At 54.0% G+C, this 115,343-nt stretch carries 92 protein-coding genes (1 of these 92 running past the window's edge); 60 read left to right on the plus strand and 32 right to left on the minus strand.

Going from position 1 to position 115,343, the window contains the following annotated elements:
- The 4 genes from ACN08V_RS01140 to ACN08V_RS01155 all read right to left on the minus strand — a co-directional run.
- Nucleotides 1-1,000, minus strand: a 1,000-nt coding sequence (locus tag ACN08V_RS01140; protein ID WP_419104219.1) for an HNH endonuclease, incomplete at its 3' end; no start/stop codon positions are given.
- A gap of 10 nt (nucleotides 1,001-1,010) precedes the next feature.
- Complete coding sequence (locus ACN08V_RS01145; RefSeq protein ID WP_419104220.1) at nucleotides 1,011-2,792, minus strand: AAA family ATPase; 1,782 nt, start codon at nucleotides 2,790-2,792, stop codon at nucleotides 1,011-1,013.
- Complete coding sequence (locus ACN08V_RS01150) at nucleotides 2,764-3,999, minus strand: restriction endonuclease subunit S (protein WP_419104221.1); 1,236 nt, start codon at nucleotides 3,997-3,999, stop codon at nucleotides 2,764-2,766. The genes ACN08V_RS01145 and ACN08V_RS01150 overlap by 29 nt, the downstream gene beginning before the upstream one ends.
- Nucleotides 4,000-5,991, minus strand: a complete 1,992-nt coding sequence (locus ACN08V_RS01155) for a type I restriction-modification system subunit M (RefSeq protein ID WP_419104222.1) — start codon at nucleotides 5,989-5,991, stop codon at nucleotides 4,000-4,002.
- Between the two features lie 235 nt (nucleotides 5,992-6,226).
- Here ACN08V_RS01155 and ACN08V_RS01160 point away from each other — a divergent pair, with 235 nt between their 5' ends.
- The 3 genes from ACN08V_RS01160 (at nucleotide 6,227) to ACN08V_RS01170 (ending at nucleotide 8,532) form a co-directional block, all read left to right on the plus strand.
- Nucleotides 6,227-6,700, plus strand: coding sequence for an AAA family ATPase (locus ACN08V_RS01160; RefSeq protein ID WP_419104223.1), 474 nt, complete (start codon nucleotides 6,227-6,229; stop codon nucleotides 6,698-6,700).
- A gap of 97 nt (nucleotides 6,701-6,797) precedes the next feature.
- On the plus strand, nucleotides 6,798-7,475 hold the full coding sequence (locus ACN08V_RS01165; protein ID WP_419104224.1) for an ATP-binding protein: 678 nt from the start codon (nucleotides 6,798-6,800) through the stop codon (nucleotides 7,473-7,475).
- 193 nt (nucleotides 7,476-7,668) lie between these two features.
- Nucleotides 7,669-8,532, plus strand: a complete 864-nt coding sequence (locus ACN08V_RS01170; RefSeq protein WP_419104225.1) for a DUF6318 family protein — start codon at nucleotides 7,669-7,671, stop codon at nucleotides 8,530-8,532.
- 55 nt (nucleotides 8,533-8,587) lie between these two features.
- Here the strand turns inward: ACN08V_RS01170 and ACN08V_RS01175 are convergent, their stop codons facing one another.
- Nucleotides 8,588-9,490 carry a LysR family transcriptional regulator gene (locus ACN08V_RS01175; RefSeq protein ID WP_419104226.1) on the minus strand — a complete coding sequence of 301 codons (903 nt, stop codon included), beginning with the start codon at nucleotides 9,488-9,490 and terminating at the stop codon, nucleotides 8,588-8,590.
- Nucleotides 9,491-9,667: 177 nt separating this feature from the next.
- Here ACN08V_RS01175 and ACN08V_RS01180 point away from each other — a divergent pair, with 177 nt between their 5' ends.
- The 5 genes from ACN08V_RS01180 to ACN08V_RS01200 all read left to right on the plus strand — a co-directional run bounded on the left by ACN08V_RS01180 (nucleotide 9,668) and on the right by ACN08V_RS01200 (nucleotide 16,043).
- Entirely contained in the window at nucleotides 9,668-13,153 is a 3,486-nt protein-coding gene (locus ACN08V_RS01180; RefSeq protein WP_419104227.1) for a bifunctional proline dehydrogenase/L-glutamate gamma-semialdehyde dehydrogenase, read from the plus strand.
- 216 nt (nucleotides 13,154-13,369) lie between these two features.
- Nucleotides 13,370-13,762 (plus strand): glycine cleavage system protein GcvH, encoded by a 393-nt coding sequence (gcvH, locus tag ACN08V_RS01185; protein WP_419104228.1) that lies wholly within the window; start codon nucleotides 13,370-13,372, stop codon nucleotides 13,760-13,762.
- Between the two features lie 284 nt (nucleotides 13,763-14,046).
- Nucleotides 14,047-14,487 (plus strand): FHA domain-containing protein, encoded by a 441-nt coding sequence (locus tag ACN08V_RS01190; RefSeq protein ID WP_419100035.1) that lies wholly within the window; start codon nucleotides 14,047-14,049, stop codon nucleotides 14,485-14,487.
- The gene (locus ACN08V_RS01195; protein ID WP_419100036.1) at nucleotides 14,487-15,221 is read left to right on the plus strand and encodes a MerR family transcriptional regulator; all 735 of its coding nucleotides are present in this window, start codon (nucleotides 14,487-14,489) and stop codon (nucleotides 15,219-15,221) included. The genes ACN08V_RS01190 and ACN08V_RS01195 overlap by 1 nt, the downstream gene beginning before the upstream one ends.
- A gap of 261 nt (nucleotides 15,222-15,482) precedes the next feature.
- Nucleotides 15,483-16,043 carry a MerR family transcriptional regulator gene (locus ACN08V_RS01200; protein ID WP_419100119.1) on the plus strand — a complete coding sequence of 187 codons (561 nt, stop codon included), beginning with the start codon at nucleotides 15,483-15,485 and terminating at the stop codon, nucleotides 16,041-16,043.
- A 90-nt stretch (nucleotides 16,044-16,133) separates the two neighbouring features.
- Here the strand turns inward: ACN08V_RS01200 and ACN08V_RS01205 are convergent, their stop codons facing one another.
- Nucleotides 16,134-16,952 carry a ParA family protein gene (locus tag ACN08V_RS01205; protein ID WP_419104229.1) on the minus strand — a complete coding sequence of 273 codons (819 nt, stop codon included), beginning with the start codon at nucleotides 16,950-16,952 and terminating at the stop codon, nucleotides 16,134-16,136.
- Between the two features lie 287 nt (nucleotides 16,953-17,239).
- Here ACN08V_RS01205 and ACN08V_RS01210 point away from each other — a divergent pair, with 287 nt between their 5' ends.
- The 4 genes from ACN08V_RS01210 (at nucleotide 17,240) to ACN08V_RS01225 (ending at nucleotide 23,178) form a co-directional block, all read left to right on the plus strand.
- On the plus strand, nucleotides 17,240-20,689 hold the full coding sequence (locus ACN08V_RS01210; RefSeq protein ID WP_419104230.1) for a pyruvate carboxylase: 3,450 nt from the start codon (nucleotides 17,240-17,242) through the stop codon (nucleotides 20,687-20,689).
- A 250-nt stretch (nucleotides 20,690-20,939) separates the two neighbouring features.
- Entirely contained in the window at nucleotides 20,940-21,407 is a 468-nt protein-coding gene (locus ACN08V_RS01215) for a hypothetical protein (protein WP_419104231.1), read from the plus strand.
- A 24-nt stretch (nucleotides 21,408-21,431) separates the two neighbouring features.
- A complete protein-coding gene (locus ACN08V_RS01220; protein WP_419100040.1) occupies nucleotides 21,432-21,638 on the plus strand; it encodes a hypothetical protein in 207 nt (68 codons plus the stop codon).
- 130 nt (nucleotides 21,639-21,768) lie between these two features.
- Nucleotides 21,769-23,178 (plus strand): mycothione reductase, encoded by a 1,410-nt coding sequence (locus ACN08V_RS01225; RefSeq protein ID WP_419104232.1) that lies wholly within the window; start codon nucleotides 21,769-21,771, stop codon nucleotides 23,176-23,178.
- A 151-nt stretch (nucleotides 23,179-23,329) separates the two neighbouring features.
- Here ACN08V_RS01225 and ACN08V_RS01230 read toward each other — a convergent pair whose 3' ends face one another.
- Nucleotides 23,330-25,414 (minus strand): AMP-dependent synthetase/ligase, encoded by a 2,085-nt coding sequence (locus tag ACN08V_RS01230; protein ID WP_419104233.1) that lies wholly within the window; start codon nucleotides 25,412-25,414, stop codon nucleotides 23,330-23,332.
- Nucleotides 25,415-25,726: 312 nt separating this feature from the next.
- Between ACN08V_RS01230 and ACN08V_RS01235 the strand changes: the two genes are divergently transcribed.
- Together ACN08V_RS01235 and ACN08V_RS01240 are read left to right on the plus strand one after the other, a co-directional pair.
- Nucleotides 25,727-26,473: a lysophospholipid acyltransferase family protein gene (locus ACN08V_RS01235; protein ID WP_419104234.1), complete on the plus strand. Its 747-nt coding sequence runs from the start codon at nucleotides 25,727-25,729 to the stop codon at nucleotides 26,471-26,473.
- Nucleotides 26,474-26,637: 164 nt separating this feature from the next.
- Nucleotides 26,638-27,996, plus strand: coding sequence for a class II 3-deoxy-7-phosphoheptulonate synthase (locus ACN08V_RS01240; protein ID WP_419104235.1), 1,359 nt, complete (start codon nucleotides 26,638-26,640; stop codon nucleotides 27,994-27,996).
- Nucleotides 27,997-28,104: 108 nt separating this feature from the next.
- Here the strand turns inward: ACN08V_RS01240 and ACN08V_RS01245 are convergent, their stop codons facing one another.
- Complete coding sequence (locus ACN08V_RS01245; protein WP_419104236.1) at nucleotides 28,105-29,670, minus strand: serine/threonine protein kinase; 1,566 nt, start codon at nucleotides 29,668-29,670, stop codon at nucleotides 28,105-28,107.
- A gap of 135 nt (nucleotides 29,671-29,805) precedes the next feature.
- Between ACN08V_RS01245 and ACN08V_RS01250 the strand changes: the two genes are divergently transcribed.
- Nucleotides 29,806-30,147: an Rv2175c family DNA-binding protein gene (locus ACN08V_RS01250; RefSeq protein ID WP_419100121.1), complete on the plus strand. Its 342-nt coding sequence runs from the start codon at nucleotides 29,806-29,808 to the stop codon at nucleotides 30,145-30,147.
- A 65-nt stretch (nucleotides 30,148-30,212) separates the two neighbouring features.
- Here the strand turns inward: ACN08V_RS01250 and ACN08V_RS01255 are convergent, their stop codons facing one another.
- Nucleotides 30,213-31,325: a polyprenyl synthetase family protein gene (locus ACN08V_RS01255; RefSeq protein WP_419104237.1), complete on the minus strand. Its 1,113-nt coding sequence runs from the start codon at nucleotides 31,323-31,325 to the stop codon at nucleotides 30,213-30,215.
- A 186-nt stretch (nucleotides 31,326-31,511) separates the two neighbouring features.
- On the opposite strand from ACN08V_RS01255, the gene dinB reads away from it, so the two are divergent.
- From dinB to dnaE, 23 genes are all read left to right on the plus strand, one after another.
- Nucleotides 31,512-32,723, plus strand: coding sequence for a DNA polymerase IV (gene dinB, locus ACN08V_RS01260; RefSeq protein ID WP_419104238.1), 1,212 nt, complete (start codon nucleotides 31,512-31,514; stop codon nucleotides 32,721-32,723).
- Nucleotides 32,724-32,867: 144 nt separating this feature from the next.
- Nucleotides 32,868-33,260 (plus strand): DUF3040 domain-containing protein, encoded by a 393-nt coding sequence (locus tag ACN08V_RS01265; RefSeq protein WP_419104239.1) that lies wholly within the window; start codon nucleotides 32,868-32,870, stop codon nucleotides 33,258-33,260.
- A 294-nt stretch (nucleotides 33,261-33,554) separates the two neighbouring features.
- On the plus strand, nucleotides 33,555-33,989 hold the full coding sequence (gene mraZ / locus ACN08V_RS01270) for a division/cell wall cluster transcriptional repressor MraZ (RefSeq protein WP_419100048.1): 435 nt from the start codon (nucleotides 33,555-33,557) through the stop codon (nucleotides 33,987-33,989).
- Nucleotides 33,990-34,037: 48 nt separating this feature from the next.
- Nucleotides 34,038-35,033, plus strand: a complete 996-nt coding sequence (rsmH, locus tag ACN08V_RS01275; RefSeq protein WP_419104240.1) for a 16S rRNA (cytosine(1402)-N(4))-methyltransferase RsmH — start codon at nucleotides 34,038-34,040, stop codon at nucleotides 35,031-35,033.
- Complete coding sequence (locus ACN08V_RS01280) at nucleotides 35,030-35,686, plus strand: hypothetical protein (protein ID WP_419104241.1); 657 nt, start codon at nucleotides 35,030-35,032, stop codon at nucleotides 35,684-35,686. Before rsmH ends, ACN08V_RS01280 begins: the two co-directional genes overlap by 4 nt.
- A gap of 87 nt (nucleotides 35,687-35,773) precedes the next feature.
- Nucleotides 35,774-37,645, plus strand: a complete 1,872-nt coding sequence (locus ACN08V_RS01285; protein ID WP_419104242.1) for a peptidoglycan D,D-transpeptidase FtsI family protein — start codon at nucleotides 35,774-35,776, stop codon at nucleotides 37,643-37,645.
- 82 nt (nucleotides 37,646-37,727) lie between these two features.
- Nucleotides 37,728-39,422, plus strand: a complete 1,695-nt coding sequence (locus ACN08V_RS01290; RefSeq protein ID WP_419104243.1) for a UDP-N-acetylmuramoyl-L-alanyl-D-glutamate--2,6-diaminopimelate ligase — start codon at nucleotides 37,728-37,730, stop codon at nucleotides 39,420-39,422.
- A 14-nt stretch (nucleotides 39,423-39,436) separates the two neighbouring features.
- Nucleotides 39,437-41,032 (plus strand): UDP-N-acetylmuramoyl-tripeptide--D-alanyl-D-alanine ligase, encoded by a 1,596-nt coding sequence (locus ACN08V_RS01295; RefSeq protein WP_419104244.1) that lies wholly within the window; start codon nucleotides 39,437-39,439, stop codon nucleotides 41,030-41,032.
- 21 nt (nucleotides 41,033-41,053) lie between these two features.
- Nucleotides 41,054-42,172: a phospho-N-acetylmuramoyl-pentapeptide-transferase gene (mraY, locus tag ACN08V_RS01300; protein ID WP_419100054.1), complete on the plus strand. Its 1,119-nt coding sequence runs from the start codon at nucleotides 41,054-41,056 to the stop codon at nucleotides 42,170-42,172.
- Nucleotides 42,172-43,707, plus strand: coding sequence for a UDP-N-acetylmuramoyl-L-alanine--D-glutamate ligase (gene murD / locus ACN08V_RS01305; protein WP_419104245.1), 1,536 nt, complete (start codon nucleotides 42,172-42,174; stop codon nucleotides 43,705-43,707). The genes mraY and murD overlap by 1 nt, the downstream gene beginning before the upstream one ends.
- 97 nt (nucleotides 43,708-43,804) lie before the next feature.
- Nucleotides 43,805-45,637: an FtsW/RodA/SpoVE family cell cycle protein gene (locus tag ACN08V_RS01310; protein ID WP_419104246.1), complete on the plus strand. Its 1,833-nt coding sequence runs from the start codon at nucleotides 43,805-43,807 to the stop codon at nucleotides 45,635-45,637.
- Between the two features lie 100 nt (nucleotides 45,638-45,737).
- Nucleotides 45,738-46,835: an undecaprenyldiphospho-muramoylpentapeptide beta-N-acetylglucosaminyltransferase gene (gene murG / locus ACN08V_RS01315; RefSeq protein ID WP_419100057.1), complete on the plus strand. Its 1,098-nt coding sequence runs from the start codon at nucleotides 45,738-45,740 to the stop codon at nucleotides 46,833-46,835.
- Nucleotides 46,832-48,322: a UDP-N-acetylmuramate--L-alanine ligase gene (gene murC / locus ACN08V_RS01320; protein ID WP_419104247.1), complete on the plus strand. Its 1,491-nt coding sequence runs from the start codon at nucleotides 46,832-46,834 to the stop codon at nucleotides 48,320-48,322. Before murG ends, murC begins: the two co-directional genes overlap by 4 nt.
- Nucleotides 48,322-49,269 (plus strand): cell division protein FtsQ/DivIB, encoded by a 948-nt coding sequence (locus ACN08V_RS01325; RefSeq protein ID WP_419104248.1) that lies wholly within the window; start codon nucleotides 48,322-48,324, stop codon nucleotides 49,267-49,269. The genes murC and ACN08V_RS01325 overlap by 1 nt, the downstream gene beginning before the upstream one ends.
- A gap of 192 nt (nucleotides 49,270-49,461) precedes the next feature.
- On the plus strand, nucleotides 49,462-50,670 hold the full coding sequence (ftsZ, locus tag ACN08V_RS01330) for a cell division protein FtsZ (RefSeq protein ID WP_419100060.1): 1,209 nt from the start codon (nucleotides 49,462-49,464) through the stop codon (nucleotides 50,668-50,670).
- Nucleotides 50,671-50,781: 111 nt separating this feature from the next.
- Complete coding sequence (locus ACN08V_RS01335; RefSeq protein ID WP_419104249.1) at nucleotides 50,782-51,582, plus strand: polyphenol oxidase family protein; 801 nt, start codon at nucleotides 50,782-50,784, stop codon at nucleotides 51,580-51,582.
- A gap of 25 nt (nucleotides 51,583-51,607) precedes the next feature.
- Nucleotides 51,608-52,420: a YggS family pyridoxal phosphate-dependent enzyme gene (locus ACN08V_RS01340; RefSeq protein ID WP_419104250.1), complete on the plus strand. Its 813-nt coding sequence runs from the start codon at nucleotides 51,608-51,610 to the stop codon at nucleotides 52,418-52,420.
- 141 nt (nucleotides 52,421-52,561) lie between these two features.
- Nucleotides 52,562-53,245, plus strand: coding sequence for a cell division protein SepF (locus ACN08V_RS01345; protein WP_419100063.1), 684 nt, complete (start codon nucleotides 52,562-52,564; stop codon nucleotides 53,243-53,245).
- 14 nt (nucleotides 53,246-53,259) lie between these two features.
- Entirely contained in the window at nucleotides 53,260-53,559 is a 300-nt protein-coding gene (locus ACN08V_RS01350; protein WP_419100064.1) for a YggT family protein, read from the plus strand.
- 361 nt (nucleotides 53,560-53,920) lie between these two features.
- Nucleotides 53,921-54,631: a DivIVA domain-containing protein gene (locus ACN08V_RS01355; protein ID WP_419104251.1), complete on the plus strand. Its 711-nt coding sequence runs from the start codon at nucleotides 53,921-53,923 to the stop codon at nucleotides 54,629-54,631.
- Nucleotides 54,632-54,779: 148 nt separating this feature from the next.
- Entirely contained in the window at nucleotides 54,780-55,352 is a 573-nt protein-coding gene (gene lspA / locus ACN08V_RS01360; RefSeq protein WP_419104252.1) for a signal peptidase II, read from the plus strand.
- A 1-nt stretch (nucleotide 55,353) separates the two neighbouring features.
- Entirely contained in the window at nucleotides 55,354-56,322 is a 969-nt protein-coding gene (locus ACN08V_RS01365; RefSeq protein WP_419104253.1) for an RluA family pseudouridine synthase, read from the plus strand.
- Between the two features lie 52 nt (nucleotides 56,323-56,374).
- A complete protein-coding gene (dnaE, locus tag ACN08V_RS01370; protein ID WP_419104254.1) occupies nucleotides 56,375-59,917 on the plus strand; it encodes a DNA polymerase III subunit alpha in 3,543 nt (1,180 codons plus the stop codon).
- A gap of 131 nt (nucleotides 59,918-60,048) precedes the next feature.
- Here dnaE and ACN08V_RS01375 read toward each other — a convergent pair whose 3' ends face one another.
- Nucleotides 60,049-60,462, minus strand: coding sequence for a winged helix-turn-helix transcriptional regulator (locus ACN08V_RS01375; protein ID WP_419104255.1), 414 nt, complete (start codon nucleotides 60,460-60,462; stop codon nucleotides 60,049-60,051).
- 106 nt (nucleotides 60,463-60,568) lie between these two features.
- On the opposite strand from ACN08V_RS01375, the gene ACN08V_RS01380 reads away from it, so the two are divergent.
- The 4 genes from ACN08V_RS01380 to nrdR all read left to right on the plus strand — a co-directional run bounded on the left by ACN08V_RS01380 (nucleotide 60,569) and on the right by nrdR (nucleotide 63,651).
- Nucleotides 60,569-61,174 (plus strand): NAD(P)-dependent oxidoreductase, encoded by a 606-nt coding sequence (locus ACN08V_RS01380; RefSeq protein ID WP_419104256.1) that lies wholly within the window; start codon nucleotides 60,569-60,571, stop codon nucleotides 61,172-61,174.
- A 121-nt stretch (nucleotides 61,175-61,295) separates the two neighbouring features.
- Nucleotides 61,296-61,697, plus strand: a complete 402-nt coding sequence (locus ACN08V_RS01385) for an MmcQ/YjbR family DNA-binding protein (protein ID WP_419104257.1) — start codon at nucleotides 61,296-61,298, stop codon at nucleotides 61,695-61,697.
- Between the two features lie 89 nt (nucleotides 61,698-61,786).
- Nucleotides 61,787-63,163 carry a histidinol dehydrogenase gene (gene hisD / locus ACN08V_RS01390; RefSeq protein ID WP_419104258.1) on the plus strand — a complete coding sequence of 459 codons (1,377 nt, stop codon included), beginning with the start codon at nucleotides 61,787-61,789 and terminating at the stop codon, nucleotides 63,161-63,163.
- A gap of 11 nt (nucleotides 63,164-63,174) precedes the next feature.
- Entirely contained in the window at nucleotides 63,175-63,651 is a 477-nt protein-coding gene (gene nrdR, locus ACN08V_RS01395) for a transcriptional regulator NrdR (RefSeq protein ID WP_419100071.1), read from the plus strand.
- Nucleotides 63,652-63,729: 78 nt separating this feature from the next.
- Here the strand turns inward: nrdR and glgX are convergent, their stop codons facing one another.
- From glgX to map, 7 genes are all read right to left on the minus strand, one after another.
- Nucleotides 63,730-65,601, minus strand: a complete 1,872-nt coding sequence (glgX, locus tag ACN08V_RS01400) for a glycogen debranching protein GlgX (RefSeq protein ID WP_419104259.1) — start codon at nucleotides 65,599-65,601, stop codon at nucleotides 63,730-63,732.
- A complete protein-coding gene (glgA, locus tag ACN08V_RS01405; RefSeq protein WP_419104260.1) occupies nucleotides 65,598-67,052 on the minus strand; it encodes a glycogen synthase GlgA in 1,455 nt (484 codons plus the stop codon). The genes glgX and glgA overlap by 4 nt, the downstream gene beginning before the upstream one ends.
- Nucleotides 67,053-67,072: 20 nt before the next feature.
- Nucleotides 67,073-68,371 carry a glucose-1-phosphate adenylyltransferase gene (glgC, locus tag ACN08V_RS01410; protein ID WP_419104261.1) on the minus strand — a complete coding sequence of 433 codons (1,299 nt, stop codon included), beginning with the start codon at nucleotides 68,369-68,371 and terminating at the stop codon, nucleotides 67,073-67,075.
- Complete coding sequence (gene glgB, locus ACN08V_RS01415) at nucleotides 68,368-70,503, minus strand: 1,4-alpha-glucan branching protein GlgB (protein WP_419104262.1); 2,136 nt, start codon at nucleotides 70,501-70,503, stop codon at nucleotides 68,368-68,370. Before glgB ends, glgC begins: the two co-directional genes overlap by 4 nt.
- A 36-nt stretch (nucleotides 70,504-70,539) precedes the next feature.
- The gene (locus ACN08V_RS01420; RefSeq protein WP_419104263.1) at nucleotides 70,540-72,945 is read right to left on the minus strand and encodes a glycogen/starch/alpha-glucan phosphorylase; all 2,406 of its coding nucleotides are present in this window, start codon (nucleotides 72,943-72,945) and stop codon (nucleotides 70,540-70,542) included.
- Between the two features lie 244 nt (nucleotides 72,946-73,189).
- Entirely contained in the window at nucleotides 73,190-74,032 is an 843-nt protein-coding gene (gene ppgK, locus ACN08V_RS01425) for a polyphosphate--glucose phosphotransferase (RefSeq protein WP_419100077.1), read from the minus strand.
- Between the two features lie 25 nt (nucleotides 74,033-74,057).
- Nucleotides 74,058-74,963, minus strand: coding sequence for a type I methionyl aminopeptidase (map, locus tag ACN08V_RS01430; RefSeq protein WP_419104264.1), 906 nt, complete (start codon nucleotides 74,961-74,963; stop codon nucleotides 74,058-74,060).
- Nucleotides 74,964-75,229: 266 nt separating this feature from the next.
- Here map and ACN08V_RS01435 point away from each other — a divergent pair, with 266 nt between their 5' ends.
- Nucleotides 75,230-75,436, plus strand: coding sequence for an SPOR domain-containing protein (locus ACN08V_RS01435; RefSeq protein WP_419100079.1), 207 nt, complete (start codon nucleotides 75,230-75,232; stop codon nucleotides 75,434-75,436).
- A gap of 57 nt (nucleotides 75,437-75,493) precedes the next feature.
- On the opposite strand, the gene panB is transcribed toward ACN08V_RS01435, so the two are convergent.
- Nucleotides 75,494-76,384, minus strand: a complete 891-nt coding sequence (panB, locus tag ACN08V_RS01440) for a 3-methyl-2-oxobutanoate hydroxymethyltransferase (protein WP_419100080.1) — start codon at nucleotides 76,382-76,384, stop codon at nucleotides 75,494-75,496.
- Between the two features lie 216 nt (nucleotides 76,385-76,600).
- On the opposite strand from panB, the gene glnA (ACN08V_RS01445) reads away from it, so the two are divergent.
- The gene (gene glnA, locus ACN08V_RS01445) at nucleotides 76,601-77,944 is read left to right on the plus strand and encodes a type I glutamate--ammonia ligase (protein ID WP_419100081.1); all 1,344 of its coding nucleotides are present in this window, start codon (nucleotides 76,601-76,603) and stop codon (nucleotides 77,942-77,944) included.
- 89 nt (nucleotides 77,945-78,033) lie between these two features.
- The gene (locus ACN08V_RS01450; RefSeq protein WP_419104265.1) at nucleotides 78,034-81,207 is read left to right on the plus strand and encodes a bifunctional [glutamine synthetase] adenylyltransferase/[glutamine synthetase]-adenylyl-L-tyrosine phosphorylase; all 3,174 of its coding nucleotides are present in this window, start codon (nucleotides 78,034-78,036) and stop codon (nucleotides 81,205-81,207) included.
- A gap of 365 nt (nucleotides 81,208-81,572) precedes the next feature.
- On the opposite strand, the gene budA is transcribed toward ACN08V_RS01450, so the two are convergent.
- Nucleotides 81,573-82,325 (minus strand): acetolactate decarboxylase, encoded by a 753-nt coding sequence (gene budA / locus ACN08V_RS01455; RefSeq protein WP_419100084.1) that lies wholly within the window; start codon nucleotides 82,323-82,325, stop codon nucleotides 81,573-81,575.
- 115 nt (nucleotides 82,326-82,440) lie between these two features.
- Nucleotides 82,441-83,865, minus strand: coding sequence for a type I glutamate--ammonia ligase (gene glnA, locus ACN08V_RS01460; RefSeq protein ID WP_419104266.1), 1,425 nt, complete (start codon nucleotides 83,863-83,865; stop codon nucleotides 82,441-82,443).
- Between the two features lie 281 nt (nucleotides 83,866-84,146).
- On the opposite strand from glnA (ACN08V_RS01460), the gene ACN08V_RS01465 reads away from it, so the two are divergent.
- Nucleotides 84,147-84,608: an RDD family protein gene (locus ACN08V_RS01465; protein WP_419100086.1), complete on the plus strand. Its 462-nt coding sequence runs from the start codon at nucleotides 84,147-84,149 to the stop codon at nucleotides 84,606-84,608.
- Nucleotides 84,609-84,619: 11 nt separating this feature from the next.
- Nucleotides 84,620-85,339 (plus strand): DedA family protein, encoded by a 720-nt coding sequence (locus ACN08V_RS01470; RefSeq protein WP_419104267.1) that lies wholly within the window; start codon nucleotides 84,620-84,622, stop codon nucleotides 85,337-85,339.
- Between the two features lie 58 nt (nucleotides 85,340-85,397).
- Here ACN08V_RS01470 and ACN08V_RS01475 read toward each other — a convergent pair whose 3' ends face one another.
- From ACN08V_RS01475 to lipB, 3 genes are all read right to left on the minus strand, one after another.
- A complete protein-coding gene (locus ACN08V_RS01475; RefSeq protein ID WP_419104268.1) occupies nucleotides 85,398-86,135 on the minus strand; it encodes a DUF4191 domain-containing protein in 738 nt (245 codons plus the stop codon).
- A 159-nt stretch (nucleotides 86,136-86,294) separates the two neighbouring features.
- Nucleotides 86,295-87,302 carry a lipoyl synthase gene (gene lipA, locus ACN08V_RS01480; RefSeq protein WP_419100089.1) on the minus strand — a complete coding sequence of 336 codons (1,008 nt, stop codon included), beginning with the start codon at nucleotides 87,300-87,302 and terminating at the stop codon, nucleotides 86,295-86,297.
- Between the two features lie 82 nt (nucleotides 87,303-87,384).
- The gene (gene lipB / locus ACN08V_RS01485; RefSeq protein ID WP_419104269.1) at nucleotides 87,385-88,056 is read right to left on the minus strand and encodes a lipoyl(octanoyl) transferase LipB; all 672 of its coding nucleotides are present in this window, start codon (nucleotides 88,054-88,056) and stop codon (nucleotides 87,385-87,387) included.
- 182 nt (nucleotides 88,057-88,238) lie between these two features.
- Here lipB and ACN08V_RS01490 point away from each other — a divergent pair, with 182 nt between their 5' ends.
- Nucleotides 88,239-89,864: a protein kinase domain-containing protein gene (locus ACN08V_RS01490; protein ID WP_419104270.1), complete on the plus strand. Its 1,626-nt coding sequence runs from the start codon at nucleotides 88,239-88,241 to the stop codon at nucleotides 89,862-89,864.
- Nucleotides 89,865-89,964: 100 nt separating this feature from the next.
- Here ACN08V_RS01490 and ACN08V_RS01495 read toward each other — a convergent pair whose 3' ends face one another.
- The 4 genes from ACN08V_RS01495 to ACN08V_RS01510 form a co-directional block, all read right to left on the minus strand.
- On the minus strand, nucleotides 89,965-90,348 hold the full coding sequence (locus ACN08V_RS01495; protein WP_419100092.1) for a hypothetical protein: 384 nt from the start codon (nucleotides 90,346-90,348) through the stop codon (nucleotides 89,965-89,967).
- Nucleotides 90,349-90,551: 203 nt separating this feature from the next.
- The gene (gene sucB, locus ACN08V_RS01500) at nucleotides 90,552-92,258 is read right to left on the minus strand and encodes a 2-oxoglutarate dehydrogenase, E2 component, dihydrolipoamide succinyltransferase (protein WP_419104271.1); all 1,707 of its coding nucleotides are present in this window, start codon (nucleotides 92,256-92,258) and stop codon (nucleotides 90,552-90,554) included.
- A gap of 90 nt (nucleotides 92,259-92,348) precedes the next feature.
- Nucleotides 92,349-93,725 (minus strand): dihydrolipoyl dehydrogenase, encoded by a 1,377-nt coding sequence (gene lpdA / locus ACN08V_RS01505; protein WP_419104272.1) that lies wholly within the window; start codon nucleotides 93,723-93,725, stop codon nucleotides 92,349-92,351.
- A gap of 343 nt (nucleotides 93,726-94,068) precedes the next feature.
- Nucleotides 94,069-95,583, minus strand: a complete 1,515-nt coding sequence (locus ACN08V_RS01510) for a leucyl aminopeptidase (RefSeq protein ID WP_419104273.1) — start codon at nucleotides 95,581-95,583, stop codon at nucleotides 94,069-94,071.
- Between the two features lie 320 nt (nucleotides 95,584-95,903).
- Between ACN08V_RS01510 and ACN08V_RS01515 the strand changes: the two genes are divergently transcribed.
- From ACN08V_RS01515 to ACN08V_RS01525, 3 genes are all read left to right on the plus strand, one after another.
- Nucleotides 95,904-96,857 carry a proteasome assembly chaperone family protein gene (locus ACN08V_RS01515; protein WP_419100096.1) on the plus strand — a complete coding sequence of 318 codons (954 nt, stop codon included), beginning with the start codon at nucleotides 95,904-95,906 and terminating at the stop codon, nucleotides 96,855-96,857.
- 194 nt (nucleotides 96,858-97,051) lie between these two features.
- Complete coding sequence (locus ACN08V_RS01520; RefSeq protein ID WP_419104274.1) at nucleotides 97,052-98,470, plus strand: DUF4192 family protein; 1,419 nt, start codon at nucleotides 97,052-97,054, stop codon at nucleotides 98,468-98,470.
- Nucleotides 98,471-98,666: 196 nt separating this feature from the next.
- Complete coding sequence (locus ACN08V_RS01525; RefSeq protein WP_419104275.1) at nucleotides 98,667-100,058, plus strand: RNA polymerase sigma factor; 1,392 nt, start codon at nucleotides 98,667-98,669, stop codon at nucleotides 100,056-100,058.
- 68 nt (nucleotides 100,059-100,126) lie between these two features.
- On the opposite strand, the gene ACN08V_RS01530 is transcribed toward ACN08V_RS01525, so the two are convergent.
- A complete protein-coding gene (locus ACN08V_RS01530) occupies nucleotides 100,127-100,627 on the minus strand; it encodes an Rv3235 family protein (RefSeq protein ID WP_419100099.1) in 501 nt (166 codons plus the stop codon).
- Nucleotides 100,628-100,649: 22 nt separating this feature from the next.
- Nucleotides 100,650-101,522, minus strand: coding sequence for a LysM peptidoglycan-binding domain-containing protein (locus tag ACN08V_RS01535; RefSeq protein ID WP_419100100.1), 873 nt, complete (start codon nucleotides 101,520-101,522; stop codon nucleotides 100,650-100,652).
- 141 nt (nucleotides 101,523-101,663) lie between these two features.
- Here ACN08V_RS01535 and ACN08V_RS01540 point away from each other — a divergent pair, with 141 nt between their 5' ends.
- Nucleotides 101,664-102,221, plus strand: coding sequence for a hypothetical protein (locus ACN08V_RS01540; RefSeq protein WP_419100101.1), 558 nt, complete (start codon nucleotides 101,664-101,666; stop codon nucleotides 102,219-102,221).
- Nucleotides 102,222-102,237: 16 nt separating this feature from the next.
- Here ACN08V_RS01540 and ACN08V_RS01545 read toward each other — a convergent pair whose 3' ends face one another.
- A complete protein-coding gene (locus ACN08V_RS01545) occupies nucleotides 102,238-102,471 on the minus strand; it encodes a helix-turn-helix domain-containing protein (protein WP_419100102.1) in 234 nt (77 codons plus the stop codon).
- A gap of 218 nt (nucleotides 102,472-102,689) precedes the next feature.
- Between ACN08V_RS01545 and ACN08V_RS01550 the strand changes: the two genes are divergently transcribed.
- The 3 genes from ACN08V_RS01550 to ACN08V_RS01560 are packed head-to-tail and all read left to right on the plus strand — an operon-like array spanning nucleotide 102,690 to nucleotide 106,282.
- Entirely contained in the window at nucleotides 102,690-103,334 is a 645-nt protein-coding gene (locus tag ACN08V_RS01550; RefSeq protein ID WP_419104276.1) for an SAF domain-containing protein, read from the plus strand.
- Nucleotides 103,331-104,710 carry an AAA family ATPase gene (locus tag ACN08V_RS01555; RefSeq protein WP_419104277.1) on the plus strand — a complete coding sequence of 460 codons (1,380 nt, stop codon included), beginning with the start codon at nucleotides 103,331-103,333 and terminating at the stop codon, nucleotides 104,708-104,710. The genes ACN08V_RS01550 and ACN08V_RS01555 overlap by 4 nt, the downstream gene beginning before the upstream one ends.
- A gap of 30 nt (nucleotides 104,711-104,740) precedes the next feature.
- A complete protein-coding gene (locus ACN08V_RS01560; protein ID WP_419104278.1) occupies nucleotides 104,741-106,282 on the plus strand; it encodes a sensor histidine kinase in 1,542 nt (513 codons plus the stop codon).
- A gap of 68 nt (nucleotides 106,283-106,350) precedes the next feature.
- Here the strand turns inward: ACN08V_RS01560 and ACN08V_RS01565 are convergent, their stop codons facing one another.
- Nucleotides 106,351-106,599 carry a WhiB family transcriptional regulator gene (locus ACN08V_RS01565; protein ID WP_135013289.1) on the minus strand — a complete coding sequence of 83 codons (249 nt, stop codon included), beginning with the start codon at nucleotides 106,597-106,599 and terminating at the stop codon, nucleotides 106,351-106,353.
- A gap of 385 nt (nucleotides 106,600-106,984) precedes the next feature.
- Here ACN08V_RS01565 and ACN08V_RS01570 point away from each other — a divergent pair, with 385 nt between their 5' ends.
- On the plus strand, nucleotides 106,985-107,263 hold the full coding sequence (locus ACN08V_RS01570; protein WP_419104279.1) for a hypothetical protein: 279 nt from the start codon (nucleotides 106,985-106,987) through the stop codon (nucleotides 107,261-107,263).
- Here ACN08V_RS01570 and ACN08V_RS01575 read toward each other — a convergent pair.
- Nucleotides 107,250-110,507 carry an FtsK/SpoIIIE domain-containing protein gene (locus tag ACN08V_RS01575; RefSeq protein WP_419104280.1) on the minus strand — a complete coding sequence of 1,086 codons (3,258 nt, stop codon included), beginning with the start codon at nucleotides 110,505-110,507 and terminating at the stop codon, nucleotides 107,250-107,252. The genes ACN08V_RS01570 and ACN08V_RS01575 overlap by 14 nt on opposite strands.
- A 730-nt stretch (nucleotides 110,508-111,237) precedes the next feature.
- On the opposite strand from ACN08V_RS01575, the gene glf reads away from it, so the two are divergent.
- The 4 genes in view from glf to ACN08V_RS01595 are tightly spaced (at most 26 nt apart) and all read left to right on the plus strand, a layout consistent with a single transcriptional unit that may run on beyond the window.
- Complete coding sequence (gene glf, locus ACN08V_RS01580; protein ID WP_419104281.1) at nucleotides 111,238-112,425, plus strand: UDP-galactopyranose mutase; 1,188 nt, start codon at nucleotides 111,238-111,240, stop codon at nucleotides 112,423-112,425.
- Nucleotides 112,426-112,431: 6 nt separating this feature from the next.
- On the plus strand, nucleotides 112,432-114,423 hold the full coding sequence (locus ACN08V_RS01585) for a glycosyltransferase (RefSeq protein WP_419104282.1): 1,992 nt from the start codon (nucleotides 112,432-112,434) through the stop codon (nucleotides 114,421-114,423).
- Nucleotides 114,420-115,301, plus strand: a complete 882-nt coding sequence (locus ACN08V_RS01590) for an ABC transporter permease (RefSeq protein ID WP_419104283.1) — start codon at nucleotides 114,420-114,422, stop codon at nucleotides 115,299-115,301. Before ACN08V_RS01585 ends, ACN08V_RS01590 begins: the two co-directional genes overlap by 4 nt.
- A 26-nt stretch (nucleotides 115,302-115,327) precedes the next feature.
- Nucleotides 115,328-115,343 carry the 5' portion of an ABC transporter ATP-binding protein gene (locus ACN08V_RS01595; protein WP_419104284.1) on the plus strand. The gene runs 740 nt beyond the window's last position, so the window shows 16 of its 756 coding nt (coding positions 1-16); it begins with the start codon at nucleotides 115,328-115,330; its stop codon lies beyond the right edge, outside the window.

Raw genomic sequence — 115,343 nt, forward strand, 5'->3', positions numbered from 1 at the left:
TTTTTAAATACTCAATCTCAGATGTATTAGTTAAACTTGGGGGAGTAATCCTTTGATCTTTATTGTGTGAAATAAGATATTCCATAAACCCTGATAGATTTTTCTCATCTAGCATCGCTGAATATAAAATTTTTTCAGCAACTTTGTCTGTCTTATTTTTTTGTGCCAGATTTATTTTCAACTGGGTATCTATCTCTTCTAGAGAAATTTTTGATACGAACGTATCCGCCATTTCAATCATATCTGAGATTTCCGATAAAGCCATTCCATTCCACTTCCTTGTAATTCCTGTAGTTGCTATATGCCTCTCAACTTCTGAATCATTTTTGAAACCATCTAGAATAAAAGGAAAGTGACCTCCATTATTAAATGTGAAGGTAAGACAGCCTGTTCTATCTGTTTTTAATCCATAAGGGTAGATCAGTGCTTGAGTATCAGTATATTTATTCTTTGTAGATATTGAGCTATTGCATTCTGAACAAGAAGGGATAAGATTTAAAGGAGATATTGCAAGAAGGGGGAAATGTGATTTGGGAAGAAAATGATCAAGAGTATTTGGCCTGGAAACTTGACAATAGCTACACCTGGAATTCTTTGAGATAAATTCTAATCGTCTAAGTAAATTTGATTTATATTTATCATATAAATTCCCCATAAACTTAATAAACAGAGAATCGTCTGTACCTACCGATTCGGTGGAATTGGTGCTTGGACACTCTAATTCTATGGCGTCATGACTTACAGAAAAAACCTGGGAGGATATTTTTTCGCCAGAGATAAATTTCCTATAGAAGTAGCTTTCCTGTTTTTTTATTAGTGTATATAGAAGCTTGATATTAGAGGACTTAATATATCGAGTCCTTGGGCGACCTGAATTAATCCGAAGGTCTTTATCAGAGAATTCATAGCTGAATTTTGGCTCGCCACAATATGTATATCCTAATAATTCTATAAATTTCTCCAGTCCCCAATCGGGTATCTTTTTTTCGATTTTAATCATTGTGTGATACTCACATTTCTGAATCAAAGAACATGGCGGAGTTTTCAATTATAGTAATTGCCTCAAAACCCGCATTGGAAGATATCTCAGTTCTAACTTCGTAATTATCTTTATAGCGAGTATAAAAATCTCTTAGTTTTTTGTAGAATCCCGATGTTTCAATCTCATAGTTAAATATTTTTCTATTAATTGTCCCAATGTTTTCGCCGAAAGTGTTGAAATCAGGATTAAACGCAATCAGTTGTCTATTTTTCGGATCTTCTTCGCTTTCAATAATCTGAGGCTTAAGAATAAACACATTATCTTTTACTAACTCTTGAACTGTTACTGGGGAGTGCGTAGCGAGTATTGAAATTGAATTTGTATTTCTGCAAATCCAAGATAAATTATCCAACAGTCTAGCCAGCATCGGAGGTTGTAAATGATTTTCAGGCTCATCGATTAGTATCAAAGAGTTTTCTTCTATGGCTGCGAATGCATAGGTGAGTAATAAAAGAATATAGGAAACTCCGCTACTTTGGTGATACATTAGTTTAAATAATGAGTCATAGAAATCTGCAGCAGCTAATATATCCTGTTCCTGCATAAAGGGGATAATCTTTTGAAATTCTGAAAGCTCATCAGATGGATCGTTTGATTTGATTCTATTTATATTTTTCTGAAAATTATCAAAATTATCAAAATAGGTTTGCTTATCTTGAAGTATTCTTTCTACTAAATCAATCCATATTGGGAAATTGTTTTTTAGTAGAATCGTGTTAACAGAATGGATGAAAATATTAAAAAATTTATCTTTATGCTGTGTCTCGGTACCTGTTTTGATAAATATGCCGTCTTGTGCATTCTCTCGGTATTTTTCCTTCATCTCAAGAGAGAGTAAATCATATATCTCTTCCTTAAGAGATACCTGATTCATCTGGACTCCAAAGTATTTTCCAATTTGTGACTCAACTACTGGTGAATCAAAAGGCGACATTGAGAAGAAGAAAACTGAGCCAGATCTAAAATCTTGGTTTGTGTTTGTGTAAACCATTTCACCATTTATGAAACTATTATAAATAGATTTCAGCAACCTGGTCTTTCCTACACCGTTACTACCTATAAAACAAAATATATTTTTATTCAATACCTCATCTTGGATATTGCTGGAAGGCCGAAGGACCAAGGGAGTGGCAAGATAGCTGTTATTAATCTCTAGCAAATATTTTTGGAAAAAGTTCTGTCTGTTCGCCAACTTGTGCATTCTAAGGTAATCGAGATCCTCGAAGTGCCTAAGGAATGCATCGTTAATCAGGTCGTATATCCTCGTGGGTCTATGTACAGGGCGGGCAGGCTTGACTAAGGAAGGCGAATCAAAATCTGATTTGAGAGATTTGAGAATTGAAAAATTATATGCAATATCATTTAATTGCTTAAGATAAGCTTGCAAATCAATTAAGCTCATATTCTCAAGTGTGATGAGATTCTTGTAGTATAGTAGGTCCGCGCCAATTGATAAATGGTTTTGAGATGACGAAATTTTTTCAAGAATATCACTCTCGGAAGGTGTATCTTCCCCGAGCAGATTTTTGCCGTCTGAAAGCTTTAATGACCCGATTTTAAATATTTTCGGAAAACCTATATGGTTAAAATCATCCGGGAAACAGTAAGCTAAATGGTAAGTTACACAATACCCATAATCATCCCAATTATCTTTTTCATAGTAAAATAAACCTCCGGTTAGCTCCCGTTGATAACTTTCGTCTTTTAAAATCTTGTCTAATCTATCCAATTTTTTGAAGATATAACCCAAGGTTTTTACCCCCTGTTAGATTTTCGATAAGTGCATTCTTTCTGCTTTGTGCAATCTGGATGGCCGTGGTGATATCTTTTTTTATTTTAGATACCTCATCTATCTCCTCCTTGATGGTGTGTATTATTTCTTTTTGTGTATCAATGTCTGGTACTATAATTTTATAGTTTGCCAACTGCTGAGGACTAATATGGGGGACACTTACTCCAGTGAATTGTGGCTCGAGATAATCTATAAATGCTCTTGAGGAGAGTGTAAGGAATAGCCATTCTGCTGCTACATGATTTAATTTTGCGCGAAGTCGTGCTACTCGTTGAACTAAAAGCGTGCCTTCTGCTTTTTTGTCTACCAGTGAAACGCGGACTCCATCAGAAATTACTGGCCGGTCCATACCTAAAATAATGTCATCATATTTCAGCTTAAAGGTGTCAAATCCTGCAGATAAATTTTTAGGTAAGTAGGTTACATCACACCACTTAAGATTCCCTACTCCGATATTAATACCTCTCAGAAGGGGAACACCTTGCTTATCTTCTGTAAAATCAGAGCTTTTAAAAGCATACCCGGGAAGTATCTCAGCTAAATAACGGAGAGGCGTTATTTTACCAGGTATCTTAAGAATTTTATTCTCGATAGATACTTTGAGCCGTTCTTCTAGTAAATCAGCCATATGTTGCTGGTCAGCAATTAGCCCATCAATCTCAGACAGCTCATGGTCCAGCCTTTTGGCTATTGCGCGCTGGGTTTTAACGGGGGGTAACGGAATTTTGATCGCTTTCATCGCTGAGTAACGGGTTGTCCAAAGATCGGCAACGATGCCTGACCCAAAACGATAGAATTCTTCTTGAAAGCCAACACTTGTTAAAAGGTATCGTGCATATTCAGGTTCAATTCCTACTGGTTCTAGAACAATATTTATCAGTGAAACTGATCCATCACGTGGAGCGATTCCCGCAGAACCTTTGCGATCAGAACGACTATTGATGACAAAATCACCCTTACGGGCAATCTTCTTGGGAGCACCAATAACCGAAACAGCAACACTTTCTTGTTGCTCTATAACACCATTCTTTGTAACCGATAGAGGTGGTAATTCCTCAGCAGTAGTTTGTTCCCTCCGTTCTCGAAAGACTGAGCCTAAACGTACTATCTTCCAATCGTCAGGCAAATTTTCCCCGAACCATTCGTAGTCTTTGCTGTCGGACATTTACCCCATCACCTCGTCCAGGTGCTTCCGAATTCTGCCCAGTACCTCTTTGAGGTCGCGGTCTATTTCTTCCAACGGGCGGGGTGGCACATACTCGTAGAAGTGGCGGGTAAAAGGAATCTCCGCGCCCTCTTTCGTCTTGGCTTCATCAATCCACGCATCTGGCACAAAGGGCTTAACCTCCCGCTCCACATACTCGTGGATATCCTCGCCCCAGGGCACATTCTCCGTATCGCGCAACTCGCTATCCGCTACCGGCTTACCAGCCTTCAAAACCGGGGTTGCGGCCTCGTCCTTTACCGCCAGCTCATCCACCAACTTAGCCAGAGCCGCAGGCTTAACCGTCACACCTGCCTCCGCCAACACCTTCAAAAGCACAGCCTGAACATCCGCCTTGACCGTGGACACCGCACCGGCGGCCTGCTCCACCTGCTTACCCAAGGCAGTCGCCAGAGCTTCTCTAGCCTCAGCCGACAGCTTCAACTTAGCCAGCTCCTTAGAACCCAGCAGACGCTCTACTCGATCAGCTGTAAAACCCCAGTTCAAGCGCAGCGGGCGCTCCACCGTAATCGTGCGGTACAAGAACTCCTCACGGTCAAACACCTTAGAACGCTTATCATCCGCAGCATCAAAAGCGGAAAAGAGCCGGGTAATCCCCGCAATATGCTCAGCCGACAGACGCTTACGCTTAGAACCCACCGACTTACGCATCTTCTCAAACATATCCGTGGCATCAATCAGCTGAACCTTGCCCTTACGCTCAGCCTTCTTCTGCTTATTCAAAACCCAAATGTAGGTGCTGATACCGGTGTTATAGAACATGTCAGTCGGCAGTCCAATAATGGCCTCCAAATAGTCATGGCCCAAAACCCACTTACGGATATTGCTCTCACCTGAGCCAGCCCCACCCGTAAACAGAGGCGAACCATTCAGAACAATCGCAGCACGGCCACCCACCTGGGGCACACCGTCACTGCCCCTGCCCGGCTCACGTAACTTAGCAATCAGGTGCTGAAGAAAGAGCAGAGAACCGTCAGAAACACGGGGCAGACCAGCACCAAAACGGCCGTGGAAGCCCATGCTCTTATGCTCGTCCTCCACAAAAGCCTTAGCGGTCTTCCAATCCACCCCAAAAGGTGGGTTGGACAGCCCAAAGTGGAAGGTGCGCCCCTCAAAAGCCGGGGCCGTGAGAGTATTACCCAGGACGATACTATCCACCTCCTGGCCCTTAACCACCATGTCCGCCTTACAAATTGCGTAGGACTCAGGGTTGAGCTCCTGGCCCAGCAGGATCACATCGGCGGTGGGGTTAATGGCCTTAATCTTTTCCTCCGCCACCGAGAGCATACCGCCGGTACCTGCTGTGGGGTCATAGACCTCACGCACAATATAGTCGGTGCGCAGGTCCTCATCATCGGCCAAGAGCAGGGTCACCATAAGCTCAATGACCTCGCGTGGGGTGAAGTGCTCACCGGCAGTCTCGTTAGAAGCCTCCGCGAACTTGCGGATCAGCTCCTCAAAGATATTGCCCATCTGCTCATTGCTGACTCTATCCGGGTGCAAATCAACCTTGGCAAAGTGCTGCATGACCTGAAAAAGCAGGTCATGCGATTCAAGCTCGGCAACCGTATCCTCAAACTTGTACTTCTCAAAGATATCGCGCACATTCGCGGAGAACCTGTTGATATAGTCGCGCAGGTTAATGGCCAGGGTATCGGGGTCGTTCGTGATGGTTTTGAGGTTGTGGCGCGACAGGTTATAGAAACTGTAGTGGTGCTCCGTCTGGGAAGCGAGCATGGCCAACGGGACATCGTCCAGCTGGTAACCCTCGGCTGCTTTCACAACGGCCTCTTTAGTCGGGGCTAGGGTGGCATCCAGTCGGAAGAGCACGGTAAAGGGCAGAATAATCTGGCCATACTGGTGTTGCTTATATGTCCCGCGCAAGACATCGGCTACGTTCCAAATAAACTGAGAATGATTCAAAGACGACACAAGCTACCCTTCACAAACGGTCAGCCCCGGTCAAGGGCCTTACAGATAATTCTAAGGGAGCGGTGCCTTCTAGGGGGAGTCTCACCGCGGTTCAAAGGGGGTCCGCTTTCCCGTCAATCTTGAAGAAGCCGTAATACATTGAGTGAAAATCAGGTCATACCGTTCATGAAATTCAGGTAATAGAGTATATGAAAATACGGTAATAGAGTTGTCTGACAAGTGATAATATCTAGTTATGAAATACCTTCCAAGATCGTTGGACCGGGAACTTGATGACCTTTTACCCCACCTTTCTGCTGTAGCTATTGATGGCCCAAAAGGTGTCGGTAAAACCGCCACCGCCCAACGTCGCGCAGATACTGTTCTATCTCTCGACCGAACAAGTAATGTGGCCCTCTTAGAAAGCGACTTTGATTTTGATAGTTTTCGGGGTAAGAAGCTCCTGCTTGATGAGTGGCAGTACTACCCGAAGGTCTGGGACATGGTGCGCAGGGCAGTTGACCAGGGGGCCCCTGCTGGGTCATTCCTGCTCACTGGCTCAGCTAGCCCCTACGATATGGCTGGAAGCCACAGCGGGGCCGGTCGGGTAGTTTCCCTGCGTATGCGCCCCATGGGGTTGCATGAGCGCGGCCAAACAACCCCAACCGTATTCCTTTCTGACCTGCTGGCAGGTGAAGCCGATATATCAAACCTATCGGTCAGAGTATAAGCTGGCAGACTATATGGAAGCGATTGTCGCGAGCGGATTTCCCGGGTTGGCCGGGCTCAACCCCCGTGCCTTGCGTGCACAGCTGGAAGGGTACCTCATGCGTGTAATCGACCGTGATATCCCAGAACTTGGTGCTGAGGTTCGCCACCCCTTGGCGCTTAGAAAATGGCTGGCGGCATACGCGGCTGCTGAATCAAGCACAACTGCATACTCAAAACTGCTTGACGCAACGACCGGTGGTGATGGAACACAGCCATCTGAAAAAACCACCCGCACCTATCGTGAGCATTTGGCTAAATTGTGGTTACTCGACCCGGTGCCCGGTTGGGTACCGGCCTTAAACGCTTTCACGCGCTTACAACAATCCCCCAAACACCATCTAGCAGACCCAGCGTTAGCGGCTCATCTTCTAGGGTTGGATGCCTCTTCCTTGCTCTCTGACCGGGGGAGCCACATGGCAGGCCCCCTTTTTGAATCTTTAGTAACTCTCACGGTACGTGTTATAGCGCAGTCGCTGGAGGCCACAGTTTCTCACCTCAGAATGAATTCAGGCGCTAGAGAAATCGACCTCCTTGTAGAAGGGCATGACGGGCAACTAGTTGCCATAGAAGTGAAATTGAAAGCGGCTCCTACTGACCGGGACGTACGTCATCTTCTTTGGTTGAAGGAACAGCTGCCTCACCGCGTTGCGAGCCTGGTTGTTATTACCGCTGGCGACGTGGCCTACCGTCGCCCCGATGGCGTGTATGTTATTCCGTTGGCTCTTCTAGGGTAAATACATCTGCCTCAGTCAGTAGGTTCCAGCCGCATAATACATTTCTGCTATATACAGTTGGTTTGCCGTGACCGCCTGTTCACTGGGGCTCTACGCTATGTACTCCACCTGCCCTGTGGATAAAAACATGCTGACCGATTGCTGAGCAGGTAGGGTGTAACTACCCAAACACCACATGTTCAGGAGTACCTTCATGCGTTTTTCTGCCCCATCTCTAGCCTCTTCTGCCCGGCCTGCCTCCCGTCTAGGGGCCACGCTGGCTCTCTCTGTCCTTGCCCTAACCGGTTGCGGTGTGGGGGCCTCCGGTTCCCCGTCTGCTGACCGGTCAACGGCAAGGCCCGAGCCTAGCTCTAGTAGCTCGGCACCTTCCGGTGAAGCCGGTTTCTCCACGACAGCAGGCTCCCCCTCAGCATCGGCTGGGGCAACTGCGTCATCATCCGCCTCCGCTACAGCAGCAAGTTCAGAAGCTCTGTCCACCCAGAACAGGGTTCCAGCTATCGGGCTTAAATATGATGGGAGCTTTGATGACTACGTGCCTGCCACAGAAGAAGCACCGGCCCAGAAGGTCCCCAGGCCCATTGAACCTGAGGGTATGAATGAGCACACCCAAGAGGGTTTCGTCAAATTCTTTGAATACTACCTGGCTGAGCGTAACTACGCGATTACCAGCGGCGACACCGCCCGCTGGCGGGAGCTGGTAACGCCAGCGGGCAAGCCTAACCCCTCTCAGCAGGCTGAGCTCGACTTCCTGGACAAGGTCGATGCCGCCTACAAAAACGGCGGGTGGGTTGTGCGGGGCCACCGCAAGGCAGTGACCGACTTCTACCTTGTGGGCAAGGGCAATGAGTTTGGTGAGTATGTACTCAATACCTACCTGGTAGAAAACGGGACCGTGCTCCTGGATTCTGAGGCTAACCCTCCGCGGACCGAATGGGTTCCGGTCACGGAAGATCCCTACTTCTTTGGGCTGGCGGCTGACTATGAGGACGGGGCCTGGGTGCTGACTCTGCAGGCTATGGACTACTCAGATACCATGGCGGTGCCAGCAGATAAGTAAGACTGCCGGTTTCGTGAGGTCTTGAGCCCGTCTACCCCTTAGGCCCGTCTGCCCCTTAGGGTAGGCGGGCAACTGCGTCTTGGAGGGCCTCTTTGACCGCCTGGATTGCTGGCTGGTTGGAGCTTTCGGCGCGGGTTGCCATGAAGATTTTCCGGGAGGGCGCATGGGGCAGGGGTAGGGCTTTAACACCGTAAGCTTCCTCTAGTTCTTTGCCCTGGGCAGGCAGCGCAAAGCTGGGCATGATGGCTGCCGCCCCGGTTGCGGCCAGTTGCAGGTGGGCGTTGAGGTCATCAATCACGTAACGGATGTGCGGCTCAAAACCTGCCGCCCGGCACTGGTTAATACCCCAGATGCGGGAGGTGTTGTGCTCGCCTTCAAAAACCCAGGGGAGGGCGCTAGCATCGGCCAGCTTTTCCACGGGGCTGTCCTGAGCAACAACCAACTGCAAAGTGTCAAGGGCCAACAGGTCATAGGTGAGGTCCGGGTATTCGGGAATGTAGTGGTGGGGGTAGGACTCAGCAATGACCACATCGAATTCCCGGCTGCGGGTTAGCGACAGGCCGGTTTCCGGGTCAATCTGTACCACGTGTAGTTGTACCTGAGGCGCCAGGCGTGCCAGGTGCTCAAGCACACCGGTGAGCAGGGCGTGCGCGGCTGACTGAAAGATGGCCAGCTTGACCTGGCCGGTGGGCACTCCATCCAGCAGCGTGATGCGGGTGCGGGCAGCATCCATTTCTCTGAGTATGTTCCGGGTACTATCGGCCAAAATCAGTGCTTCTGTGGTGAGTTCAACCCCCCTGCCGACCTTGCGGAGCAGGGGAGCGCCCACCTCTTTTTCCAGTGTGGTGATTTGCTGGGAGATGGCGGAGGAGGTCAGGTGCAGTGCTTTGGCGGCGGCGGCAAGGGTACCGCGTTCGTGGATTTCTAGCAGCATGGCAAGGCGGCGCAGGTCGTACATGGGGGAACCTCACTAGGGGTAGAGCACTCAGACCAATAAACATTAGTGCTACTAAATATACAGGGTAAAAAATATTCACTTTTACTAATAGTGTAACCAGAACCTAAAGATGGTGAAATGGATAACAAGAAGCAGGTTTTCGCCCCGCCAAGAGCGGGCCAACAAGGAGGTCACCCCATGGCACAACCCTTCACCGACACCCACCACCAGAAACTAGCAGAACAGGCCGTCCAGCTGGTTGCCGACTGGGTTCAGGCGGCCCAGCAGATTCCCTCTGACCCTTCCGCAGAAAAACTGGCCGGAGTTCTCAAAGACCCTAACGGCCTAGACTTCACCGTGGGCTTTGTGGACGGCGTCATCCGCCCCGAAGACCAGCAAGTCGCCGGTAAAAACCTGAGCCGAATCGCCCCGATCGTGCCCTCCTTCTTGCCCTGGTACATGAAGAGCGCTGTAGGGGTGGGCGGCAAGCTGGCCGCCAAGGCTTCCTGGCCCACCGTACCCCTTGCCCGCACCGTCCTGCGCCAGATGGTGGGCCACCTGATTGTCGATGCCCGCGACCAGAAGCTTGGCCCCGCCATCAAACACCTGACCTCAACAGGCAACAAGCTCAACATCAACCTGCTGGGTGAAGCCGTCCTAGGCGACCGCGAGGCAGAACGCCGCCTGAGTGAAACCAAGCGACTGCTGGCCCGCGACGACGTTGACTACGTTTCCATTAAGGTGTCCTCCGTATCTGGCCCCCACTCGCACTGGGCCTTCGAAGAGGTCGTGGCCGATGCCGTTGAACGCCTAACCCCCCTCTACGAGCAGGCGGCGGCATCACCGACCCCCAAGTTCATCAACCTGGACATGGAAGAGTACAAGGACCTGGACATGACCATCGCGGTCTTCACCAAGATCCTTGACCAGCCCCAGCTTAAGAACCTGGAGGCCGGCATCGTGCTCCAGGCCTACCTGCCCGACACCCTGGCCGCCATGCAGCACCTTCAGGAGTGGGCCGCTCAGCGCGTTGCCGCCGGTGGCGCTCGCATCAAGGTTCGACTGGTCAAGGGCGCAAACCTGTCCATGGAAAGGGTAGAAGCCGCCGTTCATGGCTGGCCCCTGACTACCTGCGACTCCAAGCAGGACTCTGACACTAACTACAAGCGCATCCTCAACTATGCACTGACCCCCGAACGCACCCGCAACATCCGCCTGGGCGTTGCCGGCCACAACCTCTTTGACGTCGCTTTTGCACTGCTTCTCGCCGAAGACCGAGGGGTCGAAAAAGATATCGAATTTGAGATGCTCATCGGCATGGCCTCCCAGCAGGCGGAGGTTATCCGCCAGCGTGTGGGCCACCTGCTGCTTTACACCCCCGTGGTCCGCCCCGAAGAGTTCGACGTCGCTATCTCCTACCTGGTGCGCCGCCTTGAAGAGAACGCATCGAGCGAGAACTTCATGAGCGCGGTCTTTGACCTGGATTCTTCCCCCCAGCTCTTTGAACGCGAAAAGAATCGATTCTTGCGCTCCCTGGAGGCTGTGACCGATGAAGTTCAGCCGCCCCAGCGCACCCAGAACAGGCTGGAGGAGACTGCTGATACTGTTTTCAAGCCTGCCCCCGGGACCTTTGAGAACACTCCCGATACCGACCCAGCCCTGGCGGGTAACCGTGAATGGGGCCGCGCTATCTTGGAGCGCTCCAAGACCACCCAGATTGGTCTGGAATCTCTGGAGGCTAACGAGCTGGGTTCATCAGAAGAGGCTGAGGCCCTGGTCGCCCAGACCGTGGAAGCTGGCCGCGCCTGGGGTGCCCGCCCCGCCTCCGAACGTGCCGAAATCCTGCGTAAGGTAGCCGTCAACCTGGCGGTCCGCCGTGGCGAGTTCATGGAGATTATGGCTGCTGAGGCCGGCAAGACCCTGGACCAGGGAGATGTTGAAGTCTCTGAGGCTATCGACTTTGCCTACTACTACGCTCTGCTGGCTGAGCGCCTTGATTCTGTGGACGGTGCCAAGCACCACCCGGTTAAGCTGACCCTGGTCGTTCCGCCCTGGAACTTCCCCACAGCGATCCCCGTCGGTGGTGTGCTTTCTGCCCTGGCCGCTGGCTCCGCCGTGATTTTCAAGCCCGCAAGCAACACCGCCCGGGTGGGCGCACTGATTGCTGAGGTGCTGTGGCAGGCTGGAGTGCCCGAGGAGGTCCTGCGCCTGGTCAAGGTTACCGACCGCCAGGCCGGTTCCACTATGATTGCCCACCTCAGCGTTGACCGCCTGATTCTGACCGGCGGTTACGAGACCGCCGAGATGTTCCGGTCCTGGCGTAAGGACCTGCCGCTATTCGGTGAGACCTCCGGTAAGAACTCCATTATTGTGACCCCCAATGCTGACCTTGATCTGGCGGTTAAAGACGTGGTCTACTCGGCCTTCGGTCATGCCGGGCAGAAGTGTTCAGCGGCTTCAACGGTTATTCTTGTTGGCTCGGTAGGGGAGTCTAAGCGCTTCTACAACCAGCTGGTCGATGCGGTAAAGTCCCTGCACGTTGCCCACCCCCAGGACATTGAAGCCGAGATGGGCCCGGTCATTGAGGTTCCCGAGGGCAAGCTCAAGCGCGGCCTGACCGAGCTGGGCGAGGGCGAGACCTGGATTCTCAAACCCCAGCAGCTCGATGAGACCGGCAGGCTCTGGTCACCCGGCGTCCGCGCAGGTGTCAAGCCCGGCTCCGAGTACCACCTGACCGAGTACTTTGGTCCCATTCTGGGTGTCATGAAGGCCGCAACTTTAGAAGAAGCCATTGAGCTTCAGAACGCAACCGACTACGGCCTGACCGCTGGCCTGCATTCACTGGATTCCGGTGAACTTGAACTCTGGCTCAGCAGGGTTCAGGCGGGTAACCTCTACGTCAACCGAGGCATCACCGGCGCGATTGTTCAGCGTCAGCCCTTCGGCGGCTGGAAGAAGTCCACCGTAGGTTCGGGCACCAAGGCTGGCGGCCCCAACTACCTGGTGGCCCTCAGCGACTGGGAAAGCGCACCCGCAACTGCGACCACCGCCCCCTCCGACCAGAAGGTGCTCTCTGTGCTGACCGCTGTTCGCGGACTGGATGGCTTCCCACCAGAAGAGCTGGATATGCTGGCTCGCGCCGCAAGCTCTGATGCTGATGCCTGGGCAACTGAATTCGGGCAGGGGCACGACCCCAGTAAGCTGGGTGTAGAACGCAATATCCTGCGTTACCTGCCAACTACGGTTCAGGTTCGTCTAGACCAAGATGGGGAGCTTGTCGCTGCCTTGCGTGTTCTGCTGGCGGGGCTGGTTGCCGGGGCACGGGTTGAGTTCTCCACCGCCCAGGAGCTACCCACTGCTCTGACCGCAGCTCTGGGCGCCGCAGGTATCAGCCTTGTCTCTCAGGACGATGCTCAGTACCGCTCGGCTCTTGCCAAAATTGCTCACACCCCCTCCAAGAAGCTTGAGGGAACCGCTTTTGAGGGTGCCCGTATCCGCTACATTGGCCATGACGTCACGAGTGTCTACCAGGCCTTGAATGGCCGACCCGACATTGCGGTTTACTTCCAGCCTGTGACAGAAGCCGGTCGAATCGAGATTCTGCCCTTTATCCGGGAGCAGGCCGTTTCGATTACTGCCCACCGTTTCGGTAACCCCTACAAATTCTCTGAGGGCCTTATCTAATCCACGGTAAAGACCAGCCCGCCCTTCACCATGAGGGGCGGGCCTTTTATGGTAAGAAGACAGTAAAAGAGGTGGCGCCAAACACGCATCACTGTTTTCTGTGTCATATAATCGTGCCTAGGCTGATTCCTTTTCCCTCACTGGAATCATGCGCAGTTAGTTCGAGCTTCACGCACCTCGATCGGCATCTTTGATCACTAGAAAAGGACACCTCCGATGAGCAATGTTCCCGCAGAACTCAAATACACCAAAGAACACGAGTGGGTTGGTCAACTCACCGCAGACGGAACAGTTCGTATTGGGGTGACAGACCACGCCCAGGGTGAACTGGGCGACGTTGTGTACGTTGACTTGCCCGAAGTGGGGGATACCCTCGAAGCTGAGGCAACATTCGGTGAGATTGAATCCACCAAGAGCGTCTCTGACCTCTTCGTTCCGCTTTCTGGCCAAGTTGTAGCTGTCAACAATGCCTTGGAAAGCTCGCCCGAAATTGTGAACTCTGATCCTTACGGTGAGGGCTGGCTGATTGAACTCCGCCCGGCGAACAAAGCTGATATTGATTCCCTGCTTTCTGCTGAGGGCTACCTAGCTGAGATTGAAGCCCAGTAGCTTTCCCACTTTTCGTAGAGCTTGTGCACCGCCTTTTCCCTACCGGGGAGGGCGGTGCCCTTCTGCTGAGCGAAAATCACGAAAAATACCGGATGGAACACGGCCTGAAATAGCCATAAATCGTTCCTAATGGCTAAGATTAAACAAGCGGTTCACTGTTTACCATTTCGTGACCTTGTGCCGGTTCATACCACAACACAACATATCCCTTGACGTAGTCATCTTCCCCGGGTTCCAGACCCCAAGATTCTTCTGTCGCACCATCCCACAAAGGACTAGATTGTATGGCCCCCGCCGAAGCCCACCCACAGACAAGCACCATTAGCCTCACCGCCCTGGGGATTTCTCAGGCTCACACTCCTACTGCTGAGGAAACCGCCCTGCTGGCAACTCTTCCTGTTGGCTCAGCTGTTCTTATTGGTATTGATGGTCAGTTCAAGGGTGCTCGTTTCCTGCTGACTCCCGATGCGACAGATGACGGTGGGGTTCTACCCACTATTGCCGGCCGTAGCCCTGAGTCTGACATCTACTTAGACGACGTCACCGTTTCGCGTCGCCACGCACTCTTTATTCCAAACGCTGGTAGCTTCATCCTGACCGACGCTGATTCCTTGAACGGTACCTATGTTAATGGTGATCGCGTCGATGAGGCTTACCTCAAGAACGGCGATGAAATCCACATCGGCAAGTTTCACTTCGCTTTCTACCAGGGTCAAGGCAAGTAATGAAACCCCAGGCACAATCTGCTGACGCTAGCGGTGCCGGGGCCAAGAATAAGACGATCGGCCAGGTACTCGGCGCCCTCGAAGGTGAGTTTGAGGGTATTAGCGCCTCTAAAATTCGCTTCCTTGAAGACAAGGGGCTGGTGAGCCCGCAGCGCACTAATACCGGTTACCGTAAGTACTCTGAGCAGGATATTGAGCGCCTACGCTATGTCCTCCAGCTTCAGCGAGACCAGTACCTACCGCTCAAAGTTATCAGGCAGCGTCTAGCTGAGTTAGATGCTGGGCTTGCGCCCGAGGCCGTCCAATCTCAGGAAGAGAAAACCGTTCCTGCTGTTGCTCCGGGCCAGCGCCCAGCTCTTCCTGCTGAACCTGGGCAGGTCTATACTCTGCGAGAGCTGGGCCAGGCGGCTGGCGTTGATATGCCCCTGCTCCGTGAACTCCTCAACTACGGGCTGCTAGAAGAGGGGAAAGAAGCCTACGACCAGTATGATCTGGCTGTCACCGAGGTCTGTAACCAGCTCACTGTCCACGGCCTACACCCGCGCCACCTGAGGGCTTTCCGGGCGGCGGCTGACCGGGAAGTAGACCTGGTGGAGACCGCTGTCGGCCCGCTGGCCTTGCGTAAGGACGAAAAATCTCAGGCCAGGGCGGCTGAGCTTGCTGGTGAAATTGCCCAGTTGATGCTCCGCCTACACATGGCCCTTGTCGCAGGCGCAATGCCAAGCTTTGATTAGGCTCTTTGAGGGCTGGGTCTCTGGCTAGCTTTCTGGTGGCGGTATTTTAATGACTTAGACCACCTTAAAACGCCGGGTGTCTGGCTTCCCTAAATAACAGTCAATCGGGTTGGGGCAGGTAGGATAAGAGAGTCCATGATCCACATGAGGGAAGGAATCGCTATCACCGTGAATAACGATAACGGTTACAAGAGCGCAACTGATGCGCTACAAGGCGTATCTGCCCCTCTGGATCAGCCCTTGCTGGGTATTGACGACGTCATGCCTCGCAGTGCCCCGGTAGGCGAGCAGGGCGTTCTGTTTGACGATCCGCTTTCCCTGGTCGATGAAAATCTGGGCTACCGTGGGCCTACGGCCTGTAAAGCTGCTGGCATTACCTATCGCCAGCTTGATTACTGGGCCCGAACTCACCTGGTCGAACCCACCGTGCGTTCTGCTCAGGGGTCAGGTTCCCAGCGTCTATATTCTTTTCGCGATGTCCTGGTTCTTAAAATCGTTAAGAGCCTTTTGGACACCGGGGTTTCCCTGCAACAGATCCGCACTTCGGTGGAGCACCTGCGTGCTCGGGGTGTCGAAGATTTGGCCGGTATCACTCTCATGTCTGATGGTGCATCGGTCTATGAATGTACCTCAGCTGCCGAGGTAATCGATTTGGTACAGGCTGGCCAGGGGGTCTTCGGCATTGCCATTGGCCGGGTCTGGCGTGAACTCGAAGTTTCGCTCAGTGAGCTACCCGGCGAGAACACCGCACAAGAAGTCGCTCAGGGCCCCGAAATTCACGATGAGCTCTCTGCCCGCCGGGCGCGTAAAGCTGGCGCCTAATCAGCTATTAGTTTTGTTCTGTGTAAACACAGCACATAAGGGAAGGAAACCCTTCAAGGGTTTCCTTCCCCTTTTGTATTCCTAGGCGCCTTACTTGGCTTTCTCAAGCTCTACCAGCCCGGCTAAGAGGGCTGTAAAAGCATCTGCCAGAGGCTGGGCTTCTGCTTCAGGCCAGTAGTGGACGGGGTAGGCGGAGCCTTGAATTCGCTGAAGCAGGGGAGTCTCAGGAATCGGGATTTCTGCTACCAGATCACCAAAGAGGACCCGCATTTCTTCGGTGCGGTATTCGTGCTCAGGGTCATTGTCCCTGACCTTATTCATAATGATGGATGCTGATCCGACAGCGTACTCAGTGTTTGACTCAAAGCGGGCGATAGCTCGCATAGTGCGTTCAGAGCCGGCAACAGAGAAGAGGGAAGGCTCGGCAACAGAGAGAACCCGCTCGGAAGCCGCCCAGGCCATCTCGGTCAGGCGACCAAGGGTTGGCGGGCAGTCGATGAGGATGAGGTCGAAATTGTCGCTCACGGGTTCTAGCAATCGTGCTAGATGAGGCAACAGAATGTCTGTAGGCTCAGACCGTTCCAGGGCTGTCAGCCGGGCTGACGCGCGCCCAACCCACACCCCGGCTTCTAAGCCAGTTCGGGAAGCCTGCCCCAAACTGCCCAGAGTGGTCCATGAGGAGGGACGAATCTCGTCCTTGAGCCAATAATTGTCGGGCGCTGAGAGCATGGCACCCATATCGGCACCATCGGTAGGTGAGCCCAGACCCGTTGAAGCATCCCCGTGCGGATCCAAGTCAATGACCAGAACGCGTAATCCGCAGGCCTGGGCGGCAGAAGCAAGCCCTAGAGTAACAGAGGTTTTACCCACGCCGCCTTTAAGGCTACTGATGCTTACAATGCTGGTCATACTGGGAAGCCTCTCGATTACTGGGAACACACTGCCTTTACTATGCTACCTAAAAAGCTGGGGACGATGAGTTTGCCTATACCCACGCCTGGGAAGGGGCTAGCAGGAGAAAATACCAAGTGTAGTGCTAGTGACCATAAAATCCATAGATTACGGTCCTCATCACACAACATGGCCTCAAAAGGGAGTCTGGGCCGTCAAAAAAAGCTATATTTGAGGTGTTCACACACTCTTGTGGCTTAGCTCCGCCTGCCTGTCTAGGTTTCGACGGAGCGGAACGGAAAGAAATGTTTTCAAAAATCTTGGTCGCCAACCGTGGCGAAATCGCGATTCGCGCCTACCGAGCGGCCTATGAGCTTGGTGCAAAGACAGTCGGTGTCTTCCCCTACGAAGACCGCCACTCCATTCACCGCCAGCAGGCTGATGAAGCTTACCCCATCGGTGAAGAGGGACACCCCGTTCGGGCTTACCTGGACATTGATGAGATCATCCGCGTCGCCAAAGAAGCCGGCGCCGATGCCATCTACCCTGGTTACGGTTTCCTCTCCGAAAATCCTGATTTGGCGCGGGCTGCAGCTGACGCTGGTATCACCTTCATTGGCCCGCCCCCGGAGGTACTGGAGTTAGCGGGAAATAAGGTAGAGGCACTGCGTGCCGCCCGCCGCGCAGGTATCCCGGTGCTCAAATCAACCGAACCCAGCTCAGACATCGACTACCTCCTGAGCCAGGCGGAAGAAATCGGCTTCCCCATTTTCGTGAAAGCTGTTGCCGGCGGCGGTGGCCGTGGCATGCGCCGGGTCGAAAACCGCCAAGCTCTTAAAGGCTCCATCGAAGCGGCGATGCGTGAAGCTGAAACCGCGTTTGGTGACCCCACTGTCTTCCTGGAACAGGCTGTCTTGCGCCCCCGCCACATCGAGGTGCAGATTCTTGCCGATGCAGAGGGCAACATCGTTCACCTCTTTGAGCGTGACTGCTCGCTCCAGCGCCGTCACCAGAAGGTCGTTGAAATCGCTCCTGCCCCCAATCTGGACGATAAGATCCGTCAGGCTCTCTTCCGTGATGCTGTGAAGTTCGCCCGGGAGCTAGGCTACGTCAACGCCGGTACCGTGGAGTTCCTGGTCGATACCGCAGGTGAGCGCGCTGGCCAGCATGTCTTTATCGAGATGAACCCCCGTATTCAGGTGGAGCACACCGTCACCGAAGAGGTGACCGATGTTGACCTGGTTCAGTCACAGATGCGTATTGCTGCCGGTGAAACCCTGGATGATTTGGGAATCCACCAGGAGGACCTGAAAGTACGTGGCTACGCCCTTCAGTCCCGCATCACTACCGAAGACCCCGCCAACGGTTTCCGCCCGGACGTTGGTAAGGTAACCTACTACCGTTCGGCCGGTGGCTCCGGCATCCGACTGGACGGTGGCACCGTCTACACCGGGGCGCAGATTTCACCGCACTTTGACTCCATGCTGGTCAAACTGACCTGCCGGGGTCGTACCTTTGAATCAGCTGTTCAGCGCGCCTCCCGTGCGCTGGCGGAGTTCCGTATTCGTGGTGTTGCCACCAATATCCCCTTTATCCAGGCGGTGCTGGAGGACCCCACCTTCCGCGCGGGCGATGTCTCCACCCCCTTCATCGATGAGCACCCCGAGCTCTTGATCAAGAAACCCTCCGCTGACCGTGGAACCAAGGCTCTTCAGTACCTGGCGAACGTAACCGTCAATAAGCCTCACGGCCCCCGCATTGACGGTATTGACCCGCGCACTAAGCTCCCACGTTTCCCCGGGGATAAGGTTTCAGAGCCTTTCCGCTCACCCTTTGACGCTTCGTCCCATCAGCCTCCAACTGGTTGGCGGCAACGCCTGCTAGAACTGGGGCCGGAGGGCTTTGCCAAGGCAGTGCGTGAGACCAAGGAAGTGCTGATCACAGATACAACCTTCCGAGATGCTCACCAGTCACTGCTGGCAACCCGTGTGCGTACCCGTGACCTCTTGGCAGCAGCACCAGCTGTAGCTCACGTCACCCCGGAGCTTTTCTCTGTTGAAGCTTGGGGCGGTGCTACCTACGACGTTGCTCTGCGGTTCCTGACTGAGGACCCCTGGGAACGCCTTGCCCACCTGCGTGCGGCCATGCCTAACCTGCCTATCCAGATGCTACTGCGGGGTAGGAACACTGTGGGCTACACACCCTACCCCACCGAAGTAACCGATGCTTTCGTGCAGGAGGCAGCAGCCACCGGTGTTGATATCTTCCGCATTTTTGATTCGCTGAACGATGTCTCCCAAATGACACCGGCTATCAAGGCCGTTCGTGCAACGGGCACAGCGGTAGCTGAGGTGGCAATCTGCTACACCGGCGATATGCTCGACCCCAACGAGAAGACCTACTCACTGGACTACTACCTCAACCTTGCCGATCAGGTGGTTGAGGCCGGTGCTCACATCCTAGCCATTAAGGACATGGCAGGGCTGCTGCGCCCCGAGGCGGCCCGCCGACTGGTGACCGCTCTGCGGGAGCGCTTTGACCTGCCAGTGCACCTGCACACCCACGACACTGCCGGCGGCCAGGTGGGTACTCTGCTTGCGGCGGTTGAAGCCGGTGTTGACGTTGTGGACGTGGCCTCAGCCTCCATGGCTGGCACCACCTCACAGCCCTCTTTCTCAGCTCTTGTGGGTGCTCTCCAGCATACCGAGCGTCAGCCCTCTATCACCCTTGAGGCCGCCTGCGCTCTGGAACCCTACTGGGAAGCTGTTCGTACCATCTACAAGCCCTTTGAGATGGGCCTGTCTGCCCCGACCGGGCGTGTCTACACCCACGAGATTCCCGGCGGTCAGCTCTCCAACCTCCGCGCCCAGGCTAAGGCTCTGGGGCTGGGGGAGCGGTTCGAGGACATCGAAGATATGTACGCGGCAGCTGATCGCATGCTGGGCCATATCGTCAAGGTCACCCCGTCCTCCAAGGTTGTGGGCGACCTGGCTCTCCAGTTAGTCGGTATGGGTGTCTCACCCGAGGACTTTGAGAAAGATCCTCAGAACTTTGATATCCCCGACTCCGTTATCGGCTTCCTCAACGGTGAACTGGGTACCCCGCCTGCTGGTTGGCCTGAGCCCTTCCGCACCCGGGCACTTGAGGGCCGCAAGCTGGCGAAGCCTAGCCTTAAGGAACTTTCTGCGGAGGACCTTGCGGCTTTGGCTGGGGACTCGGCAACCCGCCGCGCTACCCTCAACCGCCTGCTCTTTGCCGGCCCCACCCAGGATTATGAGAAGGCCCGGGAGGAGTTCGGCGATGTTTCAATCCTGCACACCCGTGACTTCCTCTACGGCATGGTCTTCAAGCGCGAACACGTCATCTCCCTGGGTAAGGGTGTGCGTATGATTGCTACCCTGCAGGCTATCTCAGAGCCAGATGATAAGGGCATCCGTGAGGTCATCTGCACCTTGAATGGTCAGCAGCGTAGTGTCTATGTTCGCGATAACTCGGTTGAGTCCAACGTCAAGGAAGCTGAGAAGGCTGATGCCTCCAATCCCGGTCATATAGCGGCTCCTTTCGCCGGTGGTGTGACTATTACGGTCAAGCCCGGCGATGTCATTGCGGCGGGTGACCAGGTAGCCACCATTGAGGCTATGAAGATGGAGGCTTCAATTACTTCCACCGTCTCAGGTACCGTCGAACGTATCGTCTATAAGGACATCTCGCAGGTAGCTGGTGGTGACCTGCTGATTGTGGTCAATGTTCAGTAGAGAACCTGAGTAAGAAGGCGGCGGTTCCCGGGCAACGGGGGCCGCTGCTTTCTTTTGCCCCCACCGATGGCCTAAGGCAGGGGTAAGTTCGCGGGTATTTCTTTCTTTAATCTAGTCAGGTCAGCTTTCCAGTGCTAGTTTTTTAGGCATGATAAAGACTCGTGGACTGTTGATTTCCTGGCTCCTGAGCACTGCTCTCTTTTACATGTGTTCGATTGGATACACCGTCTTTCAAGCTAGGTTCAGTGATGTGAATCCGCTGGGGGCAGGAGGCCTTACTTTCACGCCTATCGTGGACCGTTGGGTAGTAGTGGTTGCTATGGTTACACTCTGGGTAAGCGCAATTTTGGGTGCTATCTACTTGAGTTTGAGCATCAATAATTGGAAACATAGAACTGCCATTCCCGGGCAAAGGGAAAGTACTGCAGGAGTTCTGACCGCAGTTCTTTGGGTTCTCGGGACGCCCATCTTCCTCATTTTCTTTCTGCTCGGTCTATTAATGGCGTTTATTACATATAGTATGCAGGATTACAAATATATACAGAGCGAAAGCGCCCAGACATATATTTTGGTTAGTAAAGACAACATCGATTACAGCACCTACTATCAGTACAAAAGAGTTGCTCCTGGCCTGATGATTCGAGACCGGGAGATCAACTACTCACATTGGCAGGCTGGAGAATATGTTCCCCCGGAAGCGCCTTTATTTGATTGGTGAATGGGCCCAGATAAGCTAGGTAGCATGAATATTACTCACATTATGGTTATTGGTTTTGGTGCTCTTCTCTTGCTGGTGGGGGCGCTTGCTCCTCAAGCTGGGTGGAACCTGCCGGTAATGATTCTGGGCGGTCTGCACGTGGTAGTAGGTAACGTCCTTGTTTTCCGTCAGATGAAACAGAACCTTCAGCAGACCAAGCAAACTCCCCAAGACAAGGCAACCAACGAATAAGCACACTAGGCTGATCGGGAGGATTTTAGTCTGGGGCAGTGGGCGGGAATAGCCTGTCAGCGTTCGATGTTGAACCTTACACGGGCACACCGAATCAGTGCCCACAAAAGCTACAGCGAAAGGTACCGTGTTGAGCGCAGTACGCGAATACGACATTATTATCATCGGATCAGGTTCCGGTAACTCTCTACCGAACGCAGCAATGGAAGGCAAGAAAATTGCCATTATTGACGGCGGACGGTTCGGCGGAACCTGCCTGAACGTGGGGTGTATCCCTACCAAGATGTACGTTTACCCTGCCTCGGTTGTTACCCGGAGCAAGGAGGCCGCTCGGCTGGGGGTTGAGCTAGAACACCGCAGTACTGCCTGGCACGATATCCGTGACCGCATTTTTGGGCGTATCGATGCTATCAGCCAGGGCGGTTTGCAGTGGCGTAAGTCCCTGGACAATGTGGATGTCTACCAAGAGTTCGTCCAGTTCATTGACACCCACACTCTACGTACCGATTCAGGTATTGAGCTGACCGCCCCTCAGATTGTTGTAGCGACCGGATCCCGCGTTTCACTGCCTCAGGTTCCCGGTATCGACCTGCCCCAGGTGCACACATCCGACACCATCATGCGCTTGGAGGACCTACCCCAACACATCGTGGTGGTGGGCGGTGGCTTTATCGCCGCTGAGTTCGCGCATGTCTTTAACGGGCTTGGGGCTCGTGTAACCCAGGCTGTTCGTTCCGACCGTCTGCTCAGGAGCCATGACCGCAGTATCGCAGAGACTTTCACCACTGCCGCTCAGCATCAGTGGGACCTTCGCCTTAACCACGCCCTGCGCTCTATAGAACCAAGTCAGGGTGGAAAAGTGACGGTTCACTTTGAGGCCCATGGGCAGGATGTCACGGTTGAAGCCGATACCGTACTGGTAGCCACAGGGCGCACCCCGAACTCGGATACAATCTCGGCCGCCACTTTCTTTGACGTTGATGAGCGAGGCCTGGTGCAGGTCGATGAGTACCAGCGTGTTCTCTCAGGTGGCCTTCCGGTCAAGGGCCTATGGGCGCTGGGTGATGTGTCGTCACCTTTCCAGCTCAAGCACGTTGCCAACGCTGAGATGCGCACTGTGCAGTGGAATCTGCTCAACCCTGAGCACCTCAAAGCCACAGACCACCGCTTTGTCCCTTCCGCTGTTTTCACCTACCCTCCGATTGCTTCGGTGGGCCTGACCGAGGAAGAAGCCCAGCAAGAGGCTGACCGCGAGGGCTTTGAGATAACCGTCAAAGAGCAAAAGTTCGGCGACGTTGCCTACGGTTGGGCCATGGAGGACTCTGAGGGGCTCTGCAAACTGATTGCCCGCAAGGATACCGGTCAATTACTGGGAGCACACCTGATTGGTGAAGAATCACCAACCCTGATTCAACCCCTCATCCAGGCTATGAGCTTTGGCCTTTCTGCTCGGGATATGGCTCGTGGCCAGTACTGGATCCACCCGGCCCTGACTGAAGTTGTAGAGAACGCGCTTCTGGGCCTGGAGCTGGACTCCTAGCAAGTCACTCTGAGATAGAGGTACCGTGCACCGGAGGCTAGAGTTTTCTAGTTGCTCTCTCTGCTTTCGGCTCAGAACTAACGAGAGTCAAGCCCCGAACCCTCATAAGGGTTCGGGGCTTGACTCTATTGGATTGACCTACCCTCAGAAGCTAGGGCTTGGTCGAATCCGAACTAGCACCGCCCTCAGCAGATCCTTCACGGCCTTGATCTGCTGTATTCTTTGAAGCTGAGAGGGGAGATGCCTGCTGAATTTTTTCGGCCAGCTCCTGGAACCGCCCAGCCTGGTGACCGGTAAAGTCCTGGAACTTCTGGCCCTGCACTGACTTGAACTCTTCCCACTTCTCAGTCTGCTCTGCCCTAATCTCCTGAACACGTTCGGCAGTCTGCGCCGCCGTTTCGGTCACTGAAGTCTTGGTACGGTTGTAGATATCTTCAATATAGGAGTTGAAATCGGCAAGAACCTGCTTGCGCCTTACCTTCATGGAGGGGGTCAGATGTCCCTCAGCTTCGGTGAAGTCCTTGTCAACGATACGGAACTCGCGGATCGACTCAGCCTTGGACACCAGGGCATTCGCGTCGTCCACAAATTTCTGGATGGCTGCTCGGACGCTCGGGTGGTTGGCGGCCTCCTTGGGAGTAAGAGTGGGCGGAAGGCCGATACGTTCCAGCTCATCGGGAAGGACGTCGGGATCAAGGGTGATAAGTGCTGCGATAAAGGGCTTCTCATCGCCTACCAGCATGGCCTGAGAAACCATAGGGGCCTGACGTAGGCGGTCCTCGGCGGGTACCGGCATGACGTTTTTACCGCCAGCGGTCACAATGATTTCCTTTTTACGGCCGGTGATATAGATTTTACCGTCCTCATCAATATGGGCCAGGTCACCGGTTCGGAACCAACCGTCCTCGGTAAAGGCTGCCGCGTTCTCTTCGGGGTTATCCAAGTAACCAGAAATCAGACCGACACCGCGGTATTCAAGTTCACCATCTTCTGCGATTCGGGCTGAACCGCCCGGAATTAGAGTACCGACGTTGCCGATATCGAATCCGCGAATACGACCCACCGCCAGCGGTGCAGTAGTCTCCGTCAGACCGTAGCCTTCAACAACCTGGATACCTACAGCATGGTAGAAGTGGCCGTAGTGCGGGGCAAGGCGGCCTCCACCTGAAACAGCGAAACGAACCTTTCCCCCCATTGCCTCACGGAGCTTTGAGTACACCAGCTTGTCGTAAAACTTGTGCTGGAGTGCTAGCTTGTGGGTCATCTTTCCCGCAATTTGAGCCTCTGACCACCTAATGGCAACCTCAACGGAACGGTGGAAGAGCTTAGCGTTGATCTTGCCGCCCTTCTCTGATTTCTTGATTGCGCCCTCATAGACTTTTTCAAAGACTCGGGGGACAACCAGGAGCATAGTTGGCCGGAAGGAACTTAGATCTGTGGAGAGATTTTTGATATCGGGGGCATGCCCCACGGTCAGCCCGGCCTCAAAAGCAAGGATTTCGATGATACGACCCAGCACATGAGCTAGTGGCAAAAAGAGGAGTGTTGAGTTTGTTTCGTTGGCGATCTCAGGAATGGTGAGCTTGGAATTAACGCAGAGCCGTACAAAGTTACCGTGGGTAATGGGGCAGGCCTTGGGGCGGCCAGTAGTTCCCGAGGTGTAGACGATGGTAGCAAGCGAATCGAGGTTTGCTAGGGCACGCCGCTCTAAGACAGCTTCATCGGTTACCCCGGAACCTGCCTGAACCAGTGTGGAAATAGCTGCGTCCTCAATGACCCACACATCCTTGAGGCGCTCAAGAGAGAGCTCCTCGTCGGTGAGGTCACGGGCCTTCTCAATAACACCGGCCAGCTTAGTGTTTTCAACGAATACGGCCTTAGCCTTCGAGTGGGAAAGCGCCCATGCTGCCTGGGCGGGGGAAGATGTCTCGTAGACAGGTACAGAGATACCGCCTGAATACCAAATCGCAAAGTCAATCAGGGTCCACTCGTAGCGGGTACGACTCATAATGCCAATGACGTCTCCGGCTTCGATGCCCGATGCAATGAGCCCCTTGGCGAGGTCAATGACCTGACGACGGAACTCTTTGGCGGTTACGTTCACCCAGTTGCCTGGCGACTTTTGTACTCGGTAGACAACAGGGTCCCTGCTGTCCTGCGCGCGACGTTCCACCATTTCAGTCACGTTGATACATGGGTCAACGCTGACAAGTTGCGGGGAGTGTATTTCTTTCACCTTGCTACCTTTGCAATCTCACCCCACCGTTGGGGATGGAACGGGCTGTGGCTTCGGCACCACGCATGGGCATCTTATCCTGAGCAATTTTACAGGGCAAAATTAATCGGACTGCACGATTAGCGCTCTTAGAGAGCTGTTTTCTTAATCTACTGATCTACACGATGAGCTTACTTAAACTAGCGGTTATATTTAGCCTGAAAAACAGACAAAAGCAGTCCGGAAGAGTGCGCTTCTCTTTTTAGCAGAGTAGGGCCCGTGCTTACAATGTTTGGTAGGAAAACAGCGTACTGCCCCAAGGAGTGACTTCGCATGTATATGCAGCTTCGTTTCGTGCTCAAACCCCTCCTGCAACGGGTATACCATCACGATGTGGTGGGTGCTGAACACATCCCTGGTGACCAAGGTGCCATATTGGCAAGTAACCACGTGTCCTTTGTGGATTCTCTTTTCTTGCCACTTGCCGCACCCCGTCAGGTCTTTTTCCTGGCCAAATCAGACTATTTCACTACCCCAGGCCTCAAAGGTAGGTTGATGAAATGGTTTTTTACCTCGGTGGGGCAGCTTCCCATCGATCGTTCTGGTGGAGCTAAATCAGCCCAGTCTCTTGCCGCGGCAGTATCAGCCTTGCGAGAGGGGAAACTGGTGGGCATTTACCCAGAGGGCACCCGCAGCCCCGATGCCCGCCTCTACCGGGCAAAAATTGGTGTTGCCCGCCTAGCACTTGAAGCTGGAGTTCCTATTATCCCGGTTGCGCAACTGGGCAATGAGTATGTTCAGAGGCCGGGATCTAATAGGTTGCATGTGCGCCACCAGGGGAAAGCCATCCGCGTGCGAACCATTATTGGTGAGCCGATTGATACGACCCCCTACGCTCACCGGGAAGACCAGTGGGCCGCTCAACGGGAACTTGCTGATTTAGTTATGCAGAAAATTAGTGAACTCACCGGCAGAAAGATTATCCCAGCCTATGCTGGCGATATTAAGAAGCTTATGGCCTCTGAGAACATCAGCGCAGATGAAGCACTGCGCAGGTTGCACCCTGATTACACCCCCTAAGCGAGGAGGGTATGTGCCCCGGCTCATCATGGAAGCCTAGACCGGTTAGGGGTGTCATATGATGGACTCGCATTGTAGGGCACCCCAACCAAGACCATACTTTATCAAGAAAGCCTTTCCCCACGAGGCAGAGAACGACCACTATACTAAGGATTTATCGCGTCATGACCTCCGATATCAGCCCCAGCACCAAGAATTTATCTGAACTCGACGAGTGGCGTTCCCTCAAGATTGACCAGCACCCTCAGTGGGTTAATCACCCAGATTTTGCCCAAGTCATGCGTGAACTGAGCACCGTACCTCCGCTTGTATTCGCCGGTGAAGTCGATCAGATGCGTGCTGATTTAGCGCGGGTGGCAAACGGTGAAGCTTTCCTCCTGCAAGGTGGTGACTGCGCCGAAACCTTTGCCGGTGCAACCGCAGATAAGATATCGGGCCGTATTCGTACCCTGCTTCAGATGGCGGTAGTCCTGACCTACGGTGCGTCTATGCCCGTTGTAAAGATGGGGCGTATGGCCGGGCAGTTCTCAAAACCCCGGTCCTCCAACGACGAAACCCGCAACGGGGTGACACTGCCTTCCTTCCGCGGCGAGATGGTCAATGGCTTTGACTTCACCGAAGAATCCCGAGTCCACGACCCTCGCCGTATGCTTCGCGGCTACCACACCAGCGCATCCACCTTGAATCTGATTCGTGCTTTCACCCAGGGCGGCTTTGCCGATTTACGACTGGTGAACTCCTGGAATAAGGGATTCACCTCTAACCCCGCTCACTCTCGCTACGAGTCTATCGCGGCCGAAATTGACCGAGCCGTCAAATTCATGGAGGCCTGCGGCACTGACTTTGGACCGCTCAAAACCACCGATGTTTACACTGGACATGAAGCTCTGCTCCTTGACTTTGAGCGTGCACTCACCCGCATTGATTCACGGACCAACCTCCCCTACGATACCTCAGCCCACTTCCTCTGGATCGGTGAGCGAACCCGCGGCCTGGACGATGCCCACGTCAACTTCCTATCCAAGGTCCGCAACCCCATCGGTGTGAAGCTCGGCCCCACTACCACCGCTGACGATGCGCTTGCCCTGATTGACAAGCTTGACCCGGAACGCGATCCTGGCCGTCTAACCTTCATTATCCGCATGGGCGCCGCTACTATTCGTAAGAAGCTACCGGCGATTGTCGAAGGCGTGCAGAAAACAGGTGCCAAGGTCGTTTGGGTTACCGACCCCATGCACGGCAACACCATCTCTGTTCCCTCGGGCTACAAGACTCGCCGCTTCGATGATGTGGCCGATGAAGTTCAGGGTTTCTTTGAGGTCCACGAAGCCCTGGGCACCTTCCCCGGTGGAATCCATGTTGAAATGACCGGCGACGATGTCGCTGAGTGCCTGGGCGGCTCTGATCCGATTGAGGAAGCGGCCTTTGCTGACCGCTACGAGACTCTATGTGATCCCCGCTTGAACCACCAGCAGTCGCTGGAAATCGCTTTCCAGGTTGCTGAGTACCTGGCCCGCCGCTAAAAGGGACAGTCTCAATCCGTTAGCTTTCTAGTTACTTACTGAAAAGCCATCTGCCCTATCTGGTACCAGATAGGGCAGATGGCTTTTAGTTTTGGTCGAAGCATAGAGCTAAAACAGTAGGGTAGCTAGCCACCAACCGATGAATCCGGCACCAACCAGACCAAGGAGTAAGAAGGCCGAGAAAGCTAGCAGGGCTACCGGCTGAGGTGCTGCTCGCCAGGGTTCAGCAGGGGAGCGGCGTTCTGCCTGGCTCTTAGCTGTGACGATGCCTGGACTCTGGTGAGCAGAATGTGCGGGAATGAAAGCATCACCTGCTTGCTGGGTTTGCCCTGCCCGACGTGGGGTATAACTAGCGGAGATGCTGGTTGCCGATGGCGCAGAGGCCGGTGCATTTGCTGCTTCCGTGGCAGGGCTTAGTCCAGAGAAGGCCACGGTGGTGTTGGGGTCCTGAGCCACGTCCCAGTAGAGAGTTTCATGGCCTGATCTGTCAGACTCTGGGGTAGCTGACGCGCTCGCCTTTTGTGTCGCCTGAGGCTTGGTCATGGGGCCCACACCGGCTATCTGGGTGGGGGCATAGACCTGAACCGGCGCTGAAGCGGCTGAACGCACCGCTTTCTCGTGCGCAGTCAGTGGCGCTGACGTATCAGCTTCTACATCAATGAGGTCATCGGCCTGTCCAAAAGCAGAGATAGGGGTGTTCCGATACACACGGGTCATGCCGGATCGGTCAGCGATTTCGGTAACGTCCTCCCACATCCTTGTGAGAGGCAGATCGGTTACTAGAGGTGCACGGAAAGCCCTCTCATCAGCGGTGGAACGGTTCAGACAGTCTTGAAGAGCGCGGTAGAGCTCGGTGGCATCTTGGGGTCGATCTGCAGGGTTGCGACGCGTAGACCAGCTGACTACACCCGCAATATCCGAGGAAATTCCGGGGGCCAGTTGAGTGACGGAGGGGATATCGGTGTTGGTGTTATGGTAGAGCACCTGCTGGTCATTTTCTGTTACCGCGAACGGCATACGGCCGGTGAGCATACGGTACATCATGACACCGGCTGAGAAAATGTCGCTGGCGGGTCCGACAGAAGCACGAACATCGAGAATCTCCGGGGCCACAAAGGAGGGCGTGCCCATGAGCTGGCCGGTCGCATTCTGGTCAGCGCGGCGGGTCAGGCCAAAATCGGAAAGCTTGATGGTCTGGTGCTCATCTTCAAGCAAAATATTGGCGGGTTTGATGTCGCGGTGAATGAGCCGGTGAGCGTGGACTTCTGACAGTCCCTCGACGGCAGGAATCATAATGGAGAGAAGCTCCCCGACCGAGAGCACAGGCCTTACCTTCAGTAGCTGAGAAAGGGTGCACCCGTGGACGTATTCCAGAACCAGGAACATCACCTGCTGTCCATGGACCTTCTCAGTGCCTGAGGCTATAACCCCTACCACATTAGGGTGCTTGATTTTGCTGAGCGCCGCACCCTCCCGGAAAAACTTCTGTTGCTGAGTGGGATCCGCAGAAAGGTGCGGTAAAAGCACCTTGACCGCAACGGGGTTATTGGACCACAAATCAACCGCGTGGTAGACCTCTGCCATGCCTCCGCGGGCTATCAGGTGGCCGACCTCGAAATGACCGTCAAAAATTACCCCGGTCAGCCAGGGGGCAGCAGCGTTCTGTTCAGACATCTTTACCATCTTACGTGCGCCAGCTAGCGGGCGGTAGTGCAGAAGTGATGAGGGTAAGAACACGTCATGCTACCGCTTACCCCGGTTCTAGGGCACAATGGTTAGGTGACTGATGATAAAACTACACCCCAAGTAATGAGCCTGGTAGGTAACTGGCTAACGATTCCGGATATTGCCGAAGCCCTTGACCTCAAAGTAACCCGCGTTCATAACCTACTTTCCGATGGCACTCTGCTTGCCGTTCGTGACCCCGAGAGCGGGGTTAGGAAAGTTCCCGCGCTCTTTATCCGTCAGGACCGTGTCCTGGAATCTTTGAAGGGTACCCTCATTGTTCTTAAGGACGCAGGGTTTACCGCCGAAGAAGCTATCGTGTGGCTCTACACCGAGGATGACTCCTTGCCCGGTCGACCTATCGATGCTCTCCTTGAAGGCCGAAAGACTGAGATCCGCCGAAGGGCATCCGCTCTGGCCTGGTAAATCAGATGGATGCTCTGGACCGGGGTGCTGGTGTGCTGAATACAGCTACTGGCACCCCGGTCTTTTTATGAGCTACGGTTCAGAGCCTTAGCTGCAATTTCTCGGAGGGCCTGCATCACATCTGCATCGATGCTCAGCTCTGCCAGCTGGGTCAGTGCCTGCTCGCTCTTTTCGCTAATCATTGCCTCGGTGGCCTCTAGCGCGCCGCTATTTCGCATGAGGTCCTGGAGGGCCGTGATAGTTGCGGGATCCAGCTGGGGGGAACCCAAGGATTCCTCCAGGAAAGCTCGTTCTTGGGCTGAAACTTTCATGGCGGTAAACGCCGTAAGCACGGTCCGCTTGCCCTCTCGGAGATCATCTCCGGCAGGTTTCCCGGTTGTCTCAGGCTCCCCAAAGACACCTAGCACATCGTCCCTGAGCTGGAAACCTTCTCCCAGGGGGAGGGCAAAAGTCCGGTACCCATGGAGCAGGGAGGACGGCTCCCCATGCTTCAGGTCCTGCCCAAGAGCACCGCCTAAGGCCAGAGGGTGTTCACAGGAGTACTTTGCTGACTTAAAACGAATTACGTTGAGAGCGCGTTCAAGGGCCAGCTCGGGTTCTTCTTCTGGGACAACTTCACCCACAATATCGAGGTACTGCCCGGCCATAACCTCGGTTCTCATCAGGTCAAAAATAAAACGGGCTTCGCTCTGTGCTGTCAGCTCAGGAATAGAAGAGAACACCATCTCTGACCACGAAAGGCAGAGATCACCCGCCAGGATTGCACTAGAAACGCCGAAAGTTTCGGCGCTGGTTTTGTAGCTAAGGTCAGTGTGCATGGCTTCAAAGCGGCGGTGTAGGCTGGGGGCACCACGGCGGGTATCGGAAGCGTCAATAATGTCATCGTGAATCAGCGCAGCAGTCTGGAAGAGCTCAATAGCAAGCCCGGCTTTAACGATAGATGGAGTCAGACCGGCACCGCCTGAACCGCGATATCCCCAGTAGGCAAGAAGCGCCCGTAGTCGTTTGCCTCCGGAGGAAAGAGATTCTATGGAGTCAAGCAAAGGGAGAGTCTCCTTGGAAACAGCCAGCATAATTTCTCTTTGCCGCGCAAAGAAACGCTGTCTTTCAAGCTCCAAGGCCTCAAGATAGCGGGAGGTTTCCAGAGAGGCGGGATCGGATGCTTGCTGGGGGGTCATGGCGTCCTTGGGTGGTATGAGCAGGTGTAACCAGTCTAGTGGATTGAATGATTGGTCTGGCAAAGTTTGGGTATCTCGACTAACCTAGATTGTTAGAACATATATTCTAATTGCTGTAAAGGTCGGTGCCAGGTGGGGTGGGAGAGTCGGGAGCGCTATCAGCTGAGGAAGCCAGCGCCCGTAATCATGCACCTTGACATGGATGCCTTCTTCGTGAACGTGGAATTGCTTTTCCGGCCAGAACTCAAGGGGCGCAGCATCATTGTCGCCAGGAACACTCCGCGTTCTGTGGTCACTTCTGCTTCCTATGAGGCTCGAAAGTATGGTGTGGGCTCAGCCATGCCTTTAGCTAGGGCCTTGCAACTGTGCCCTAATGCTGTTGTGGTTGAGCCATCCTCTAACTATCGTGACTACTCCCGTAAGGTCATGGCTATTCTGCACCGGATTACAGACCGGGTGGAGCAGGTCAGCGTAGACGAGGCTTTTGTCGATCTCACCTCGGCTATCCGCGCCCAGGGCAACCCTGTACAGATTGCTCAGAAGGCGCGGCGACAGATAGCTGATGAACTGGGGCTCCCATCATCAGCGGGCATTTCTTCTACGAAATTTATTGCCAAAATGGCGTCCTCTGCTTCTAAGCCCAAGGGCCTCTGGGTCATTCCGCCCCACAAAATACAGGATTTTTTGGACCCTATGCCGGTGGGGCGGCTCTGGGGTGTTGGGGCCAAGACCTCTGCCCATCTTGAGGGACTGGGGATACATACAGTCAAGCAACTTCGGGGGTACGAGCTAGGGCGGCTCCAAAGTCGCTTTGGGCTGTCTGCCGGAACTCATCTGTTTGAGATGTCGAGGGGCATTGATCGTCGTGCGGTAGAAAACCACCGGGTTGAAAAATCCATAGGAGCCGAGCATACATTTCTTGAGGACCAACAAGAAGCCACAGTCCTGGCTACTGAGCTCTATGGCCTGTGCCTGACTGTCGCGCGGCGTCTGCGTGCTTCGGGTAAGCAAACCCGTAGCCTGAGCATCAAAATTCGTTATTCCAACTTTGAGACGCTGACCCGATCCTGCCCTCTTCTGGGGGCAACAAGCTCAGGGCGGCAGATCTTCGAAGCGGTTCAGGCCTATCTCAGTCGGAATGGAATTCTCGACTCTCGCGGGAATTCTCACCGGCCGATCCGTCTGCTGGGGGTACGCGCTGACAAGCTGGAGGCTCAGAGTGCAGGGGTGCAACTCGCCCTGCTTCAGGATGACCTCGATGTGGGTGACTTTGACCGCCACCAGCATTGGCAGGGCGCTGAATCTACCATGGACCTCATCCAGGCAAAGTTCGGGGCTAGAGGTTTGATACCTGCACGGTTGCTGATGGCCGACCAAAGAAAAGGGCCCCTAGAATAAAATTCAAACCCTTGCGGCTTTTTCTTGGGTCTTTAGCCTGACAAAATGTAAGATGGTTAGACTGAAATGGTTCGGTACCTGGCCTGCGTTTGAGCGCGGTTCTCGGTAACTTTCCAGTCCTTTCCACAAGCTCTAGGAGATGCCATGGCGCTATCGGAACGCGAGAAAGAACTTCTTGCTCAGCTTGAGAAGCAGCTCAATGACGATCCTGCTTTCGCATCTACTATGACCGGGCCGCAGGATGTCGTGGCTCCCGCTTTGACTGCATCACCTCGTCACCTGGTTCTAGGTGCCCTGGGGGCTGTCCTGGGTTTGGGTGTGATCATCGCCGGTGTAGCCAGCAAGCTCATTATTGTGGGTGTCCTCGGGTTCCTCCTTGCTAGTGCTGGCCTATATTTTGCAACTACCGCTCCCCGGAACTCCTCCCCGAAGGCAGGAAAGGGAGTATCTGCCCCCAGGTCCTCTAAAGGGCCCTCATCCTTTATGAGGGGACTAGAGGAGAAATGGGATAAGCGCCAAGGCGGTACACGCTTTTAGGCAGGCAGTTCTTTGGACCGCCCGGTAGCTACCGGGCGGTTTTTTGTGCCTTAAAGAGATTTGCTGTTTTTAAACGAATTAAGAGGCAAAAAGGAATTCCTGTTTAATGCACGAACCTGCATAAACCTCAGCGGTGGCTTGAGTGTGAAAACGCTCAAAAACTTATTGAAAATTCTAGTTTTGGTATATGCAGTGGGGCATTGTGGAGTAAAGTGGAGGGGTAGAGCAATACTGGTGTAGTTTCCCGTTGGGTTCGGAAGCACACGAAAAACGAGAGCAAGAGGTGGTGGTGTGATGTTTCTAGGGACGCACACTCCCCGTCTTGACGCTAAAGGCAGGCTCATTTTGCCGGCTAAGTTCCGCGAACAGCTTGAGCCTGGGCTTGTCCTAACGCGCGGTCAGGAGCGTTGTCTCTACGTTTTTACTGTCTCTGAGTTTGAACGTATTCATGAGCAGTTGCGTGCGGCCCCGCTGTCTTCAAAGCAGGCAAGAGACTACATTAGAGTTTTTCTATCGGGAGCCTCAGATGAGGTCCCCGATAAACAGGGACGAATTACTATTCCTCAGAATCTGCGGGACTACGCCGGGCTTGAAAAGGAGCTCACGGTCATCGGCGCAGGTTCAAGGGCTGAAATCTGGAGTACGGAGGCTTGGGAAACCTACCTCCGGGAACAAGAGGAAAGCTTTGCAGAAACAGACGAGGACATTCTTCCGGGGCTCATGCTCTAAAGACTTTCACTAGCTGACAACCAACCACCACTGCAAGGAGCTAAAACCTTGACTCAGGTAGAGAACATCTCACCCGGCAAGGCTGCCAAAGACAGGCACGTTCCGGTCATGCTCGACCGTTGCCTGGACCTTCTTGCGCCCGCAATCTCCCGCCCAGGTGCTGTGGTTATTGATGGAACACTCGGTATGGGTGGGCATTCAGAGGCTATGCTGGAACGATTTGAGGGGCTGACCCTGATTGGTATCGATCGTGATCTCATGGCTCACCGGTTGGCAGGTGAGCGCCTTGCTCGTTTTGGTAAGCGCTTTATCCCGGTACACGCCGTCTACGATGAGATTCCCCGGGCTATGGAGGAAGCCGGTGTCAGCGAGGTCGATGGTGTTCTCTTTGATCTGGGCGTTTCATCCATGCAACTCGATGAACGTGAACGCGGTTTTGCCTACTCCTACGACGCACCTTTGGACATGCGCATGGACGGCACGGAAGAACTCACCGCAGCAATCGTAGTGAACACTTACGAAGAGACTGAACTGCGGCGTATTATTCGCCAGTGGGGCGAGGAAAAGTTTGCTGCCCGCATCGCTCAGAGAATCGTGGCGGCCCGCGCTGAACGGCCTTTTGAAACGACGGGTGAGTTGGTTAAGGTTATCCAGCAGGCTGTTCCTCTTGCCGCACAACGTAAAGGCGGTCACCCCGCTAAGCGCTCCTTCCAGGCGCTCCGTATTGAAGTTAACCATGAACTTGATGCGCTCGAACGAGCTATCCCCGCCGCAATTGATGCCTTGAATATGGGTGGTCGGTGTGTTGCCATGAGCTATCACAGCCTGGAAGACAAAATTGTTAAGCGGAGCTTCACCGCACGTTCAACATCGAGTGCACCCAAGGGTTTCCCCGTGGAGCTTGAGGAACACAAACCCGAACTTAAGATTATAACTCGGGGTGCTGAGCCTCCCACAGAGCAAGAAATTCAAGAAAACCCGCGGGCGGCCTCAGCAAAACTAAGAGCAGCAGAAAAAATCAAGACCACTAAGGTAAAACCATGAGCGCGGAACCCCGATTCCCTATTGCAGCTGACTCTGGTACAGCGGATGCTAAACCGCGCCTGACTGTGGTCCCTGCTGAGGCTGGGACTTCCAGCCCGGCACGTCGTCCCCTGTCTCGTTCTCGGTCTTTGAAAGCGCAGTCAAACCGCTGGCGTGTTTTCATTGCCCTGGGTGCAATGCTGGTTGCTTTGCTCACTGTACTTGTACTTAGCATCGTCATGGCGTCTCGTCAGTACAAGCTGGTGGAGCTTCGTTCGCAAGAGCAGGCTCTCAGCCAGGAAAATGAAGCGCTTGTTCAGGAGATTGAGTACTACCAGGCACCCCAGGATCTGGCCATCCGCGCCAGCCAGCTTGGCTTGGTAGCAGGTTCAAGCCAAGCTACGCTGAATCTAAATACGGGAGAGATTACCGGTATTCCTATGGCAGCTGAGAAGGGTCAGGCAGAAAGCAAAAACCGTATTGCCCCTCCGGCTCTGTCCGATACCCAAGCCTATGAGAAAGCTCAGGCCCAGGCCGAGGAAGAGCGCAAGAAGGAGGAACGCAAGAAGCAAGAAGAAGCTAAGGCAAAGGCTAAAGCTAAAGCATCGGCTAGAGCATCATCCAAGGCTTCGCCTCAGCCTTCCACTCCCTCCAGCGCACCCGCCAACCGGTAACCATGGCTTATACGCTCAGGTGCTTGCCTAAGAAGGCAGGCACCTCAGCGCATCAGCATCAGCGCAACAACCAGGAAGACAGATACCGTGACAGAACCAGGTGGAACCATGAAGGGCTCGCAGTATGAAGATCCCGTTCAGGGGATAAAAGAGACTGTAGGGCGCCGTGGATTCTTAACCGGCACTATCGCGGCCGCTGGTTTTGGTCTTGTGGGTGCTCGTCTTGCCTACCTACAGGGGCTTGACCCCGACGGCTTAGCGGATGCTGCAAAGAAGAAAAGAACCCGCGAGCAGGTCATCCCCGCCCTGAGAGGGGAAATTCTCGATATCAACGGTAACGTCCTGGCTCGAAGCGTCCAAAGGTATAACATCACCGTTGATCAGTCCGCAGTTGGCCCCTTCAAAAGGTACGAGGAGGGGAGCAACAAGCCAGTTGAGGTAACTGCCACCGAGCTTGTCTACGAGCTAGCCGATATCCTTGAGATGAAAGATGAGGATATCAAAAACGCCTTGGACGGCAACCTGCGATACAAGGTAGTTAAAGATAATGTCACTCCTGCTATCTATAACAAGGTTCAAGCACTGGGGGCTCCCTATATATACGGTGAGATTCTGAGCGAACGTAAGTACCCCAACGGGCAGGTTGCTGGGTCAGTAGTAGGTCGCTACAGCATCGTTGAGGAAGCCGTTGACGGGACCAGTAACCAAACCCGAACCGCCAATAACTCTGTGGGTATTGAACGAACCATGGGAGAGCATCTGGCGGGTAAGGACGGACTGCGAGTCTATGAAATCTCCGCTGACGGTATCCGTATCCCTATCGGAGATGAACAGAACACACCCGCTGAAGACGGTAAAAACATTCGCCTTACTATCAACCAAGACGTTCAGTATTTTGCTCAGCAGGTTGTCAAGGCGCGTGCTGATGAGCTCAAAGCTGAGTGGGGCACTGCCATTGTCATGGATGTCCGTGATGGTTCTATCCTTGCGCTCGCGGATTCTTCTACCATGGATCCTGGCTCTGATAAGTTCGAGATTGCAGATATGAATCCCCGTGCTATCTCTCAGGTTTTTGAGCCGGGTTCGACGGAGAAGATCCTGACCACCGCTGCGGTTCTTGATGAGGGGCTAGTGACTCCCGAGACGGTTTTTGACGTGCCCGCCGAGCTAGTGATTGATCAGCAGACCATTACCGATGCTTTCGTTCACCCTGCCCAGAAGCGAACCGTAACTGGAATTATCGCAGACTCCATGAACACGGGTACCGTGATGATGGGGAGCAAACTGACCAAAGAACAGCGCTATAACTGGCTCAAGAAATTTGGCCTGGGAGACTTCACAGGGGTTGAGCTGACCGGTGAGTCTCAGGGACTGGTTAGTGATTGGCGGGATTGGGATATCCGCCAGCAGTACACCGTGCTCTTTGGCCAGGGTATCGCTCAGACGGCCCTCCAGACCGCCATGATTTATCAGGCCATTGCTAACAAGGGCGTCATGCTCAAGCCCCGCATCATCGATGCTGTTCTCGATAATCAGGGGACCGAGGAAAAACGCCCTGTTGAGGAGGGCACCCGAATTGTTAGCGAGGAAACTGCCCGCAAGACCCTGAGCATTATGGAAGCCGTTGTCTACGAGGGCGGTGCCAAGGGTGCCCAGGTTGAGGGGTACAGGGTTGCCGGTAAAACCGGCACCGCTGAAAACGTAGGAAAGAACTCATCGACCTATGACGGTTGGACTACCTCCTTTGTGGGGGTTGCGCCTTCGGAAGATCCGCGCTTTTTGGTCTCTGTCACGATCCATCGCCCTCAAACAACAGCCGCCGCTGTAGGCCTAGCTAACACAACCGAGCAGTTCGCTGAGATTATGGAGAAGACCTTGCACACCTATAACGTGCCGCGTTCTTCAACGGAGCCTCAGCTGACCCCCAAATTTGCCGAGGGTCACGATGAAACCGGCTAAAGTAGAGGCTACGAATAAGGGGCGCTGCCCAGAGCGCCAGATAAAGTTTTAATTTCACTCGCTATACCTGGAGGGAAACCCCGTGAACAATCAAAGACTGCTCAACGGTAGCGCACAGACTCTGCGCCCCCGTCAGGTTAACCGCACCAGCTGTGTGCAGGTTGCTGAGTGGCTTATCGATCTGGGGCAGGAGGCACGACATGTGCAGGAAGCCGCTGCGCCTATTAGCGGTATCACCCTGGACTCGCGTGAGATTCAGAAAGGTGATCTGTATGTTGCTCTGTCGGGGGCAAAGACTCACGGTGCTACCTTTATTGCTGCGGCCTTAGAGCGTGGGGCTTCCGCAGTTTTGACTGATGCTGATGGCCTTGAACTTATAAAGCAGGACGGGGCTTTGCCGCAGGGACTGGGCGTGATTGTGACCGCCGACGTACGGGCAGCGGTTGGGCCACTTTCTGCTCGTATCTACGGTTCTCAGCCTGCAAACGGGGGAGCACCCCGACTCTTTGCCGTGACTGGAACCAACGGCAAGACAACTACCACCTACATGATTAACTCAGCTATGCAGGCTCTGGGCCACACCACGGGCTTGATCGGCACCATTGAGATTTTGGCTGGTGGCCAGGCAATTCCTTCCAAGCTAACAACCCCGGAGTCGCCCCACGTCCATTCTTTGATTGCGCTCATGAGTGAGCAGGGTATCAGCAGCGCAGCTATGGAGGTTTCCTCACACGCTCTGGACTACCGGCGTGTTGATGGCATTCGATACGATGTTGCTGGTTTTACCAACCTGACCCAAGACCACCTAGATTTGCACGGCACCATGGAGAAATATTTTGAGTCCAAGGCCGAGCTTTTCACCCCCCAACGCACCCGCCGTGCGGTGATTACCGTTGACGATGAGTGGGGTCAGAAGATGGCTGACCGTGCTATCAAGAATCTGGGGAGCCGCGCCGTCGTTCGCTTGGCGACCAAGAGGGGGGCTGGCTTTGAAGCCGGGTCGGAGCTGTCTACGCTAGGGCCTTCCGACTGGAAGCTGATTCGGGTTCAGCGGAGCGGAATCGGACACAGCTTTGTGCTGGAACGCGGGGACGGCTTGCAACTGGCAAGCTCGACTCAGCTCCCTGCGGACTTCAACGTCTCAAATGCTGCTCTAGCTGCCCTGATGGTCTTTGAGTCTGTCCAGCATGAAGGGGAGCGGAGCCAGGTGGCAGAGAAGCTCTCTCGCTCTGAAACTCTGGCACCCGTGGTCCCTGGGCGGATGCAGCTCATTTCTACCGCTCCGACTGCACTGGTCGATTTTGCCCATAATCCCGATGCCCTTAAACGGGCTCTTGAAGCAATCGAACCAGCTAATCCCAAGGGCAAGATTATTATCGTCTTCGGCGCCACCGGTGAACGGGATCAGACCAAACGGCCTCTCATGGGGCAGATTGCCGCATCCTACGCCGACATCGTAATCGTGACCGACGATGATCCGCACCATGAAGCTCCTGGCCCGATCCGTGAGGCCGTTGAATCAGGTGCCTTGGCCGCCGTTGAAGGCGGGGCCCGAGCTCAGCAGGTGTTCAATATCGAGCCTCGTTCAGCCGCTATCAACCGGGCTATTGAACTGGCCGGTCCCGAAGACTCTATCCTTATTGCTGGTAGAGGGCACGAGGTGGCTCAGGACGTAGCTGGAACAGACCTTGAACTCGATGACCGAGTCGAAACAGCATGTGCGCTCCTGGCCGCTGGTTACAGCGTCCTACCCGCTTATCAGAACGAACAGAAGTAGCTTAAGGTAAACCCATGATTGAACTGTCTGCCCTTGAGATTACCGCCGCTGTGGGAGGAACCCTATTGGGCCTATCCGAAGCGGAGGCGGCTGCTATTTCGTGTACCTCAGCTACAACCGACTCCCGCCAAGTCACTGCCGGTTGCCTTTTCCTAGCTAAGCCGGGTCAAGTGACTGACGGCCACAATTTCCTACCCCAGGCTTTTGCTGCGGGCTCACGGCTGGCTCTGGTGGAGCGCGAGGTCAAGGACGAAGCTGGGGTTCCCTACCCTTCAGTACTCGTAGATGACGTTGTCCTGGCGATGGGGCAGCTGGCCGCCTTCATCCTTGCTCGTCTGCGTGAACGTGGTGAGGTAACCGTGGTGGGTATTACCGGTTCAGCGGGTAAAACTACGACCAAGGACCTCCTGGCCGCTATCTTTGGAGCAGTGGGCAAGACCGTGGCACCAGTCGGCTCATTCAACGGTGAGGTGGGGGTTCCACTGACCGTGTTCCGTGCGGAGGAAGATACCCGTTATCTGGTCATTGAAATGGGGGCAGACCGGGTCGGCAACATTCGCTACCTGACTGACATGATTCAGCCTGACTACGGAATTATCCTCAAGGTTGGTACCGCTCACGCCGGTGAATTTGGGGGCGTCGATAAGATCGAAGCAACCAAGGGTGAAATGGCTGAAGGTGTTCGTCATGGGTTGGGACTCAACATTGACGATTACAGGGTACGACGCATGATTAACCGTGCAAGTACACCCGTGACTTACTTTGGTGTGGCGGGTCGGGAAGCTGAGCTGACCACCACGTCCAACCCCGGGGTAACCGAGGAACGTGTGATTGCGGAAAACCTGAGCACGAACTCCCAAGGCAAACCTGAATTTACGCTTATTTTCCCTGATGGGCAGAGGTATGAGGTGTCATCCCAGCTCATCGGTGAGCACCACGTCTACAACCTGTTAGCGGCAGCTACCCTTGCCTACCAAGCTGGTATCCCAACCGACGTCATTGCGCAGAACCTTATCTCCTCTGCCGCAGCTTCTAAATGGAGAATGCAACGCACTGACCGGGCCGATGGCGTAACCGTCATTAACGATGCCTACAACGCTAACCCCGAATCCATGACAGCAGCCTTGCAAACTCTTGCTTCTTTGGGCCGGCAACCCGGCACCAACAGAACATGGGCGGTTTTGGGAGCCATGCTGGAGCTGGGGGAGCAGAGCCTCACCGAGCACGACCGAATCGGCCAGCTCGCTGTACGACTCAACATCTCCAAACTAATTGCAGTGGGCGAGATCGCTAAACCGATATATAACACCGCCCATTTGGAAGGTTCCTGGGGGAATGAGGCAACCTGGGTTGCTACCGGCGAAGAGGCCTTCGAACTCTTGCAAGGCCAGCTTGAACCAGGCGACATTGTACTTTTCAAGTCCTCAAATGGAGCTGGCCTGGGCATTCTAGGCCAACAGGTTGCAGACTTTGAGGGCAACCTCACCGTACCGGTGAGCTCAAAAGGCTCAAATCAGCCCTGGAAGAGCGCCGGTGACTTTGCACAACCGCTAAACTCTTTCAGTGGTGCAGAAACTGCTTCTGCCACCAACACTTCAGACAACTTATAACTGGGAAGGCAAAGACACCACATGATTTCTATCTTGTTGGCTGCGGCTTTGGGCCTGATCATTTCGATTGCAGCGACTCCGGTCTATACCCAATGGCTGGTCAAGCAGCAATTCGGACAGTTCATCCGCGAAGACGGGCCCACATCACACCAGGTTAAACGCGGCACCCCCACTATGGGTGGTGTGGTGATGATGGTAGCCACCGTACTCGGTTTCTTCCTTTCCATGGCCTTGACCCCCTTGCTGACAGGCGTGGGGCAGGCCCCTTCCGCTTCGGTCTTACTGACCATGTTCCTTATGCTGGGCATGGCCGGCGTGGGTTTCATTGACGATTTCTCAAAGATTTGGAAGAAGCAAAGCGAAGGCCTGACACCTAAGGGCAAGATTATTCTGCAGGGGCTCATCGGCACGCTTTTTGCGGTAGGTGTTCTCCTGATCAAGGATGACCGGGGCTGGTCACCTGCCAGCTACCACCTATCCTTCACCCGTGATATCTCTTGGCTGAACCTGGCTTTTGCTGGCCCTCTTATTGGCATGATTCTCTTCATTATCTGGGCTAATCTGATTGCCACGGCAACCACTAACGCGGTTAACCTGACCGATGGTCTAGACGGCCTGGCAACCGGCGCAGCCATTATGGTCTTCAGCGGCTACCTTTTGATTTCTATGTGGCAGGCTCAGCACCTGTGCGTTCCCGGCTCCTTGGACAGGGTCTGCTATGAGGTTCCTGATTCCGGCCAAATGGCGGTTCTTGCCGCTTCACTGATTGGTGCCCTCATCGGCTTTCTCTGGTGGAACACCTCACCGGCAACCATCTTCATGGGAGATACCGGCTCATTGGGCCTGGGTGGCGCACTGGCTGCTTTCGCCATTATTACCCGCACCCAGATGCTCCTGCCCATCATCGCGGGGCTCTTCGTGACGATTGCTATCTCCGTTATTCTGCAGGTGGGTTACTTCAAGCTCAGTGGTGGTAAGCGCATCTTCCGTATGGCTCCCCTCCAGCACCACTTTGAATTGAAGGGCTGGGCCGAGGTCAACGTCGTTATCCGCTTCTGGATTCTGGCGGGCCTCTTTGTAGCGGTAGCCCTCGGTATTTTCTACGGCGACTGGCTTATCATCAACGGAGGTGCCTTCTAATGCAGGCAACAAACGCTAATCCCGTGTACGGCTACGAGCGACTTGAATCGCTAACTCGTTGGGAATCTGACTGGGCTGGGTTGCGTGTTGTAGTGGCGGGTCTTGGTATCAGCGGTTTCTCAGCAGCAGACACTCTGATTGAACTGGGAGCTCGTGTTGTTGTCGTCGATGGGAATGATAACGAGGTCACCCGTGGCAAAGCAGACACCCTGGCGATTGTTGGTTCTGCCGGGTCTGTACTTGGGCCCGACGCTATGGAAGCGCTTCCCCTGGTAGACGGTCAGCCAGCAGAGCTCGTCGTGACCTCACCCGGGCTTGCCCCTACCATCGGCATCCTGGCCGATGCTGTAGGCCAGAAAATCCAAATCTGGGGAGATGTTGAACTTGCCTGGCGACTGCGTGAGAGGGAGGGACGAACCCTAGCACCCTGGCTCTGTATCACCGGTACCAATGGCAAAACCACCACCGTTGGCATGACTGAATCAATTCTGCAAACGGCAGGTCACAAAGCTATCGCGGTGGGCAACGTGGGTACACCTATCCTCGATGCCCTGCGTGACCCGGTTGATTACGACTTCTTCACCGTTGAACTCTCTAGTTTCCAGCTCCACTGGACCTACTCCATGTCACCGCTCGCTTCAGTTGTGCTGAATGTGGCGGAGGACCACGTGGACTGGCACCAAGGCTACGCCAACTATCTGGCCGATAAGGCACGCATTTACGAGAACACTCAGGTTGCCTGCATCTTTAACGCCAACCAGCAAGAAATTGTTCAGATGGTTGAAGAAGCTGACGTAGTTGAGGGCGCACGAGCTATCGGTTTTTGGGCTGATACCCCCGGGCTTTCTATGGTCGGTGTTATTGACGGTTTACTCGTTGATCGTGCTTTCCTCGAAGACCGCCGCAACCAGGCTTTAGAGCTGGCAGAGGTTGCCGATACCGGACAGCTCCCCACCAGACACACGGTGGAGAACGCGCTGGCCGCCGCTGCCCTGGCACGAGCTGCCGGGATCTCTCCCGAGGAGGTCAAAGCGGGCCTACTGAACTATCAGCCGGGTGCTCACCGTATCCAGCTTGTGGCTAATACTCACGGGGTGCTCTGGGTCAATGACTCCAAAGCCACCAACCCGCACGCAGCCAACGCGTCTTTGAGTTCTTTCACGCCCGTGATTTGGGTTGCCGGGGGGCTTTCCAAGGGAGTTACCTACGATGAGTTGGTAGCCGAACATAAGGACAGGCTCAAAGCCGTTGTCGTCATCGGAACCGATACCGCTGCCCTGATCTCAGCTTTGGCTAAGCAGGCACCGGCAGTGCCCGTCTATAACATGACTGAGAGCCCGCTCCTAGCTGATGCTCGTGACGGAAGAGCCGTCATGGGACTTGCTGTGGCTAAAGCCCACGAACTCTCAGCCCAGAATGACACGGTTCTTATGGCCCCCGCAGCGGCTTCTATGGACCAGTTCGTTTCTTACGCCGATAGAGGCAATGCCTTCATCGACGCGGTAGCAGATCTTGTGAACCAGATTAATTCTTAGTACTAACAGGGGGAGCACCGATACGTCTAGGTGCTCTTCTTCCAGCATCTAACCCGCCGGGTGAGTGCCACCTGACTGAAGAGAAGAGAACCGGAGCATGAACCTTACAGCCTCCCCATCATCGAAGAATCAGCAGAGCCGGCTGGGCGGTTTGATCACCAAGGTCCGGGATATCTGGGAGCAGGCCCAAACACGTTTGGGCTCGATGGTGCTGACCGATGTGCCCATCGTCCTGTCTGTTGCCGCGTTTGTTCTATCTATCTTTGGTGTGATGATGGTTCTTTCGGCATCAAGTGTGGAGCAGATTTCCGTGGGGCACACTCCCTATGGCCAGGCCAGCACCCAGGGGGTATTCGCTGCGGTTGGCATCCTGCTCATGCTGATTGTGGGGTTCCTGGTACCTGTTAGGTTTTATAGGCCCCCCCTCGCGCTTAACCTCGCGATGCTGGTTGTTGTTGCCCTTCTCGTTGCCGTGATGTTTTTTGGAAGTGTGGTTAACGGTAATCGCAACTGGCTGAATGTTTTTGGCTTCAGTATGCAGCCTTCTGAGTTTGCCAAGCCCGTGATGATTTTGTGGTTAGCCTCCGTATACTCCCGCCAGGGCAGAATTGACCGGGGGACAACTGGCCAGGCGCTCTATAAAGCGCTCTTTCCCGCGATCCTGGGGTTTGGCTTGGTCGTGGCTCTCATTTTGGCCGGTCACGACGCTGGGACGGTTCTGATTTACGTTATGTTCTTCGGAGCTATCTTCATGGCTGCGCGCCCGTCGCCTTCAACGGTTCGCATCGGCATTGTGGCGCTCTTGATTGGGGCTCTTGCTCTGGTAGTAACCAGCCCTAACCGTATCGAGCGTATCCTTAACACCTTTTCTTTCTGGAGCGAATGCCAGGAAACGACCTGTGATCAGGCAAACTCAGGCTTGGCAGCGCTGGCAACCGGTGGGTTCTGGGGGGTTGGCTTAGGCCAGTCTCGTCAGAAATATAATTACCTTCCTGAGGCCCACAACGACTACATCTTTGCTGTGATCGGTGAAGAGCTGGGGCTGGTGGGTGCGGTAGCTCTGATTCTCTTGTACGCTGCCCTCATCTACTGCTCGATGCGTATTCTTTTGCGTTCTTCAGATTTGTTTATCCGTTACGCGACCATTGGCATCATCACCTGGATAGCCGGTCAGGCTTTGCTAAACATCAGCATGGTCGTTGGCATCATGCCCGTTATTGGTGTGCCCTTGCCTTTCATTTCTGCCGGTGGTTCTTCTCTGGTCTCCGTGCTATTTGGTGTGGGCGTGCTGATTGCCTTCGCCCGGCAGACCCCACTTAACCCGATTGTGGGGGAACGTACCGGCCTGGTAAACGCCAAGAAGCAAAAGGACGATGCCCGTCGCGTGGCTCTTGGGCGTGTGGTTGCTCGAGAACAGATTGCACTAGCCAAGGACCCCGATGGTGCCGGGTGGACCCTTGAAAAGTTCCTGGACCGGTGGAAGGCCCTCGTTGATGGAGGCAAGGCTCGCCCCAATGGTAAAAGTCATAACCGCTCGCAAGGAAAGGCGTCAGCTCTGGGTGAGAGCCAGGCTTCGGTACCGCGACAGCAGACAAGAAGGCCGGGGCAGGCTCCTGTGCCTGGAGGCCAAAAGCTAGCGACTACTGCACCGCGCTTAAACACCGGTGAACCCCTTCGTCCTCAGCGGACTCAGCAGAAGCCGCCGGCTTCATACCAGAGTGGCTCAGTTCAGGCTTCTGGCTCAGCCACACGGCCTCCAGCAAACGCTGAAGGCACCACTGCACCAGCTCCTAAACCCCAGCATCAGGTAAAACAGGCTCCTGCTGAGGGGAGCGCCCATGTTCAGCGCCTAGCCCCACAAGAGCGGAAAGTTCCTCAAGGCCTGCGTACCATCCGCAAGGCACGAGATTTACCTAATCACAAAAAATAAGGGCAGGTTACACTGAACCCTTTGCGCTCAAAGTGTGCCAAGAGCCCATGACGCGTAAACTTAAGGGGCGAAACTGAACCCTAAGGGAGTGAAATATCCTATGACCCATGCACCTACTGTCGTGCTTGCCGGTGGCGGAACTGCCGGGCATATTAACCCTATGCTTGCTATCGCTCGGGCTATCCAAGACCGTGAGCCGGAGGCAAGGATTCTTACGGTAGGTACCGAAAACAGCATGGAGGCTACCCTGGTTCCCGAAGCTGGATTTGAGATTAGCTTTATCCCTAAGGTTCCTTTCCCCCGCCGTCCCAGCCTCGAAGCTCTGAAATTCCCCCTGCGCTTTCGCGGTTCCCTAAAGCAGGCGGAGAGCATCCTGCGCGATACCAAAGCGGACGTCCTGGTCGGTGTCGGTGGATATGTCTGCACACCCATGTACCTTGCTGCACACAAGCTAAATATTCCTGTGGTTATTCATGAGGCAAATGCTAAGCCCGGGTTGGCCAACAAAGCCGGTGCTAGGAAAGCTGCCCTGGTGGCCACTGCATTCCCCGATACCCCCATTGCCGGGGCGCGAACTGTGGGTATGCCGATGCGCCAGAACATTGCCTCTCTTAACCGGCCAGAGGCTCAAAAAGGTTCACGTGAACGTCTGGGGCTTGACCCCGATAGACCAACTCTGGTTGTCACGGGTGGATCGCTCGGCGCTTTGAACCTCAACCGTGCTATCTCTGAGATTATCGATGAGGTTCAGCCTGCCGGTTACCAGCTGCTTCATATCACCGGGCGCGATAAGGCGCTTAAAGATGCTGCCGGTGAGCTTAGGCAGGCACCCGGGTACCGTCAGGTGGAGTTCGTGACATCTATGGAAGACGTTTATGCTGCAGCGGATTTGATGATTGTGCGATCCGGCGCGGCAACCGTCAGCGAGATTGCAGCTGTTGGTTTGCCCGCAATTTTTGTGCCTCTGCCTATCGGTAATGGCGAGCAGGCCCTAAATGCGCAGTCTTTGGTATCTGCGGGTGCCAGCATACTGGTCAAGGACTCAGATTTCACTGCTAGCTGGTTCCGGGCTAATGTCCCGGCGCTTCTTGCAGATAAGGCTAAACTTAGCGACATGGCAGAAAAGTCCTACCGGCACGGCATCCGTGATGCCTCGCAGGTGATGGCAGAAGAAGTATTGAAGGCGGCTCGCGCATGACTGACTCATTGCTGGATCTTTCGATTGATCTTCCGGCACCTCTTAACCCTCCTTTCCCGGAACGGCCTGTGCTCTCTGAGCTAGGGGCAGTACATTTTGTGGGTATCGGCGGTGCTGGCATGTCTGCTGTTGCCCGTTTGATGCTGAGTGCCGGTATGTCCGTGAGCGGTTCAGACCAGGCAGAAAGCCCGGCTCTTGCCTCCTTGAGGGAACTGGGGGCCAAAGTTTCGGTCCCGCAGTCTGCTGAGAACATCGCTGGCGCTGATACCGTGGTCATCTCAACCGCTATCCAGGAAACTAACCCGGAACTGGCGGAGGCCCGCGCTCGGGGCCTGCGTATCCTTCATCGTTCAGAGGCACTTGCGGCCACCATGCGTGATTCACAGGTTATCGCTGTGGCGGGCACCCACGGCAAGACTACGACCAGCTCTATGATTTCTGTGATGTTCGACGGTCTGGGGCTGGCACCCTCGTTTGCTGTTGGGTCAACTATTGCCGGGTTTAACACCAACGCCCACCTGGGGGCGGCAGGGCCGGACTCCTGGTTTGTGGCAGAGGCCGATGAATCTGACGGTTCTTTCGTGCGCTACCGCCCTGAGATTGCGGTGATTACTAACGCAGAACCCGACCACCTCGACTTTTACGGCACAGATGAACGGGTATTTGAGGCTTTCCACCGCTTTATTTCCTCTATGGCTCCCGGTGGAGTCTTTGTGACCTGCGCCGATGACCGTGGTTCTGCCTTGCTTGCCTCGCGCGCACTTGCAGCTGGAGTGCATGTTGTGACTTACGGTGAGAGTGAAGACGCCATGGTGCGGATTACAGGCATCACCTCTGAAGGCACCGAATGCTCATCAAACCTTGTGTGGGATTTTACAGTAGCCCATAAAGCTCACAGCGGGCATATTACTCTGACCCTTCACGTCCCGGGGATTCATAACCAGCTTAACGCTACAGCTGCATTTGTGTGCGCTCTGATAGCAGGTGCGAGCCCTGAAGCCGCGGTTGGTGCGCTCAGCCAATTTTCGGGCACTGACCGTCGCTTTACGCTACGCGGTGAGGCGGCCGGTGTGAAGGTCTTTGACGATTATGCCCACCATCCCACCGAAGTGCATAGGGCCCTAGAAACCGGGCGGACAGTAGCTGAGGGGCATAACCTCTATGTTATTTTCCAGCCCCACCTCTTCTCGCGGACCAAAGAATTTGCTCGTGAATTTGCGGAATCTTTAGCTCAAGCTGATCGGTCATACGTTGTAGATATCTACCCGGCGCGCGAACAGCCCATTGAGGGTGTTACCAGCCATTTGATCACCGATGCGGGGTTCTCTGAGGTCCATTATGCTGCTAACGTCGATGAGGCACTTGATGCCCTTGTCGCCGCGGCCTTACCGGGCGACATCATTATGACGGTGGGAGCAGGGGATGTAACGAACCTTGGTCAGGTTCTCGTGCACAAGCTCTCTGATCGTGAAAGTGTGCGGGGCTAGTGGAGGAGCGCAATCAGGGCCCACAAGCTGATGAAGCTACTTCTTCGGCAACAGGTAAGGCAGGTAAACCGCGTATTAGGCTGAACTCTTCCAAGGTTGCACAGCTCGAAGAGTCGAATGACAATTTGGTTGATCTCTCAGAGAACAGCAAATTTGCTCAATGGCGTCAAAACCATAGCAAGATTTCTCCTGATCCTGTCATCGCAGAGGATGGGGGCAACCAACCTGCCCCTATTGCCCTCAACTCACGGCGAAAGAATCGCTGGAATTGGAAGAACTGGCTGTATGCAAGTTTGGCCTTGCTGGCTCTTGCAGCTCTATTTATTGGCCTTGTCTTCTTTTCACCTTTGTTGGCAACCCGCACTATCAAGGTGGAGGGAGCCTCTCTGCTTGATGAAGCAACTATCCAAGAGCAACTCAAGCAACTTGAGGGTGTGCCGATGACCCAAATTACAGAGTCTGAGGTAGCTTCGCTTATTGGTAATGAGAATGTACTTTACGGCCTTACCTTGCAAGCTAAACCGCCTCATGAGCTAGTTGTCCAGCTTCGTGAACGAGTTCCGGTTGCAGTTGTTGATAATGAGGGGATTTTTGTTCTCGTCGATAACGAGGGTGTACAGCTTGGTACAGCTCCTTCTGTTGAAGCTGCTGGGGTTCCTCTGGTCAGTGGCGGGCTCGAGATTCTGGGGAGCGGGGCCTTCCATACCGTAACAACAGTGCTGGCCGCTCTGCCGACCTCTATCCTGTCGCAGGTATCGGAAGCTAAGGCCGATTCCGCTTCGACTATCACCCTGGAGATGGTAGACGGAACGAAGGTCGTATGGGGCACTCCAGACGAAAGTGAACTTAAAGCTAAGGTTTTAGTTCAGCTGATGACATCTGTGGGTGCAGAAACTGCGGTCCAAACCTATGACGTCTCAAGTCCCCTTGTCCCCACCGTCAAATAGTTTCAACTTTTACCTAAGGTTGTTCTTTACCTAGAGATTTTCTGAGAAAAATAAGGCCTGAGGTAAAACTGGGGCGACATTGTTGGGTGAAGTTGATAATCTTTCATTGATTGAATCAATAGTTTTGTGCCAAATTCAACCTTAAATCTAAGGTTGATTTGCTCTGAAAACAGTAAACATAGTAGGGAATCCATGGATACAACAACTCCCCAGAACTACCTGGCAGTTATTAAGGTCGTCGGTATTGGTGGCGGCGGTGTCAACGCCGTCAACCGCATGATTGAGGTTGGTCTGCGAGGCGTTGAGTTTATCGCCATCAACACCGACGCTCAGGCGCTCCTGATGTCAGATGCCGATGTCAAGCTTGATGTAGGCCGTGAGCTGACTCGCGGTCTTGGTGCAGGCGCTAACCCCGATGTTGGTCGTCAGGCAGCTGAGGATCACGAACAGGAAATCGAAGAGGTCCTCAAGGGTGCCGACATGGTTTTCGTCACCGCTGGTGAAGGCGGTGGCACCGGTACTGGTGGCGCTCCCGTTGTAGCCCGTATCGCTCGCTCTCTTGGTGCCCTGACCATTGGCGTTGTCACCCGCCCCTTTACTTTTGAAGGTCGTCGTCGTTCCAACCAGGCAGAAACCGGTATCGCAGCACTGCGCGATGAGGTTGATACTCTCATTGTCATTCCTAACGACCGCCTGCTGTCTATCTCAGACCGCAACGTTTCTATGCTCGACGCTTTCAAGTCGGCTGACCAGGTTCTGCTCTCGGGTGTACAGGGTATCACCGACCTCATCACCACCCCCGGTCTGATTAACCTTGACTTTGCAGACGTTAAGTCCGTTATGCAAGGTGCCGGTTCGGCACTTATGGGTATCGGCTCGGCATCGGGTGAAGACCGTGCTGTTAAGGCAGCTGAGCTGGCTATCGCCTCCCCGCTACTGGAGGCTTCTATCGACGGTGCGCATGGCGTTCTACTGTCGATTCAGGGTGGTTCTGACCTGGGCCTCTTTGAAATCAACGAAGCCGCACGCCTGGTTCAGGAGGTTGCCCACCCCGATGCAAACATCATTTTCGGTGCCGTTATCGATGATGCCTTGGGCGATGAAGCTCGCGTGACCGTTATTGCTGCAGGTTTTGATTCGGTAAACCCCGAGACCAATTCCAACAACAACAGCGCAGCTAACACCCAGGCCGCTCGCACCCAGCAGAGCTTCGGCAACGCTTCAGCTGCTCCAGTGGCTCCCGGCAATGGCTTTGGTGCTGCACCTGCTCCTAACGCATGGAACGGCAGCGGTGCGGATATCCCCACCAACGCAGGTTTTGACGTTGATCTTCCCCCCGTTGTTGAAGATACTCAGGCAACTCGTCGTGACACCCTCGATGTGCCCGACTTCCTCAAGTAAGCCCCGGCAGCCGGTAGCTTAGTGCAGGACTAAGAGATGTGAGGGTGAAAGCTGGAAACAGCTTTCACCCTCCTTTGCATTTAAAAGATGGTCAGTGAACAAAGGACAGTCATGCCTCCAACCTCTGCGCGGTTATTTTCTAAACACCTTGCACACACCTCAGATGGATCGAGGGTCCACATCGGCTTTACAGCGATAGGGGCTGGTAACTTAGGCCTACATGTGGGGGAGAACCTTGAAGAAGTTCTGGAGAATAGGCGGGAGTTGGAAAGTGAACTACTCGGCGGGGCGAGGGAGCAGGGCTTTATCTACCTCAACCAGGTGCACGGTACAGATATCTTCGATGCTGATTCGAGGCCAAGGATCGAGTCTAAGGGTTCTGAGCCTGACCAGCTCCTGGAGCTGGCTCCGGTGGCGGATGCTGCAAGCTCTAGCCAGGGGGTTCCCTTGGCTATCATGGTTGCTGACTGTATTCCCATAGTTTTTGTCGGTGAAGATAGTCGCAGCGGTAGCCCCATCATTGGTGTAGCCCATGCTGGGCGAAGGGGGCTGCTGGACGGGGTAATTCAGCGTGAGGTTGATGACCTCAAAGCTCGAGGTGCCGTGGGTTTAAGGGCCTGGCTGGGCCCCTCAATCTGCGGAAAATGTTACGAAGTGCCCCAGCAGATGCGTGATGAGTCAGCTAACTTATTGCCCGAGGTGGAGTCTCTGACCAGCTGGGGGACACCTGCTTTGGACTTGCCTGCTGGAGCAGGTGCTATCCTTGTCAAGCTCTTAGGGGAGGGGGCTGTTTCTAGCCAGCTCGGGGCCTGTACCTTTGAAAACCATGACGTTTTCTCGCACCGAGGGCACACCCTAAACGGTGAGCCTGCCGGGCGCATTGCTGGGCTAGTCTGGATTGAGAAGAATTAGAGTTCAAGGAATCGGGAGTATCGAGATGGGATTGGTGTACGGCGCGGAGCGAGCATCTGATCTTGCCGGGAGGTTAGCTAGCGTCCGGGTAACTATTGAGCAGGCCGCCGCACAGGCCGGTGGGGCCAGGGTGAGCTCTGACCCACTTCCTGAGCTGGTAGTGGTCACAAAGTTCTTCCCGGCCTCAGATGTGGCGGCACTCTATGATGTGGGAGTGCGGCGCGTGGGGGAGAACCGGGACCAGGAGGCCGCCGCTAAGGCACAGGAACTGGCTGCCTATATTGGCTCCGCAGATCCGTTGAACTGGTCTTTTATCGGGCAGCTCCAAACCAACAAAGCCAAGTCAGCGGTACAGTATGCTACGGAGGTTCAATCAGTAGACCGAGCACAGCTTGTGACAGCCTTGTCCAAGGCATACGGTAATCGCTTAGCACGGTATGAAGCGGGGGAATGTCAAGCGCCCGCAGGCATGAAGCATGGTGGCCTGCGCTGTCTGATCCAGGTAAGTCTTGAAGAGTCGGGTCTTGTCACTGCTGGGCAGGCTGCCCAGGGGTATCGGGGCGGTGCGGCTCCTGACCATATTGAGTCGCTGGCTGAGCATATCAGCAACTCGCCGGAGCTGACTCTGGGCGGCTTGATGGCGGTGGCCCCTCTTGGGCAGGACCCCTATGCAGCCTTTGAACGGCTCTACGGCTATGCCCAAAAACTACAGGAGCGACACCCCGAAGCAACTGAGATTTCAGCAGGTATGAGTCAAGATTTGGAGGCGGCTATATACTGGGGGGCAACTACAGTTCGTGTGGGATCGCAAATTATGGGGTCCCGGCCAAGTGCCTAATTTCACCGCGAATAGGAAGGCAATGCTGTGGCTGGCCTGCACGAAATAAGGCGGAGTTTTTGGTACTGTAAAAGGTTGTTGGAACATAGGCAAAAATACCGCAGAGAGCGGTATATGTAGCCGTTCAGAGGGAGGGCATAGATGGCTCGCACACTACATCAGGCCATGGCCTATTTAGGCTTGGGTCAAGTTGAGCACGATGACGACAGGGCCGATCAAGCCCACCGTCACCCCGAAACGGTCTATGAAGAAACCGTTTTTGAGGCTGATGACCGATACGAACAGTATGCCTACGAGTCGGATCGCCCCGCTGAGACTGTCTATGCAGAAACAGCTGAACGTGACGTTCTGCGGGGAATCTCCCCGGAGAATTCGCGGTACCAAAGTGACCGGGCAGGCTATGTTGACTCAAAAAATCCCGAAGATCTTTCCAGCGAAGAGGGGAACTCCTGGGAGCCTCTTCCTATTCAATCCTCCCACTCCGGCCAAACAGCAGTAGCCCTACCCAACCAAGAAAGCAGTGAAGAATTGAGCCGCATTACCACGATTCACCCTCGGTCCTACAACGATGCAAAGATTATTGGGGAGTCTTTCCGCGAAAACATTCCGGTCATCATGAATGTGACCGATATGGGGGATAACGACGCTAAGCGTCTAATCGACTTTTCAGCAGGTCTTGCTTTTGCACTCAACGGCCACATCGAGCGTGTGACTGACAAAGTTTTTCTGCTGACCCCAGCCAACCTTGAGGTTCTGGGCGCTGAAGGTGTTGAGGTACCTGTTGCGCTAGACAGCGACGAAGCCACTCCCTTTAACCAGATTTAGTCAAGAGACCTTACATGGGTTACATTTTTGCTGTCCTAGCAGTCCTGGTCTACCTTCTGATCGTGCTCTTTATGGTGCGGTTAGTCTTTGACTGGGTGCAGATGTTTGCGAGATACTGGCGACCGCGCGGCTTAGCTTTGATTTTGGCATCATTGGTCTACTCAGTAACAGATCCACCCATGAACCTGGCCCGGCGCTACATCAAGCCCCTGAACCTTGGATCATTTTCCCTGGATCTTGGCTTTATGATTCTGTTGATGGCCCTGTTTATTGGTTACCAGCTTCTGATCTCTTTGACAGCAAGCTTTTCTTAAAACCACCAGTTAGACAGCTAGTTGCGTGAAGCTCAATATAAGACCAGAGCAAAGACCTAGAAATGTCCAGCACAACGGCTACTTTGTAGGCCAGATAAAGGTAATACCCGCTACAAATGTTGCGACTTTTACATTTGCCAGGTAGTTTTATCTTGTAGTAAATAGGGGTCTACCCGAGCTTTCAGCGCTCTGAAAGTTCGAGCTTCGTTAAGTTAGCGCCAAGCAACTTTAAAAAGTTTCACAGCGCTCAAGATGAGCTAGCCTGCTAGCTATCACCTAAAAGCTTGATATCAGCATACGAACCTGCGCACCGGGGACACTACGGGCGAAGCAAAAGATTAGAAAATAGAGGTGAACGACCGTGGCACTTACGCCTGAGGAAGTTATTAATAAGCGCTTTCAGCCGACAAAGTTTAAGGAAGGCTACAACCCAGAAGAGGTTGACGATTTCCTAGACGAGATCGTCATCGAGCTCCGTCGACTGAACGCCGAAAACGCCAGCCTGAAGCGTCAGCTTGAAGAAGCTGAGGCTAAGGTTTCGCTTGCTCCTACCCAGCAGGTGAGTGCACCTCTTGCAGCTGAACCCGAGCCCGTTGTTGAGACTAAAGCAACTCCTGCTCCCGCTGCTGCCCTTGCTGAACCCGCTGCTGCCAGCCCCGCAGATCACTCTGCATCGCCCAGCAGTGCTACCGGCCTGCTGGCTATGGCTCAGAAGGTACACGACGACTACGTATTTGAGGGCAAGCGTGAACGTGACCGCCTCATCAACGAGGGGCGCGAAGAAGCAACCCAGCTCGTTACTGCAGCTCAGGACAAATCAAACCTTGTACTTGGCAACCTCGAGAAGGCCAAGGGGGAACTTGAGGTATCCGTTGCCAAGCTGCGTTCCTTTGAGAACCAGTACCGCACAACACTGCGTGACTACCTGAGCAAGCAACTTGCCAACCTGGAAGAAACTCCCGCACTTGAACCTAAGTCCGATGCATCCGTTGCAGCCCAGCCCACCCCTTCGCAAGGTGGCGGGAACAATAACCTCGGCCAGCGCGGAGTCTTTAGCAATAACCAGCAGTAGAAAGGCCTAGCCTTTCACAAACAGGCGGCTACCTCACTTTAGTGAGGTGCCGCCTGCCATGTTTAAAACAATTCGTGCTGTCCTTGGTTATGGTGGGAACACGATAAGCTAAGAAGGCAGTTTTATCCAAGGTGGCAGAGAGGCAGTAGTGGCGCAATCACTCAACGAAAATACAAGACTGGTTCCCGTGCGAACAGTCTCTGGTGTAGCTAAAGCTGTTCTTGTCTGGGTTCTGTTTGCTGTGGTGTACGGCGCTGACCAGTGGGTTAAACATATCGTCGAAAGCACCATGCTGCCCGGTGAAAGCATCACTGTGATTGATGGCTTGCTCTGGTGGCGCTTCTACCTAAATTCTGGTGCTGCTTTCTCTATGGGGGAGAACTCCACCTGGATTTTTACGGTGATATCAACGGTGGGAGCTATCGTCACTTCCGTCCTGATTGTGAGGTCCCGTGCTCTTGTCTGGACAATCCTGCTGGCTATCTTAGCGGGGGGCATAGTGGGTAACCTCCACGACCGTCTCTTCCGGGAACCGGGTTTCGGTAGGGGGCATGTCGTCGACTATATTTCAGTGCCCAATTTCGCTATTTTCAATATCGCGGATGCAGCCATCTGCATGTCCATGGCCTGCATCGTTCTTCTAACCTTCTTGGGGTACAGGCTCGATGGACAGCGTGAAATCAGTGCAACCACCGTACAGGGGAAGAAAGAAGAAGCCTAGAATGAGTGAGCTTGTAAACATCGAATGTATTGTCAGTGCTGAACAGGCTGGCCTGCGCCTGGACTCTTTGCTAGCCACACTCAGCGGTTATTCCCGGGCCACAGTGAGTAACTGGCTCAAAAATGGCCAAGTAACTCTCACCGACAGTAAAGGCCGCAGCATCAAAACTAAAGCATCTTCCAAGGTCGCCGCAGGCGCAACAATCACTGTTGCCGGTACGCCCCCTCGTGACCTAACTGAAATTGAACCGGAGCATGTGGAAGGGCTGAGCCTGATTTACCAGGATGATGACATCGTGGTGGTTGATAAACCTACCGGTGTTGCTGCCCACCCCTCCATGGGCTGGCACGGACCCACCGTCCTTGGTGCACTTAAGCACGCAGGTGTTGAGATTGCCACCAGCGGTGCGGCTGAGCGCCAGGGGATTGTGCACCGCCTGGACGTGGGCACCTCCGGCCTTATGGTGGTCACCAAGAATGAGCGTGCCTACTCTGAACTTAAGAAGGCTTTCAAGGAACGGACCGTTACCAAGGTCTATCACACCCTGGTTCAGGGCCTCCCCGATCCGCTCAAAGGCACAATAGATGCGCCTATTGGCCGTCACCCCGGAAGCGAATGGAAATTTGCCGTCAACGAAGATGGAAAACCTGCGGTGACTCACTACGAGGTAGTGGAGGCCTTTGGGCCGGCGTCCTTAGCTGAGGTACACCTGGAGACAGGCCGCACCCACCAGATCCGTGTGCACTTTTCGGCACTGCGCCACCCATGCGCCGGTGACCTCACCTACGGAGCTGACCCCGCTTTGAGCGCCCACCTGGGGCTTACCCGCCAGTGGCTTCACGCTCACCGCCTGGGGTTTACCCACCCCACGAGCGGGGAAAGGGTGGAGTTTGAGAGCCCCTACCCGCAAGACCTTGCTTACGCATTGGATGCCCTGCGTCAGGGCAACTTTGGCCCTGACCGCCCCTAACACCGATCCCTCAATCCCTCCCTGAGACTCTATCTCGTAAGGAAAAAGCGCTTTGGCTAGCACAGACTTCACCCACCTCCACGTGCATACCGAGTATTCCATGCTCGATGGTGCGGCCCGACTCACCGATCTGTTCGAGCATTCCAAACAACTGGGTATGGGTTCCCTAGCAACAACTGACCACGGTTTCCTCTTCGGTGCTTTCGACTTTTGGAACAAGGCCAACCAGGCCGGGATTAAACCCATCATCGGTGTTGAGGCCTATCTGACTCCCGGCACCGCCCGCCAGGACCGGACCCGCGTCAAATGGGGCGACGAGAACTCCGGCCGTGACGATGTCTCCGGTGGCGGTGCGTATACGCACATGACCATGTGGGCAGAGACCACCGAGGGCATGCACAACATGTTCCGCGCTTCTTCGCTGGCATCGCTTGAAGGGCAGCTCTACAAGCCCCGTATGGACCGGGAGCTACTCCAGACCTACGGTAAGGGCCTGATTGCAACCACCGGCTGCCCCTCCGGCGAGATTCAGACCCGTCTGCGCCTTGGCCAGTACAAGGAAGCGATCCAGGCAGCCAGCGACTTTAGGGATATCTTCGGTAAGGAGAACTTCTACTGCGAGATTATGGACCACGGTCTCGATATTGAGAAGAACGTGATGTCCGATCTCATTAAGCTGGCCAAAGAACTCAAGCTGCCTTTGGTTGCCACCAACGACCTGCACTACACCCACGCAGAGGACGCTAAAGCCCATGCCGCTCTGCTCTGTGTGCAGTCCGGCTCGACCCTGCAGGACCCCAAACGATTTAAATTCGACGCCGATAACTTTTACCTTAAATCCCCGGCTGAGATGCGTGAACTTTTCCGTGACTTCCCCGAAGCCTGCGATAACACCATGGAAATCGCAGAACGCTGCCACGTTGAGTTCAACACCAAGGCTAACTACATGCCCAACTTCCCCGTTCCCGAGGGGGAAAACGAGGAGTCCTGGTTCGTCAAAGAGGTAGAGCGAGGCCTGCACTACCGCTTCCCCAAGGGTATCCCCGATGAGGTGCGCAAGCAGGCCGAGTACGAGGTCGGGATTATTACCCAGATGGGCTTCCCCGGCTACTTCCTGGTGGTTGCTGACTTTATTAACTGGGCTAAGTCTCAAGGTATCCGCGTGGGGCCGGGGCGTGGTTCCGGTGCTGGTTCCATGGTGGCTTACGCTATGCGTATTACCGACCTGAATCCGCTGAAACACGATCTGATTTTTGAACGCTTCCTCAACCCCGACCGCGTCTCCATGCCCGACTTCGACGTGGACTTCGATGATCGCCGCCGTTCTGAAGTGATTCACTATGTGACCGAGAAGTACGGCGAAGATAAGGTGGCTATGATTGTCACCTACGGTACTATCAAGGCCAAGCAGGCCCTCAAAGACTCATCCCGTGTGTTGGGCTACCCCTTCTCCACCGGCGAGCGCCTCACCAAGGCCATGCCCGATGATGTGATGGGTAAGAATATTGCGCTTGCCAACGTCTATAACCCCGACGATAAGCGCTATAACGATGCCCAGGAACTGCGTGACCTGATTGAGAACGACCCTGATGCCTCCAAGGTCTTTGAGACCGCTAAGGGTCTTGAGGGGCTTAAACGCCAGTGGGGTGTGCACGCGGCGGGCGTTATTATGTCCAGCCACAACCTGATAGACGTTATCCCGATTATGCGCCGCGAACAGGACGGCCAGGTAATTACCCAGTTTGATTACCCCACCTGCGAGGGCCTGGGGCTCATCAAGATGGACTTCTTGGGTCTGCGTAACCTAACTATCATTTCTGATGCTATCGAGAACATTAAACTCAACCGTGACCTTGATCTTGACCTGGAAACCCTTGAACTTGACGATGTGGAGTCCTACAAGCTGCTGGCTCGTGGCGATACTCTGGGCGTGTTCCAGTTAGATGGTGGCCCTATGCGCCAGCTTCTCAAGCTCATGCAGCCCGATCACTTTGAGCATATTTCGGCGGTTTTGGCGCTGTACCGCCCGGGCCCTATGGGTGCCAACTCGCACACTAACTATGCTTTGCGTAAGAACGGTGTGCAGGAAGTCACCCCTATTCACCCAGAGCTGGAAGAGCCTCTGGCAGAGATTCTTGACACCACCTACGGTCTGATTGTCTACCAGGAACAGGTCATGGCCATTGCCCAGAAGGTGGCTAACTACTCGCTGGGTGAGGCGGATATTCTGCGCCGTGCTATGGGTAAGAAGAAGAAGGAAGAACTGGATAAGCAGTACGCTACCTTCCATCAGGGCATGCTCGATAACGGGTACTCTGAGGGAGCGGTCAAGGCCCTGTGGGACATTCTGCTTCCCTTCTCTGACTATGCCTTTAATAAGGCGCATACTGCGGCTTACGGTTTGGTGTCCTACTGGACTGCCTATTTGAAGGCCCATTATCCGCAGGAATACATGGCGGCTCTGCTGACCAGCGTTGGCGACGATAAGGACAAGCTGGCGGTCTATCTCAATGAGTGCCGACACATGAAGATTACGGTCCTACCGCCGGATGTTAATGAGTCTGCCCTGAACTTCACACCTGTGGGTGATGATATTCGTTTTGGTATGGGCGCAATTCGTAACGTAGGCGCGAACGTAGTTTCGGCCATGGTCCAAGCGCGTGAGGAAAAGGGCCGCTACGAGAACTTTAATGACTTCCTGTCCAAGGTTCCCATGGTGGTTTGCAATAAGCGCACCGTGGACTCCCTGATTAAAGCCGGTGCCTTTGACTCGCTGGGGCATGATCGCCGGCCGCTGTCCATGATTCACGAAGAGGCCATTGACGCTACCGTCTCGGTCAAGCGCCAGGAGGCCGCAGGTCAGTTTGACCTCTTCGGTGGCCTGGGCCTGGACGACGATGACCCGGCCAGCGAGCTGACCGTCCAGATTCCTGATGTTCCCGAGTGGGAGAAACGCGATAAGCTCAACTTTGAGCGCGAAATGCTGGGCCTATACGTTTCTGATCACCCCCTGCGCGGGCTGGAGGATGCACTGGATGCGCTTTCAGATTCAACCGTTCAGGGCTTGCTATCTGAGGATTCTGTAAAGCCGGATGGGGCTATCGTGACCATTGCGGGTATGGTTACCAGTGTTTCCCGGCGTATTGCCAAGAACTCCGGTAACCCCTACGCCCGTCTGGAACTTGAAGACCGTACCGGTTCGATTGAGGTCATGTTCTTTGGCCGTGCCTACGAACCGATTGCCGGTATTTTGGCGGAGGATCTTATCTGCACCATTAAGGGCCGTCTGCAACGCCGTGATGATGGGACAGTTACCTTGAGTGCGCAGGAGCTCCACATCCCTGAGATTTCAGCTGACGGTGCTAGCGGACCGGTTACCATTGTGATTCCTGAATACAAGGCCACCGAGGAAACCCTGGGGCAGTTGCGCGATATCCTGCGCAACCATAGGGGTGAATCTGAGGTGCGCATTGCGATTAATACCCGCACCAAACGGGTCTTGATGCGGCTGGGGGCCGATGTACGCGTGAACCCCAACCCAGCACTCTTCGGCGACCTCAAGGTACTGCTAGGCCCAACTTGCTTGGATGCCTAGACCGTTCCTACGCCCCTGAGCTGTAGCAGCTAAAAGGCCGGAAGCCTCCGTCCTGTGCTCTTGAGAAGGCACGGACAGAGGCTTCCGTTTTTTAAAAAGCGGGTTAGCTACTGGCATTTACCCCGGGGCTATTAGCTCTTGTGCTCACGGTCGTAACGCTCGCGGTGAGCCTCTACCTCTTGCACATGGTTCTCTGCCCAGGCTCGAAGGGTGGCCAGAGGCTCAACAGTGGTAAGGCCTAGGGGAGTGAGCTGGTAGTCCACACGCGGGGGCATACTTGCCGTCACCAGTCGGGTGACCAGGCCGTCACGCTCCATGGAGCGTAGGGTTTCTGTCAGAACCTTGGGGGAGATACCTTCAATGGTTGCTTTGAGCTCTTTGAACCGTACCGGCTCCCCGTTCTGTAGGACCGCCACAATCATGGGGGTCCAACGGTCAGTGAGATGTCGCAGGACGGTGCGGGAGGGGCATTTTGCCGATAGGACGTTCGGCGGTAGCTCGTCCTGGTTGTGGCGGGTATCCTTTTGTGCGTGAGCGGGTGTCAAAATACATCCAAACTTTTTTATTCTTTCCCCAATAGTTACTTTGAGGTACCTGATTACTTAAAGGTAGCATAAGAGTGTTCAATAAAACTACAGGGGAGGAAACCCAATGAATATTTCAGTTATCGGCGCAGCAGGTATGGTCGGCGTAGAGGTTGTTGCAGAAGCTCAGGCTCGCGGCCACGAGGTCACCGCATACACTCGTAGCGGGAGCCAGGGGAGTCAGGCACTAAGCTTGGCCGACACCAAGGAACTGGTGGAGGTTATCAACAACAGTGATGTCACCGTCATTTCTGTTGCCAGCCGTGACAACTACGCTGCTGCTATCGACGCTCACCGTGCCCTGATTGCCGCTCAGCCCGCCGGTCGTGTTCTGGTTGTTGGTGGTGCGGGCGCACTACAGGCAGGCCAAGGCCTTCTGCTGGATGCACCCGGCTTCCCCGATGAGTACAAGCCCGAAGCGCAGACCTTTGCCCAGATACTCGAGGACTACCGCGCATCTGAGGGTCTTGACTGGGCCGTTATAGCGCCGTCACCGGCTATCGCACCGGGTGCCCGTACCGGCTCCTACATCGAAGCTCTCGATACCCCCGCTGGCGGTTTTGTCTCCACCCAGGACTTTGCTCTTGCAATCCTGGACGAGGCTGAGAACCCCAAGCACAAGGGTGAGCGCTTCACCGTAGCCTCAGCAGATGAAGCTGCGGCACAGGGCTAAACCTCGTCCGCTCTACCAAGAAAGGGTGCGCCTTCCCCGTAAATATTAGGGGGAAGGCGCATTTGTATGCTCTGCCAGTTGCTCTGATTAGTACCTGCCAAGGCCCCTCTACGAGTAACTTATGCCCCTAACGTCTTCCAAGTTCTATCAGCTGGCTACCGAAGCCGCACTTGCCCTGCCCGGGACCGAGCTTTACCGGTTCACCTCATGCTCTGAGGCTGAAGCCACCCGCGTAGGTAGCAAACGGTTCATGCTCCTGGCGCAGGTTGAAAGGCGCCAGCTCATCAACCCCAAAGCGGCGCCAGACGATGTGCGGGCTATCCAAGCAACCTACCCCGATGCAATCCCCGCCTGGCACATGAACAAGACCCACTGGTACTCCATTCAGCCCGGCCCCAGCATGACCCCCGAGCTTGTTGGCGAGCTGATCGCTGAGTCCTACCTAACTGTTGTCGAAAGCCTGCCTATCAGCAAACGCCCTGCCGGTTGGCAGGATATTGCGCGTCAACTATCTGAGGAATAAAACCCCGGAAGAAAAGTAAACAAACCTCATAGGGGCTTGCCCGCGTCACAGATGCCTCTATGCTTGACGGGTGGCTTAAAATGGGGGTTGTGAGCACATCAGAGAATACCCAGAATTCAGGGGAAACACCCGCCCCCACCCTGCGCACCATTGACCTGCGCGGGACAACCCACAGCTACGCAGAACTACGGCGCCTTGTTCCCCGCCAGACTAACGAATACCTTGGCAACGCGCTCACCACCGTCCAGGAGATTATCCAGAAGGTTCAGTCAGACGGTGCCGACTACCTGCGCCAGCTTGCCGCCCGCTTTGACGGTGTAGAACAGGGCGCGCTGCGTGTACCCCAGCAAGCTATCGACCGGGCCCTGGAAAACCTGGACCCTGCCGTCCGTAAGGGCCTGGAAGTTGCTATCGAACGCACCCGTGCTTTTGCCGCAGCCCAGCGCCCCGCCGACCAGACCATTGAGGTAGCACCCGGCGCTGTTCTGACCAACCGCTGGACCCCCGTGCGCCGCGCCGGCGTTTACGTCCCGGGTGGGCTGGCTGTCTACCCCTCATCGGTCATCATGAACACCGTCCCGGCCCAGGCCGCAGGAGTGGGGTCCCTTGTGCTCTGCACCCCGCCCCAGAAAGAATTTGACGGCCTACCTCACCCCACCATCCTGGCCGCCGCAGGCTTGCTCGGCATCACCGAGGTCTGGGCGATTGGTGGCGCCGGCGCCCTTGCCGCCATGGCCTACGGTCTAGACGACGCGGGGGAGTACCTTGACCCTGTAGACACCATCACCGGCCCCGGCAACATCTTTGTGGCCATGGCTAAGCGTGCGCTCCAAGGCGTTGTTGGGGTAGACGGAGAAGCCGGTACAACTGAAATTGCTGTGATTGCCGACGAAACCGCAAACCCCGAATTCGTAGCAGCTGACCTCATCTCACAGGCAGAACACGACCCCAACGCCGGTTCGGTCCTCATCACCCATTCCCAGGCTCTTGCCAAGGCCGTCCAAGAGGCTATCAACCGCCGTGCGGCAGCCACCAAGCACGCCGAGCGTGTGGCTACGGCACTCTCGGGCCCTCAATCGGGGGTCGTACTCACCGATACCCTTGAAGCTTCTATCTCGGTGGCCGATGCCTATGCCGCTGAACACCTGGAGATTCACACCGAGAACGCCGCTGAAGTGGCCGGTCGTATCCGCAATGCTGGTGCCATCTTCATTGGTTCCTACTCACCGGTACCGCTGGGCGACTACGCGGCAGGTTCTAACCATGTGCTACCTACTGGAGGCTCAGCCTCTTTCGCATCCGGCCTGAACACCTCAGTCTTCATGAAGGCCGTACAGCTCATCAACTATAGCTCAGATGCCCTGGCCGAAATTGGCGACGATATCGTTGCCCTAGCTATCGATGAAGATCTACCTGCCCACGGTGAGGCAATTACCGTCCGTACCCAACCGGGAACTAACCGCTAGGAGGCACCACTATGAACTGCCCCTTCTGCCGCAAAGCCGAATCACGTGTGGTTGACTCACGCACCACCGACGACGGCTCAGCAATCCGCCGCCGCCGCCAGTGCAACAATTGCGGTAAACGCTTTACTACCGTAGAAACAACGGCTGTTTCGGTCATCAAGCGCTCAGGTGTGACCGAGCCCTTCAACCGAGAAAAAATTATTTCTGGCGTCCGAAAAGCCTGCCAAGGCAGGCCTGTAGGGGAGGATGACCTGGCTAAGCTAGCTCAAGAGGTCGAAGAGAACATCCGAGCCAAGGGTCTAGCTGAGATTGACGCGCACGAAGTTGGACTATCTATCCTTGAGCCACTCTCAAAGCTCGACACCGTAGCCTACCTCCGTTTTGCCAGCGTTTACCAGGCCTTTGAGAGCCTTGATGATTTTGAGCGCGCTATCGCTAACCTCCGCGAGGCAGACGCAGGAGAATGCCAACAACCCACCCTGCTGTAAACACAAAACGAGGCACACCCAACAATACTCGGTGTGCCTCACTAAATGAATCCATCAAACTATCTCCAAAGCCTTGCCTTATGAGTAGACCCTAACCGATTGCGGTAGGTATTCATCCGATGCAAGCTCAAGGTGCCACTCTTTGCCTTCAGGGTGTGGAGGCAACTTCAGGTCTATTTCACCACCGGTGTTAAAGACCATCAGGATGTTTTCTATCATCACCTGGAAGCATTTAAAGTCTGGGCTGAGCCAGTCATGGTCCTGAGTGGGTACACCATCTGAACGCCACCAGCTAACCTCTTCACCGTGCAGAAAGTCCCGCTGACGCAGCTCAGGGAAACGGCGCCTTAAGCTAGTCAGCTTTCCAACGTATTCAATCAAGGAGCGATCAGCGGATTCCCAATCAATCCAGGTAATCTCGTTGTCCTGGCAGTAGGCGTTGTTATTACCAAACTGTGTATTCCCCAGCTCATCACCGGCAAGCAGCATGGGCACCCCCTGCGAAAGGAATAGGGTAGCAAGCATTGCCCTAATGCGACGCTGACGGGCTGATGCAATATCTGGGTTGTCGGTAGGTCCTTCTACACCGAAGTTGTCACTGTAGTTTTCGCTGTGGCCGTCCTTGTTATTCTCACCGTTTGCTTCGTTATGCTTTTGGGAATAACTGACGATATCGCCTAGGGTGAACCCATCGTGCGCTGATACGAAGTTAATCGATGATGTCGCTGGCCTCCCATAATGGTCAAACTGCCTGGCGCTACCCATGACAGCTGAAGCGAGCTGGCCTACAGCTTCACCGTTTCCTCTCCAAGCCTGACGTACTCCGTCACGGTAAGTATCATTCCACTCACGCCAGGGATGAGGAAAACCTCCGACCTGATAGCCATCCGAACCGGTATCCCAAGGCTCAGCGATCAGCTTGAGCTTCCTGAGCACTGGATCTTGGGCGATAGCCTGGAAGAAAGCCGCTTGAGAGGAGAACCCAGTCTCATCACGGCCCAGGGTGCTCGCAAGATCAAAACGGAAGCCGTCCACACCGTAGCGCTGAGCAAAATGGCGAAGCGAATCGAGTACGAGCCGCAGTACCTGAGGGTTATGAACCGCCAAGGTGTTGCCGGTGCCGGTGACGTTGGCATAGGACCCATCGGAGTTGCGCATATAGTAACCGGCATCGTTGAGCCCGCGCATCGACAGCACGGAATCCCTCTGATCGCCTTCACCACTGTGATTGAAAACAACATCAAGAATTACTTCAATCCCGTGCTCGTGCAAAGTATGCACTGCCTGCCTGAACTCTGCATCTGCCTCTAGCCCGTTGGGGTGTTTAGAGGCATAACGAGGTTCAAGTGCAGAGAAAGCCACCGGCTGGTAGCCCCAATAATTTACTAGGCCACGTTGAACAAGATATTGGTCGTCAATAAAAGCTTGGACAGGCAGCAACTCAAGGGCGTTAACGCCGATATCGCCCAAGTGCTTGAGCACTGCCGGATCCGCTAAAGCAGCGTAGCTGCCACGAATCTCGGGCCGAATATCGGGGTGCTTAGCCGTGAGACCTTTAACGTGGGCCTCAAGAATCACCAGGTCCTCCCAGGCATGGCCGGGGCGGTTGAGCCTTGGATCCGGTCCTTCAGGCAGAGAATCAGCCAGGATGCACTTGGGCATGATAGCTGCGCTGTCACCCTCGGCATCGACTGCCATCAGAGGGTGCCAGCGCAGGGGAGCATCAAGATGCTGAGCCCACGGGTCAAGCAGAAGTTTATCCGGGTTGAATATGGGGTCACAGCCGGTAGCCCTCAGGCCGTATCGGTCTGCGGGCTGTAAACCAGCAATATCGCCTACCCAGTACTCACCGTCGCGATGAGTTAGCTCATGCCGGGTTTCAAGCCCCTTCTCATCGAATACACAAAACCATATCTTGCTAGCTCCAGGTGCCCAAATTTCTACCTTCATGCAATGAGATTATCAAACATCTCCGAGTACTTCTGGGCAGAGTGCTCCCAACCAACAGGTTGATCCATGGCAGTTGAGCGCAGCTTCGACCAGGCTTGAGGATCTGCATAGAGGTCTAAAGCGCGACCTAGAGCGAAGCTCAAAGCACCGGCATCAATCCTGCCACCCAGGTAAGCATCACCAAAGGTAAAGCCGGTGGCGGTACCGTCAGCCAGACGCTCGGGAGTAGCATCACTCACAGTATCGCGCAGGCCACCGGTTGCCGCAACAACAGGTACAGTGCCGTAGCGCATACCGTAGAGCTGGGTCAGACCGCTGGGCTCGAAGCGTGAGGGAACCAAGACGATATCCCCACCGGCGTAGAGACGGTGGCTTAAAGCCTCGTCGTAACCGATCCGAATACCCACACGATCCGGGTAACGAGCTGCCAAATCCATCAGGGCACTCTCGTACTCAGCGTCGCCAGAACCCAGAACAACCACCGCGCCCCCCCGATCCAAGAAACTGGGGAGAGCCTCTACCAGCAGGTCAATACCTTTCTGGTAGGTCAAACGGGTAACCACAACAGCCAAGGGCCCGGTAGGCTCCGGCAGATTGAACTCTTTGAGTAGCTTCTGACGGTTAAGGGCCTTGCCCTCCGGCTGAGCAGCGGAATAGGGCTCAACTTCGGGGTCAGTCTCGGGGTTCCATACTGTGGTGTCCACACCGTTGATAATGCCGGAGAGCTCACCGCGGTCACGGCGGGCCGTAACAACACCTTGAAGGCCGAAACCGAAATCTGGGTCGGTGAGCTCCTGCGCATAACTGGGGCTGACAGTGCTCAGATGCGACGCATGAACCATGCCTGCTTTTAAAGTTGAAAGAAGACCATAGTACTCAAGTGAATCAGGTGTGAAATCCCAGGTCGGCAGCCGCATAGCGTCTAGCTGATCAGCACCCACAACACCCTGGAAGGCGATATTGTGTACCGTCATGACCGTGGGGATATTGGCCCCCGCATACTTGAGGTAGGAAGGCACCAGCCCAGCCTGCCAGTCGTGAACATGCACAAGGTCAGGCTTCCAGCTGTCGGTGGTGCCATTCATGGCAATCTGTGCTGCCGCCCAGCTGAGGGCAGCAAAACGGATGTGGTTATCGTGGTGGTCATGCCCGTGCGCCGAGTAGGGGCCACCTTGGCGTGCAAAAAGATGCGGCGCATCGAGCAAGAGCACTTTTAACCCGTCAATCTTGCCTCGCACCACTCTTGCAGGGCCACCGAACAGGTCATCATCATGCCAGACTCGAACCCCCCGCTCGATACGGTCCAATAGCCCAGGGTAGGCCGGAAGGAGTACCCTGGAGGACCAGCCAAGGGGCTCCAGAGCTGCGGGCAGAGCACCCACAACGTCTGCGAGTCCGCCAGTTTTAATCAGCGGTGCGCACTCGGAAGCAACCGAAAGTATACGTTTCACGCGCCCAGCCATACCTACCACTAACCTTCCAGCGCCGCAGCACGGCGCTCAAGCATGGGTTGGGTAATCAAAGTTACCCCGTTCTTGGTGACGCGGAACCACTTGGCGTCTTCTTCAGGATCCTTACCTACAACGAGACCTTCAGGGATGCGCACGTCGCTGTCGATGACACAACGGGATAGGCTTGCGGACTGACCGATGTCTACATGGGGGAGTACCACAGCCTGATCCAGCTCAGCGAAAGAATGAACCCTGACCCCTGTGAAGAGCAGAGAGTTAGATACCTGAGCACCTGAAATCACGCAGTCACCAGAAATCAGGGACTGAACCGCTGTACCCTTGCGGGCACCCTCATTATGAATAAACTTAGCGGGCGGAGTAATCTCACCATAGGTCCAGATAGGCCAGGTGCGATCGTAGAAGTCCAGCGGCGGAATGTGGGCGGTCAAATCCAGGTTAGCCTGCCAGAAGGAGTCCAGGGTACCCACGTCGCGCCAGTAGGGCTCAGTCTCAAGGCCGCTCATGACGCATGAGTCGCTAAACCGGTGCGCGTAAGCCCTTCCGTCTTTTACGATCTGCGGGATAATGTCATGGCCAAAGTCGTGCGTGGAATCGGGATCATTCGCATCGGCAATCAGGATTTCACGCAGCAAAGCCCAATCGAACACGTATATCCCCATAGACACCAAGGACTCATCCGGGTTATCCGGTGAACTCGGAGGATTAGCAGGCTTCTCCAAAAAGTCAACGATTCGGCTATTTTTATCAACAGCCATAACACCGAATGCGCTGGCTTCCTCACGCGAGACAGTCAAGCAACCAACGGTGACAGCGGCCTTGTTATCAACATGCTGCTGCAGCATAATCTCATAGTCCATCTTGTAGATGTGATCACCTGCAAGAACAACAATGTACTTTACCTGGTAGTCATCAACGATATCGATGTTCTGGTAGATAGCGTCTGCAGTGCCCAAATACCACTGATGCTCAGAGACACGCTGGCTAGCAGGAAGAATATCAAGGTACTCATTACGCTCAGCACGGAAGAAACCCCAGCCGCGCTGCATATGGCGAATCAGTGAATGAGCCTTGTACTGGGTTGCCACAGCCATCTTTCGAATACCTGAGTTGTAGGCATTCGAGAGAGGGAAGTCGATAATTCTCGCCTTTCCTCCGAAATGGACTGCGGGTTTGGCGCGACGGTCAGTGAGCTCTTCAAGACGGCTGCCACGGCCACCAGCTAGCACGAAGGCCATGGCCTGACTTGAGAGACGGTGGTTGCCGGTCCTTGGGCTGTTGGGAGGGGTGTTGGGAATCATGATTGTTCCTCTGCAAAATAGATAACTGAAAAGGGTGGAAGTTTGACCAGAGCTGATTGAGCTTCGTTGCCCATGGGGACAGGTTCTGTCTCAATAGCACCACCATGACCACGGTTGCCACCGTGATAGTGGGCCGAGTCGGTATTGAGAACCTCAAGCCAACGTCCAGCTATTGGGAAGGGAACCCTGAAGCCGTCATACTCAGTCGGGCTCATATTCATAACAACCACAATGTGGGGGTCTTGGGGTGCTCCGCGGCGTAACCAGGCGTAAACCTGTTCATCAAGAGCATCAAGAAGGAGCCATTGGAAACCGTGCGGGTCGCAATCACTGCGATGGAGGGCAGGCTGTAGCCGGTAAAGGCTGTTTAGATCTCGTACCAGTGACTGAACCCCCAGATGGCCTGGGTCCTCTAGGACCTTCCACTCAAGTTCGCTCTGGTAGTTCCACTCGCCGGGTTGGCCAAATTCTTGGCCCATGAAGAGAAGCTTTTTGCCGGGGTAAGCCCACATATAGGCTAAAAAGGCTTTGATATTTCCAAGTTTGGATGCATGATCTCCGGGCATCCGCCCATAGAGCGAACCCTTACCGTGGACAACTTCGTCGTGGCTGATGGGGAGCATAAAGCGCTCGCTGAATACGTAGGTTATGCCAAAGGTCAGCAAATCAGAATGGTCCTTGCGGTAACTGGGGTCTAGCCCAAAGTACCTGAGAGAGTCATTCATCCAGCCGAGGTTCCATTTATAGTCAAACCCGAGTCCACCGTCTTGGGTTTCTCGCGTGACGCCGGGGAAGGTTGTGGACTCTTCCGCAATCATCATTGTGCCTTCGGTGTTTCGACCTACGGCATCGTTTGTTTGGCGTACGAAATCGATAGCTTCGTAGTTTTCTCGTCCACCGTCTTTGTTGGGAACCCACTCACCTGCTTTACGGGAGTAATCGCGGTGAATCATCGACGCCACAGCATCCACTCTTAAACCATCAAGATGGTATTCCTTGAGCCAGTAGATGGCGTTAGAACGCAGATGCCCGGCTACTTCTGGGCGACCATAGTTGTAGATGAAAGTGTTCCAGTCGGGGTGGAAACCCTCTTGGGGGTTTTCGTGTTCGTAGAGGGCTGTGCCATCAAACCGGCCGAGGCCGTGTTCATCGGTGGGGAAATGACCCGGTACCCAATCAGCAATAACTCCGAGTCCCTTTTGGTGAGCCTGATCTACAAAAGCTTGGAAATCTTCAGGTAGCCCGTACCTGTAGGTAGGGGCATACATGCCGATGGGCTGGTAGCCCCAGGAACCATCGAAAGGATGCTCGGTAATGGGTAGTACCTCAATATGGGTGAACCCTAGGTCAGCTACATAGTCGATGAGATCATGCCAGCCTTCCTTCCGCCAGGATCCAAGGTGAACCTCATAGACACTGACTGGTGAATCCTGTGCGTGCAGCTGCGCCCGGCTCTGCAACCACGTTTCGTCCTGCCAGGTGTGCTTGCCGAGCTTTCGTACGATAGAGGCAGTTCCCGGGGGGACCTCGGCCCCGAAGCCGACAGGGTCGGCCTTGAGCGGTAACAGCTCATTGTCGTGGCCTAGAATCTCGTACTTATAGACTTCTCCCTCGCCAAGACCGGGGATAAAGAGTTCCCACACACCGCAAGATCCCAGTGGGCGCATGGGGTGTGTGATGCCGTTCCAGCTGTTAAAGGAACCCACTACGGAGACGCGGTGAGCGTTCGGGGCCCATACCGCAAAATGCAGGCCTGGGATATTCTCATGCTCCAGGGGGTGCGCTCCGAGTACCTTCCACAATTGCTCGTGTCGGCCTTCGCCGATAAGATACTCGTCCAGTGCACCCAGTACGGGTGCAAAGCGGTACGGGTCCTGACGCTCTTCGATATGGCCACCGGTCCACTCAATGCGTAATCGGTAGTAGGGGAGAGGCTCCCCCACAAAGATTGGCATATCTGCCCACGGGCGGATCAGTTCGTTCTGATCTGTATCGTTGACTGCCCAGACCTTCAGAGCGCCTGGGAAGAGTGCAACTAGTTCTTTGCCATCTTCACTGGGGCCAAGAACCTTGAAAGGATCACGGTTCCTCCCTGTGGTGAGGGCTAGAGCTTCTGCTTCGGTGATCGCCATAAGGCTTCTCCAGATTCCTTAAAGTAACGGTCTAGCCTAAATGGCCGGGTCGATTCCCCATATTTGGCTCATGTACTCGCGCACAGAACGGTCGGAGCTGAAGTAGCCCATACGGGCAATGTTCAATACCGCCATGCGATTCCAACGAGCTGAATCGCGGTAAGCGGCCTCAACCTCTTGCTGAGCACGATCGTAGTCATCAAAATCAGAGGCGACGAGGAACCAGTCCTTGTTCCACATATCATCGACCAGCTGACCAAAACGGTAAGGCTCACCGGGGCTAAAGGTGCCTTCTGCTACAGCCTGAAGGATGTCCCTAAGAGCCTGGCTCTTCTCGATTGCTAGGCGTGAGTGACCGGGCTGGCTACGGCGCTGAGCTACTTCCTCGGTGGTCAGACCAAAGAGGAAGAAGTTCTCTGCACCAACATGCTCACGGATTTCGACGTTGGCGCCATCGAGGGTACCGATGGTAAGCGCGCCGTTGAGAGCGAACTTCATGTTGCCTGTTCCCGAAGCTTCCATGCCAGCAGTTGAAATCTGCTCGCTCAGGTCAGAAGCAGGAATGAGGCGTTCTGCCATGGAAACGTTGTAGTTCGGCGGGAACACGATACGGAGCAGGTGGTTTGTCTCGGGGTCATTATTGACAAGATCCGCAACATCGTTGATGAGCTTGATGATGTCCTTAGCGGTCTGGTAGCTGGGGGCAGCCTTACCACCGAAGATCTTGACGCGAGGTACCCAGCCAGCGTTCGGGTCACGCTTGATGCGCTGGTAATGCGCAATAGTCCAAAGGATGTTCAGGAGCTGGCGCTTGTATTCGTGCATGCGCTTGACCTGTGAGTCGTACAAAGCATCAGTGGGTAAATCAATGCCGTGCTCTTCGCGCATCCAGCGGGTGAAACGCTCCTTAGCTGCGAGCTTAGTCTGCCCGAAGGCATGGAGGAACTCGGGGTCATCTGCGTATGCTTCAAGTTCTTTGAGACGCTCGAGATCAGTTTCCCAGCCTTCACCGACGGTCTTGGTGATCAACTCAGCCAGCGCGGGGTTTGCTAGCTTGAGCCAGCGGCGCGGAGTAATGCCGTTGGTGATATTCAGGATGCGATCGGGGTGCAGAGCATTGTGCACGGGGAAGAGCTCAGTTCGGACGAGCTCGGTGTGTAAGGCAGACACACCGTTGACACGGTGGCTGGTTGTAAAAGCTAGGTCACCCATATTGACCTGGTCGCCTGAGATGAGGCGGACTGGGTGGGGTGAGCCTGACTGGAGCTCAACAAACTGCTGATCGAGACGCTCAATGATGTGGAGATGGCGAGGTAGCACGTTACGCATCAGGCCAACGGTCCAACGCTCCAGCGCTTCGGGCAGAAGGGTGTGGTTGGTGTAGCCCAGAACGCGGTTGCTCAAATCTGCGGCGCGGTCGAAACCGAAGCCGTGGTCATCGACGAGGATACGGATGAGCTCGGGGCCTGCGATTGCAGGGTGCGTATCGTTCATTTGGATGGCTACATGCTGATCCAGGTTCTCCAGGGAGGAATGGCCTGCTAGGTGGCGGCGCACGATGTCCTGAACAGATGCTGAAGTCAGGAAGTATTCCTGTGACAGGCGGAGCTGCTTGCCGCCGTCGGTGGTGTCATTGGGGTAGAGCACCCTGCTGAGACTACGAGCAAGAGCTTCGGGCTCAGCGGCGGCTACAAAGTCACCGGAGTTGAATTTACCCAGGTCAAAAAGGTCGGCGTTGGGTGCTGCGGCCCAGAGGCGAAGGGTGTTAGCCCACTTGCCGCCGTAGCCTACAACGGGGGTATCGAATGCCTGGGCCTGCACATGTGTACCGGGCTCCCAGCGCAGAAGACCATTTTCCTCGTACATTTCGCCGCCAAAGCCAACGCCGTAGACTGACTCAGGCCGGTTGAAGTCCCAGGGGTTTCCGTTAGCGAGCCAGTTCTCGGGGTTCTCCTGCTGGCGACCGTCTAGGAAGCTCTGTTCAAAGAGGCCGTGTTCGTAGCGCAGACCGTAACCGTAAGCGGGGCAACCAACAGTTGCCATTGATTCAAGGTAGCAGGCTGCCAGGCGGCCAAGACCACCGTTGCCAAGTGCCGCATCAGGCTCAGCCTTGGCCACGGTTTCAAAATCAAGGCCAAGCTCGCTGAGTGCTTCTTCAGCAGTCTCACGCAGACCCAGGTTGATTGCAAGGTCCTCCATCAGGCGACCGATGAGGAATTCCATTGAAAGGTAGTAGACACGTTTACGGTCTTCGTCCCAGGTGCGTCGTGTGGAGGCAAACCAGGGCTCAACGGCCCTGTCACGCAAAGTGTGCGAAAGCGCGATGCGCCAATCGAAGATAGTTGAATGTTGCGGATCTTTTCCTGCTGTGAACTGAAGATGTTCCAACAAAGAAGCGCGGAAGTTTGCTACTGAAATTTCAGGACGTTCGTTTTGTGCCATACTTCGATACTAATTTCAAATTCGCGGGTAGAGGCAAAAATGGCACGAACCGCCGATACCGATATCAAAAATTCTTTTTTTTGAGACAGAATGAGTTTCCCAGCGGCATGGTACGACTTAAATTGACGCAATCTTGGTGCTTGCTGAGAGATGCTCACAGATGGTTTTGTCTAAAGAAGAGGCCACCAGCTGCATATCTCAGCCGGTGGCCACTGCCTGCTACCACTGCTTTAGGGGGGCAGTATTAGGCTTTCACGGAAGCTCTACGCTTGTGCTCGCTGGGCATGCCACCAGCCCACAGCGCAGCCCCAACAATGCCAGCGTTATTGCGGAGGGCTGCCATAACCATGGGAGTACGCAGCTTCCCCTCAAGATAGGGCATGAACTTCTCAGGATTCTTAGAAATGCCCCCGCCGATAATGAACAGGTCAGGTGAGAAGAGCATCTCAAGGTGCGAGAAGTAGCGGTGCAACCGCTTGCCGTACTTTTTCCAAGAGAGCTCATACACCTCACGAGCACGTGCTGATGCACGGGTCTCAGCATCCTGCCCATCAATCTCGAGGTGACCGAGTTCTGTGTTGGGAATAAGCTGACCGTTATTAATGAGCGCGGAACCAATTCCGGTACCCAGAGTAATCAGGGCAAGCAGGCCGTCCTTATCCCGTCCCTGGCCATAAGTGGCTTCTGCTAGCCCGGCGGCGTCGGCATCGTTGAGGGCATAGACCAGGCGGCCCCCCAGGGCCTTACTCATAGTTTCTTCGAGGTTGGTTCCAACCCAGCTGGGGTCAACGTTTGCGGCCGAGAGAGCAAGACCGTTCTTGATGATGGCAGGGAAATCAATTCCGATTGCCGAATCTGAGAGCGGTGCCAGATCGCGCCCCTGTAACTCTTCGACAATCTGGGCTACTACACCTGCACAGGCCTCTGGTGTTGCTGGCTGGGGAGTCGGGATCCGGAAACGGTCACCGACCAGTAAACCGGTACGAATGTCTACAATCCCGCCTTTCATACCGGTACCACCGATATCGATACCGATGACCAGGTCAGCCGGGGTGGGCTCGGGAATCTGGTGGCCTGCTTCAGCCATGTCCTACTCCTTGAAGGTGATGAGGCTAGGGGAGAGTCAGAATGTCGATACCGTCGGCGGTAACAACCATGGTGTGCTCAAACTGGGCGGTGCGCCTGCGGTCTTTGGTGACGACGGTCCAGTCGTCATCCCACATATCCCACTCGATAGTGCCTAAAGTCAGCATGGGCTCGATTGTGAAAATCATGCCTTCTTCGATAAGGGTGTTGTATGCGGGGGCGGCATCGTAGTGGGGAATGATTAGGCCAGAATGGAACTCACGGCCCACACCGTGGCCTGTAAAGTCCCGGACTACACCGTAGCCAAAGCGGGCTGCGTATTTCTCAATCACTCGCCCAATAACATTGATTTCTCGTCCCGGGCGGACAGCCTTCATGGCACGGTTGAGGGCTTCTTCGGTGCGTTCAACAAGCAGACGCGATTCTTCATCAACATTTCCGACCAAGAGTGTACGGTTGGTGTCGCCGTGCATGCCATCGAGGTAAGCGGTGACATCGAGGTTAAGGATGTCTCCGTCTTCAAGAACGGTTGAATCGGGGATTCCGTGGCAGATGACCTCATTTAATGAGGTGCAGACACTCTTGGTGTAACCACGGTAGTCAACGGTTGAGGGGTAGGCACCGTGGTCGCAGATGTACTCGTGCACTAAAACATCGATGTGGTCTGTGGTGGTTCCGGGAACCGCAATTTTTTCGGCTTCTACGATTGCCCCGGCGGCAATCTTGCCAGCGGCTCGCACCCGCTCAATTTCTTCGGGCGTGTAGAAGTTGGAGCCTTTACCTTCATCGGCTTCAGGCTTGCCTACATATTCAGGGCGTTCAATGCCTGCCGGTACCGAGCGCATGGGGGTAACTGTGCCGGGCACCAGGCAACCAAGAGGTGCTTTGCCGGGCTGAGCGGGAAGATTATGGCTAGAAGAATTTGTCGACATGTTATAAATCGTAGTCCCTCTCCTGATTCTCAATGGGGTCTGATGGGTGCCAGGCAAGGAAACTTTTGCCACACTAGGTCGCGTCCAAGCTTTTCTCTTCACTCTTGGAGGGTTTACTGGCATTCCTTGCTTTCTCTTAAACCGCTTTGGTGGCTTACTCCATGGTGTTTCAAAGAAGTGTGACTCTTGCCAAGGGGCCAGGGCCTTCATAGGATGGTTGGGAAGCAGAACGATGCTCTCGTCTGTCACTATATGTAGAGGAAGACATGTCACTTGAGAATGTAACACCTGGTCCCCATGCCACGGAGTTTTACTACAATCTGCGTACCGGGCAAGTAGAAGAGGGCCAGCAGTCAAAAATCACTGAGCTGTGGGGTCCCTTTGCTACACGCGAAGAAGCCGAGCACGCTATGGAAACAGCTAAAAAACGTAACGAAGCCTGGGATGAAGGCAAAAATTCTTGGGGCAAGTAAAACCATAAAAGTCGGGGCCGGTAGCCTGTGCTACCGGCCCCTACACTTTAAGTGAAATCACTGGTCGAATCTGTGCTCGGGTGCGGGATAGGCCCCTGAGCGTACGTCCTGGCGGTAGGCCTGGGCGCCTTCCAACAGAGTGTCGTACAGGTTGGCGTACTGCTTAACAAAACGAGCCATCTTGCCCTGGCGTAGCCCGAAAGCATCCTGCCAGACCAGAACCTGACCTGTTACATCAGATCCTGCACCGATGCCGATGACCGGAATATGGACTGCGCGGTCAATCTGTGCCGCTATGTCTGACCGCGTCATCTCAATAAGTAAGCAGAAGGCACCGGCCTCAGTAAGCGCAAGCGCGCTCTCTATGAGCGCTTCTGCGCTATCACCACGCCCCTGCACTCGATAGCCACCCAGGGCATGCTCAGACTGGGGCGTAAAACCGATGTGCGCCATGACAGGGATACCCGCCGCAACCAGGGCCTTAACATGCTCGGTGTGATAGCTAGTTGCCTCCATCTTGATGGCGTGCGCACCGCCCTCTTTCATAAAACGCACTGCGCTAGCAACCGCCTGTTGCGGTGACTGTTCATAGGAGCCAAAGGGCAAATCAGCTACCACCAGGGCGCGCTGGGCGGCTGACGATACAGCCTTCACCAGTGGGAGCATTTCATCAACAGTGATAGTGAGCGTGGAATCATGCCCCAGGACGTTACTGCCAGCGGAGTCTCCCACCAGCAAAACCTCAATACCGGCGCGGTCAAAGATAGTAGCGGTGAGCGTATCGTAGCTGGTGAGCATAGCGAACTTTTCACCAGCCTCTTTGGCCTGGCGCAGGTGAACAGTCCGCACCTTTTTAACATCGAGGACACTACCTGCTGAATTCTGCTGAGCAGATGCGGCCGGGGCGGAAGCCTGTGAGCCGTAGGGAGAACTTTCTTCGTTGAGCATACCCCTAACTTTAGTGGCAGGATCGACCCCGCAAACGACCTGAGGGCGCATATTCTCAGTCGGTGAAAGAAATGTTTAAAACTGGTTACGGTTCCTTAGTTTGTGCGCGTGCCAGGTAGGCAGAGGGAAACACAAAGTTTTAGAGTTGGAAGGTAGCGAATAAGAACCTGCCCACCGGGGTGCAGGTAGCGCTAGCGACACGAACGGATAGGTTACATGGATCGTCAGCAAGAGTTTGTTCTGCGCACTATTGAGGAACGCAACGTGCGTTTCGTTCGTCTTTGGTTCACCGATGTTGTAGGCCAGCTCAAGTCGGTGGCGATTGCCCCGGCTGAGGTTGAGAGCGCTTTTGATGAGGGAATCGGCTTTGACGGTTCATCCATTGAGGGCCTTTCCCGTGTCTACGAGTCAGACATGCTCTTACAGCCTGACCCCTCAACCTTCCAGGTGCTGCCCTGGCGCGGTGACGACGAACCCACCTCACGCATGTTCTGCGACATTCTCACCCCCGACGGCGAACCCAGTGCTTCGGACACCCGCGGTGTCCTCAAGAAAATTCTTTCCAAAGCCGCAGGCATGGGCTTTACCTGCTATACCTCCCCGGAAATCGAATTCTACCTTCTGAAATCCAAGGAACTGGGACCCAATGGCTTCCCCGAGCCTGTGGACTCTGAAAGCTACTTCGACCACACCCCCGGGGGAGTCGTGCAGGACTTCCGCCGCAAAGCGGTCAGCACCCTTGAAGAAATTGGGATTTCAGTAGAGTTCTCCCACCACGAGACCGGGCCGGGGCAGAATGAAATTGATTTGCGCCATGCCGATGCTCTGCAAACCGCAGATAACATCATGAGTTTCCGCACCGTCATCAAGGAAGTCGCCCTGTCCCAGGGTATCTATGCGACCTTCATGCCCAAGCCTTTTACCGAACACGCCGGTAGCGGCATGCACACCCACTTCTCCCTGTTTGAAGGTGATACCAACGCTTTCTTTGAGGCAGGAGCCGAGTACCAGCTTTCACGCACCGCCAAGCACTTCATCGCCGGTGTCTTGCAGCATGCACCCGAATTCACCTCGGTCACCAACCAATTCGTCAACTCCTACAAGAGGCTGTGGGGCGGCGGCGAAGCACCCTCCTATGTCTCTTGGGGCCATAACAACCGCTCGGCCCTGGTCCGTGTGCCGCTCTACAAGCCCAACAAGATGCAGTCAGCCCGTATGGAATACCGCGGTATCGACTCGGCGACCAACCCCTACCTGGCCTACGCCGTTATCCTGGCGGCTGGCCTGAAGGGAATCGAGAACGAGTACGAGCTACCCTCGGCAGCGGTTACGGAAGATATCTCCGCAATGACCAGCGCGGAGCGCCGTGCCATGGGCTACCACGCCTTGCCCTCATCTCTCTACGATGCAATCCACCGCACCGAAGAATCAGAATTTATGGCCGAAACACTGGGCGAGCAGGTTTTTGAGCAGTTCCTGCGTAACAAGCGCCGTGACTGGAACGCTTTCCGTGCCGAAGTAACCCCCTACGAGCTTAAGACCAGCCTCGGTATCCTCTAACAAGGCTGTGCAGGCGTAGCCCCTACTAGGGCGCTACGCTTGCCTTGTTGTATCTAGCAGAACCCCAACAGCCCAAGGAGCAAGACACGGTGACAGCCCCAAAAACTACCTCAGCGCACCCCGATGACGCTACCCGCCGCGCAGAAGAAGAACGCAAGGCACATGTGCGCCTCATCAGTGAGATGGCAGCACTGGGTTTCTACGATGCTGCCAAGAGCGCTCGCTGGCTGGATTCACCTGAACTGGCAAGGGTCGACCGTAATAAACTTTTTGAGGGTCTGAGGTTGGCACCTTCACCTGACATCGCTCTGCCTGCGCTGGTGAGGCTGATTGAGAGAGCGCCGAAGGTAGCAGAACTTGCAGGGCAAGGTGCTGATGCCCCCGCTCTCTACCGCTTACTTGGCGGCTCAGAAGCACTGGGGGAGTTTCTTGTTCGACGCCCAGAGCACACAGACCTGCTAGAGATTGAGGATAAGCAGCTAGCCTATGAAGATTTCCCCCGGTCGCTGCTACCGGAAACTGATAATGAGTTCCTGACCCCCATTGCCCCGCTTGACACCGTGTACCGGGCGGACCTGCTCAAGGCCGTAGGAGCGGACCCTGATTCTGATACACCCAAAGCAAGCTTGACGGGAAAAGAGGCTTACACCGCGCTTCGCATAGCCTACCGCCGGCACATCACCGAGCTAGCTATCCACGACCTCACCAGCTACGCGCCGGTCAAATTTATGCCTACTGTGGGGCATGTCTTAGCTGACCTGGCAGCGGGCGCTCTTGAAGCAGCACTGGCCGTTGCTCGCGCCGAGGTTTCGGCAGCGCGAGGAGACGACACTGTTGCCGCAGTTGAACTGGCGATCATCGGTATGGGTAAGTGCGGTGCACGGGAACTCAACTACATCTCGGATGTTGATGTGGTCTATGCAGTGGCACACGCACCGCTTTCAGACCTTCCAGAGGGATTCACCCCCCTAGATGAGAACACCCTGACACAGGTGGGCCTTGAGCTCGTTCAGGCTCTATCCAAAGCAATTATGGCACCAGCGCCAGAACCAGCCCTATGGGAGGTCGACGCCAACCTCCGCCCCGAGGGTAAAGACGGGGCGCTTGTCCGTACCGTAGAGTCCTATACCAGCTACTACAAACGGTGGGCGGATAACTGGGAATTCCAGGCCCTCCTGAAAGCCCGCCCCATAGCGGGCAACCCTGCCCTGGGGGTACGGTGGGCGAGGGCTATGCGCCCCTTCGTCTGGGAGTCAGCGGCCAGGGACTCCTTCGTGGAATCCGTCCAGGCCATGAGACACAGGGTGACAGATAATATCCCTGCCGCTGAAGTTGACCGTCAGATTAAGCTTGGCCCCGGAGGTCTGCGCGACGTAGAGTTCACGGTTCAACTACTCCAGCTAGTCCACGGTCGAACCGATGAGAGCGTCCGAACTCAGACAACCACCGACTCTCTGAGTGCACTAGCAAAGGCCAGCTATATCAGCCGCAAAGATGCCCTTGACTTCGCCGAAAACTATGCCACCCTCCGGGTCATGGAACACCGTATTCAGCTGCTCTATATGCGCCGGACCCACCTCATGCCCGCCAAAGAAAAGGACCGACGCACCCTAGCTAGGGGTATGAGCTCGCCACTAGCCCCCAACCAGCTGACCGAAGCCGACATGCTCAAACAGTGGGCAAAAATCAAACGGGTGGTTAAGCTACTCCACGAAAGGCTCTTCTTCCGTCCGCTTCTTGCCGCGGTGGCTCACCTATCCAAGGACGAGGTAGCCCTCAGCCCCCAAGCCGCACAAGACCGTTTGGCAGCCCTGGGCTACAAGGACCCCCGCCGCGCTATGGGGCACATCGAGGCCCTGACCAAAGGCCTACGCCGCTCTGCCGAAATTCAGCGAACGCTCATGCCGGTACTCTTGGGGTGGTTCGCCAAGGGAGTAGACCCCGATGCTGGCCTACTGGGTTTCCGCCGTATCAGTGAGTCCCTTGGCGGTACCCCCTGGTATCTGCGTATGCTCCGAGACTCACCCGCCGCAGCAGAGCGTCTATGTACCCTACTCTCCAGCTCACGCTTTATCACTGACCTACTGGAAGATACCCCCGAACCCATTGCTTGGCTTGACCGAGACGAGGACCTCAAACCGCGAGACACCGAGGTCATCATTGGTGAACTACGCTCCCAGCTCACCCGGCACACCGACCCCCTGGATGCCATCCGTGCCGTCCGCATGGCACGACGCCGTGAAATCCTCCGGTTATCTATGGGTGAAGCGCTAGGACTGACCACCACTGAGGAAGTCGCACACGGTCTGTCCGACATCGATCGAGGGGCTATCCAGTCAGCGCTCGCTATTGCCGAACGCGAACTCTACGCTGAGGGCCGAGAACCGCTCACCCATGTAGCAGTTATCGCAATGGGCCGTCAAGGCGGGGCCGAAATTGGCTACGGCTCAGACTCAGACCTCATGTACGTTCATATTCCGTGCCCAGGAGCAGACGAACGTGAAGCCCAAGCAGAAGCCACCGAACTCATTAACCGCATGGTTCAGCTCCTCAAACAGCCGACCAAGCCGCCCATCCGTGCCGAGAAAGTGCTCGAGATTGACGCCGACTTGCGACCAGAGGGCAAACAGGGGGCTATGGTGCGCTCGCTGGACTCTTTCCGGGAGTATTACGAACGTTGGGCCGATACCTGGGAGTTCCAGGCTCTACTGCGTGCCCGCCCCTTTGCTGGTTCTGAGACGGTGGGTAAGGCTTTTGTAGAGCTGATTGCTCCTTATCGTTACCCGTCTACTTTTGGGGCTGCACAGGTGACTGAGATTCGGCGTATGAAAGCGCGTGTGGAAACCGAACGTATGCCTCGTGGAGCCGATAAAACACGCCAGCTCAAACTGGGCAGGGGTGGTCTAACCGATGTTGAGTGGCTGGTTCAGCTCCTTCAGCTTCAGCACGCGCACCGGGTTCAGGGTATGCAAACGACCTCAACCTTGGGGGCTTTGTCCGCCGCAGTTGAAGCCGGAATTGTTGAGCAGGACGATGCTCAGCTTCTGAGTTCGGCCTGGAGACTTGCCTCGAAGATCCGTGGTTTGAATGTTTTGAGGACGGGCCGGGCTTCAGATACTTTAACGACAACCCGATCTGATCTTGAGGCCATTGCACGCTGGTGCGGCTATGAACCGAACTCGGCACGCTTACTCGAAGACGACTACCTGCGTATCACCCGTCAGGCTCGGGCTGTCTATGAGAAGCTGTTCTACCCGGCCTAGACACCACGCGGAAAGAGAAGAAGATAGTGACTGAGCACAATGGTGTGGCTACTGTACGCATTGACCGTCTTGACTCTATGGATGACCGCGTTTTGCGCGCCGGATGGCCGACTGGCAGGCTACACCTTAATGTACCGGCTTCAGGGAAGCGAAACGGTTGAGCAGGATGATGGGCGACTACCGAGGCAAGGGACTGGGCCTTGCTCTCAAGATAGCCAACCACCGTCAGCTTGAGCCTAAGGGCACCGATTTTACGGGGCTGGTGGAGTTGGGTTGATCGCAATAACCTTGCAATGCGAGCTATCAACCAGCAACTGGGCTATCAAAGCCTGGAGCTATGCCAGATAGTCGAGAAGCAGGGGTAGCTAGTGCTGCTCTGCCTTCGAGATTTGGTCTGCCAAATCTTCGGGGGAGAGATCTGCATTTGAGAAAGCCTCGTTGAGCGGCAGGTGCAGGCGGAGCCCGGTACCCGGGCAGATTTCTACATGCGCACTGCGGAGTTTGAAGTCTACAAGGTGCCCACCCTTATCGCGTTCATCGTTGATAAAGTGTGCATGGCACCCGGGCACACCGATACCCTGCTCGTAAATAGGGGTGCGGAACCCAACGATAGTGCCGGTAACATCATCAAACTGGACGATGTCCTCGCCTTCTACCGCATCAACCATCTTGGGGTAGGGCTTGGACTGCTTCTTGACGGTTCGGGTGCGTACCCACTCAAAGTCGCCCACAATTTTGATGGCATACATGTAGTTATCTGAGAGAGTGAAATCATCAAGCACCTGGGCTGCTCGTTGACGGAGAAGATTGCGGGGTAAATCCCGCTTAATTGCCGGAACAAAGTTAGTAATCACCGCAAAGGGTGTCTTCTGGTCCAGGTCCGCTAAGGACACAGAGCCGTCAAAGCGCATCTGGTAGCAGGTCCCATCGAGCACAACCATCTCACCGTCAAGACCGTCAAAGGTGCCCACCCCAAAATTGCCGTGCCCCAGGAGCTCACCGATTGTCATATCGCCGTCGTAGATACCGTCTAAAAGCTGGCTCATGAGGCCGGTCTGGAAGACTTCGTTCCGGTAGATGGTGCTACGTCCTTCAAGAATTGAACTCTGCTTGCTCATGTTTTCATCTCTTCTGAACTTATGGGTCTTTACACTCAAAAGCCGCGCCCCCCACCCACAGAATCTGTGGATGTGGGAGCGCGACCCTGGGCTTATGGCACCAGTTTACGGCAGATTAGACACCGTAGTACAGCTGGTACTCCAGCGGGTGCGGCACCAGTGAGAGGGGCTCCAGCTCCTTGGTGCGCTTATAGTCAATCCATGCCTGGATGAGGTCCTCGGTGAAAACATCGCCGGCGAGCAGGAAGTCGTGGTCTGCTTCAAGAGCGGCCAGGGCTTCTTCGAGGTTGGCAGGAGCCTTCTTGATATCTGCTGCTTCTTCAGCGGGCAGCTCGTAGAGGTCCTTGTCAATCGGTGCTGGGGGTTCAATGCGGTTGCGGATACCGTCTAGACCAGCCATGAGCTGGGCAGCGAAAGCCAGGTAGGGGTTTGAAGAAGGGTCCGGTGCACGGAACTCTAGACGCTTGGCCTTGGGGTTTGAACCGGTGATGGGGATGCGGATACCGGCTGAACGGTTACCCTGCGAGTAGACCATGTTCACGGGTGCTTCGTAACCGGGAACCAGGCGCTTGTAGGAGTTTACGGTGGGGTTGGTGAAAGCCAGAACTGATGAGGAGTGCTCAATCAGACCACCGATGTACCAGCGGGCAAGGTCGGAGAGGCCAGCGTAGCCACGCTCATCGTAGAAGAGGGGCTCGCCGTTGAGCCAGAGTGACTGGTGACAGTGCATACCTGAACCATTGTCACCGAAGACGGGCTTGGGCATGAAGGTGACGGTCTTGCCCCAGGCATCGGCGGTGTTCTTGATGACGTACTTAAACTTGAGCAGGTCATCTGCAGCCTGGGTCAGGGTGGAGAACTTGTAGTTGATTTCTGCCTGGCCGGGTGCGCCAACCTCGTGGTGAGAACGCTCGACTTCGAGACCAACTTCATCGAGGGCTACGCACATGGCATCGCGTAGGTCGGCCTGCTTATCGACCGGAGAGACAGGGAAATAGCCGCCCTTGGTCAGTGTCTTGTTACCCAGATTACCGCCATCTTCGGTCCTAGCTGAGTTCCAGGGAGCTTCATCGGAGTCGATCTTGAAGGAAACAGACTGGGGGGTCACCTCGTGCTGGACGTTCTCGAAGACGAAGAATTCAGCTTCTGAGGCGAAGAAAGCGGTATCGGCAATACCTGTTGACTTGAGGTATTCTTCAGCACGCTCAGCAACACCTCGGGGGTCACGGTGATAGGGCTCTCCGGTGCGTGGGTTGACAATGGAGCCGGTGATGATCAGGGTCTTCTCAAGACGGAAGGGATCAACATAGGCACTGGCTACATCGGGAATGAGCTGCATATCGGACTCAGCGATACCCTGAAAGCCCCGAATAGAGGACCCATCAAACATCTGGCCTACTGTGAAGAAATCTTCATCAATGGATTTTGCGGGCATGTTGAAGTGCTGCTGGACACCGGGAAGGTCGGTGAAGCGGATGTCAACAAACTTGACGTCTTCCTTGGTAATGAAGTCTAGGACTTCCTGTGAGGTTGTGAACATAATTGGGTGTTCTCCTTGAGATATATCGACCCCGGGGCCCCATGGGTGGGCACCTGGATGTTGTATCTAGCCTAGAGCTAGTTTTTTGCCCTCAAGTGTCGCCTTTGTTTCGCTTGTGTAACAGCCTGAGCACCAAGTTGCAGGCGTGTTAAGGGCTCCTGCAGCTGGCTAAGCTCTCTTTCATTCTAGGAAAGCGGTCAGTGCTCTTGGGTGACCGTGGTATCTCATAGATGACTTTTCTGGGTAGGGGAGTTGCTCTTAAGCCGGTAAGGTTAGATGTTGTGGTATCAAGAAAAGATTTAGGTTCATGGCTTGACGGTGCCCCCACCCATATGGATTACCCGGGGCAGGATATGGGGCGCCCCCGTTCTGGCAGGGGAGCAATTGCCCGCCCTTTGAGCCGCTTGATTGCGTTTTGTATGGATTGGTACCTCATTAAAGGTATTTTCTTCCTCCTGGGGAAGTTTGTTTTCCCCGGTGCGAACCTAGCCTCTCTCGATATTGCCCAGCTCATTTTTTTCTGGCTTTACATGGTTTCTGCCGTTGGTTTCATGGGGCATAGCATAGGTCATTTTGTCATGGGAATGCAGGTTCAGAGCCTTGACGGTAAACCTGCCGGGTGGCTCTCTGCTCTCGTCCGCCAGAGCATGGTGATGCTGGTTCTTCCTGTCCTGATCATGGACGCTGACCAACGGGGGCTTCACGACCGTGCACGTCATACCATTTTGGTTCTTATTCGTTAGATGGTGTAGATATGTCAGATGATTCCACAAGGGAAGACAAAAACCCTAGCATGCAAAGAGAACATGACCCAGCTCTGCCCCCTTTCCTGACTTCCCCAGGCAAGGTCGATAAGATTCTGCTGTCCCTACTGGGATTCATGACGATTTTCTCCCTGGCGATTATACCCACTCGGGCTTTCTTGCTGGTTGAGCATCCCTGGGTTCTGTCGCTCTTGACCGGCTCCGGTTTGGGAGTTCTGATTACCGCCGCCCAGAATCCCCACCAGTACCTTCTATGGGCTGTGTTGGTTACGGTGGCAGCTCTGAGCCACATCAAGTTCATGGCCGTTTACTTTTTTATGGGTAAGCATTGGGGCCAAGACTTTATCAATTGGATTTTCGCCAGCCATACACCGCTCTGGTACCGCAAGCTGGAGGGCTTTGTGGAACGGCACCTACTGGTGAGCCTTCTCCTGGGGTTTATCCCTTTTTCGCCTATTCCCGCTACCTTGCTGGTAGCTATAGCCGGTATCCGCAGGATCAAGGGTATGGTCATCGGTGTCTATATCTATATTCTCGCCCTGCTGAATAAGTGCTTCTACCTGTACCTGGGCGTTACCTTTGGTGAGGGAATCCAGCCTATTCTCAAAACCATTGATCGCTACATGATGCAGATAACCCTGGCGCTGTTGCTCTATGTCTTTGTGGTCAACTGGTGGAAGGGCTCCAAGAAGCAGAAAGAAGGTCGGTAGGTACGGTAAAGGCCGGGTTCTTAAAGAACCCGGCCTTTATATATCAAGCCAAATGGTGCTAGCGCATGCCCTTACGGCTGGGGCGCATACGCAGGGGATCAACGCCCTTGGGGATCGCACTGAGCATATTGTTGTGCTTGGAGATGGAATCAATGCGGTTAGAAACCTGGTGCATCTCCTGCTGAGTCAGGTGCTTGGGTAGCTTGTTCATTGCCTTAGTGACCTGTTTGAGCTCTACCTGACCCTCCGCGGTACCTGTGTTGATAACGTGAACGGGTACGGTAGGAACAATCTTCTTATAGCGGAGCTTTTCTTTCTGAACCAGGCCGTTGACGCGGTTAGTGGGGCCCTCGGTCACCAGAACGATGCCGGGGCGTCCAATAGCGCGGAAGACAACATCCTGTGACTTATTCACTGCAACGGGTTGCTGCTCAAAAATCCAGCCGCGGCGCAGGGTTGAGAGAGCAGCGCCTGCACGGCCGGGGCGGTCCTCAAGCTGAGCAAAGGCGGCCTTTTCTGCGCGGCGAGAAAGAACAATCACTGCGAAGAGGATGCCGAAAGGAATACCGATCAGAAGGAAAGTAATCCAGTTCTTCAGCAGAATACCGATGAGCAGGAAAACAAGGACGGTTGCACAGAAAACCAGCGCCAAAATCCAGGGGATATTGGGGTCTTGTTGGCGGGTCACACCATAGACCTGCTTCATCTGGGCAAACATGCCGGGGCCACGCTTAGCGCGGCGCTCTGCGCCTGCCTTTTTCTTTTCTTCGCGGGTGTTGCCACGAGATTCAGCCACTGTGTATCCTTCGTGAGTCGAGAACCGGGCGCCCTAGCTATCTAAGTGATAAGAGCGCCGTAACTTACCCATTCTATACGGCAGGTGCCCGCCGATAAAGCCGGCAGGCACCCAAATGAGATGATAAAGCTAACGGCTGGGGAGACCCTGAAGCCTGGTTTACGCGCCAGCTGCTACCAGTGAGCTTGCTTCTTGCATGGCAAAGCCTTCATCGTCGATGTGAGAGAGGTGCTCAGGTATCTGGCGGCCGTGCTTCTTCATGGCGCGGGCCCAGAGCTTACCGGCACGGTAGGAAGAACGAACCATGGGCCCAGCCATGACACCGGAGAAACCGATTTCCTCGGCCATTTGGGAAAGTTCAAGGAACTCGGTCGGCTTGACCCAACGCTCGATGGGGTGGAAGAGCGGGCCGGGGCGTAGGTACTGCGTCAGGGTAATAAGGTCTGTTCCTGCATCGTGTAGGTCACAGAGGGCCTCATAGATTTCCTCGTTAGTTTCCCCCATACCCAAAATCAAGTTGGACTTAGTGATCAGGCCGGCTTCTTTGCCCTGGGTTATGACATCGAGTGAGCGCTCGTAGCGGAAAGCGGGGCGAATCTGCTTGAAAATACGGGGTACTGTCTCAAGGTTGTGAGCAAAGACTTCGGGCTGGGCATCAATGACCTGCTGGACGTCTTCTTCTTTGCCTTTGAAGTCAGGGATCAGGATCTCGACACCTGTGGTGGGCGATACCCTGTGAATCTGCCTGATTGTCTCGGCGTAGAGCCAGGCACCACCGTCTTCAAGGTCATCGCGGGCAACGCCGGTGACAGTTGCGTAGCGCAGGCCCATCTTTTTGACGTTGAGGGCTACCTTAATTGGTTCCGTGCGGTCAATAGCAATCGGCTTACCTGTATCAATCATGCAGAAGTCGCAGCGACGGGTGCACTCAGAGCCGCCAATCAGGTAGGTCGCTTCACGATCTTCCCAGCACTCATAGATGTTGGGGCAACCTGCTTCTTCGCATACTGTATGCAGGCCTGAACCGCGGGAGAGGTTAATCATCTCCTGATATTCAGGGCCTACTTTAGCCCTGGTTTTAATCCATGAGGGCTTCTTCTCGATAGGTACTTCTGCATTGCGCGCTTCAACGCGCAGTAGCTTGCGGCCGTCAGGCTGGGCGCTCATGTGGAGGAATCTCCTTTGTAGATTGGTCTCATCGTTAAGTCTATGTGGGGGCTTAAGGGTTTGAGGGGAACCCCTTTGAGGGCTAGGTGGCGGGAACGAAAGATGCCGCTAGCTGGTTGGCGTAGTGGTCGAGTTCCTTTTCAACCTGCTCAACAATATCTGCTGGAGAAATATTCCGCCCGAGCTGTTCACTAATCGTGGTGACCCCGGCATCTGTAATTCCGCAGGGAATGAAAGCCCCGAAAGGGTCAGTGGGGTTATTGCAGTTGATGGAAAAGCCGTGCATGGTGGTGTTTTTTGAGACTCGAATTCCAATGGCGGCTATTTTCTTATCTGGTAGCAGTGCCCCGTCACCCCGGACCCAGACACCAGAGCGACCTTCCACTTGCTGGCAGGTGATACCAAGCCCGGTAAGGACCTTGATGAGGACCTCTTCTAAGACTCGCACGTACCTGACCACGTCAATGGGTTCGGGCAGCTGGACGATGGGATATCCAACGAGCTGGCCGGGGCCGTGCCAGGTCAGTTTACCACCACGATCAATTTTGATCACAGGAACTCGATTGTCGCTGGGGTACTCATGGTCTTCGGTTCTTTTCCCAGCGGTAATAACTTCCTGGTGCTCTAGGAGCAGGACGGTGTTTTGTTGTTGGCCGGTAGCGACTTTTTCGTGTGTCTTGCGCTGGTATTGAAGCGCCGTCTCATAGTCAACGTACTGGGGTGCAAAGCCGACCCGCTCAAACAAAAGTGCCATACCCTCTAGGGTAGTCCTTTTAGTCAGACTCTAAAAATAGCTAGCCTAAGTGTGGCTTTAAGTTTTTGGTGACCAACTGTGAATTTTTATCCACAGCTAACTAATGTATCTCTGACTAGTAGAAATGTCTGTTCTGTGGATAACTTTTTAATGGGTTCTTGCATGTGAGGTATGTCTAGAACATGAAAAGCCAAGCATCTCTTCACCCACAAGACGCACCATCTCACCCTGAGCAGGAACCCCTTGCATCTGACAGCGCGCTCAAGGGCCTGACCGATGTCATCCTCCGATATCGCCTTGAAAGCGGGCCGACCCACTCTACCTGGATTGCTGACTGTGGCTATCAGGCAGCAGGACAGCTTGAGATACAAGCAGGGCCTTACACACTGACTCAATATTCAAAGAGCGCAACCGCCGCAATGAAAGCAGCTGAGCGGCTCTGCTCTTTACCTACCCACCCTGCCGTCCTGAGAGTAGATGCAGTAACCAGCTCACCTAGTGCAGGTCATATCTGGTATGAGGCAGCTGAAGCAGGTACTCTAGCGGATTATTGCAGAGCCCGGGGCCAGCTTCCACTTGCCCAAGCTACCACCGTAGCTAAGGCCCTGACTGCGGCATTAACATATCTCCACCAGCAAGAGCTTGCCTACCGAGACCTTAGGTTAGAGCACTGTGTTTTCACTGTTAAGGGGGAGCTTAAAGTTCTAGCGCCCGACCTTGATCTCAGAACTTCACCCGATACTGCCAAAGAGGCCAAAAAGGCAGAGGATATTGCCGCCTGTGCCGCTATTCTCTGGTTCTGTCTTACGGGCAAGGAACCTAAGGCACAAAGGCTCCGGGCGCCGCTTCTATTGAGCCTACCTCAGGCCAGCGACGCTCTTGCTCAAACACTTGAAGATGCTATTGACCTGAGAGCAAATCAGCCGAGCCTGACCGATCTTGCCGCCCTATTTGACCTGACTGCGGATTCTGCCCCCTTAGAGCTCCATCTGAGTGCCAACGAGAGCGTCCTAAGCCGGCTCCCTGCCTACACGGCGACTGAGACTGAGCCGATGACCAACAAGCCTAAAACCCGCATGAGGAGGGCACCGAAAGTCTACGGGCAGCCCCAAACACTGAATAGACGGTCCTCATCAAGGGCTGGTATCTCCTTATGGAAATCGGGGAAGCAGGGGGTTGCTATAGCGCTTCTGGCGGCTATCGTTCTTGCGCTGGGGGCGTGTATATCTGTTTTCTTACCGTGGATCCAGGACCGTCTCAGCGCTAGCCCGCAAGAACAAGCCGCGGAGGAAACTCAGTCACAGGAAATGTCACTACCGACTAGCCCAGCCACGCTATCACCAACAAAGGAGCCAGAATTACAGAAACCTTCCGAACCGGTGAGTGGTATCAGCGGTGATCACCAGGAAGTAATTACCCAACAAACAGCCGAACTCATCCGTCTGCGAAGCCAAGTTCTATCTTCTGGCAATAGCGATCGCGTTCAGGACTATGCCTTACCCGGTTCTGAATTAGAACACAATGACCGTAATATGCTGACTCAAGAAGGAGCAAGAGATCTCAGCCAGATGTCGTCCCAAGTAGTGTCCGTTGAGGAAATTTCTGCCGGTCAGGAGGGTAGCTACACAGTAATAGCGGTTCTTGAAGCTCGCGGCTACAACCCTAAGGGGAGCGACGAGGAACTAGCGCGGTTAGGTATGACCCGAGATGGAGAACGCATTATGCAGAAAGTCAGCTTGACACTACAGCCCTCTAGCCTAGGGCTAAGAATTGAATCAGCAAAACCTATTACTGCCAACCAAGGCTAGGCTTCAAGCACTGTAAGCGAATAAGAAATAGAGCGGTAGGCAGTTGATGCCTACCGCTCTAGTGGCGAATTCGATATGCCCTTAGATTACAGGCAGCGATTTAGATTTGTGGGTACTGGATAAAAATTGCGATAGCAATATTAATCAGCGCAAGACCGCCAACGGTGTGGGCAAGAGCAATGTTCTTACCTGATTCAGGAGTGCCAAGAGCAAGAGCGGCCTTGTACTTCTTCTGACCTACGAATGCAGCGGCAGCGATCACCAGGGCAATCACCATTTTGATGCCAATCATCATGTGGTTGAGTTGCATATTTTCTGCCATCTGCATGAAGTAGAGAGCGAAACCGGTAACAAGCTGCAAGAGCGCGGCATGGAATTGGCCGGGCAGGACGACAGCTTTCTTAAAGTTTGCTACCCAAAGGCCAAACACTAGTGAAGCACCAATAATGTGCAGAAACAGAAGAATTGAAAAAGCAATAGACATGTTCTTTAGTCTACGGAATACCGGGCTCTTTATCGACAGTATGTCACAGCAAGGGGTGTGTTGGTCGGCACCTATGTCAGTTACCCCAGGCAAACAGGGGGTATACAAAAGGTGCTCCCTCATCATGTGATGGGGGAGCACCCTCAAACAATAACTGGGCGAGTAAAGGGGCTAGATGTCCCTTACTCAGTCACCACCTGTTTTTAGAGGCCGACCTCAGCCTCAAAAGCGGCTTCTTCAAGTCGCTGCTTGAGGAAAGCCAGGAAGCGACCAGCATCTGCACCGTCCACGACGCGGTGGTCGTAGGTGAGTGAGAAGTATGCTAGCGAACGAATTGCGATGACATCGTTACCATCAGCGTCCTGGATCACAGCGGGGCGCTTGTTGGTTGAGCCGATACCCAAGATTGCTACGTTGGGCTGGTTGATGATCGGGGTGAAGAAGACACCGCCGGTTTGGCCGGTTGATGAGATGGTGAAGGTTGAGCCGGAGAGCTCCTCAGGTGCAACCTGACCGTCGCGTGCACGCTTGGCTACATCATTGATCTTCTTTGCGATCCCGGCAATGTTGAGGTCACCGGCATCCTTAACAACGGGGACAAGCAGACCCTTGGGGGTGTCAACTGCTAGGCCGATGTTCTCGGATCCGTGGTAGGTAATTTCCTTGAAGTCATCACTCATTGAGGAGTTGAACTGGGGGAACTGCTGCAGAGCTTCGGTAACTGCCTTGGTGAAGAAGGGCAGGAAGGTCAGCTTGGTACCCTCACGAGCCTCAAAACCAGCCTTAGCCTTGTTGCGCAGAGCAACCAGACGGGTGAGGTCAATTTCCTGGACAGTGGTCAGCTGAGCTGAAACTGCCAGCGACTCAACCATGCGCTTGGCAACGGTCTGGCGGATACGAGCTGTCTTCTCGGTGGTGCCACGCTTTGATGAGACTGCAGGCTTGGGGGCAGCAGGGGCCGTAGGAGCAGCAGCTGGCGCAGCTACGGGAGCGGGTGCTGCGGCGGGGGTTGCAGCAGAGCCCTTCTTAGCCTCGGCAGCAGCCAATACGTCCTGCTTGCGGATGCGGCCACCAACGCCGGTTCCCTTGATGGTTGAAAGGTCGATACCTTCCTGCTTCGCCAGCTTGCGTACAAGGGGAGTGACGTAGGCTTCGCCGTTCTCGCCGGAGGGAATTTCGACAGCAGGAGCCTCAGCAGCCTCATCCTGTGAAGAAACCGCTACCGGTGCCTGCGCCTGATCAGCTACCTTGGCTTCGTCGGCTGCAGGGGCCTGAGGCGCATCAGTTGAGGCGGCGGGGGCAGCAGATGAAGCGCTACCGATGATGGCCAGAACCTGGCCGACCTCGGCATCCTCGTCTTCCTGGATGCGGATTTCAAGCAGGGTACCGGCAACGGGTGAGGGAACTTCGGTATCTACCTTATCGGTGGAAACCTCAACCAGAGCCTCGTCAACGGCTACTTCTTCGCCAACCTCTTTGAGCCAGCGGGTGATGGTGCCTTCGGTAACTGATTCGCCCAGCGCGGGGAGGGTAACCTCAACGCCTTCAGCGGAGCTTGCAGGGGCTTGAGTCGCAGGAGTGGGTGCAGGTGCAGCGGATTCAGCTGCGGGAGCGGATGTTGCTGGAGCTTCCTGGGCAGGTGCAGCTACAGGAGCAGATGCGCTTGCGCCGGAGCCGTCACCAATGACGAGCAGGGGAGCACCTACTTCGACATCCTGGTCTTCTTCAACGAGAATCTGTTCAACAACACCGGCAACGGGTGAGGGAACTTCGGTATCAACCTTGTCAGTTGAAACTTCGACGATAGCTTGGTCGACAGAAACTGTTTCGCCAACTTCAACGAGTAGGCGGGTAACGGTACCCTCGGTTACTGATTCGCCCAGTGCGGGCAGTTCAACGGTAGTGGACATAGTCTTTCGTGGTCTCCTTGTACGTGATGGAATATTGAAAGGGTAGGTGGTGCTTCACAGGTGCGGAGCGACCACCTACCTGAAGCTTGTTTAGCCGTGCAACGGTGCGCCAGCCAAGGCCATTGCTGCTTCACCGAGTGATTCGTTCTGAGTGGGGTGAGCGTGGATAAACTGTGCAACGTCTTCGGGGAAAGCCTCCCAGACAACCCACATCTGTGCCTCACCAATTTGCTCGCCCATGCGCTTGCCAACAGCGTGAACACCGATGATAGGGCCGTTCTTTTCACGGACAACCTTGACCAGACCGCCCGTACCAAGGATAGAGGACTTACCGTTACCGGCCAGGTTGTACTCTGTAACCTCGATGTTTTCCTTGCCGAACTTCTCTTCAGCCTTGGGCTGTGAGTAGCCGATTGAGGCAATTTCGGGTTCGCAGTAGGTGACCTTGGGGATATGGAGATCCTCAACCACCTGTGGGTTCAGGCCAGCAATCTCTTCAGCAACGAAACGGCCCTGCTGGTAGCCACGGTGCGCTAGCTGGACACCGGGGACGATATCGCCAATAGCGTAGATGTTGCCTACCCCGGTGTGCAGTCGCTCGTTAGTAATGACAAAGCCACGGTCCATGGTCAGGCCCTGCTCGTCGTAACCAAAGCCCTCGGTGTTGGGGCCACGGCCTACAGCAACGAGCACGATGTCAGCTTCAAAGGTGGTGCCGTCTTCGAGGGAGACTTTAGCGCCGTTGGCGTCCTGCTCAACAGTTTTGAAGAACTTGCCCAGTGAGGATTTGATGCCCCGCTTCTTGAATTCGCGCTCAAGAACCTTAATGATGGAGGGATCTTCGTTGGGTACTAGGTGGGGTAGGCCCTCGATAATGGTGACGTCAACGCCCATTGAGTTCCACATGGAGGCGAATTCACACCCGATAACGCCACCGCCCAGAACGATTGCGCTCTTGGGGAGGTAATCCATCTGCAGCGCTTCGGTTGAGGTCAGAACGCGATCGCGAATCTCAATACCGAAGGTCTTGGAAACAGAACCGGAGGCCAGGATAATGTGCTTACCCTTGTAGGCGGTGCCGTTAACGCTGATGGTGTCTTGGCCGGTGAGCTTACCTTCACCTTCGATGACGGTGACCTTCTTCATCTTGAGAAGACCGCTTAGGCCCTTGAACTTACCGGCAACGATGCCGTCCTTGTAGTCACGAACCTTGGCCATGTCAATGGATTCAAGGGTGGTGTTAACACCGTACTGTGAGGCGTGCTTTGCCTCAGAAGCGAGCTCTGCTGCGTGCAGGTAAGCCTTGGTGGGAATGCAACCGGTGTGCAGGCAGGTGCCACCCAGATTGCTTTTTTCGATGAGACCTACGGAGAAACCGAGCTGTACAGCTCGAAGTGCAGCTGAGTAGCCTGCGCTACCGCCACCGAGGATGAGGATATCGAATTCTGTTGTTGCCGAGTCGGCCACGTTGACGCTCCCTTACATGGGTTTGCGGAGACACAATGCCCCCTTATCTACTGTCATTTTCTAGCTTATCGCTTGTCGGGGCACAGCTCCACTATTGCGCCGATGAGACTTATGTGCCCCGTGACTAAAACTGAGGGTCCTGATGCACCCAGGGAGCTAGCCTTTTACTCTAGGACCCCTTGTAGATAGCCTTTCGGGCCTCTGCTGAGCCTTTGAATGGGCTATGAATCTCTGGGGGCAGAGGTAAAGGCTCATGTTCATATTATGGTGGACGCCACGTCATGAGGTGTTAACGATTACATCCCGGTTACCTTTGTGAAGGGTAACCGGGATGCTCAACGATTTAGGCGTAGGCCTCAATAAATTTGATGAGGGTTGCAACGGAATGGCCTGTACCTTCCTTAGGTGTGTACCCATAGGGTGTTTCTTCGTTGAAAGAAGGCCCAGCAAAATCGAGGTGAGCCCAAGGAATCTTGGCGCCATCTTTCTCACCCACGAATTCTTCAAGGAACTGGCCTGCAACAAGCATTCCGCCGTACCTGGAACCGATGTTCTGAAGGTCAGCAACGGGGGACTTGAGGGACTTTCGCAAATGCTCGGGCATGGGCATGGGCCAGTAGTCTTCGCCAGCGGCGCTAGCTGCTTCAACTACCTTGGCCCGGATATTATCGTGGCCCATAACTGCTGCGGTACGCACACCGAGAGCAATAAGCTGGGCGCCGGTTAGGGTAGCAATATCCAGAATGACGTCGGGCTCAGATTCAGATGCCAGGGCAAGGCCATCTGCCATGACCAAGCGTCCTTCGGCATCGGTGTTCATGACTTCAACGGTGTGGCCACTACGCATGGTCAGGACATCCTCGGGGCGGATCGAGTTGCCACCGGGCATGTTCTCGGCCAGACAGAGATAACCGCTGACTGCCACCGGAATGTTGAGTTCTGATGCGGCAGCAACCACGTTGAGGACTGTAGCTGCACCTGCCATATCTGATTTCATAGTGGTCATAGATGTGGGGGGCTTGAGGGAAATACCGCCGGTATCGAAAGTAATACCCTTGCCTACTATTGCTACGGTTTGAGTAGCGCCCTGTGGCACATATTTGACCTCAACCAGGCGAGGCTTGCGTTCTGAGCCCTGACCTACACCTGCGATTCCGCCAAAGCCTGCTGCTACCAGCTGGTCGTAGTCCCAGACCTTTGCGGTGACATTTTCCAGCCCTTCAATACGCTCTAAGGCTCGCTCAACGAAAGTTGCGGGGTAGAGGTGGGATGGGGGAGTATTCACCAGACGGCGGGTATGATCTACAGCTTCGCCTAGAATCAGGGCACGGGTGAGTGCCGGCTCGGCTTCTGCAGGGTCAAGATCGGTGACAATGGTGATGTCCTCTACCGGTGCCTTGACCAATTCTGCTGTTTTTGCTTTCAACTGAGCATCTGAAAAGGCTCCGTAGGCGGCACCTTCAGCCACGGCGGCAACTTCATCAGGGGTGGTGACGCCTAGGGCAAGGGCAACGTTCTCGTTGCCAGCTAGCTGGCGAACTGCTGAACCTGCGGCATAGCGGAGGCTGTTCAGCTTTTGAGCGAGCTGGTCGTTTTCTACCCCAAGCCCGATGAGAGCAACAAGGTCTGCTCCAGCTTCATCAAAACCGGGTAGGCGAACGAGTTCGTCCTGGCCCCCGGTCACCCCCAGGTCCTCAAGGATTGCTTCGAGACCCTCAGCGGTTTCTTCGCCAAGAGGGTTGGATGCAAGAACCGGGCCTTCCTCAGAGGAATAGACGCCGAGAACTAGAACATTTGCCTCGAGCCCATCAAGGTCGGTTGAGGAAACGGAAAATGACAAATCATGTGATTGGCTCACAGAATTCTCCTTTAGATATTGGGGTGAGAACATATAGGCCGCGGGAAAAGCGACTTTTCTTGTGCTCCTTCAGTTAATAAGGGTAGGCAAAAAAACCGTCAATGTGTACCGTGGATAACCTGCTGGAGGTACCGTGGAGCCGGCTAACAGCTCTGTCGGTTGGGTCGATTTGTGACATTTTTGTGAAATGCTGGTGTGGATGAGGAATATCTCTTCACCGACAACAGTTATTACTGCAAGATACACAGCCGGTATTAGAGAGGCTGGAGTACTATAGAGTCTCAACACAAGAATGGACCTTTAGGCGAAGGGGGCAGAGCATGAGACACGATGAGCGGCTATACATAGCCCACGCTGGAGTATTTGAGAACCAGCGCCTTAAAGGCCTGCCCCTGGTGGTTGCCCTATCACACCCTCAGGACGCCGGTGGAACAGCGGGGCACCTGGGCGAAGTCCTTCTGCACGAACTTGATAGCCTTCCCGTCATCGAGTTTGACGCTGACAGGCTCCACGACTACCGCTCCCGCAGACCTCGCATCACCTTTAAGAAGGACCACTATACCAACCCTGTTTTGCCCGAGCTCAAGCTCTATGTTGTAGAAGATCGGTTGGGTAAGCCATTCCTGCTGCTGACCGGGACCGAGCCTGATTTTCTCTGGCAGAGGTTTACCTCAAATATCGTTGACCTTGCTCAGCGACTCGATGTTTCGGTCGCGCTATCTGTGACTGCATTCCCTATGCCGGTCCCCCACACACGCCCGATTCCTGTGACAGCCCATGGCTCACGCAAAGATTTGACTGCCGGCATATCCTCCTTCCAGCCTGAAGCTCTCGTCCCGGGTTCGGTGTCAAGTCTGCTCGAGGTAGCCTTGACCGAAGCCGGTATTGGTACAGCAGGTTTCTCTGTGAATGTTCCCCAGTACCTTTCTGAATCTGAGCTTCCCCAGACTGCTCTGGTCGCTATGGAACACCTTTCGCTTGCCGCCAAGCTGAGCCTGCCCTCCGACCGCTTGCGGGAGCTTTCACTTAATGTGCAGGGCCAGATTGATGAACAAGCAAGTGCTAACCCTGAAATTCAAATGATGATTCACCGCCTAGAAGAATCTTACGATGCCAACGCGTCCAGGGGTTTCAGCGCTTTACCTTTGTCTGAGCGAGCGGCCGGGCGCGTTCCTCCCCGGGATGAAATTGGCGCAGAAATCGAGGCCTACCTGGCGCAGCTGAGCAATGATTCTGGTCATGAACCAGGTCAAGGCCAGCTGGGGCCTCTCTAGGCAACTTATGCCAGGTACTGTGCGAGCTGTGGATTGCGATGTCCACGCTCTTCATAGGCGCGACATTGGTTCATTCTTTTTCTGTGGCTTCTCTATTTGCACATCGGGGCAGTGCAGGGGAAACCCTCGATGAGCTTTTCCACAGACTGTTTGAGGCTTCTTCTGTACCATGTATAACACTGACACTGGGGGGCATGAACAGTTTTTCTCACATAAGCAGTTCCTCAGCCTTAACTTCTCGTATTCGGACTGAGAGAGACGTCGTTGCAACCTGTGTTCACCTTCTAGGGTATTGGCCTAAGGACTCCCTGGTTCTCATGGTTGCAGAAAGCTCAGGGATCGGACCGCTGATAAGGGTCGATATGGCCGACCCGTTTGAAATGCCAGCGGAGGACTATTTAGATACTCTCTTCAGCTCTATTCCAAGGCTGAATGCTCTCAACGAGCGCCTTCAGAGGATCTTTGTTCTGATGTTCGGGGGCTTGCTTAGCACATGCCCAAGCACTCCTTTAACCCAGCCTGCTGGCCCGATAACTGAGAGTGATCAAGAATTATTTGAGCGAGCTATTTACTACCTTGAACCCATTCAGAGCACTGGCTCGAGGCATAATCTTGAGGTGCTTGATGTCATCGCGGTGGGGCGAACTGTCTACTGGTCGGTCAACCCTGAAACCGGTGGCTTGGAGCCTGTAGGGTGGGCAAACGATATCTTTTCTAGCCCGGTCTATGCAGAACTTGTTTCACGAGGATCCCTTGTATCCAGTAGCTCGCATGAAGCTTTTAGCCTCAAAAAATGGAACCCGTTAGATACTCAGCATCCACACACAACAGAACTGTGGCTGGCCTCTGCAGAGGCTGCCGCTGTGCGGTATATCGAGATGAAGCAAACCCTTAACCCGCTGGAGCCTTTTCAAGCAGAAGCAGAGCTGATGCTCTGGGATAGCCTGCTTGGAACTGTCGCTGATTCTGTCCGCTTAGAGAAAGAGAACAATCTACTTCCCTCCACTTTAGGCGATCGCATTCGAACAACGGTTCCGCCTGATGCAGCCGGCTATCTTGTAGCTTCGCTGACGAACTCAGCCACCTTGCATTACTTGGTCTACCTTGCCTGCACAGATCTATCGCACACTCTCGCAGCACTGGGTCTGATGGAGGGATATATTCAATTCTTTCTTGATGATGCAGGCAAGAGTAGCAGAAGGCTGTTACCCTCGGCGGAGACTCTGTCAGCCTTTGATCTTGAGAGAATAAGCCCTACCCTCAGTGCTCAAGGCATGCGTGAGCCTGCCGACAGCAACGAAGCCGGGGCCCATTTTGCCGGGGTGCTTTCAGGGTCCCTTGAAAGGCCCCCTCATTGGTGCAGGCTAGAAGCTCTGGAGCGGCTGTGCGCCCTTTTCGAAAATATCGCTTGCCATAAGTGTGAATCTATGCTGATTGCGAGCCAAGCCTGGGTTAAATGGCTCCGGGGGAACTCCACAGAAGCCTCTTACCTTCTTGAAAGTGCAGATCAAAAATACCTGGAGTCTTCCCCGCTTCTTTTGAAGAGCCTGCTGGGCAGCAGCGCTATTCCTATGTGGCTTACCCAGCCTGGGGGAGCGCCCCCTGTTCGCTAATACAAGAAATCTGCTGGTAAGTATCGCGCCGCTTAGCTAGTAGGGCTAAAACATGTCATACTTGACTATTGACCCCGCTTGTAGTGTGGCCGCATGATTCAAGAAAATATATTGGAATAAAATCCAAAGGCATTCTGTTGAAGCTAGAGATATTTTTGTAAATCTACCGGACCTACTTGACAGGGTCTTAGGTGTTTTGACCGCGAACACCGCATCACACTCGCTACGGTCAACTAGCTCAGAAAGGTTTTCTGTGTCACCAGCCGCACGCAAGAAAGCAACCAGCGACACCGCTGCAACCAAGGCCACCGCTAAAAAAACCTCTACTCGCGCCAAGGCAAAAAAGGCTGATGAGCAAGCAGAGGCCGTAGAAAATAACGAGGACGATGTTCTTGTTACCACCACGGCAAAGCCCAAAAAAACTGCAACTAAAAAAGCAACAACAAAAAAGGGCAAGAAGTCTGCTGACGATGATGACCTTGTCTTGGATGATGATATTGCCCTTGACGATGTCGCCCTCGGTGATGACCTCGACGAAGAGAACGACGAGGATGATACCGATTCAGTGACTAAAGAAGAGAAAAAGGTAGCGGAAGAAGTTGCTGCTAAGGGGTCCGGATTCGTTCTGACCAACAACGACGAAGACGATGCCCCGGCAATCCGTGTCGTAACACCCGGTGCTACAGCTGACCCGGTCAAGGACTACCTTAAGCAGATCGGTAAGGTCGCTCTGCTCAATGCAGAGCAAGAAGTTGATCTTGCCATGCGTATTGAAGCTGGTCTTTACGCTGAGCACAAGCTCAAAGAGAACCCCGATATGGACCCCCAGCTTAAGAAAGAACTGCGCTGGGTTATCCACGACGGACGTCGTGCAAAGAACCATCTTCTTGAGGCTAACCTCCGTCTCGTTGTTTCGCTGGCTAAGCGCTACACCGGGCGTGGCATGCTCTTCTTGGACCTCATCCAGGAAGGTAACTTGGGCCTGATTCGTGCGGTAGAGAAGTTTGACTACTCTAAGGGCTTTAAATTCTCGACTTACGCAACCTGGTGGATTCGTCAGGCTATTACTCGCGCTATGGCTGACCAGGCACGTACTATCCGAATCCCTGTACACATGGTCGAGGTCATCAATAAGCTCGCCCGTGTTCAGCGTCAGATGCTTCAGGACCTGGGCCGTGAGCCCAGCCCCGAAGAGCTTGCAACTGAGCTAGATATGACCCCCGAGAAAGTCATCGAGGTCCAGAAATACGGCCGTGAGCCTATCTCGCTTCACACCCCTCTGGGTGAAGACGGAGACTCGGAATTTGGTGACCTCATTGAGGACTCCGAAGCTGTGGTACCCGCCGATGCTGTTTCTTTTACCCTCTTGCAAGAGCAGCTACACTCGGTGCTTGACACCCTGTCAGAGCGCGAAGCTGGCGTTGTTGCTATGCGATTTGGCATGACTGATGGGCAGCCCAAAACCCTTGATGAGATTGGCAAGGTCTATGGTGTGACACGTGAGCGTATCCGCCAGATTGAGTCTAAGACCATGTCCAAGCTCCGCCACCCCTCCCGTTCACAGGTTTTGAGGGACTACCTCGACTAACACTCAGGCCTACTGAAAAGCCCTGGCACTTCAAGGAGTACCAGGGCTTTTGTTATAGGGGAAATATATTAGGCAATGAGCAGGGTACTAATCTTCCATTGTCCACGTTTCCGTTCCGCCCTGAGTGCAACTGCTCTTGTGCGGCAGCCATCGGTTACCAGGAGGCTAATCTCGTAAGCCTGTGGAGATACTTTCTGGACGATAACTCTCCGGGGGCGGATCAAAGCTGGAGCGCGGTGGGGTTCGATGGGAGGGTAGTCCTTAAGCTTTTGAGCTATTGCAGGCTGTATTCTGGAAAGATTCTGAGAGATGGTTCGGTAGCATCCTGCTGTCATCCACGGTGAAAGATGGTGTAGCGGACGCCTGCCCATGAACACTTCAACACAGGCTGTGCCGATGCGAACGCCTAATCGTTCAACGGCTGATTCTTCTTCACTGATGTAGGGAAGGTCTTGAGAGGGTGTAGCGGCTCTACCTTTCTCAAAGTAGTGAGCATAATTTTTTGCGTAATCGCTGGCCTCAAGCACAATGAATTGGGGTCGTTCACGATCTGGGAATGCTGTTTTCATGGTCTTACTCCTTAGCTGAGGGTTATCGGGGAAGTAGTATCTCTTGGCCTGGGAAGATATATGAGTCAAGGGTTGGAATCAGATTGCTGTTGAGGTCTTGTATCTCATGAACGCAGTGGAGAATTTCTGCTCCGCTTGCTGTCTTTGGCATATGGTTTTCTGCTATTGACCATAGCGAGTCACCCGGTTTGACCCTGTAGTGGCTAGAGCCAGCATTTGCCTTGCAGTTTTGTTCTGGTGGGGAGGTCTCAGTTTGCTGGCTGGTCGATGTCAATCCACCGAAGAGCGGTGAGATTGTTTGCCTGGAGTGACTACTGGCCAGGGTAACCGCCACAGGCTTTGGGGGTGTTGAAGAGGCAAACAGCGGTGTTATCGATGATGAAGTAGCGCCGTGCTCAGATACTGAGTATGCGCCTTCCCCGTATTCTTCTGGCATAGGTGGAATATTGTCCTGCCCTTCAGCGGAGATAATAGCTGGTGTGGTTTCAGCGGTTTGGCTAACACTGATGCTTGAGTCATCGGCTGTTAAAGCCTGCGCCTGTTGGGGACCAGCGATGAGGCTGACGCTGAGTGAGCCACTGATGAGTACCTTAAGCGCTGAGGGTGCCCACCGAGGAAAGGAGGGGGCGCGAGTGCTGATTCTCAAGTTAAAAAGTATGAGCCGGTAAATGTAGAGAAAATAGCTACTAGACCACCACAGAGCAATCAAGCCGCAGGCAAAAGTGCTCATCAAGGTCATGAATATCTGGGACCAGATCTCTGCAGTAACTGCTTTTGCCGGTACCTCGGCCGCCTCTATAAATGTGAAAAACAGGTAGGAACCGGTCAGTGCCCCTGTCATCGAGAGCAGAGGTACCGCCGCTGCCAGCAGATGGCGAAAACCATAGGATCTCATCACTACACCCCAAATCATTTCATTTGATGTCATTTGATGAATTATGATTTATCTTACTGATGTTTTATGTTCAGGCAAGAGTATTCGCAAATTTTTTCACTATATTTCTGTTATGCCCTGACTTCGGGATATCCTCGGTACATGAACAGCCTGGATCGTTTATTCCGAGACTTTGAAGTGCAGCTACAGGCACAAAGAGTGCGCGACTACGAGGCAGATGCGCGTGAACTGAGCATGATGGAGCGCTCAAAAGTTACCTGCGCAGATAGATTGGCTGCCCAGCTGGGGGTTGCCTTGTCTGTGCACGGTAGCACGGGAGATACGTGGCGAGGGCAACTCATCGGGCTTGGATTGGGGTGGATCCAGCTATCAACCGACACAGGTGATCTGATAATTCGCACTCAGGAAATTGTCTGGTGGGAAGGCGGCGATAATAAGTCCTATGTTGAGGCTGAATCTGTTTCTCGAAAACTAACAATCGGTTCAGCCTTGCGGGCTCTCGCTAAAGGGCATCGTGAGGTTATCGTGATACACAACGGATCTGCCGGTCTGACCACGGAGGGGCACATTTCAGCTGTGGGGGCAGATTACTGCGAGCTCTTTGCTACAAGGACTCAGGCATCAGGCAAGAAAGTCTCGTTTGTGCGGACTATTCCATTTACATCAATTGCGGCAGTGAGGGTAGCTGCTGGTAGCTAACCCTTTAGTGCAAGCTTTAGAGAAGCTGGTCCTCCTGGGCCGGTTGCCCGGAGCGTATTGACTCTTCCGTCATGGCATAGCGTTCCTTGATGTACTCTTCCAGCATTGATTTTTCAACTCGCCACTGGTTTCGCCCACCAATCTGAATTGCTTTAAGCTCCCCTGAGCGAACCAGCGCACGAGTCTGACTAGGGGTGATGTTGAGAATCTCGCCTACATCGGTCAGGGTGAGAAAGCGTTGCTGAGCCATGGAACAGAAACCTTTGCGCTAGGTGCCAACAGAATGATGTCTTTGATAAATTTTAGTGCATTTTGGGGTATCTAGGGGTGAAAAGCAAAGGCTGTGGAAAACATCTTATTTTCTGCGTAACTTTGAGGTAAAAACCCTTCTGAACTTTGTTTTATACCTCTGATTAGTAAAACTACTGTCATCAATAGATTTCGTACCTAGCTGACGGAGGTGGCCAGATGGCTCATGAACAGACCGCTCCGCGTTTTAAGAAACCTGGCTTGAGAGATCCACGGCTACTTGTTGGTGTGCTCATCATAGTGCTTTCAATTCTAGCTACAGTAGGCCTTATCCGTGCTACCAACCAGACTGAACCTTACTATGCCGTGAGTAAAGACTTGGGCATAGGTGACCGGATTAGTAGGGAGAACGTGCAAGTCGTTCAAGTTCGGTTGGGCGATGCCGCACCTCAATATATTTCAGCTGAGCAAGATTTGGCTGAGGGGCTTGTCGCCACACGCCCTCTGAAAGCCGGTGAAATCCTTTCGCCCAATGCCGTCTCCTCTGAAGTCAGTGAGGGGCGGCGACTCGTGACCCTTTTGCTCGATCAGTACGCTGTATCTGGCTTTTCTGCAGGCAACAGAGTTGATATCTGGGTATCCCGCAAAGAAGAAGGCTCAAACTCTTTTGGTGATCCGGAACCTATTGTCGAGGGGGCTGAGATTCATTCTGTCACAGCCCAAGAATCAATTATCGGAGGCACCGGTCGCTCTGCCGTCGAAGTATGGGTCAATAACGAATATCTCTCGCAGGTGCTGGGAGCCTCAAACGATGGTTCTGTCATTAACCTGGTTCCTTCGGCCTATGAAAGCGGTCGCCAATGATGCAGATTCCGATTATCGTCGTAGCGGATGAGGGCGGCAGGTTCATCTCAGCCATCGAATCCCAGCGAGGCCACGTCAGTGTAGTGCGACACGTTCATGATATGGGCGAGATGCTGGGCATTGCACAAAGTGGAATAGCTCGCGCTGTCTTAGTCGTTACCCAGGCTCATGAGATGACCCAGTCCCTGATCAGCTCATTGCATCAGATGGAACTATCAGTGTGCATTGTTGCAGATACTCATGCGCCGCCCTCCCTAGATAATGTAACTATCGTTGACTCTCTGGCAGATACACAAGAAATAGTTGAAGCAATTGAGTGTTCTGTCAAAATCCTGCTGGAAGAAACCGAAACCCCACAAGCTGACTGCCCCCCTGAACAAGTCAGAGACTTGACCCAGGCACCAGGGGCACAGGCTCAGATAAGGGAAGAGGCGGGTAGCGAGAGCCTGCCAGGGAAGCTTCTCACCGTTTGGGGCCCGCTCGGTGCCCCAGGGACAACAATGCTTGCCACAAACCTGGCAGCAGCCTACGCAGAAGCTGGCTATAAGACCTGTCTTGTGGACGCCGATACCTACGGTGCCTCAGCCGGTACAGTATTAGGGCTCACCGATGACTACTCCAGTCTCGCTCAGCTTTGCCACCAGGCAGAGAGAGGGCCCGTTAAAGAAAGGCATCTCAAGGAACTGGTCCAAACGGTCCGCCACAAAGATTCATACTTCGACATTGTTACCGGCATCAACAGGGCAGACCGGTGGGCTGAAATTAGAAGAACCAGCCTTGCTAAGGTCTACGAAACCCTCTTGCAGAAGTATGACTTGGTCATCGCCGATACAGCCTTTTGCCTGGAAGAAGACGAAGCGCTTTCATTCGATTCCATCGCTCCGCAACGCAACGAAGCAAGCCTAGTAAGCCTTCAAGACTCTGACGGAATTGTGTTGGTTGGCTTAGCAGATGTTGTGGGTGTACCCCGACTGATTAAGGCCTATGACCAGCTCATCCAAACTGTTCAACCAGAAAATCCTCAGGATATTTCTATCGTCTTCAACCGTGTTCGCTCAGAAGCCATAGGACCTTCTGCGCGCCTAGCGTTAGACCATTCATGGCAGCGATTTGGGCCAGCACACCCTATCGACCTTGTGATTTCTGAGGATGCTGGCACAGCCGATAAGGCCCGTCTTTCCGGCAAAACGATTCTTGAGGTGGCCCCGACTTCTCAGCTCGCCAAGGAGCTCCATAACCTGCAAGCAATTACACGGGCACGCCTGGGGCTTAAACCAGGGTCTAACCCTGACGAAAATGTGGGTTCCTCACAGAACGTGGTAGAAAAGAAGAGATTATCTTTTAGGTTCCCAAGCCGTTCGCGCTCCAGCTCGTAGGCTTTGACCCAAGCCAGGAGGCCACACAGCATGTCATTGACAGAAACCCTTGAACGGAGTGGTGCCTATGGGCCAGGTGATATCGAGTGGCTTCATTTGCTCACAAACGAGTGGCAAATCATCGCTGATACCGGTTACTGCGACCTCATGCTGTGGGTCCCCGATCCCGAGAGTATTGAAGGATTCTTTGCGCTCTCACAGTCTTTACCATCTGAAGCAAGCTTTGTTAGCCTCGCTCAAATCAGACCATCCACCACGCATACCGTCTTTCATTCAGATCTGGTAGGCAGATCCCTCCACAAGTCACTTTGTGAACGGGCAATAGCGAGCTGGAATAGCCAGACCCCCAAAACGCTAAACGATGAAAACAACCTGACCGATATTGTTCTTGAGACTGAGTTCATCCCACTGATTAGAAATAACCGCCCGGTGGCTTTGCTCTCTGTCCACAGGGAAAGCCTGGGTACCCGCAAACGCCAAAAAGCTGAGCGGGCCTATCGTGACGTATCGCACCATATACTCCAGATGGTGTCGCGAGGTGCCTGGCCGGAGTTCTCAGCCCCGGTCGGTACTGCACACGGTAACCCTCGAGTCAGCGATGGGCTCATGATGCTTGATACCGACGGGAGGGTAAGCTACGCATCACCTAACGCCCTCTCGATATACAAAAGACTCCAATTCTCGGGCGACATGATTGGTAAAAGCCTTCTAGAGGTTACTCGTTCGCTCTTACCAGCAGGAGAAAAAGCAGACGAAACCTTGCCTCTGGTTCTTACCGGCCGAATGCCCTGGCGGGCTGAAATTAAAGCGCACAGAAAAAATGTCAGTTTCAGGGCGATACCCCTTCGGCGCTTTTCACGGCTGGGAGAGGAACGTTATGGGGCGGTTCTGCTCTGCCGAGACGTCACCGAGCTAAGAAGCCGTGAGCTAGAGATGATGTCAAAGGACGCAACTATTCGAGAGATACATCATCGGGTAAAAAATAACCTCCAAACCGTCTCTGCATTGCTTCGTCTCCAAGCTCGTAGAATGACCAGCCAAGAAGCCAAAGAGGGGCTGGAGCAGGCTATGCGTCGCGTGGCAACTATTGCCCTCGTACACGAAGCCCTCTCTCAGGGGCTTACGCAAGACGTTGACTTCGATGATCTCATTGGTCGTCAATTCCGGCTGGCCGCTGAGCTGGCATCCCCCGGACAACAGGTAGAAACACTTGTCAAAGGGCCCTTTGGGCGGTTACCGAGCCAGATTGCAACTCCGCTTGCCTTGGTTATCAACGAAGTAGTAGCAAATGCCGTCGAGCATGGGCTGGCTGGAGAAACTGGAACGGTTACTTTGCGCTGCCAGCATCACTACAGCGATAACCAGGAGCACCGGCTAACTGTAACTGTCGCAGATACGGGTGCAGGTATCAGCGGCGCAAAGATTAGGGAACTTGAAGAAGGGGCCAGCACAACGGGGCTGGGAACACAGATTGTGAAGACTCTGGTATCTAGTGAGTTAAACGGTTCGATTCACTGGTCATGCCTACCTGAGGGAGGGACACAGGTGACTATCACCGCTCTCATCTCCTAGCGGGCCAAAAAATTCAGGGGAAGCCGTCAAAGGCTTCCCCTGATAGGTTTTCTTGAGTGCCAGAACCGCTAAGATGCCCTGCGGGCCCGGGCGGCACGACGTTTCATGGCACGTCGTTCGTCTTCACTCATACCGCCCCAGACACCAGAATCCTGGCCAGTCTCGATAGCCCACTGCAAGCATGTATCCATGACAGTGCAGCTGCGACAGACGTTCTTGGCTTCTTCAATCTGAAGTAGAGCGGGCCCGGTATTTCCTACTGGGAAAAAGAGTTCGGGATCTTTCTCGAGACAAGCAGCACGGCTTCGCCAATCCATTAGCATGCTCTCCTACAGGGTGTACCGGAATATGCTGGTTGAACCACCAGCTACTAAACAATAAATTTGGCTCCTTAGGTTAAGGAGCCAAACGTGAACCTCAATAACTTTCCCACGATATAGACCGTCAGACAAGAGGTTGTTGGCGAAAATAACAGTGATGAGCTGAGGTAAATCTCACAGAGAGCTCTGAACTGGTGTTGCGGCGTGAGGGTAAACACTCCTGCCCGCCTATCCTAGATAGAAATAGTACTTACCAGATCAGCCATGAAAGTCTCACAGCATGAAACAGCTTCTTCACGGTGCACCTTTGAGCGTGAAAATTACCCTTGCAATATCGTTGGGACAGGTGATCTATTTTCTTGCTAGGACTGGGCTAGGAATTATGGATTCAGCAGATAGGGGAACCACGCTAGTTATCGCCGCTTTCTACCTAATGGTTACCTTAGCGCTGGCAGTAGGGGCATATGCTCTCCTACAGGGGCGTAGATTCGGGCAACCTCTCGTCCTGGTCTGGCAACTGTTTGCCTTTATCATCGGAATACAAACCGCTCTGGGCGGTCAGCTACTCATCGGGGCTGGGGCGGCTATCTTGAGCGGTGTGGTTATTCTTGCGGTATGCGCAAAATCCACCGTTGATTATGTGACTGTTACCCCTCGGTAAACGCAACTTGGACTGGGTAGCAGTCTGAGTACTCAATAATAACGGCTCTACCCGGTGGCACCTTTCCCATCGTTTTGAGGTCAAGAGGCAGGTCATGTCCAGGGTAGAAGCTAAGGTCTGTAGCGATTTCGGGTTGTAAAACGATGCCTGTGGCAGTGCCATTAAGGGCAGATAGGATGGGCGAACTACTCCATCGGGGCCAGGGTGTGTAGGCCACGAGTACCAGCTCAAAATCTTCCTTTCGTGAGAGTACGAGATGCTGGACATCGTGGCTAAGCTTGTCGATGTCATCAATGAGCAGTACTGGGCGTCTCTTGGAGTCCTCGAATCTATCGATGGTCTCCCTAAGAATGTCGACCTTGATGCTTGGTCCAGCGGGGATATACACCATGGGGTAGCTACGGTTGAGCGTAGCGAGGGCCTTGAGGCAGGTTGTCTTCCCTGATCCCCGAGGACCGCTAATAGTCATGAAACCTCCTCGCGTCTCTGGTAGAGTGGCGACTTTTCCCCAACGATCCAGACCTATCGCAAGCCTCTTTCTGGGCTTATCGGTTTTGAGACTTACATCCGCGACAGTGCAAAGAGTTGGGAGCTGTTTCCAGCGGGAGGAAAGCCCGGTTGATAAAGCGACAGTAGCCAACCTCTCCTTTCCACTTGGTGCCAGTGACCAGCACAGCGTCCCCGCTTCCACCTTCGGACCACCGTGTTGTTCAATAAGAGGCCCTTCAAGAGCAAACTGCCCTGCGGTTGGAAGGCTGTATGTTTTACTGGTGGAACGGGTAGGGTCATTTTTTACCGCAGATTGAGTAAAAGCGAGGTAGGGGAAGAGGGCTTGCCATTTTCCTCGAGGAACAGCAAGAGAAGTGCACAAGGTCAAAATCTGGTGATGTGCTGCCTGCTGCAGAATCTCAAGGAGATGAGATTCAGAGAGCGGGTAACGAATAAGACTCTCAAGAAAGCTATCCAACCCGTCAATAACGAGCAGGGTTCTGTGCGGGAAATTTTGGGCCATATCGGCCAAGATGAACCGAATAAACTCTAAATCTTGAAGCGAATAGATACTGATTGCCTCAGATGAGCCAAGGGCTGTACGCAGCTCCTGCGCACCTTGCTCAGAAGCAGTGCAACAGACTATGGCGTATCCTCTATCCGCCGCCTGGATCAAGGTGCTTTTCAGGTGTTCAGCCCGATCAATGGGGTTGCCCACCATCAGGAGAGGGCCGTCTTCTGAGGACCACCAGAACCGGCCTTGGTAACTGCTCTCTGGTATCTCGAAAGTTCCCAGGTCAACACCAAAAAGGTTTTGGTGATCGGTTTCTGGTGGTGTGGTCGGGGTAAGTTTGGGAAGCACCGGTGTATAGGCAGAAGAGCCATAGACCTGCTCTAGTTGTGCATTGAACTGACTCATGTTTTGGTCTGATATGGGACAGGCTCCTGTGTATGCCCCCTTATTTTCTTCCAGCACAAAACTTGCTGAGCAGTGCGCTCTACTGTCAGGGCTGTAAAATCCGGTCAGCAACGGTGCTTGGAAGGCGATGAGCCTATTTTCCGAATCTTTTATGAAGCCCCTGCCAGGCTTACTGGCTGGCAAAGTAGCAGCATCATCAGACTCAAGAATGTTGTAAGAATCTTGACTGGAATTCACCCGGAGACAAAGAACCGTTGAGATATTAGTCCGGATGTCCTGTGAGATAGCGCCTTGAGGGCGTTGTGTTGCCAAGATGAGGTGATAACCCAGGGAACGTCCGATGGTGGCTATGCGCATTATTTCATTCATAATGTCGGGGAAACTGTCCACTAACATTCGAAATTCATCAATACATAGCATGACCTCCGGGAATTCTGGGTACTGCTTTTGCCCAAACCGTAAAGATTGGTAGTCCTCGTATGAGCTCACGCCAAGAGAACGAAAAAGCTTCTCACGTTTTGTGAGGTCAGCTTTCAGGTATTTGAGGGACCGCTGGAGAGCCGCTGTTTCTAGATCTGAGATAAAAAGGCTGGTGTGGGGCAGATATGCGAGGGGCCCAAGACCGGCACCGCCTTTAAAATCTATCAAGGCTAAAGACAACCGTCGTGGGCTATTGCGAAGGGCTAAGGACCAGAGCATAGTACGGAGTAACTGAGACTTACCCGATCCCGTCGTTCCAGCGCAGAGAAAATGAGGCCCATGTCTTGTAAGGCCTAGCGCAATATCTTGGTGAGTATCGAGGTCTTGACCAACATACATGGATAAATCTTGGTCATGAGTCGGAAAGCTCTCAGGCAGATTTCTTTGACAGGCAGGGGGCGCAAAAAATGGTATCTCTGAGGTTGCGGAGTCAGCTGTCTGAGCGGCCCGTGAGGCAGTAGTTCTACCAGTGGATTGGGAGAGAAGTGAGGTATAGGTTTCAGTAGAAATCCCGTCCAAAAATAGCTTGTCCCAGCCGGGCACTTGTAGGATTCGGGTGCTAGCTTGGGGCGTTAGAACAAATTGCATAAGACCGTCAGACGTATCAGGAACAGGAGTCGAACAGATAAGCAAACCATTCTGTAGACCCGGCAGCTGATCCGAATCGATGAGCTGGACGTGTTCAAAGGTAACTAAGGGCTCAACCAAGCGGAGATATTCAGAGTTTTCTTGTCCTCTTATCAGAACATAGATCGGTAGGCCTGTCTTGATCAGCTGACATAGAGCCAAGCGTTGGGTTGCGGTAGGTAGCGACCCCGCTACATCACTGAGCTCTTGTGCAGAACATAGCCAGGGGGTGCTCGACAGGAGGGGAACAGCAGCTATATCCCGGTGTTTTCCTTGAATACGTGCTTTCCTGGTTCCTCTGCCCAGGGCGATACCTGAGCCTTGGGCTAGGTACCTGACGCCACGAAACTTTTGGATAGCTGCCTGCTCATTGGTGACCGCTTCGGCAACTAGCCGGCGAAACTTGCCGCTCTCTTTCCCCTGTGACAAGGCATGAATCCCCATAAGGAGCGAAGAGCCGCAGGCCATCAGTAGAATAAACCAGAGTTTTGTGAACCAAGCAATGAGGCAACCTATTCCGATGGGCAGAACAGCCATGAGGACCAAGGCTAGTTTGGAACGGGGGGCAGGAACATCTAACTCGACTGCCTCCGGGTCCCGGAATAACAGGGGTTGCTTATCCCAGGGGTCTATCGAACAGATGCTGGAGCCCAGCTGAAACACTTCTCCGGGGTTTATTTTCTGTTCAAGGTGATCGGCTCGGTAGACGATACCGGTACTTTGAACCAAAAAATATCCCTCGATAGGGGAGAGCGCAGGATCTTGGATTCTCAGGAGCGGAGCCTGGCGACCTACTGGCCACTTCCCGCGTGTGAGAGGGAAAGCTGTTTGTGAATCTGGGCCGTGCAGAACCCTAAGCTCAAATAGAGGAGCTTCAGCATCTGGGGTAACTTCGCTCAAATTTGCATGGGGTGCTGTTGTCAGTATAGCTCGGTTGATCAAGGGCGGCTGGCCAGGGACCAGATCACGTATATCTTTACCCGCAATGAACCAGGTGGCTTGTTGAGAGCTCCCCCAAAGGGAGGCAAGGCCTCTGCGGCAATCTTCGCCAGTCACCTTCCCCTCGCAGTGCAAACGGATAACTCTGTATCTGTTTCCCTGAGGTTGCTGAACATGTAATAAAAGCTCCATGGCTCCGTATCAAACACCAGATTATGTGGCATGACAAGGAAAGAAAACAGAGAAACAACCCGCATCAATTGTTGTGACTCCCCGTGGCATAAAAAATTTTTTTTGGAGCCAGCCATCACAGTCTCACAGCACATGTGGTGAGAATGGGGAATAATCACACAGACTTCCCAGCCTGTTTGTGAGCGAGACAGACCGCTATCCGGTAATTTTATAGGTGACTGTATTTACCCAATAATCGGGTTGGTACGACCAGTAGCTTCTACGCTGTAGTAGCAGAGCACGGTTCCACCGTCACCAGACGGTGCAGCCCCTAACAAGGAGTATGTAAGTGAACGCTGATCTTGTAGTCGTAGGCTCGGGTCTCTTCGGCCTGACCATCGCAGAGCAAGCTGCAACCGAACTCGGTCTTAAAGTAGCCCTGCTAGACCGGCGCCACCACATCGGTGGTAACGCCTATAGCGAGAACGAAGAACGTACCGGTATCGAGGTTCACCGCTACGGTGCCCACCTTTTCCATACCTCCAACGAGCGCGTATGGGAATACGTCAACCGATTTACTGGATTCACTAACTACACCCATCGTGTCTACACTAACCACAAGGGTATCGTCTACCCCATGCCCATCAACCTGGGTACTATCAACCAGTTCTTCAATGCAGCGTACTCGCCGGCAGAAGCTAAGGCCCTCATTCAGGAGCAGGCAGGCGAACTAGCAGGTACTGACCCCAAGAACCTCAACGATAAGGGCATCTCCCTGATTGGTCGCCCCCTCTACGAGGCATTCATCAAGCACTACACTGCAAAACAGTGGCAGACTGACCCAGCTGACCTTCCTGCCTCAATCATCTCCCGTCTACCGGTGCGGTATAACTACGACAACCGTTACTTCAACGATAAGTATGAGGGCCTGCCCGTAGACGGCTATACCGCCTGGCTCGAGCGCATGGCAGCTCACCCCAATATTGAGGTTCACCTCAATACTGACTTCTTTGAAGAAGGCCACGAATACTCACGTTCTAAGGTACTCGGCCAAGTACCCGTTATCTATACCGGCCCGGTCGACCGCTATTTTGACTATGCAGAGGGCAACCTCTCCTGGCGCACTATTGACCTCGAAGAAGAAGTGCTCGATATTGAGGACTTCCAGGGCTGTTCTGTGATGAACTACCCCGATGCAACCTATCCCTACACCCGTATCCACGAATTCCGCCACTTCCACCCCGAGCGTGATTACACCAAGGAAGCTACCGTCATCCACCGTGAATACTCACGTTTCGCTGAAAAGGGCGACGAACCCTACTACCCGATTAATACCAGCGCTGACCGTGATATGCTTCTGCGTTACCGTGAACTAGCTGGCGGCGAGCAGAACGTCCTCTTTGGCGGACGCCTAGGTACCTACAAGTACCTCGATATGCACATGGCAATCGGCGCAGCTCTCTCGATGTTTGATAATAAGCTACGCCCTCACTTTGAAAAGGGCGAAAAAATGGTTTCCGGCGGTATTGAGGCTTAAGGAGTAATGATGACTAAAGAAACTTTGCTAAATGTTGTTTTCCCCACAATCGAAAATAATGATACAATACCATTATATGTAGACTATGGTGGTGCTCAGTCGGATGCTGATACAAGTTTTCTTTATCAGCGCGAAACAGATTTTAAACAAGAGCTGAAAAATAAATCTCCACATGAAAATATTTCTATTGATTTCAAAAGCGGCGAAGTAGGTAACCCGACAAGTCGCTACTCGATTAAAATTAATCCAAATACTCGTACCTCGTTTGCTACATATTTTAATGCTTTCCCAGCATCTTATTGGAAGCGCTGGACAAAGATTAAAAATGTATGTTTAGATTTTTCTACAGATGGCGATGGCGTACTGTTTATCTACAAATCTAATGCATGGGGAAACGTTCAAACTGTAAAGTCGCTTCCCTTGCATGATGCGACAACTATGTCTGTACAACTACCCTTAGATGCCTTTGGCGATGGTGGGTGGTACTGGTTCGAGATCGTTGCTTCTTCTACTCCTGTTCAGCTAAATTATGCTCGTTGGACTACTGATACCGAACGGGTAAAGGCTGGCACAGTTACGCTTCAGATAACAACGATGAATAAAGTCAGTTACTGTCTATCAAATCTGAAATCTTTGGGCGAAAGTCCTGAGGTTTTGGAAGTATTGAAGGAAGTTCTGGTAGTAGATCAGGGCTCAGATAAAGTTCAGGATCACCCCGACTTTGAATCAATAGCATCGAAACTTCAAGGTAAATTGCGAATCATCAACCAGGCTAACTTGGGTGGTTCAGGGGGATTCGCGCGTGGGATGTTCGAAGCGGTTAAAAATGAATCCGACTATGTTCTGCTATTAGATGATGATGTCAAAATCGAGCCGGAATCAATCCTCCGATCTATTAAATTTGGAGATTATTGTAAGAATCCGACTCTAGTCGGAGGTCATATGTTTGACCTTAACAACCGGACTGTTTTGCATACTTATGGTGAGAAGATTAATCCTTATCGTTTTTTCTGGGAGCCTGCTCACGACTCGCTAGTTCCTGGTTTCAATTTTTCATATAAGAACCTTAAAAATTCCCCCTGGCTCCACCGCCGTATTGATGTTGACTACAATGCATGGTGGATGTGCTTAATACCCACGAAGGTAATTAAGGAAATAGGCCTTTCGCTCCCTGTATTTATTAAATGGGATGATGCAGAGTACGGTTACCGTGCGAAGAAAGCTGGCTATAACACCGTTTCTTTACCAGGTGCCGCAGTTTGGCATGTTTCATGGGTTGATAAAGACGACCTAGTCGGTTGGCAAGCATATTTCCATGAGCGTAACAGACTGATTGCTGCCCTGTTGCATTCTCCCTACCGTAAGGGGGGGCGCCTTCTGAAAGAGTCTGTCTTTGCCGATTTTAGGCATCTTGTATCTATGCAGTACTCGACCCAGGAAGGGCGGATTAAGGCATTTCAGGATGTCTTAGCAGGTCCTGAACAACTTCACGATATTCTTGATGTAAGAATCAAGGAAATTAGGGAGATGCTTTCTAAATATTCCGAGACACAATTTGTTAAAGAAATTGATGATTTACCGCGGCCTCAGGAAACCAGGCCACCTCGTAAGGGTCGAGGCTTTGCCCCACCTAGCTACAGGTCTTTGTTGCCTTGGACCCTTAAGACGGTAATTAGACAGACAGTAGTGCCTGTAAACGCTGAACTGAGGGAGCGCCCTCAGGTTCATATTGCGCATCAGGATAATCGTTGGTGGAGAACATCGCAGTATGACTCCGCGATTGTATCGAATGCGGATGGGTCAGCAGTTTCATGGTACAAGAGGGACCCGGAGATGCTCCGACAAAAAATGCTGGAGGCAACTAAATTGCATGCCGCCCTTTATGCTAATTGGGACGAGCTCAGCAAAATATATCGTGCTAAGGCTAAAGATATTTCCTCTTACGAAGCTTGGGCTAAGACCTTTGAGAAGCATACGGAGTCTGAGCTGACCCGATGAACGCAGTAAAGACTACTTCCCTACTGCCCCCAGGGCGCGGTAGAGGACTACGAGATGTTTTCCACAACCGTTATCTGCTCAAACTCCTGGTTGATAAGGAGATTCAGGTTCGTTACCGTGGCTCCGTTCTCGGTATCCTGTGGTCATATATCAAACCCGGTGTACAGTTCGGTGTTTTCTATGTCGCCATGGGCCTTTTCCTGGGCCTTGAGCGCGGTATGCAGCACTACGCCATTTACCTCTTCTCCGGTATGGTTATCATCAACTTCTTTTCGGAGGGGTTTAGTAACGGGGCAAAAGCAATGGTGGTTAACGGGGCGCTGATCAAGAAGATTTACCTTCCGCGTGAACTCTTCTCAGTTTCAACGGTTTGGGTCGCGCTAATTCATTTCGTACCCCAAATTGTGGTACTTCTTGTTGCCTGTTTGTCTGCCGGTTGGAGCCCTGACCTTAAGCAGATTGGTGCCGCCTTGGTGGGAATCGCTATCATCATGCTGTTCTCGGCTGGCCTGGGTCTTATCTTTGGTGTTGCTAATGTGTTCTTCCGCGACTCAGAGAATATTGTGGATATGCTCCTGATGGTGGCGACCTGGTTCTCACCGGTGCTTTACTCCTGGACGATGGTCCGCGATACTCTCTATCCTTGGGTTATCAATGTGTATATGATGAACCCACTTACCGTCGCGGTTGAGTTGTTCCACTACGCCTTCTGGATTCCCACCTTATCGGCTGATGCCGCGCTACTGCCAACTTCCCAGATTCCCCCGCACCTGCTGACTTTCTGGGTTCCTATAGCACTTCTTATATCACTGGTTACCCTGTGGATTGGCGATACGCTTTTCCGTAAGCTCGAGGGTAATTTTGCCCAGGAGCTCTGATTCATGTGGATATAAGGAAATTTGATTTGCCACCGGTCGCTC

This window comes from Rothia sp. P5766 (assembly GCF_048513555.1).
Classification (GTDB): Bacteria; Actinomycetota; Actinomycetes; order Actinomycetales; family Micrococcaceae; genus Rothia.

Bases quoted from the DNA above. Each gene is read 5' to 3' on its own strand.
- ACN08V_RS01245 (WP_419104236.1), bottom strand. From the start codon at position 29,670: ATGTCTGAACAGAACGCTGCTGCCCCCTGGCTGACCGGGGTAATTTTT.
- ACN08V_RS01170 (WP_419104225.1), top strand. From the start codon at position 7,669: ATGCGTTTTTCTGCCCCATCTCTAGCCTCTTCTGCCCGGCCTGCCTCC.
- ACN08V_RS01280 (WP_419104241.1), top strand. From the start codon at position 35,030: ATGAGCGCGGAACCCCGATTCCCTATTGCAGCTGACTCTGGTACAGCG.
- ppgK (WP_419100077.1), bottom strand. From the start codon at position 74,032: ATGGCTGAAGCAGGCCACCAGATTCCCGAGCCCACCCCGGCTGACCTG.
- ACN08V_RS01565 (WP_135013289.1), bottom strand. From the start codon at position 106,599: ATGGATTGGCGAAGCCGTGCTGCTTGTCTCGAGAAAGATCCCGAACTC.
- ACN08V_RS01515 (WP_419100096.1), top strand. From the start codon at position 95,904: ATGAGACACGATGAGCGGCTATACATAGCCCACGCTGGAGTATTTGAG.
- ACN08V_RS01190 (WP_419100035.1), top strand. From the start codon at position 14,047: ATGGCCCCCGCCGAAGCCCACCCACAGACAAGCACCATTAGCCTCACC.
- ACN08V_RS01150 (WP_419104221.1), bottom strand. From the start codon at position 3,999: ATGTCCGACAGCAAAGACTACGAATGGTTCGGGGAAAATTTGCCTGAC.
- map (WP_419104264.1), bottom strand. From the start codon at position 74,963: ATGTCGACAAATTCTTCTAGCCATAATCTTCCCGCTCAGCCCGGCAAA.
- glnA (WP_419104266.1), bottom strand. From the start codon at position 83,865: ATGTTCACAACCTCACAGGAAGTCCTAGACTTCATTACCAAGGAAGAC.
- ACN08V_RS01265 (WP_419104239.1), top strand. From the start codon at position 32,868: ATGGCGCTATCGGAACGCGAGAAAGAACTTCTTGCTCAGCTTGAGAAG.
- sucB (WP_419104271.1), bottom strand. From the start codon at position 92,258: ATGTCCACTACCGTTGAACTGCCCGCACTGGGCGAATCAGTAACCGAG.
- ACN08V_RS01590 (WP_419104283.1), top strand. From the start codon at position 114,420: ATGAACGCAGTAAAGACTACTTCCCTACTGCCCCCAGGGCGCGGTAGA.
- ACN08V_RS01340 (WP_419104250.1), top strand. From the start codon at position 51,608: ATGGGATTGGTGTACGGCGCGGAGCGAGCATCTGATCTTGCCGGGAGG.
- glgC (WP_419104261.1), bottom strand. From the start codon at position 68,371: ATGATTCCCAACACCCCTCCCAACAGCCCAAGGACCGGCAACCACCGT.
- ACN08V_RS01490 (WP_419104270.1), top strand. From the start codon at position 88,239: ATGAAAAGCCAAGCATCTCTTCACCCACAAGACGCACCATCTCACCCT.
- glnA (WP_419100081.1), top strand. From the start codon at position 76,601: ATGGATCGTCAGCAAGAGTTTGTTCTGCGCACTATTGAGGAACGCAAC.
- ACN08V_RS01165 (WP_419104224.1), top strand. From the start codon at position 6,798: ATGCGTGTAATCGACCGTGATATCCCAGAACTTGGTGCTGAGGTTCGC.
- ACN08V_RS01205 (WP_419104229.1), bottom strand. From the start codon at position 16,952: ATGACCAGCATTGTAAGCATCAGTAGCCTTAAAGGCGGCGTGGGTAAA.
- ACN08V_RS01345 (WP_419100063.1), top strand. From the start codon at position 52,562: ATGGCTCGCACACTACATCAGGCCATGGCCTATTTAGGCTTGGGTCAA.
- ACN08V_RS01495 (WP_419100092.1), bottom strand. From the start codon at position 90,348: ATGTCTATTGCTTTTTCAATTCTTCTGTTTCTGCACATTATTGGTGCT.
- ACN08V_RS01180 (WP_419104227.1), top strand. From the start codon at position 9,668: ATGGCACAACCCTTCACCGACACCCACCACCAGAAACTAGCAGAACAG.
- mraZ (WP_419100048.1), top strand. From the start codon at position 33,555: ATGTTTCTAGGGACGCACACTCCCCGTCTTGACGCTAAAGGCAGGCTC.
- ACN08V_RS01470 (WP_419104267.1), top strand. From the start codon at position 84,620: ATGTCAGATGATTCCACAAGGGAAGACAAAAACCCTAGCATGCAAAGA.
- ACN08V_RS01220 (WP_419100040.1), top strand. From the start codon at position 21,432: ATGAATATTACTCACATTATGGTTATTGGTTTTGGTGCTCTTCTCTTG.
- lipB (WP_419104269.1), bottom strand. From the start codon at position 88,056: ATGGCACTTTTGTTTGAGCGGGTCGGCTTTGCACCCCAGTACGTTGAC.
- ACN08V_RS01365 (WP_419104253.1), top strand. From the start codon at position 55,354: ATGAGTGAGCTTGTAAACATCGAATGTATTGTCAGTGCTGAACAGGCT.
- lipA (WP_419100089.1), bottom strand. From the start codon at position 87,302: ATGAGCGCCCAGCCTGACGGCCGCAAGCTACTGCGCGTTGAAGCGCGC.
- ACN08V_RS01420 (WP_419104263.1), bottom strand. From the start codon at position 72,945: ATGGCACAAAACGAACGTCCTGAAATTTCAGTAGCAAACTTCCGCGCT.
- ftsZ (WP_419100060.1), top strand. From the start codon at position 49,462: ATGGATACAACAACTCCCCAGAACTACCTGGCAGTTATTAAGGTCGTC.
- ACN08V_RS01240 (WP_419104235.1), top strand. From the start codon at position 26,638: ATGACCTCCGATATCAGCCCCAGCACCAAGAATTTATCTGAACTCGAC.
- dinB (WP_419104238.1), top strand. From the start codon at position 31,512: ATGCACCTTGACATGGATGCCTTCTTCGTGAACGTGGAATTGCTTTTC.
- glgB (WP_419104262.1), bottom strand. From the start codon at position 70,503: ATGGCGATCACCGAAGCAGAAGCTCTAGCCCTCACCACAGGGAGGAAC.
- ACN08V_RS01530 (WP_419100099.1), bottom strand. From the start codon at position 100,627: ATGAAAACAGCATTCCCAGATCGTGAACGACCCCAATTCATTGTGCTT.
- ACN08V_RS01385 (WP_419104257.1), top strand. From the start codon at position 61,296: ATGCCCCTAACGTCTTCCAAGTTCTATCAGCTGGCTACCGAAGCCGCA.
- mraY (WP_419100054.1), top strand. From the start codon at position 41,054: ATGATTTCTATCTTGTTGGCTGCGGCTTTGGGCCTGATCATTTCGATT.
- ACN08V_RS01535 (WP_419100100.1), bottom strand. From the start codon at position 101,522: ATGAGATCCTATGGTTTTCGCCATCTGCTGGCAGCGGCGGTACCTCTG.
- ACN08V_RS01520 (WP_419104274.1), top strand. From the start codon at position 97,052: ATGAACAGTTTTTCTCACATAAGCAGTTCCTCAGCCTTAACTTCTCGT.
- ACN08V_RS01210 (WP_419104230.1), top strand. From the start codon at position 17,240: ATGTTTTCAAAAATCTTGGTCGCCAACCGTGGCGAAATCGCGATTCGC.
- glgX (WP_419104259.1), bottom strand. From the start codon at position 65,601: ATGAAGGTAGAAATTTGGGCACCTGGAGCTAGCAAGATATGGTTTTGT.
- ACN08V_RS01435 (WP_419100079.1), top strand. From the start codon at position 75,230: ATGTCACTTGAGAATGTAACACCTGGTCCCCATGCCACGGAGTTTTAC.
- murG (WP_419100057.1), top strand. From the start codon at position 45,738: ATGACCCATGCACCTACTGTCGTGCTTGCCGGTGGCGGAACTGCCGGG.
- ACN08V_RS01350 (WP_419100064.1), top strand. From the start codon at position 53,260: ATGGGTTACATTTTTGCTGTCCTAGCAGTCCTGGTCTACCTTCTGATC.
- ACN08V_RS01200 (WP_419100119.1), top strand. From the start codon at position 15,483: ATGCCTCGCAGTGCCCCGGTAGGCGAGCAGGGCGTTCTGTTTGACGAT.
- gcvH (WP_419104228.1), top strand. From the start codon at position 13,370: ATGAGCAATGTTCCCGCAGAACTCAAATACACCAAAGAACACGAGTGG.
- ACN08V_RS01160 (WP_419104223.1), top strand. From the start codon at position 6,227: ATGAAATACCTTCCAAGATCGTTGGACCGGGAACTTGATGACCTTTTA.
- ACN08V_RS01540 (WP_419100101.1), top strand. From the start codon at position 101,664: ATGAACAGCCTGGATCGTTTATTCCGAGACTTTGAAGTGCAGCTACAG.
- ACN08V_RS01570 (WP_419104279.1), top strand. From the start codon at position 106,985: ATGGATTCAGCAGATAGGGGAACCACGCTAGTTATCGCCGCTTTCTAC.
- ACN08V_RS01255 (WP_419104237.1), bottom strand. From the start codon at position 31,325: ATGACCCCCCAGCAAGCATCCGATCCCGCCTCTCTGGAAACCTCCCGC.
- ACN08V_RS01545 (WP_419100102.1), bottom strand. From the start codon at position 102,471: ATGGCTCAGCAACGCTTTCTCACCCTGACCGATGTAGGCGAGATTCTC.
- nrdR (WP_419100071.1), top strand. From the start codon at position 63,175: ATGAACTGCCCCTTCTGCCGCAAAGCCGAATCACGTGTGGTTGACTCA.
- ACN08V_RS01295 (WP_419104244.1), top strand. From the start codon at position 39,437: ATGATTGAACTGTCTGCCCTTGAGATTACCGCCGCTGTGGGAGGAACC.
- ACN08V_RS01380 (WP_419104256.1), top strand. From the start codon at position 60,569: ATGAATATTTCAGTTATCGGCGCAGCAGGTATGGTCGGCGTAGAGGTT.
- budA (WP_419100084.1), bottom strand. From the start codon at position 82,325: ATGAGCAAGCAGAGTTCAATTCTTGAAGGACGTAGCACCATCTACCGG.
- ACN08V_RS01560 (WP_419104278.1), top strand. From the start codon at position 104,741: ATGTCATTGACAGAAACCCTTGAACGGAGTGGTGCCTATGGGCCAGGT.
- ACN08V_RS01555 (WP_419104277.1), top strand. From the start codon at position 103,331: ATGATGCAGATTCCGATTATCGTCGTAGCGGATGAGGGCGGCAGGTTC.
- ACN08V_RS01235 (WP_419104234.1), top strand. From the start codon at position 25,727: ATGTATATGCAGCTTCGTTTCGTGCTCAAACCCCTCCTGCAACGGGTA.
- ACN08V_RS01195 (WP_419100036.1), top strand. From the start codon at position 14,487: ATGAAACCCCAGGCACAATCTGCTGACGCTAGCGGTGCCGGGGCCAAG.
- ACN08V_RS01175 (WP_419104226.1), bottom strand. From the start codon at position 9,490: ATGTACGACCTGCGCCGCCTTGCCATGCTGCTAGAAATCCACGAACGC.
- murC (WP_419104247.1), top strand. From the start codon at position 46,832: ATGACTGACTCATTGCTGGATCTTTCGATTGATCTTCCGGCACCTCTT.
- ACN08V_RS01585 (WP_419104282.1), top strand. From the start codon at position 112,432: ATGATGACTAAAGAAACTTTGCTAAATGTTGTTTTCCCCACAATCGAA.
- panB (WP_419100080.1), bottom strand. From the start codon at position 76,384: ATGCTCAACGAAGAAAGTTCTCCCTACGGCTCACAGGCTTCCGCCCCG.
- ACN08V_RS01250 (WP_419100121.1), top strand. From the start codon at position 29,806: ATGAGCCTGGTAGGTAACTGGCTAACGATTCCGGATATTGCCGAAGCC.
- murD (WP_419104245.1), top strand. From the start codon at position 42,172: ATGCAGGCAACAAACGCTAATCCCGTGTACGGCTACGAGCGACTTGAA.
- ACN08V_RS01310 (WP_419104246.1), top strand. From the start codon at position 43,805: ATGAACCTTACAGCCTCCCCATCATCGAAGAATCAGCAGAGCCGGCTG.
- ACN08V_RS01335 (WP_419104249.1), top strand. From the start codon at position 50,782: ATGCCTCCAACCTCTGCGCGGTTATTTTCTAAACACCTTGCACACACC.
- ACN08V_RS01550 (WP_419104276.1), top strand. From the start codon at position 102,690: ATGGCTCATGAACAGACCGCTCCGCGTTTTAAGAAACCTGGCTTGAGA.